Here is a 113,176-nt window from a genome sequence, read left to right as displayed (position 1 = left end):
CATCTTCGCCTACGACCCCACCCGCCCCATCGCGCGCCTGATCGCCGACGTCACCGGCGGCCACGTGGTGAAGGCGTTCAACCTGTGCAACGTGGACGTGTGGCGGATGACCCCGCCGGTGTTCGACGGCCGTCCGCTGGCGGTGCCCCTGTGCGGCGACGACCAGGAGGCGCTGGACGCCGCCCGTACGCTGGTCACCGCCCTCGGCTGCACCCCCGTGGACGGCGGCGGCCTCGACCGCGCGATGCTGCTGGAGGCGACGGCCGCGTTCGTGATCGGCCTGTGGTTCGGCGGCGCGGACGCCCAGGCGATCCTGCCGCCGCTGGCCTCGTCAGGTGAGCACCGCCGCACCTGATGCAGCACCTGATGCAGCACCTGATACATCAGCGGGCGTAGACAGGACCGCGACGTACGGCGGATGCCCGGCCCGATCTCCCGCCGACATGCTGAAGACCTTCGTCCACAGCGGTCAGAGGGAGAAGTCGAGTGGTCACCGAGGTCGCCGGCAAGACCGGATACGCCACCACGTTCAAGGTCGTCACCGTGCTCAACACGCTGGCCGTGCTGCTCCAGGCGGTGACGGCCGGGCAGCTCATGAGCGGGGGAGCGGCGGGCCTGCACGGCATGGGGGCGAGCGCGGTGCACCTGCTGGGGCTGGTGCAGCTCGTCGTCGCCGTGCTGCTGTGGCGGCCGGGGCGGGGCGCCGGGTGGCCGGCGGTGGTGAGCGCGGCGGTGCTGCTGCTCGGGTTCGTCCAGTCGATGCTGGGCGGGTCGGGGGCGGTGGCGGCGCACGTACCGCTCGGGATGGGCCTCTTCGGGCTCAGCGTCTGGCTGCTCGTCTGGGCCTGGCGCCGCTGACCCGCGGGCCGGGGGCTCGGCCGCCCGGCCCGCGCGGGGGCCGGGCCCGGCGACCGTCACGGGTGTCTGGCGAGGTGGTCGGCGTGGCGGATCGGCTCCGGCAGGCGGTAGCGGGCCGCCAGACGCAGAACCTGCTCGGTGGCGACGTCCAGTGCGATGCGGTGGCCCTGGGAGACGTACACCGGCTTGACGCCCCGCTGTGTGCGCAGGGCGCGGCCCACCGTCGCGCCCTCGTGGACGATGGGCGTCCAGGAGCCGCGCTCGTCTCCGGGCGGCTCGTGCGTGCCGACGAACGGCGTCTTGCCCACTCCGAGTGACGGCAGCCCGGTCAGCACGCCCAGGTGACACGCCAGGCCGAACCCGCGCGGGTGCGCGAGTCCGTACCCGTCGCAGACGAGCAGGTCGGGCGTGGTCTTGAGCCGTTCGAGCGCCGTCACGAGCGCGGGCAGCTCGCGGAAGGCGAACAGCCCCGGCACGTACGGGAACGCCGCCTCCCCCTGCGCCACGACCTGCTCCACCGGCTCCAGCGTGCCCGCGTCCAGCACGACCACGGCCGCCGTCAGCGCGTCATCGCCGCGATAGTGCACGTCGAGCCCCGCGATCAGCTCGAACGCGGACGGCCCGTCCAGCTCGACCCTGGACCTGAGCCGATCCTGAAGGGCCTCCGCCTCGGGAACGCTCGACGGCCAGGGATGAAGCTGCTCCACATGCACCCGCCCAAGCTATCCCGTTCTGTAAGGTCGGGGATCATGAGCGAGGTCCTGGTCGTGGTCGGTCACGGGGTGGTGGCGGACACCCGGCTGCTCAGGGAGATCGCCGACCGCGAGTTCGCGGCCCAGGGTGTGACGGGGGCCGTCGCGTTCGCCGAAGACCCCACCCACCTGCAGGTCCTGCTCGGGACGTGCGAGGCCGCCGTGGTCGTCGATCGACCCACCGGCCCGGTGACGGCCCCACCGGTGACCGTCTGGGTGGACCTCGAACGCACGGACTCCGGGGAGGGCGTGCGGCGTATCCAAGGGCGCGGCCTCCAGGGGCTGACGTGGGGCATCCGACACGCCGTGCACCGCATGCGCTACCCCGGCATCAGGTGCGTCACCTACGGAACCGAGCCCGACCAGTGGGCCGACCTGTACGTGCCGGAAACGCGCCGCCATGCGGACGGACGTGACGGGGCACAGGAGCCGTGGACCACCACCGGGACCGGCCTCCCGGTGGTGGCGCTGATCCACGGCGGCTACTGGCGCTCGATCTGGGCCGCCGACCTGATGGAGCCCCTCTGCGCCGACCTCCTCGGACGCGGCTTCGCCGTGTGGAACATCGAGTACCGCCGCCCCGACCTGCACGGCTGGAATGCCACGACCGCCGACATCGCCACCGCCCTGTCCACCCTCCACGACCCGGGCGCCACCGGCGGGATGGGGCTGGACCTGAGCAGGGTGGCCGTCGTCGGCCATTCGGCAGGAGGGCAACTCGCCTTGCGGGCAGCGGCGGACGGGGCCCTCGTGTCGCTGGCCGTGTCGCTGGCGGGCGTACTCGACCTCGAAGCAGGCGACCGCCGCTGGCTCAGCGCCGGCGCAGTCGCCGCCGCACTGGGCCACCCGTCGCTCGGCCGGCCGCCGGGGCCTGCGCGGGCCGACCGGTACGCGGAGTCGTCGCCTCTCCGGCGCGTGCCGCTGGGCGTGCCGCAGCTCATCGTCCAGGGGGCCGAGGACGATCTGGACCTGGTCGACTTCTCCCGTCGTTACGCCGTGGCGGCCAGGGCGGCGGGGGACGACGTGACGTACCTGGAGCTGCCCGGCGGGCACTTCGACGTCATCGCTCCCACGGCCCCGATCTGGCAGGCCGCCGTGAGCGCCATCACGGACGCGCTCCGCTGACCGAGCGGCGCCGCTCGCCCGGCCCGGGTGCGGTGGCCAGGGCGGCGAAACGCCCGGCCACCTGCCGCCAGACCGGCGTGGACACCGGCTCGTCGGCCACGGCCTGCGCATAGACCTCGTCGGGGTCGAACCCGTCGACCTCCCACTGACGTATGCGCGCCGGCACCACCTCCGGATGGAACTGCACCCCCCACGCCCGCTCACCCACCCGGAACGCCTGGTACGGGCAGCGCTCGGTCTCGGCGAGGTGGACGGCGCCGCCGGGGAGCCGGGTGACGGCGTCCTTGTGGTGCTCGATGGCGGGCACGACGGGCGGCAGGCCGTGGAACAGCGGGTCGGCGGCGGCCTCGGCCCTGATCGTGACGGGGAGGCTGCCGTTCTCGGGCAGGCCGGTGTCGCCGGTCACCTCGCCGCCCGCCACCTCGGCCAGCATCTGCCCGCCCAGGCAGATGCCGAACACCGGCACCTCATCGGCCAGCGCCTGCCCCATGAGCCGGCGGGCGTCCCGCAACCAGGGCGCACGGTGGTCCTCACTCGGGAGATAACCGCCGCCGAGCATGATCAGGGCATCATGCCGCAACCGCTCGGGCAACGCGGCCCCCTCGTGGGCGAGGACGACGTCAGGCCGCAACCCGGACTCGGCCAGCCAGTCGCCCAGACGGCCGGGACCGCCGCTCCTGCTGTTCTGAATGATGAGCACGTCAGGCAACGCCGGCCTCCACGAGATGGGAAAGATGAACGATCAAGGCTGGTGGACGATCTGCGCAAGGGAGCAGCTCAACAGAGGGCCCGCACCACACCACCGGGGCACCGGCCGCCGCGGACCTGCGCCACATGACCGGTGCGCTGTGGTTCGGGGGAGGTCACGGGAGGTTGGCGGCCCTGGCGGTGTGGCGGAGGAGGAGGGCGGTGGTGACCGGGCCGACGCCGCCGGGGACCGGGGTGAGGGCGGCGGCCACGTCCGCGACGGCGGTGGCGTCGACGTCGCCCGTGAGGCCGCCGTCGTCGGTGGGGTTGGTGCCGACGTCGATGACCACGGCGCCGGGGGCCACGTGGTCGCGGCCGATCAGGCCGGCGCGTCCGGCGGCGGCGACCAGCACCTCGGCCCGCGCGGTGACCGAGGCGAGGTCGCGGGTGCGCGAGTGGGCGACGGTGACCGTGGCGTGCCGGTCGAGCAGCAGGTGGGCGAGCGGCTTGCCGACCACGGTCGAGCGGCCGACCACCACGGCCCGCCGCCCCTCCAGCGGCACCTCGTAGTGGTCGAGCAGCGCCATCACGGCGGCCGCCGTGGCGGGCGGGAACGCGGGCAGCCCGGCGGCCAGCCGGCCGAGCGAGAGCGGGTTGGCGCCGTCGACGTCTTTACGCGGGTCGATGGCGGCGGCCAGCTGCTGCGCCGACGCGCCCGGGGGCAGCGGGGTCTGGAGCATGACGCCGTGGACGTCGGGCGCGGCGGAGAGCCTGGCCAGCGTCTCGGCGATCTGGTCGGGGGCGGCATCGGGACCGAGGTCGACGACGTCACAGGCGATGCCGAGGCCGGCCGCCGCCTTGGCGATCGAGCGGACGTACCACAGGCTCGCCTCGTCGGCGGTGGCCACCACCACGGCCAGTCGCGGCTGCACCCCCGCTGCGGCCTCCGCCTGCGTCTGCGCCCTGATCGCGGCCGCCAGGTCCTTGCCGGTCAGTGTCTTCAACGGTCGTCCTGCCCCCTGCTGTCGGACGGATGCCCCCACAGGACCCGCCACCTGTCCTCACGCGCCGCCGCGGCCACCGCTCGGCTCGCTCCCTGCTCCCAGGCCGACGCCGCCATCCGATCTCACGGCTTGATCTGTTCGCGTACTTCGGCGGTCACCCAGTCTGCCCTGGCGACGGCGGCGTCGACACCGGACATGCGGATGTTCAGCTCCTCGCGTACCCGCTCGTCCTTGATGCCGCCGAGGTTGATCTCGACGTTGACGCGGCCCGTGCTGAGGGCGGCGCGGGCCGCGTCCGCCGCGGCGGCCACGTCGCTGAGGACGTTGCGGTTGCAGATCGGCAGCAGCAGCTCGCACAGCTCGACCACGCGCGCGGCGGCCTCGATGACGCGGGCGGGCGGCTCGGCCGCCCCGGCCAGGGCCCTGGCGATGGTGGCGGTGCGCTCCTCGCCCTTGGGCAGCCGGTACGCGTCGGTGACGGCGGTGAAGGCGGCCGCGTCCTCCTCGGCCAGCCGCAGCGCCCGCGCCCGCAACGTGTCGGTCTCGGCGATCACGGCGTCGACGGTCTCGGCGTGGGCGGCGTACTTCTCGCCCGTGGTGTAGCGGGCCACCATGCCGAGCAGCGCGGCTCCCTGCGCCGCGTGCAGGGCCGCCGTGGCGCCGCCGCCGGGCGCGGGCACCCGGTCGGCCAGCCGGCTCAGGAAGTCGTCGATCGTCGTGTCGCGCATGGCGGCATTCTGTCAGGCCCGGGCAGGCTCATTCGCGGTACATCGGGCGCGTGGCGTCCTCGGGTCGCCCGGTGGGCGGCGGCAGGTAGGGGGAGGGCCCCGGCTGCCACTGCCCCTCGTACGGGTCCACCGCCTGCTCCCGCCCCCGCCACCGCGACGGGAACGCCGACACGACCAGCAGCGCCACGCCGAGCAGGAACTGCAGCCCCGAGTACGTCAAGGTCATGAACCCGCTCTGCAGGGAGGACGGCAGCAACGCGTCGGGCAGCAGCCGCGTCCCCGTGCTGATCTCGGCGAACGGCAGCACGCCCAGCCCCGTGTACGCCAGCCCGCCGAGCAGCGAGGCGACGGGCGACAGCCGCGAGCCGGCCAGGAAGGCGAGGAGGATCCCCGAGACGGCCAGCACCCCGAGGGCGACCCAGGAGACGCGCAGCTCCCGCTGGGCGGTGACGGACAGCTCGCCCACGCCGTACCAGAGGCCGGCGGCGAGCAGGGCGGGCAGGAGCAGCCCGGCGAGCACTCCCAGAGCGTGACGGGCACTATTTGTCATGATCTACCCCGTTTGCTTGGCTCTGTCCCAACCTACTCGCTGGGCCCGCCCGCCGCAGGACCCACGAAGCAGCACCTATGGGGCGGACAATCTGAGAAGTATCTGAGAAGCCGCGAACGGGTCTTTGCCGCAGAAGATCCCGCGGGCATCGTGGGCGCATGAGATCCGCGATCCAGAAGACCGCACTCAGCGCACTCGCCGCGGTCCTGCTCGGCGCCACGCTCCACGGCCCCGCGCAGGCGGCGACGAGAACCGACACGTTCCCCCTGCCCAACGGCTTCCAGCCGGAGGGCATCGCGATCGCCGGCGGCCACGCCTACTTCGGCTCGCGCGCCACCGGCGACATCTACCGCGCCGACCTGCGTACCGGCAGGGGGAGGGTGATCAGCAAGGGCCCCGGCACGCCGTCGCTCGGCCTGGAGACCGACGGCCGCGGGCGGCTGTTCGTGGCGGGCGGCAACGCGGGCGACGCCCGGGTGATCGACCTGCGCACCGGAAAGGTGCTCAAGTCGTACCGGCTCGCCACCGGCACGTCGTTCGTCAACGACGTGATCATCGTCGGCCGGGCCGCCTACTTCACCGACTCCAGCAACCCCGTCCTGTACAAGCTGGACCTCGGCCGCCGCGGCAGGCTGCCCGCCAAGGCCGTCAAGATCCGGCTCAGAGGAGCCATCAAGTACGGCGAGGGCATCAACGCCAACGGCATCGTCGCGAGCCCCGACGGCCGCTCGCTGCTCGTCGTCCAGTCGAACACCGGCAAGCTCTTCGAGGTCAACCCGCGGTCCGGGTTCACCGAGGAGGTCAGGCTCCGGGGCACGAACCTGACCAACGGCGACGGCCTGCTGCTGGAGGGCCGCACCCTGTACGCCGTCCAGAACAGGGACAACCGGATCGCGGTGATCAGGCTGTCCCGTGACGGCGAATCGGGCAGGCTCGTCAAGCGCATCACCCACCGCGAGTTCGACGTGCCCACGACGGTCGCCGCCCGCGGCCACCGCCTCTACCTCCCCAACGCCCGCTTCAGCACGACCCCGGCCCCCGACACGAAGTACGACGTCGTCTCGGTCAAGCGCTGATCACCCGCCCCGGGGCACCGCCCCGGGGCGTTCACCCGCTAGTCGGGCTCGCCCGGGCGCAGTGCCGCGAGCTGCTGCTCGAACGGCACGACCGCCTCCGGCTCGGCCCGGCGGGGCACGCGGTGCAGCAGCAGCGCGGCCAGCTCCTCGGCGGCGCGCTCGATGCGCTCGCCCAGCCCGTCGGTGAAGGCGTCCCTGCCGCCGCCCCAGTCCTCCGAGGCCGCGTACACGGCGGTCGGCACGACCACGGCCCGCAGGTACGCGAACAGCGGCCGCAGCGCGTGCTCCAGCGCCAGCGAGTGCCGCGCGGTGCCGCCGGTGGCCGCGATGAGCACCGGCTTGCCGGTCAGCGCGGTGTTGTCGATCACGTCGAAGAACGACTTGAACAGCCCGCTGTAGGACCCGCTGAAGATCGGCGTGACCGCGATGAGCGCGTCCGCCGCGGTCACGGTCTCGATGGCCGCGCGCAGCCGGCCGTTGGGGAAGCCGGTGACGAAGGCGTTGGCGATGTCCACGGCGAGGTCGCGCAGCTCCACGGTCTCGACCTCGGCGGCTTCCGCCCGCCCCGTGACCGCCTGGGTGACCGCCTGGGCGACCGCCTCGCCCAGGCGGTCGCCGAGCAGGCGGGTGGAGGAGGGCTGGGTCAGTCCCGCCGTGACGACGACGAGCTTCATGAGGGGAGGTCTCCTTTCGCAGCGAAGGAAGGCAGGTCAGGCGCCGACGGGAGCGGTCGCGTCCCGCGCCGCCAGCAGCGACGCGTGCGTGGGCGCGCCGGGCACCTCGGCGGGGCGGTCCTTGGCGAACTCCTTGCGCAGCACCGGCACGACCTCCTCGCCGAGGATGTCGAGCTGCTCCAGCACGGTCTTCAGCGGCAGGCCCGCGTGGTCCATGAGGAAGAGCTGGCGCTGGTAGTCGCCGAAGAGCTCCCTGAACTCGAGCGTCCTGTCGATGACCTGCTGCGGGCTGCCCACGGTGAGCGGCGTCTCGGCCGTGAACTCCTCCAGCGAGGGGCCGTGGCCGTAGACGGGGGCGTTGTCGAAGTAGGGGCGGAACTCGCGTACCGCGTCCTGGGAGTTCTTGCGCATGAACACCTGCCCGCCGAGCCCCACGACGGCCTGCTCGGGCGTGCCGTGGCCGTAGTGGGCGTAGCGCTGCCGGTAGAGGTTGATCAGGCGCATGAAGTGCTCCTTCGGCCAGAAGATGTTGTTGGCGAAGAAGCCGTCGCCGTAGTAGGCGGCCTGCTCGGCGATCTCGGGGCTGCGGATCGAGCCGTGCCACACGAACGGCGGCACGCCGTCGAGCGGGCGCGGGGTGCTGGTGAAGCCCTGCAGCGGCGTACGGAAGCGGCCCTCCCAGTCGACGACGTCCTCGCGCCACAGCCGGTGCAGCAGCGCGTAGTTCTCGATGGCCAGCGGGATGCCCTGCCTGATGTCCTGCCCGAACCACGGGTAGACGGGCCCCGTGTTGCCGCGCCCCAGCATGAGGTCCACCCGGCCGTCGGCGATGTGCTGCAGCATGGCGAAGTCTTCGGCGATCTTCACGGGGTCGTTGGTCGTGATCAGCGTCGTGGCCGTGGACAGCTGCAGGCGCTCGGTCCTGGCCGCGATGTAGCCCAGCATGGTGGTGGGCGAGGACGGCACGAAGGGCGGGTTGTGGTGCTCGCCGGTCGCGAAGACGTCGAGACCCACCTCCTCCGCCTTGAGCGCGATCGCCACCATCGCCTTGATCCGCTCGTGCTCCGACGGGGTTCTGCCGGTGGTGGGGTCGGTGGTGACGTCACCCACGCTGAAGATGCCGAACTGCACTTTAGTCACCATCCATGACTGTTGAACATTTGACGGCTACGGTAGCGCCAGAGCCCGCCGGGTTATTCCATCATCAGTTCAGAGGGCGTTGATGTCAGCGGGCCCGAGTATCCGCTTCGGCGCCCCGCGCTCGGCCACCGCGATCATCGCCTGCCCGATCCGCTCCGTCGTGGTCACCTGCGCGGCGAACAGCCGCCGCAGGATCGGGTAGAGCGGCCTGGTCGCCATGTACGCCAACCGGTAGAGCGCCGTGCGCGAGGTCACCCCGTGCACCGGCTGGATGTAGCCCGGCCGGAACATGTACGCCTCCAGCGGCAGCGCCAGCAGCGCGTTCTCGGTCTCGCCCTTCACCCGGGCCCACATGGCCCGCCCGCCGGCGTCGGTGCCCATGCCCGACACGTACACGAAGGTCGATCCCGGGCTGAGCCTGGCCAGCGTCCGGCCGGCCGCCAGCGCGAAGTCGTAGGTGACCCGGCGGTAACCGGGCTCCCGCATGCCCGCCGACGACACCCCGAGGCAGAAGAAGCAGGCGTCGTGGCCGCGCAGCTCGTCCTCAACCGGGCTCAGGTCGTCGAGCGCGGCATGCCTCACCTCGCGCAGCTTCGGGTGCGTGACCCCGGTGGGGGCGCGGCCGACCGCCAGCACGGCCGCCACCCGCTCGTCGGCCAGGCACTCCCTGAGCACGCCGCGCCCGATCATGCCGGTCGCCCCGAACAGGATCACCTTCATGCCGTTCCTCTCACTTCAGGTCGCCGACGGCCTCCTCAAGGCGGGCGCGGGCGCGGGCGGGGATGGTCAGGCCATGGGCGGAGATGCCGATGGCCCACGACGTGCCGGGCACCACCGCGCCCGCGCAGGCCACCTCGTCCCTGAACTGCCCGTGCTCCTCCACCACCTGCCCCGGGGATAAGCGCGCCAGCTCCTCCTCGACGTCCTCCACGCTGGCGGGGGTGGAGGAGGTGAAGCGGCGCAGGCCGTACTCGGTCAATATGTCACGCCGCGTCCGCTGCGGGAGCGAGAGCAGCAGCGCCTTGCCGAGCGCGGTGGCGTGCGGCGCGGTGTCCAGGCCCGCCTGCAGGTCCTCGAGCCAGGGGGAGCGCGGCCCCTCGGCGACGTCCAGCACGATCAGCCGGCCGCCGAGCAGCTGCGCGAGGTACGCGGTGTGCCCCGTCACCGCCGACAGGTGGCGCAGCACGACCGAGGCGCGGGGCGGGCGGTCGAAGGCGTCGATCATCTCGTGGAAGCGCTCGGCGACCTGGGTGCCCGGAAGGTAGTCGCCGTCCGGGCAGCGGTACAGGTAGCCCTCGTAGCACAGGGTGCGGACGAGGTGGTAGGAGGTCGACAGGTTCAGCCCGCACCGCCGTGCGATGACCTTGACCGACAGCGGCCGGTCGGCGCGCGAGACCTCCTCCAGGACGCGAAGGGCACGGGAGACGCTGCGTATCAGATCGCTCGGTTCTTCGGTCATCCCTCAAGCATGTGCGCTATCTGAAAATCGGACGCCTACCCCAGGCGGCACACCCGTCCGACGATGAGGCCATGCCGGAGATACCGCAGTGGGCCAGTGAGGCGCTGTCGGGGGTCTACGACCCGTGCTGCCGGGAGAAGGGCATCTCCGTCGTGGAGATGGGCCTCGTCAGGTCCGTCGAGGTGCGCGACGGGCGGGCCAGGGTGGAGCTGCTGCTGACGTCGGGCTGGTGCCCGTTCGCCGCCCGCGTGCTGTCGGAGGTGCGCGAGCGCATCGAGGAGCAGCCGGACGTCCGCGAGGCCGAGGTCGAGATCGTCTGGGACGAGGTGTGGACGACGGAGCGGCTCTCCCCGAGGGCGGACCGGCTGCTGCGCTTCCTGCCCGACCCCGCGCAGGTGCCCGACAAAGCCGCCTACATCGCGAGAAGGGAACGACGGTGATCGACGACTTCTTCGTGTTCGACAGCGTGGCGCACGTCTTCAACTTCGAGCCCAAGAACGCCTTCGGCGACCCGGGCCGGATGTTCTCCAATCACCTGTACGCCTTCCACACCACCCTCACCCCGGAGGGCGAGCCCAAGCTGCCGCCCGAGGAGTTCCTGCGGCAGTGGACGATCGACGACATCCACCGCATGGTCTTCGACGAGTCCGACACCGACATGCTCGTCGCCATGCCGCTGCCGCTCACCGACCTCTACCACGACGGCCTGTCGCCCTGGCAGGAGTGCGCCGAGCTGGCCGCCCGCGACCCCGAGCGGGTCGTCTTCTGGGGCTCGGTCAACCCGCTGGAGGGCCGCAAGGCGCTGGACCTGATGGAACGCCAGGTGGGGGAGTACAACGCGCGCGCGTTCAAGCTCTACAACGTCCGCTACGACTACGGCTCGCCGTACCCGTGGCGGATGGACGACCCCCGGGTGGCCTTCCCCATCTTCGAGAAGGCCCGCGACCTCGGCGTCAACCTGATCGGCGTGCACAAGGGCGTCCCGCTGGGGCCGCAGCCGATCGAGCACACCCAGACGTGGGACATGGACGGCGCCGCCGCCAACTTCCCCGACATCAACTTCGTCATCTTCCACGTCGGCCTGCCGTTCCTGGACGAGACCTGCTGGCAGCTCATCCGCTACCCCAACCTGTACGCCGACCTCGCGGCCACGATCAACTTCATCGTGCGGGCGCCCAGGATGTTCGCCGAGATCCTCGGCAAGCTGCTCTTCTGGTGCGGCGAGGACAAGATCATCTACGGCTCGGAGGCGCCGATCTTCCACCCGCAGTGGGCGCTGCGCGCGTTCAGGGACTTCCGGATCCCGCAGGACCTGTGCGAGGGGTACGGCTACCCGCAGCTCACCGACCAGGCCAAGCGCAAGATCCTGGGCGAGAACCTGCTACGCCTGCACGGCCTTGCTCCGGTGCACGGCCTGTAGCAGCCCGACGGCCACCAGACCGGCCACCGTGGCGGAGCCGCCGTACGAGACGAACGGCAGCGGCACCCCCACGATCGGCGTCAGCCCCAGCGTCATGCCCACGTTCAGGAACGTCTGGAACCCCAGCCACGACACCAGCCCGCCCGCCAGCACCGTCCCGTACGGCGAGGCGGCGTGCCGGGCGATCGACAGTCCCCGCCACAGCAGCGCGGCCAGGGCCGGCACGATGAGCGCCGCTCCCGCGAAGCCCAGCTCCTCGCCCGCGACGGTGAAGATGAAGTCGGTGTGCTGCTCGGGCACGAAGTGACCGGCGGTCTGCTCGCCGTGGAACAGGCCCTTGCCGAGGAGCCCGCCCGAGCCGATCGCGATGCGCGCCTGGGCGGCGTTGTAGCCGGCGCCGCCCGGGTCGGCCGCGGGATTCGCGAGCACGAGCAGCCGTTGGAGGTGGTACGGCCGTACGAGCCCCCAATGCCAGGCCGCCGCGCCCGCCCCCGCCGCGCCCGCGGCCGGCACCAGCAGCCACCGCCTGGCCGCCCCCGACACCAGCAGCGCCCCCGTCACCATGGCCGAGAACACCAGCATCGTGCCCAGGTCGGGCTGCAGCGCGATCAGCCCGATGGGCGCCGCGGCCAGCGCCAGTGCCAGCAGCACCGCGCCGAACCCGGGCCGCCGCCGCCCGTCGCGCAGCTCCCCGAGCGGCACCGCGAACGCCGGCGCCAGCGCCACCTTCGCGAACCACGTACGGCCGCCCGCCCGCCGACCCCAGCGTCACCACCTGATCGCCAACGGCGAGCGGCGCGCCAGGGTCGAACAGGCGGAGCAGCAGCCGCCCCTCGCCCGGCACCCCGGTCACCACGCCCAGCTCGCCCGATCCGGCCATCCGCGCCCCCACCGTCGAGCCCGCGTCGGTGATCAGCGACACCGACGCCGTCCCAGGTCCCGCCCAGGTGACCCGGCCGACGAGCCCGTCGGCGTTCAGCACGGTCACGTCACGCGGCACGCCCGCCGCCGCCCCGGCGTCGATCGTCACCTTCCCCAGGGCTCAGGTGGCGGTGCGCCAGGACTGTTCCTCGACCAGCTCCACGCTGCGCCAGCCGCCGGGGGTGCGGCGGAGACGGTGGTGGTACCAGCCGCCGCCGTGCAGGAACCCCTTGGTCCGCGCGCCCGTCATCTCCCGCGTGGGGGCCAGCGTGTCGAGGAACGGCGCGCTCACCCGCGCCTCACCGTCGCAGAACGCGAACGTGGCCGCGCCCACCAGATGTGACCGGCCGGGCCAGTGCGAGAGCACCTCGGCCAGCCACGCCTTGACCTCGTCGCGGGTGCCGCTGATGCCTCCGGACGAGCGGTAGTCGATGCTCGCGTCCGGGGTGAACACCTCGTCCAGCAGGTCCCAGTGTCCCGAGTCGACGGCCCTGGTGTAGCGGGCCAGCAGCTCCGTGATCTCTGATCGGTCGGCGATCTCCTGCGCGTCCATGGAGTGATCGTCGCGCTAGGCGAGGCTCATGGCCAGCAGCCCTTGGAGGCGATGCGCGGGCACCCGTACGGAGAAGGACGCACAGGGCACGCAGAAGTAGTCCCGGCCGAACGTGAACTCCACGCCACCGGGTGCGAGGTTCGGGCCCGCCCACGGCCCGCACCCCGTACGCCGGCCCCCACACCCACAGCGCCGCCACCCCGGCCACGCCACCCACGAGCCCCAGCACACCAGCAGCCCGGCCCCCGACCCCCGAACCACCGACGCACGAGCTGCCCACCGCAGACCACCACCAAGGAGAACGCGGCCACAGCCACCCCGACCGCGACACCGTCCGACAGCCCATGTGGCGCGCCGATGCCCGTCCCAAGCCCGGGAAACACCAGCACCCCGACGACCGGCCGCCTCTCCCAGCGTGACCCGGAACTGGTCCCCAGGTGACCACCCAACCGAAAACACAGCCTGTAGAGAGCGTCCCGGTCCGGGGCAACCGGAGACCTACGAAGCCCCAGCCGGTCGCCTCTCTGCTCGTAGGGAGCGTCGTGGTCCGAGGCGGGTCTAGGAAACACGAAGCCCCAGCCGGTGAGGGCTGGGGCTTGGAAAGGGGTGGACGATACTGGGATTGAACCAGTGACCTCTTCCGTGTCAGGGAAGCGCTCTCCCGCTGAGCTAATCGTCCTTGGTGTGAGGTGGCGACGGGATTTGAACCCGTGTGGACGGCTTTGCAGGCCGCTGCCTCGCCTCTCGGCCACGCCACCGAGCCGGAAGCTCCGAGCGGAAGACGGGATTCGAACCCGCGACCCTCACCTTGGCAAGGTGATGCTCTACCACTGAGCCACTTCCGCGTGTCGCCCCAGCCGCTGCCGGGTGACGTAGAGAACTCTAGCGAATCTCGGCCCACTCCCCAAACTGGAATCCGAACACCTACGGCGTGAGCCGCACGCCCACCGGATGCGGCCCCTCCGTCTCCAGCCGGTACTCCCGCCCGTTGATCGCCCGGTTGTGCTCGATGACCCGCTCCGACGGCGGCTGCTCCCCGCCCATGATCGCCTCCTGCATGCGGGTGAACCGCTCGTGGGCCTCGCGTACGTAGCCGGTGCCCAGGGTGGTGACGTCCACCTGCGTGGTGAGCAGGTCGCGCAGGTAGCCCTTGTTCGGCTCGAACGTCACGGGCGGCGGCAGCGCGGGCGCCAGCACCTGGTCGGGGTCGCGCCCGTCGAACCGCTTGAACAGCTCGGCGGCCAGCCGCAGATGTTCGAGCTCCATCATGAGGTGCAGCTCCCAGATCGCGCGCACCTTGGGCTCGGACTCGGTCTCCATGAAGGAGTGGTAGAGGTAGCACTCGTTGTACTCGTGGTTGAGCAGCATCTCCCACCAGCTCTCGCCGGGATCGACGAGCGACTCGTAGTGGGTGACGTGCTCCTCCTCGATGAGCCCGATCTCCTGGTAGAGCTGCCGTGCGATGGGCTCCATGTAGGTGGGGCCGACGTTCATGTAGAAGTTCATGGTCTGCTGCTCGGCCGCCATGATCGTCAGCGCGTGCAGCCGCGACAGCGGCTCGGTCTCGCGGCGCTCGTAGGGCCGGCGCACGTTGTCGATCGGGTCGCGATGATGCTGGTACGTCGGCCGCCCCGGCATGACCTCGGTGAGCTGGCCGACGATCTTCTCCGCCTTGCGGCGCTCGATCATCTCGTACAGGTTGGCGTAGCGGTACAGATGGTCGAAGTCCTCCAGCACCCCGAACTGGTAGGCCTGCTTCAGGTACGGATCCGGCTCCATCCGCGCCACCCAGGCCGTCAGGTCCACCGCGACCTGCTCGTACGCGATCGTCGTCTCCAGCACCGACGACGAGCCGGGCAGCAGCCAGTTGACCGCCTTCTGCTGCTGCGCCTCGATGTAGCGCACCCGCGCGAGCTGCCGCTCGACCTCCAGGTCGGCGCAGTGCCTGGCGAGGTGGTGGCTGAACATGACGGCCTCGACCTCGATGCCGTTCATGGTGATGATCCGGCACCGCGTGTAAGGATCGGCGGCGTCGGGGTCGATCGGGGTGACGTTCAGCTCCCGCCAGGTGCGCAGCTGCTCGTCCAGCGGGATACCCCGCTCCTGGAGTGGGTCGAAGGACATGTCGCTGCGCGTACCCGCGCCGGTGCCGGGCAACCTCCGCGTTCGGTGCTCGAAGCGCCCGTGTTCGGTAAGGCGGCGCGTGCCCGGACGGCGCCGGGGTAGGGCGCTCGACGTGGCTGAACACGTGGCTGAACACGATGTCATCGAGCTCCTGATGGCCCAGCACGGGCGGATCAGGGACCTGTTCGACGAGGTGGAGCAGGCGCCTCCGGACAAGGTCGGGGAGGCGTTCGAGCGGTTGACGCGCCTGCTGTCGGTGCACGAGACCGCCGAGGAGGAGATCGTCCACCCGTACGCGCGCAGGAAGCTCGACAACGGCCAGGGCCTGGTGGCCGACCGGCTGGCCGAGGAGAACAAGGCCAAGCGCCTGCTCCTCGACCTGCACAAGGCGGGCGTGGACGACCCGCGGTTCTGGGAGGGGCTGGCGGAGCTGCGTACGGCGGTGACGGCGCACGCCCGCAGCGAGGAGCGCTACGAGTTCGCCAAGCTGCGCGCGCGGACGTCGGTGGCGGAGCGGCGGACGATGGCGGCGGCCGTGCGAGCGGCGGAGTCGATGGCGCCGACCCGCCCGCACCCCGGCACCGAGTCGATGACGAAGAACGTGCTGATGGGCACGCCCATGGCGATCATGGACCGAGCCCGCGACATGCTCCGCAAGGCATTGGGCAAGCGGTGACCCTTCGACGCGCAGCGAAATGTCGCCGTACTAGCGTCGAGGCATGGAACACATCGCCGCAGACGCCGACATCGCGCCCGTGGCGGCGCTGATCGCTGAGCCCGCGCGGGCCGCGATCCTGACCGCGCTGCTCGGCGGGCGCGCGCTGGCCGCCGGTGAGCTGGCCAGGATGGCCGGGGTGAGCGCCGCCACCGCTAGCGCCCACCTCGCCAGGCTGCTGGACGGCGGGCTGGTGGCCGTCGTCCGCCAGGGCCGCCACCGCTACTACCGCCTGGCCGGTCACGAGATCGCCGAGGTGCTGGAGGTGCTGGCGCGGATCAGCGCCCGCCCGCCGGTGCGCTCGCTGCGCCAGTCGCGCCAGGCCAGGCAGCTGGAGGAGGCCCGCACCTGCTACGACCACCTCGCGGGCCGCGCCGGGGTGAGCCTGCTCGACCGGCTCAAGGACGGCGGTCACTACGACGGCCACGACCTGACCGGGCAGGGGGAGCGGCTGCTGTCGCGGCTCGGCGTGGACGTCGCGGGCACGCGCAGGTCGCGACGGCGCTTCGCGCCCGAGTGCCTGGACTGGACCGAGCGCAGGGCGCACCTCGGCGGCGCGCTCGGCGCGGCGATCACGGAGGTGCTGTTCGAGCGCGACTGGCTGCGCCGGGGCGCCGTGCCGAGGGCCGTGACCTTGACCGACGCGGGACGGCAGGGGCTGGCGGAACTCTTCGGAAGTAAGGAGCTAACATCGGGTACGCCGGTTACCTAAGCGAGAGAGACGCACCATGCGCGACAACGAAGTCGTGACCGTCGGCCCAGAACCGCTGACCTTCGACGACGTCATCAGGGTGGCCCGCCACGGCGCCCCCGTACGCCTCAGCGACGACGCCGTCGCCGCCATCGCCGCCGCCCGGCAGCGAGTGGACGAGCTCGCCGAGACCCCCGTCCCCCACTACGGCATCTCCACCGGGTTCGGCGCCCTCGCCACCCGGCACATCGACCCGGCGCTGCGCGCCCAGCTCCAGCGCTCCCTCGTCCGCTCGCACGCGGCCGGCAGCGGCCCCGAGGTGGAGACCGAGGTGGTGCGGGCCCTCATGCTGCTGCGCCTGCACACCCTGGCCACCGGACACACCGGCATCCGGCCGACCACCGCCAGGACGCTGGCCGCGCTCATCAGCTCGGGCATCACGCCGATCGTGCACGAGTACGGCAGCCTCGGCTGCTCGGGCGACCTGGCACCGCTGGCGCACGTGGCGCTGACGCTCATGGGCGAGGGCGTCGTCAGGGACGCGTCCGGCGCGGTGCGGCCCGCCGCGGAGGCGCTCAAGCAGGCCAGGATCGACCCGGTCGAGCTGGCCGCCAAAGAGGGCCTGGCGCTGATCAACGGCACCGACGGCATGCTCGGCATGCTCATCCTCGCCATCCACGACCTCACCAAGCTGGTCAGGACCGCCGACGTGAGCGCCGCGATGAGCGTCGAGGCGCTGCTCGGCACCGACCGGGTGTTCGCGCCCGAGCTGCAGGAGCTGCGCCCGCACCCGGGCCAGGCGCGCTCGGCCGCCAACATGGTGAAGGTGCTGCGCGGCTCCGGCATCATGGCCAGCCACCGTGACCCGGCCGCCTGCACGCGCGTGCAGGACGCGTACTCGCTGCGCTGCGCCCCGCAGGTGGCCGGCGCGGCCCGTGACACGATCGCGCACGCCGCCTCCGTCGCCGGGTGGGAGCTGGCCAGCGCCGTGGACAACCCGGCCGTGCTGGCCGACGGCCGGGTCGAGTCCAACGGCAACTTCCACGGGGCGCCGCTGGCTTACGTGCTGGACTTCCTCGCGATCGTGGCCGCCGACCTCGCCTCGATGGCGGAGCGGCGTACCGACCGGTTCCTCGACGTGGCCCGCAACCACGGCCTGCCGGCCTTCCTCGCCGACGACCCCGGCGTCGACTCAGGCCACATGATCGCCCAGTACACCCAGGCCGCCCTGGTCTCCGAGCTCAAGCGGCTGGCCGTGCCCGCCAGCGTCGACTCCATCCCCAGCTCGGCCATGCAGGAGGACCACGTCTCCATGGGCTGGTCGGCGGCCCGCAAGCTGCGCAAGTCGGTGGACGGGCTCACCCGGGTGCTGGCCGTCGAGGTGCTGACCGCCGCCCGCGCGATCGACCTGCGCGCCCCGCTGGAGCCCGCGCCCGCGACGGCCGCCGTCGTACGGGCGCTGCGCGAGACCGTGCCCGCCCCCGGCCCCGACCGGTTCCTGGCCCCGGAGATCGAGGCCGCGGTCCGGCTGGTCGCCGAGGGCGGCGTGGTCGCCGCCGCCGAGTCCGTGACGGGGCCGCTGGACTGACCGCCTACCGGTGCGGCAGGGCCACGATCAGGTCCACCTCCAGGCGCAACCCCGGCATGAACAGCTTCGACACCTCCACCGTCGTGCTGGCCGGGGGAGTGCCGGTGAGGTAGCGGCGGCGCACGTCGCGGTAGGCGAAGCGGTCCTCCATGTCCGTCAGGTACGTGCGGATGAACGCCACGTCCTCGAACGTCGCGCCCTGGTCCTCGAGGATCCGCGCGATGACCTGGAAGACGTGCTCGGCCTGCTCCTCCATGGTCTCGCCGACCACCTGGCCGCGCTCGTCGAAGGCGGCCTGGCCGGAGACGTAGAGCATGTCGCCGACCCGGGTGGCGTGCGAGTACGCGCCGTTCGTGGCGGGGATCGTCGCCAGGTTGAGCGGCACCGCCCGATGGACGGCCGCCCCGTTCACAGGTCCGGCGAGGTGGGTGGCGATGGCCGTCAGGTCGTGGCCGCCCAGGCCGGCCGCCTCGGCCTCCTGGAGGCGGGCGCGGGCGGCGGTGGCCAGGGTGGCGTCCTGCCAGGCGCCCAGCGCCAGGTCCTTGGCCGCGTGGCCGAGCGAGTAGCGGGTCTGCGCGGCCGGGGTGCGCAGCCGCTCGGCCAGCGCGCCCAGCGGGGTCGCCCCCAGCACGTCCGCCAGGGCGTCGCGATCCACGCCGTGCGCCTCCCCGTACGCGAACGTCTCGGCGAGCAGCACCTGGGCGGGCACGAGCGCGCTCATGACGGCGATCTTCATGGCCGCGCCGGCCCCCAGCGGGCCCAGCTCGCGCACCTGCCCGAACACCGACAGCACCTCCCGGCACCCCGAGACGTCACCGCCGGCCAGCACGGTCAGCGTGCCGTCGGCCGCGGGCCCCACGCTGCCCAGCACCGGCGCGTCCACCAGGTTCACCGACGGCGGGAGCAGCGCGCGCAGCTCGCGCACCGCCTCCGGGCCGATCGTGGACATCTCCACGACGGTCGTCCCCGGCCGCAGCCCCTGTCGTGCGGCCGTCAGCACCTCGCGGACCGCGGCCGGGTCGCTGAGCATGGTGATGACCAGCTCCGCGCCCTCCACGGCGGCGGTCACGGGGCCGTCCGCCCGCCGCCACGTCGTCACCTCGTGCCCGGCGTCCACGAGCCGCCGGGCCATGGGGACGCCCATGCGTCCCTGTCCCAGAAAAGCAATCACGGTCCGAGTGAAGCCGTCCGTTTGGTATTCCACAAACAACTTGATTGCATGGCTGCCATGCCCGACACGAATGCCTTCGACACCGGCACGCTCCGGCTGTTCGACGAGGTGGCGCGGAGCGGGTCCATCACCGCCGCCGCCGAGCTGCTCGGCTACACCCAGTCGGCGCTCTCGCGGCGCATCGCCGCACTCGAACGCGCCGCGGGCGGGCCGCTGTTCGAACGCCTGCCGCGCGGCGTCCGCCTGACCCCCGCGGGCGCGGCCCTGCACCGGCACGCCGTCGCCGTGCTCGACCGGCTCGGCCGGGCCGGCGATGAGCTGGCCGCCATCCACCGGGGCGAGGGCGGGCAGCTGCGGGTCGGCGCGTTCGCCACCGCCAACGTCGCGCTCGTGCCGCACGCGCTCAGGCGGTTCGCCGCGCGGCGGCCCGGCGTCGAGCTGCGCCTGACCGAGGGGCTCAGCGCGCCGCTGGTCGAGCGGCTGCACGCCGGAGCGCTCGACGTGGCGGTGATCAGCGACTATCCGGCCGGGCTGCCCGCCGAGGAGACCCGTACGGTCCCGCTGCTGGCCGACCGGCTGCTCGTCGCGCTGCCCGCCGGGCACCGCCTGGCCGCCGAGCCCGACGTGGACCTGCGCGACCTCGCGGAGGAGACCTGGATCGAGGCCGCCCCGCGCGGCCAGCCGACGCTGCTGCTGCGGGCGTGCGCGGCGGCCGGGTTCACCCCGCGCGGCGGGCTGCGGGTGGCCGAATGGTCGGGCAAGTTCGGGTTCGTCGCGGCGGGGCTCGGGGTGACGCTGGTGCCGGAGCTGGCGGCGGGAGCCGTACCGGCCGGGCTGGTACTCAAACCCCTCAGGGGTACGGAGCCCGCACGCAAGGTCTACGCGGCCCTGCCCGATACGCCACTGCCCGCCGCGCTGGAGCTGGTCGAAATGCTGGGACAATGGGAGATGTGTACCGCGATTACGCCCACTTAGGACACGTTCTCGCCACCGGGCTGCGTGACGTGACCTCCGACCTCGCCGCGCTCGACGGCGAGGGCTGGTGGGCCGTCGTCGTCGACTACGAGGGCAAGGTGACGTGCGCCCGGTTCGACCACGTCCGCCCGGCGCCCCTGCCCACGCCCTCGGGGCCGTGGCGCGGCCCGCGTCCCGACCAGTGGCGCAGCTCGCTCGACCGCGCCGCGTACGAGCGGGGCGTCCAGGCCATCCGCGCTTACATCGAGCAGGGCGAGGTCTACCAGGCCAACCTCTGCCGCGTCCTGACCGCGCCGCTCGCCCCCGACGCCGACCCGCTCGCCCTGGCCGCCCGGCTGGCGGCGGGCAACCCGGCCAAGTACGGCGGCGTGATCAGCCTGCCCGGCCTGAGCGTCGTCACGGCCTCGCCCGAGCTCTACCTGTCGCGCGACGGCGACGTCGTGGAGTCGCGCCCGATCAAGGGCACCGGCGTCACGGAAGCCGACCTCCTCGACAAGGACTACGCCGAGAACGTCATGATCGTCGACCTGGTACGCAACGACCTGGGCAGGGTCGCCGAGGTCGGCTCGGTCGAGGTGCCCGCGCTGTGCGTGGCCGAGGAATACCCCGGCTCCGTCCACCTCGTCTCCACCGTGCGCGCCAGGCTCCAGGCGGGCGCGGGCTGGCCGGAGCTGTTCGAGGCGACGTTCCCGCCCGGGTCCGTCACGGGCGCGCCCAAGTCGTCGGCCCTGCGCATCATCAATGAGCTCGAACCAGCACCGCGCGGCCCGTACTGTGGGGCCGTGGGCTGGGTCGACGCCGACCGAGGCAGGGCGGCGCTGGCCGTAGGCATCAGAACATTCCAGATCTCGGCCGGCGAGATCCGGTTCGGCACGGGAGCGGGCATCACCTGGGGGAGCGACCCCGGGCGCGAATGGCTCGAGACCGAGCTCAAGGCAGCCCGGCTGATCGCGCTGGCATCACAGGAGGAAACTGCATGAACATCCCTGTCTGGGTCAACGGGGAGCTGATCGACCCCGCTGAGGCCACCGTCTCGGTCTTCGACCACGGGCTCATGGTCGGCGACGGCGTCTTCGAGACCATCAAGATCACGAACGGCAAGTCGTTCGCGCTCACCCGCCACCTCGATCGGCTCACCCTCTCCGCCCAGCGCATGGACCTGCCCGAGCCCGACGTCGAGGCCATCGCCGCCGGCATCGACAAGCTGCTCGACGCCGCCCCCGCCTGGGAGCTGGGCCGCATCCGCGTCACCTACACCAGCGGCCCCGGCCCCCTCGGCTCCGACCGTGGCGACCAGGGCACCACCAGCGTCGTCATCGTGGACGAGCAGAAGCCCTTCCCCGCCACCGCGAACGTCGCCGTCGTCCCCTGGCCGCGCAACGAGCGCGGCGCCCTGGCCGGCGTCAAGAGCACCTCCTACGGCGACAACGCCAAGGCCCTGCTGCACGCCAAGCGGCGCGGCGGCGGCGAGGCGATCTTCGGCAACCTGGCCGGCGACCTGTGCGAGGGCACCGGCTCCAACATCTTCGTCGTCCGCGACGGCCGGCTGCTCACCCCCACCCTCGCCTCCGGCTGCCTGGCCGGCGTCACCCGCGCGCTGGTGCTCGAATGGTGCGGCGCCGAAGAGGCGGACGTCCCCCTCCAGGCCCTGTACGAAGCCGACGAGGCGTTCCTCACCTCCACCACCCGCGACGTGCAGCCGATCAAGCTCGTCGACGACACCGAGCTGCCCGCCGCCCCCGGCCCCATCACCACCAAGGCCATGCGGATCTTCGCCGAGCGCTCCGCCGCCGACCTCAACCCGTGACCCAGGCCGCCCCGTCGTGACGCGCGGCGGGGCCGGACCGTTTTCGCATACCGCTCGGGGGCGGCGCGATCGCGGGGTTACCCTTGGGCTGCAGATGACGCCCGAAGCGAATGAGGGTTCGCTATGAGTGGGGAAGGCGGCGCCTGCGTGCCGCCGATCGCGAAACTGGGCGCGATCGTCACCGTGGAGCGGGTGCTCGCCCGCACGCCCGCGCTCGCCGTGCTGCTGCCGATGATCCAGGTCTACGACGTCGGCTGCCTGCTCAACCTCGACGTCGTGGCCCGCGACGCCGCCTCGCCGCCCGGCCTCGCGCTACAGCTCGACACGGCGTTCTCCGGCGAGGAGAGCACGTCGCTGCACCTCGTGCTGCGCTATCCGGGCGGCGCCGAGGTCCACTCCGACCACGACGGCGACTGCGCGCCGCCGAACCTGTCGTGGTTCCCCGGCGGCGTGCGCGGCGACGCCTCCCACACGCTGTACCACATGCCGCTGTGGTTGTTCCCGCTGCCGCCGCCCGACGAGCTGCTGCTCACCCTGGAGTGGCCGTGGGCCCGCATCGAACCCACGGCCGTCACGCTGGACGGCGCCGCCATCGCCCGCGCCGCCAAGCGCTCGTCGTCCTGCTGGCCCGCCTGACCGCCGGGGTCAGTACGACTGCTGCGTCTGGACGTTGAAGTCGTCCATCTTCACCTTCGCCGCCGGGTCGGTCAGCGGGTCGTCGATCTTCAGCACGTCCAGGCCGGCCCTGATGTCGCTGGAGTAGATGTAGCCGTTGTAGTAGTACGCCGACCACGTGCCCGCGATGCCGTCGCCCGGGAACGGGCCGCGGTCGAAGAACCCGATCTCCTTCGGGGCCGCCGAGTCGGTGAAGTCCCAGATGGACACGCCGCCCTGGTACCACGACTGCACCATGACGTCCTTGCCCGGCACCGGGATGAGCGAGCCGTTGTGCGCGACGCAGTTCTCGTTCTGCTGCTGCTCGCGCGGGATCTTGAAGTAGCCGCGCTTCTCCAGCCGGCCGTCCACCAGGTCGTAGATGGCGTTCGCGCCCTTGGTCTGCGGCGTGTTGCGGTCGCAGGTGGCCTGGCTGCCGCCGCCCAGCTCGTCGCCGAAGACGACCTTCGTCCCCTCGTTGTTGAACGTCGCCGAGTGCCAGATCTGGAAGTTCTCGGTGTCGGTGAGCTCCTGCAGCACCCGCGGGTTGACCGGGTCGCTGATGTCGAGCAGCATGCCGTCGCCGAAGCAGGCGGCCGCGGCCACCTTCTTCTCCGGGTAGGCGGTGATGTCGTGGCAGCCGGAGTCGAGGTCGCTGGTCGCGCGGTCGGGGAACAGGTTCGGCTTGGCGACCACCTTCGCGTTCTCCGGGGCCGCCAGGGGGACCTCCACGATCTGCAGCAGCTCGTGCGGGGACGGGCAGGTGGGGGAGCCGGGCTCGGGGCCGGGGGAGGAGACGTACACGTAGAGCGTCTCTCCGGCCGGGACCATCGTGTGGGTGTGCGAGCCGCACTCGGTCTGGACGGCGCCGACGTACCGCGGGCTCCGCTTGTCGCTGACGTCGAAGATCCGCAGGCCCTCCCACGCGCGGGGGCCGTCGGCGGCGTCGCACTCGGGGCCCGCGCGCGGCTCGTCGATCGACAGGATCAGCAGGTCACCGTGGATCGTCACGTCGTTCTGCTGGGCCGGGCAGGAGACCTGGCTGACCACCCTGGGCTTCTCCGGATCGCCGATGTCGTAGATCGCGAAGCCGCCGAAGTTGCCCACGTACGCGTAGTCGCCCTGGAAGGCGAGGTCGGTGTTGAAGTCCTCCTCGCCGTTCAGCGGGGCGGTCCGCGGCACGTTGGCGACATGCCGGACATTGGGGCTGGTCTGCGCGCCGCTCTCCTCCTCCGGGGAGCCGGTCGTGGCCGGCGCGGGCTCGGCGGAGGGCGCCGCTTCCGGTTCGGCGGCGGGCGCCGCGGCGCAGGCGGAGGCCAGGACCAGCACCGCCGACACCAGTGCGGCCCGCAGCGTGGTGCCGCGCACCTTGGTACCGCGCGACATGGCGAAGATCAACGCGCATCCCCTTTGTCTCGTAGCTCACTATGGAAGCTATGTCAGCAGGATCGGGGACGCGTACGGTAATCGTCACACTTATGGCGACATTTGCCCTTGCGGGGTGTGCCCAGGAGCCTCCCGCGCCGGCCGGGCCGTCACCCGTGGGCACCGAGGCGCCGGTGATCGTGCCAGGCAGCCCCGGGGCTCCCGCCCGCACCGCCCGGCCGGGGGAACGGGTCGGACGCACGCCGTCGGCCGCCGTCGCCGCCGACGTGCGCTTCGCCGAGGGCATGATCCCCCATCACCGCCAGGCGCTGGAGATGACCGCGCTGGTCGAGGCCCGTACGACGACCGGGAGCATCCGCTCGCTGGCCCGTCAGATCTCCGCCGCCCAGACGCCGGAGATCAAGGTCATGACGAACTGGCTCGCCGAGCTCGGCCGCCGCGCCCCCGCCGGTCACGACCACGCGCAGGGGGCCGCGTACGGGATGGCCACCCAGGAGCAGCTGAACGCGCTGCGGGGCGCCAGGAACGGCGCCTTCGACCGGCTGTTCCTGCAGCTCATGACCCGCCATCACGAGGGCGCGGTCAAGATGGCCGGCGAGCAACTGGCCGGCGGGCGCGACCAGCGCATGCGGCTGCTCGCCAAGGACGTCTACTCGGGACAGAGCATCGAGATCGCGCGGATGCGCCGGGTGCTGGAGTCGCTGCCGGCGTAACGGGCCCTTGCATGATCACGTCCGGCGTTCCTGGGGGAGATCGCCGGACGACGTGCCGCCTTCTTCAGGTCAGGACGGCCAGAGCATGTTGGTCAGTTCGGCGTCGAGGTCCATGTAGTCGGTCTCGCGACCGGCCGGGACCTTCTCGTACGTGCGGTGCAGGAACTCCGTGAGCGGAGCCAGCGGCACCTCGAACAACGCCTGCCCGAACGGGGAGGTGAGGCTGATGTGCAGGGTGCGCTCGCCGTCGGCGCGTGCGGGCCACACCTGCACGTCGCCGTCACCGACACGCCGAACGATGCCCACGGTGAGCAACTCGCGGGCGAAGATCCACTCGACCGGCTCGTCGTTCCCTACGTGGAAGGCCATGCGGATGGCGTACGGATCGTCGGCTGTGTAGCTCAGCCCGGCGAGCAGGGGGACGGTAGTACGGTCGGGGACCACAAGCCGAAGGCCAAGCTCGGCGGAGACGGTGGTGCTGTTCATCGTCAGCCAAACCTTTTCGTCGTAGGTCCCCTCTTCGGGGCTTTCACTGCTCTGACGGACTTCGTCCGGAGCTATGACGCGGAACGAAGAAACCTGTAGGAAAGATTCCGCCCCAGGGGCCTTCTGTAACGCACATCACAGCTGGACATTTAGGCATCTACCAGGCTAAACGGCATCAATCGGGTCGTATTTACAAGGGTTTTGCGTGCTGTGGAGCCTGCCCCGGACGCACCGTCCATGAACGTTTCCCGCTCAAGATCCTGGCCGAAGATCGTGGCCGATGCTTCCCGGACAGGACGATGGTATGCCACACGCCCGCCGCGCCGGTGGGCAACCGCCGCGTTTCACCCGAATCCCTCTGACGCGGCCCACGACGGGCCTCCCCGGGCTATTGGTTTCGCCGTACGTCCCCGAGTGCGGTATGGTTTTCCCCGTCGGAACCGCAAGGGGCCGGCAGGGCGGGCGATTAGCTCAGCGGGAGAGCGCTTCGTTCACACCGAAGAGGTCACTGGTTCGATCCCAGTATCGCCCACCAGCTCGAAGGCCGCTTCCGAGTCGGGAAGCGGCCTTTCTGATCTTCTGAGCGACATGGTGAGTGACTCACGGTTCCTCGCTGCTGTGATCCGGCGCCGGGAAGATGCGGTCCATGATCACGGTCCCTTCCTGCATCACCGGACGGATCTGCTGCCGGTAGCCCTTCTCCGTCACGGCCGAACCTCCCGCGTGACCGATCAGGCGCGCTGGGCAGGCCGTCGGCGGGGAGCAGAGAGACGAAGCCGTGCCGTAGCTCGCGAGGAGTCCACCCTCAGGTACGAGTCCCGCCCTCGTGATCACACGTCGGACGCTGGCGGCACCGAGTTCGGCACCCGTAGGAGGGGCGAATACGAGATCGTTGCCGTGCCACCGATCGCCGGCCTTTTCGCGGACGTCGGACTGGTGCGGCGCACGAACCCGCAGACCACCGACCTGCTGGCCCCGCTCACGCCGAAGGCGTCCACCTCGAAGAACCACCGGACGCCGACGCCGACCTCGGTGTGGCTGCTGCCCGGCCTGCGCGTGGAAGGGCACGGCCTGGCCCGGCGGCCGGAGTAGAGCTACCACGCCTCGGCCGAACACGCCGAGAGTGACCGTCACCAGTGCGACCGGCACCCCTCGCGCAGACGGCTTGATGACAGGCGATCTCAGGTCAGGACTATTCCCACAGAGGCCATTGCGGGGACACACCTGTCAATCAGGGTCGAGTTGGTGAGCGGAATGTACGCGCCGGACCTCTGGGCCGATGGGAAGACGGGCGCGCCCGAGCGGACATCACACCGGGGGCGACACGCAATTCGTCGGCTTGGCGCGCTGCTGCTCCGTGACGAGGGGCTCCAGATTGAGTGACATCAGAGAGATGCTTCACACACCTCAATCATGCACGTCGACGCACACGGAAACTCCGGGTGACCAGTTCAACCACTCACGTCAAGCGATCAATGAGCATGCTTCGCACCGAAGAGGTCACTGGTTCGATCCCAGAATCGCTCACCACAGGTCAAGGGCCATTTCCCACGCTGGGAGTGGTCCTTTTCGATCTTCCCGCTCGATCGACTGCGCGAGCGTCTCGCTCCGTCCGGTGTCGATGGGGGCCGTCCGGGCGCCGGGCGTGATCTTGAGGGCGTGGTCTCCTCAGGAGCGCGTGATCATCCATTGGGGTCCGGTCGGCCGAGGGAATCGCGGGGGGACCTCCATGGGAGCGTGGCGGCGCCGGACGCACCCGACCATGTCCCACGGGAGCCGCCTCGCGTTCGTCGGGCGATCATGGTCGGTTCGGGGGTCCGGAACGCCGCTCCGGGGCGGTCACGTACGCCGGACAGGATCACGCGGATACGCGTTGCGGCGGCCTGGCCTCGGCCGACCTTTGGGGGTGGGTTCGCTCCAACAACGTTCTGGCGCTGGGGTCAGTGACAGTGGCCGGCCGCTGGATTATGCATGGGGTCGGAGAATTCTTGTAACGGTCCAGACTGCGCCGGAAGGCTCGCGAGGGAGTCACAGCCGTGACACAGCAATCTCTTTTCGCGCCGAGCATCGATGCCGCCACTCACAAACCACAAGGACATCGCCCCGAGCGGTTGAAGCTTCTGATCGTGGTCAAAGCAGCACCGAATCCGTCACAGGCATACGGCGAAACAGTGTGTGTCGCAGCGCTGCGGATGGATCTCGAGAAGAACCATTGGGTGCGGCTGTATCCCATCAACTTCCGGGCTCTTGAGGGTCCGAGCGCGTTTCGCAAGTACGACATCGTGACTGTCGATGCCAAACCGGCGCCTGCAGACCCTCGGCACGAAAGCTGGCGGCCGCTCATTCCGTCCTTTCAAAGAGTGGGCCGCCTCGACACCTGGGCGAAGCGCCTTCCGTGGGTGGCCGACCACGTGGAAGATTCCATGTGTAACCTTCTCGCCGCGATCCGGGCCAGTCCGCCGGCACGTTCACTGGCGGCTATACGCCCCCGCCGGATCGACGGCCTCGACATCGAGCCGCATCCTGGCTGGACACCGGACGAGCAAGCGAAGATCGAGGCCTACATGCAGCAGGACTCCCTGTTCGGAAGTGGTCCCCGCACGGCGCTCGAGGCTCCCCGCTATAAGGCGTGGTACCGCTACCGGTGCCATGCACGATCTTGTCGCGGCCATCGTCAGGGCGTACTCGACTGGGAGTTCGTCGCCCATCAGCGCCGCCTCGGAGCGCACGATGATGCCGGCGTCAGGCAGGAGCTACGGGAGCGCTGGCTGGAGAAGATCTGCGGCGCCGATCGTGACACTGTCTTCTTCGTCGGCAACCAGGCGAAGCGGCCGCACGTGTTCAGCGTTCTGGGAGCCTTTTATCCACCTCGCTGAGGCTCGCTGAGCCGCTTCCATCTCCGTACGGCGGAGCGCTGATCACAGCATGATCGCGAGGTTGACGTTCGCCTGATGACATGGCGAAACCCCGTCCAAGTGATCGCCGCACCGGACGGAACGATCCTGTGGACCTCGGGCGCGCTGCCCGGCAAGACCCATGACCTGCGCGCGGCCCGTATCTGGGGCATCCTGCGGGCCGTGGAGCAGGCCGGCGTCATCACCCTGGCCGACAAGGTTCACCAGGGAGCCGAAGGCCTGGTCCGCACCCCGTACAAGGGCAGGAAAAAGCCCGCATCCCAGAAGCAGGCCAACCGCTCCCAGGCCAGGCTCCGCAGTCCGGGTGAGCGCGCGAACGCCCTGCTGAAGAACTGGAAGCTTCTCCGAAAGCTACGTTGCCGCCCTTCCAAGGCCGGCCACCTGTGCAAGGCCATCGCCGTTCTGCAGAGCCACCGCGAGTTGCGCAGGCGGCGCGAGGATGAAAAGCGTTCACTGACGGCCCAGCCGAGCATTGACCCGATCGAGTACCACCTGCCGATGGCATCTGTCCTCGCTGGCTTCGAAACAGAGCACGCCCGTCAGGCCTTTTCTGGCCAACGTCACAATGTCGTCGATGGCATCGTCTGCCTCAGGAGACTTGATCTCTTGGGCGTACGCGGCCACCGCTTGAGCGAGCTCTGCTCCTCCTATGCCGAATCCGGCTCGATTCCACTTGGGATTCCCGAGCTGCGGCATATGGACATAAGCGATGTCGTGCGCGGACATGGCCTCGGACAAGCGTTTTCTGCTGAACCCCGGTTTGCGGGAGATCGGATTCAGGCGGACGTCGACAAGATTCGCGACGCCCATGTCGATCACGTCGCGGACGAAACCGTCAAGATCACGCCCCTCATACCCGAGGCCGATGACGCCGCTTCGCTCATTTGCAGGCACGGTGCACAGCCTTCCATACGGACGGCTGGTCAGGGGGCGTAGGCGAGGACGTGGTTTCTGATGAGGACCGGGAGGGCGGGGTCGTCGCGTTCGATGGCCTCCACCAGAGGCTCGTGGTCCAGGGCGTTCTCGTGGGGGCGCAGGCCCAGCAGGCGGATCGACAGGTGGGTCCAGACTTCGACGCCCAGCGACTCCCAAACGGACAGCAGCACCTCGTTGCCGGCCGCCGCGACGATCTCGCGGTGGAAGGCGACGCCGTGGCGGACCTGGTCGGTGCGGGAGCCGGTGGCGATGGCCTGCCGCAGGTGGGCTAGGTTATCCCGGAGCGCGTCGGGGGAGGGGCGGCCGAGACGGACGGCCGTCTCCTCCAGGCCGGCTCGCACCTGGTAGACCTCACGCAGGTCGGCCTCGGTGAAGCCGCGCACCTGCGCGCCCTTGTTAGGGGAGGTTTCGATCAGGCGCAGTGTCTCCAGCTCGCGCAGCGCCTCGCGGACCGGGGCCTGGCTGACGCCGAGCTCCGCCGCGAGCCGGCGCTCGACGATGCGGTCGCCGGGCGCCCACCGGCCGTCGATCAGGCCCTCGATGATCGAGGATCTGATCCGGTCGCGCAGCGGGACCCTCACCACCGGTTTCACGCCACGATCCTAGCCGTCTTCGCACATGGGATGATCGATCATAGGATGGATGTATGGAGACAGACTGGGACCCCCAAGAGACGGCGGAATGGCTGGAGTCGCTCGAAGCCGTCCGCCGGGAGGCCGGCCCCGACCGGGCCGAGTTCCTGCTGCGACGGCTGGCCACGAGCAGCCGCTACGTCAACACGGTGGCGACCGATGACGAGCCCGACTACCCGGGTGATCTTGAGCTGGAGGAGCGCGTAGCGGCGTACGACCGCTGGAACGCCGCCGCGATGATCACCAGGGGCAGCAAGCTGGGGCTCGGCGGCCACCTGTCCACCTACGCCTCGGCCGCCTGGCTCTACGAGGTCGGCTTCAACCACTTCTTCCACGGCGAGCACGACCAGGTCTACTTCCAGGGTCACGCCTCGCCGGGGATCTACGCCCGCGCCTTCCTGGAAGGCCGGCTGAGTGAGGAGCAGCTCGACCTGTTCAGGCGGGAGCCGGAGGGCGGCCTGCCGTCCTACCCGCACCCGAGGGCGATGCCGGGGTTCTGGCAGTTCCCGACCGTGTCGATGGGGCTGGGGCCGCTCAACGCCGTCTATCAGGCCCGGTTCAACCGCTACCTCCTCAACCGCGGCATCAAGGACACTTCGGCCTCCCACGTGTGGGCGTTCCTGGGCGACGGCGAGATGGACGAGCCCGAGGCCACGGCGGCGCTGACGCTGGCCGCGCGCGAGGGCCTCGACAACCTCACGTTCGTCATCAACTGCAACCTGCAGCGGCTCGACGGCCCCGTACGCGGCAACACCCGCATCGTGCAGGAGCTGGAGGGCGTCTTCAGGGGCGCGGGCTGGAACGTGGTCAAGGCGCTGTGGGGCCGCGACTGGGACCCGCTGCTCCAGAACGACGAGCTGGTGGCGCGGCTGTCGGAGACGCCCGACGGCCAGTTCCAGACGTTCGCCGCCTCGCAGGGCGACTACATCCGCGAGAAGCTGTTCCACGGCATCGAGGTGCCCCACTCCGACGAGGAACTGCGCCGGATCGTCGGCGGCTCGCGGGCGGGCCACGAGCCGCGCAAGGTGTACGCCGCCTACCGCCGCGCGCTCGACCACCGGGGCGGCCCGACGGTGATCCTCGTCCAGACGGTCAAGGGCTGGACGCTGGGCGCCGGCGTCGAGGCGCGCAACGCCAACCACCAGATGAAGAAGCTCTCCCAGGACGAGTTCCGCGACCTGCGCGACCGCCTGGGCCTGCCGATCAGCGACGCCGCGCTCGACGGCGACCTGCCCCCGTACGCGCACCCCGGCCCCGGCTCGCCCGAAGCCCGCTACGTGGCCGAGCGGCGCGCAGCGCTGGGCGGCCCCGTGCCGTCGCGGAAGGTGTCCCACCACCCGCTGGCGGCCCCCGACGCGCGTCCCTTCGACAAGCTGGCCAAGGGCTCGGCGCAGCCGGTGGCGACCACGATGGCGTTCGTGCGGCTGGTGAAGGACCTCATGCGGGAGCCGGAGACGGGCCGCCGCTGGGTGCCGATCGTGCCCGACGAGGCCAGGACGTTCGGCATGGAGTCGCTCTTCCCGTCGGCGAAGATCTACTCGCCGCTCGGCCAGCGCTACGAATCCGTCGACCGGGACCTGCTGCTCGCCTACACCGAGTCCACCGAGGGACAGATCCTGCTGGAGGGCATCACCGAGGCGGGCTCGATGGCGTCGTTCACCGCCGCCGCCTCCAGCTACGCCACCCACGGCGAGCCGATGATCCCGTTCTACATCTTCTACTCGATGTTCGGCTGGCAGCGGACCGGCGACCAGATGTGGGCGCTGGCCGACCAGCTCGGCCGGGGCTTCCTCGTCGGCGCCACGGCGGGCCGCACCACCATGACGGGTGAGGGGCTGCAGCACGCCGACGGGCACTCCCAGCTCATCGCCTCGACCAACCCGGCGTGCATGGCGTACGACCCGGCGTTCGCGTACGAGGTGGGCGTGATCGTCCGCGACGGCCTGCGGCGCATGTACGGCGAGGCCGGCGAGAACGTGTTCTACTACCTGACCGTCTACAACGAGCCCAAGCCGCAGCCCGCCATGCCGGAGGGTGCCGAGGAGGGCATCGTCAAGGGCATGTACCGCTTCTCCGAGGGCGGCGGGCAGGCGCAGCTGCTGGCCAGCGGCACCGCCATCCACTGGGCGCTGGCGGCGCAGGAGCTGTTGCGCGAGGAGTACGGCATCGGCGTGGACGTCTGGTCGGTGACCTCGTGGAGCGAGCTGCGCAGGGACGCCATGACGGCGACCGGCGTGCCGTACGTCCAGGAGGCCCTGGCCGGGGCGCGCGGGCCGGTGATCGCGGTCAGCGACTGGATGCGGGCGGTGCCCGACCAGATCGCCCCCTGGGTACGTCAGCCGTGGACCTCGCTCGGCACCGACGGCTTCGGCCTGTCGGGCACCCGCGAGTCGGTGCGGGAGCACTTCGGCGTGGACCCGCGCTCGATCGCCGACGCGGTGCTCAAGGCCGTGCAGGAGGAGTCCGGCGCCTGAGCCGGCATCGTCAGGCCCCGCCGGTGTTCAGGGCTTCGAGGCCGGTTCCGGGCGGGGTTCTGCGGTGAGTCCGGGGTGGTGGGCGGGCAGGCGTACGGTGAAGGCGGCGCCTTCGCCCGGCCGCCCGTCCGCGGTGATCGTGCCGTGATGGCCCTCCACGACCTCGCGCACGAGCGCCAGCCCCAGCCCGAACCCGGTCCCCTCGAACCGGCCGAACAACCGCTCGGTGTCCGCCGGGTCGAGGCCGACCCCGTCGTCCTCGACGGTGAGCAGCACGACGCCGGGCTCGCACGACAGCCGCATCCCGATGTGGCCGCCCGGCCCGGTGTGGCCGAGCGCGTTGTCGAGCAGCGCGGAGACGACCCTGCGCAGGGCCGACTCGACGCCGCGTACGACGTGGTCGCCGGGCCCGTCGCAGCGCACCTGCACGTCCACGCCGCGGGCGGCGGCCCGCGCGCCGTCGGCCGCGGCCACCTCGGCGGCCAGCACGGCGAGGTCCACCGGCCCGAACGGCCGCCGCAGGTGCTGGAACTGGGCGGAGCACAGCAGGTCCTCCACCACCTCGCCGAGCTGCCTGGTGCCGATGACGAGGTGATCGGCCTCGTCGATGAGCAGGATCGGGTCGGTGCCGCCGCGCAGCCGCCTGGACAGCAGCTGGGCGCGGGTGTTCAGCCGGGTCAGCGGGGTGCGCAGCTCGTGGCTGACGTCGGCGGCGAAGCGCCGCTGCCGGGCCAGCGCCTCGCCCAGCGGCGCGATGGCGCGGCGGGCGACGACCTGGCCGACGACCAGCGCGGCCAGCAGCCCGGCCACCTCGGCGCCGAACAGCGTCTGCAGCAGCCGCTGCCGCTCCGACACCTGGTAGCGCAGGTCGAGCGCGGCCTGCACGATGGTGTCGCCGCGGCGGCGGGTGTGCACGAGATACTCCTGGCCGGCCGCCGTGACCTGCACGGTCTCCTCGGGCACGCCGCCGGAGACGTGGTTGATGGAGCTGCGCAGGGGCAGCTCGGCGGGCGCGCCGGGCGAGGCGGTGATGGTGCCGTCGGAGCGCAGCTGGTACAGCCAGACGCAGGGCGGCGGGTACGCCACCGGCGATCGCGCGGCCGTGACCGCCAGGTCGCGCATCGCGGCGGTGCCCTGGCTGTGCACCATCGCGCACCACACCAGTACGCCGACCAGCGCCAGCACCACCGAGAACGCCCCCGCCACCTGCACGGTGACCCGGCGGCGGGCCCGTCTCAGCAGGCGGCGGCCAGGATCGGGCTCCGGCTCAGGACGCCGCCCCGGGTCGGCCGGGCGGTGCGGCGCGATGACGCTCACAGCGCGCCCAGGCGGTAGCCCACGCCGCGTACCGTGCTCACCACGCCCGCGCCCAGCTTGCTGCGCAGGTAGTACACGTAGGTATCCACGATCGACTCCTTCTTCGCCCCGTCGAAGACCTGCTGGCGCAACGCCCTGCGGGTGTGCACCTGGCTCGGGCGCGCGGCCAGCGCGCTGAGCAGCCGGCACTCCTGCCCCGACAGCATCACCTGCTCGCCGCTGGGCAGCCGGACGATGTGGGACTCCGCGTCCAGCCAGCCCTCGCCAAGCGGCAGCAGCGTGGCCATGTCGAGGTTGCGGCGGTGCAGCGCCCGTACCCTGGCCAGGAGCTCGTCGATGTCGAAGGGCTTGACGAGATAGTCCTCCGCGCCGGCGTCGAGCCCGGTGACCCGGTCGGACACCGAGCCGAACGCCGTCAGCAGCAGCACCGGAGTGGTGACCGCCTGCCGCCGCAGCCGCCGCAGCAGGTCGATGCCGTCCATCGAGGGCAGGCCGCGGTCGACGACGAGCACGTCGTACGCGCGGCTCAGCCCAAGGTGCAGCCCTCGCTGTCCCTCCAGCGCCAGATCGACCGTGTAACCCTGTTCGGTGAACAGGTCGACCAGCATCGGCCCAAGTTCGCGGTCGTCCTCGACGAGCAGCAGCCGACGGGAGGGCGGGTCGGCCGTGCCTGAAGTCCCAGCCACGGCACCACGGTTACACCACTGTGGCGGAAAAACCAGATCCACCCGTCTCATTGGCCTTCCAGAAGAAGTGTCCACACCCGCCCACCTGGGCGATCACGGAGAGTTGGATGGAACTTCCACGGGCCGCTCGGCCGGCGCCTCGGCCTTCGTGGTCAGCTCCAGCCGCTCGGGCAGCGCGAGCTTGTACAGTGGCAGGGCGGCCGCCGTGGTCAGCACGGCCACGAGCACCAGCATCGAGAACAGCTCCGTGGTGATCATCTGCTGGGCGAGCCCGATGTTGATGAAGATGAGGATCATCAGGCCGCGGGCGTTCATCAGCCCGCCCACCGCGTACGACTCCCGCCACGAGAACCCGAGCCCGCGCATCGCCAGCGAGCACCCGAAGTACTTCCCGGCGAACCCGGCCGCCAGGATCAGCAGGAACGCCAGCACCATGGCGCCGCCGGTGATGCCGCCGAGCTGGGTGTTCAGCCCGGAGAAGGTGAAGAAGACCGGCAGCAGCAGGGTCGAGACGACCTCCATCATGCGGCCGTGCAGGACCTGGCGGAACTCGGGGTTCCGCGGCATGGCGAGGCCGGCGAAGAAGCCGCCGAAGACGGAGTAGACGCCGATCCAGTCCGTCATCCAGCCGGCCGCCAGGGGGACGAGGATCACCACGTACATGCCGGTCGGGCCGAGCCGCCCGGTGCGCGCGACGCTGTCGCCCATCGGCCGCAGCAGCGGGGCCACGACCTTGAGCATGACGATGGCGAACAGAGCGGTCAGCGCGACCGTCGGCAGCGCCCCCGCAGGGCCGTCACCGAGGTGCATGGCCGTCAGCACGGCGAGCAGGCACCAGGCCAGCGCGTCGTCGATGGAGGCGCCCAGCAGGGACAGGCGGCCGAGCGGGGAGTTCTCCAGGCCGCGCTCGTACAGGATCCTGGCCAGCATGGGGAAGGCGGTCAGCGACAGCGCGCCCCCGACGAACAGGGCGAACTGCAGCGGCGGCACCTCCGGGCGGGACAGCAGGTCGTACAGCACGAGGCCGGTGCCCGCGCCGAGCAGCAGCGACGGCAGGATGCCCGACGCGGCCAGCACCGACGCCTTGCGCGCCTCGCCCGGCGTGCCCGCGCTGTGGTCGAGTCCGGCGCCGACCAGGAACATGTAGAGGGTCAGGCCGATGGTGCTCAGCACGTACAGGACCGGCCGGACCTCCGGCGGGAACAGGGTGGCCTGCGCCTCGGGGAACAACCAGCCGAACAACGTGGGCCCGAGCAGCACGCCGGCGACCATCTCGCCGAGCACGCGCGGCTGCATCACGAGCTGGGCCAGCCTGCCGCAGATCGCCGCCGTGATCAGGATGACGACGAGGGCGGGCAGGACCTTGAGCACCAGGGAGAGGTTCGGGTCAGAGGGAGCGACGTGCGCCAGGTTGATGACCAGGGTGGGCATACCGGTCCTCCGCATCGGAAGCGTCAGGGGGGTTGGAGGCGGCCTCGGCGAAGTGGCGCTCGCACAGCCGTTTGCGGTGCGCGTCCCACACCATGTACGTGCCGAGGACGAGCTGGACGAGGCCGCGCCAGACGTCCTCCCAGCGGTCGCGCACCCGCAGGTACGCCAGCGCGAGCCGGGGCCGGTGCGCGGCCCCGCGCGGGGTGAGCAGGCAGGGCCCGCGGCTGGGCAGGGATCTGGTGTGGGTGACGGAGGAGTCGAGGACGTAGCGGCCGAGCACCTCCCGCGCCACCGCGCGCATCGCGATCGGCGCCAGCCGCCAGGCCGGGCACGGCCGGTTGGCCGCGACGCCGAACGGGACGTGGTTCAGCTCCTTCGCCGGCCGATCGCAACGGCCGGGGTCGAAACGGGCGGGGTCGAAGCGGCCGGGGTCGGCGAACCCCGTCCGGTGGAACTCCGGATAGTTGAAGCACAGCACGGAACCGGCCGGGATCGTGGTGTGCTCGTCCAGCGCGATGTCGCCGCTGGTGATCCGGTGGGCGATGCCGAACAGTGGGTAGAGCCGCAGCGTCTCGTTGATCACCCGGTCGAAGTGGCGGTCATCGGACGTGCGCGCGCGTTCCTGCTCCCCGGGGTGCTGGGCGAGGACGAGCAGCAGATGCGCCATGGCCTCACTGAGCTGCACCACGGCGGTGTTGAAGAACGCGCCCTGCAGGTAGTACGCCTGCTCCAGCGAGGTCAGGCCGCCGGGCAGCGGCACCCGTACCCTGTCCAGGCGGGGCAGCAGGTAGCGGGTCAGGCGGTCGCGGCGGCCCATGTGCCGCAGGCCCGTGCACTTGAGCGAGGTGACCACGTCGTCGGCGTTGGCCGCGATCAGGTCGCGGGCCTCGCGCGGGCAGCGCTCGGCGAAGACCAGCTCGTACGCGAACTCCGCCCACACCGGCATCATCAGGTCCCGCAGCCTGACCAGCCCGCGCACGCCCGCCACGCCGCGCACGGCGCACCGGCGGGCCAGCTCCTCCACCTCGCCCTTCGGCACCGCGAGCAGGGCGCGGGTGGTGCGGGCCACGGCGTCGTACCGCTCGCCCGGCTCCAGGTGCTCCTGGTGCATCTCGGGGCCGGGGGCCAGCCAGTACCAGAACAGGTCCGACAGCGCCGCACCCTTGCTGCGGCCGTTCGCGGCCGGGTGTGCGTACAGCTCGCGGAAGCGCTCGACGCCTACCAGCTCGCCTGGCACGGGCACGCCCTCGTCGCCGTTGATCCGGGCGAACACCCGCTCGCGCAGCGCCACCACCCGGCGCGGCAGCCACCACGGCAGGCTCATCAGTACGGCCACCACCAGCAGCACGACGGCGATCAGCATGGCCGCACCGTGTCCCGCACCGTGTCCCGCACCGTGTCCCGCACCGTGTCCCGCACCGTGTCCCGCACCGTGTCCCGAATCATGTCCCGAACCATGTCCCGGCTGAGGCCGGCCAAGCCGGCGCAGCCGCACAGCGTCATGGCCTCCTCGAACTGGGCCCGCAGCAGGCCGAGCACGCCGGCCGCGCCCGCCTCGCCGCCGGCGGCGAGGCCCCACAGCACCGGACGGCCGACCCCGACCGCGGCGGCGCCCAGCGCCAGCGCCTTGACCACGTCGGTGCCGCGCCGCACCCCGCCGTCCATCAGCACCGGCACCGCGCCCGCGACCTCGGCCACGACGTCCGGCAGCAGGTCGATCGCGGCGGGCATGCCGTCGAGCTGCCGGCCGCCGTGGTTCGACACCAGGATCGCCGCGGCCCCGTGGTCGATCGCGAGCCTGGCGTCGGCCGGGTGCGTGACGCCCTTGACCACGAGGGGCAGGTCCGTCATGCGGCGCAGCATGGCGAGGTGCTCCCATGACAGCTCGGGCCACATCACGATCGGCCGCACCGGGCCGTCCGGGCCGTCGCGCAGGTTCTCGCAGTGCAGGTGGGCGGGCAGGTCGTGGAAGCCGTTGCGGACGTCGCGCTCGCGTACGCCCATGACCGGCGAGTCGGCCGTGACCACCAGCGCCGTGCAGCCCGCCGACTCCGCGCGGCGCACGACGCGCTCGGTGAAGGCCAGGTCGGGCTGGACGTAGAGCTGGAACCACAGCTCGGCGCCCGGCGCCGCCGCCGCCACCTCCTCGACGGCGACCGTGGCGGCCATGCTGACGATCATGATGGTCCCGGCCGCCGCCGCGGCCCGCGCGGTCGCCCGCTCACCCTGCGGGTCGGCCAGGCGGTGGAACGCGGTCGGCGCCACCAGCACCGGCATGGACGCGCGGCTGTTCAGCAGGGTCACGCCGGTCTCCGGTATGCCCGCGCCGCGCAGCACCCTCGGCACCAGAGCGAGCCGGTCGAAGGCGGCCTCGTTGGCGCGCAGCGTGATCTCCTCGCCCGCGCCGCCCGCGAAGTAGTCGTAGTGCGCGGGGGCGAGGCGCTCGCGGGCGGCGTCCTCGAAGTCCCGCAGCCGCCAGCCGCTCATCGGGCCGCGCGGGCGGGTGGCGGCCGGGCCGCGCGGCCCGGCCATGGGGTCGCGGACCGGGCCGTGCGTCGGGCCGTAGCGGGGGTCGCTCAGCGGGACGGCCGGGAGGGGCGGCGGGCCGTTCACCGGGCCGTTCACCGGGCCGTTCGCGGGGCCGTTCGCCGGGACGGGCGGCGGGACGGGCGGCGGGACGGGCGGCGGGGTGCGGGCCTGGTCGCGCGGCGAGGTGCGTGCCGGGTCGTGGACGGGGCTGCTCATCGTCGGGCGCATCACGCGGGGACCGCGGCCGTGCGCCGGGCGAAGAACGCCCGCAGCGGCTCCACGTGCACCTCGGGGGAGTCCCACTCGTTCTCCAGGTTCTCCGTCACGTGGTGCACGGCGACCGGCTGCCCGGGGAGATGGTGGCGGACGACCGGATGCAGGTAGTGGCCCTCGTGGGCGCGGGCCGCGTCGCCCTGGCCCGGCCGGGCGACCTCGATGTCGAAGGGGTCCACCTTGTCGTGGCCGGGGCCGTACTCCAGGGTGATCGAGAAGTGGCCGTGCTCACCGATCGGGTGTTCGCGCAGGTCGTACGGCACCTCCTCGTAGTAGCGGGCGGTGCCGCCGTCGAGTGTGATCACGTCGGCCAGCAGCCCGAACTGCTGCCACAGGGCCGAGGTGCGGTTGATCCTGGCGACCACCGCCGCCGCCAGCGCCGCCGGGTCGGCCGGCAACTCCTGGGCCGGCCAGGACACCCCGTGGTGGCGCGACTCCAGCACGCGGTGCAGGGCCCGCACGCCGTAGCGGAAGCCGTGGATGAAGCCGCTCGTGCCCTGCTTGAAGTCGCGCGACTGGGTGATGGTGCCGGCGAAGTACAGGCCGGGGACGTCCACCGACTCGTACGCGGGTGTCAGCGCCGGGAACCTGCCGTCGCACGCGAGCGCCGGCCGGCACCCGGGCGCGAAGATCGAGTCGTCGAAGCGGAACCCGGTGCAGACGATGACCCGGTCGTACGGGATGTCCTTGGTGATCTCGTCCACCCGGACGAAGGCCACGCTCACCAGGTACGTGCCGTCGGGTTGCCGCTCGATGTTCCTGACGTGCCCGTCGAGCACCGCGTTCTGGGACTTGAGCTGGTAGGTGTCCAGCATGCTGTTGTTGATCGCGCGCAGGTGGCCCACGTAGTGGGTGCGCCAGGCCAGCCGCACCGAGCGCGGCCCGGCGACGTGGATGACGGCGGCGGTCTCGACCAGGTTGTCGGCCGTCTCGAACGCTGAGTTGCCCTTGCCGATGATGAGCACCCGCTGGTCGGTGTAGTCGGCGGGGTCGATGGACGCGTCGCCGTACAGGTCGGCCGTCTCGATGCCCGGGATGGGCGGGATGTTCGGCTTGCTCACCCCGGTCGCCACGACGACCCGCCGCGCCTCGAACGTCCGGCCGTCCTCGGCCGTCACCACGAAGGGACCTGGCCGCTCCACCCTGGCCACCTGGGCGCCGTACTCGATCCGCAACCCGCAGGACCGCGCGAAGTCGCCGAGATAGCGGACCATGTCATCGGCATGCGGGAAATACCGGTCGCTGTAGCGGGTGAACAGCAGCTCCGGGTCGTCCGACAGCAGGGAGTTCCAATCCATCCGCAGGTTGAGCTCGGGGTCGTCCCAGCCGGTGTGCTTCTTGTTGATCGAGATGAGCGTGCGGTGGCGCGGGAACGTGCGGAAGAACAGGCCCGGCGCCGCGCCCGCCTCGAGGATCACGTAGCTGCGGCCGGACTTGTGGAGGAAGTGACCGAGCTGGAGGCCCGCGGGCCCGGCGCCGATCACCACATAGTCGAGGGGGTTGTCCGCCATGTACGCCTCCGTCACGACAAAGTGCTTGACAGGACGATCGACATTTTTGGCAAGCAATTCTCAGAGAATGCTCAGAGCGCGCGGCCGCCGTGCCGGGCCGGGCACGCTTGCCCGGTGCCGGTCCGCTCGTCGGGGGGCCGACCGCGCACGCCTCGTCCATGTCAGGATGGCCGGCCTGGACCCGCTCGATCGGGCCGGCTGTACATGACGATCGCATTGACCATGATCACTCAGGTCGGTCTCAACTGCCGCTGGTGAACGTCAGCGCCGCCGACGTGCTAGGCCAGCGTCCACTCGGCCTTCTGCGAGCCGAGGCCGGCGTTGATCGCGTACTGGAGCTTGACGGCCCGTGCCGCCTGCGGCACCTCGAACACCACCACACCCATGCGCGAGTCGCCGCCGCTGATCGACACCGTCGCGCCGAAGTCCTGCCCCTCGCTGATCTGCTTGACGCTGGGGCGGTATTGCCGGTTCTCGTGGTCGATGAGCCAGGCGCTCAGCAGCGGGGAGTCGGTGAACTGGGTCTGGCCGGTGTTGGTGAAGGTCATCTCCACGGCGACGAGCTTGCTGCCCGCCGCCGGCTTCACGAACTCGGTGGCGGGCGTGGCCTGGTCGATGACGCGGCTGACGGTCGCGGTGAGCTGCAGGGCGGGGTCGATGGACTGGAGCGCGATCGACCCGCCGAGCCCCGCCGGCCCGGTCTGTTGCTGAAGAATTTGGTCAGCCTGCGTCTGGGCTGGGTCGGTCTGGGCTGGGTCGGTCTGGGCGGGGTCATTTTGGGCTGGGGCGGTCTCCTGGGCGTCGGCCAGCGGCTCCCTGGACGGCATCACCATGGTCGCGGAGCTCGGTGAAGGCCCGCCGCCGGTGTCGGTCAGCACCAGCGCGAGGGCCGCGCCGCCGCCGAACAGCAGCATCGGCAGGCCGACCACGAACAGCACGATCAGGGGAAGGTTGTCGTTGCGCGTGGCGGGCGGCGGCCCGTAAGCCGGCTCATAGGCCGGCCGGTGGTACGTCGGGGGCGGGTATCCCACGAGTGACTCCTGATGGGGGACGGGAGTGTTGGGACGTTCCACCCGGCCATCCGGTTGTCCTTGATCGGTTTCCGGGGGCGCTGTCCATCCTAGGCCGCCGGAAGGCGCTTGCCGAGCATCCCCTATCGTGCGGGGGATGAGTGGACGTGGAGTACTTGTCACCGGAGCGTCGAGGGGCATCGGCAGGGCCGTCGCGGCGGCCTTCGCCGAGCGGGGAGACCGGGTCGCCATCCATCACCGAGACTCGGCCGGCGACGCCGCTAGCCTGCTCGGCGCGCTGAAGGGCGATGGGCACGCGGTGGTCCAGGCGGACCTGGCCGACCCCGAGGCGGTCAGGTCGATGGTGGCCGCGGCGGCCGAGGCGCTGGGCGGCCGGATCGACGTGCTGGTCAACAACGCGGGCGTGTTCCTGCACCACCCGATCACGGAGCTGACGTACGAGGAGTGGCAGGACGCCTGGCAGCGCACCCTGGGCGTCAACCTGATGGGCGCGGCCAACACCGCCTGGTGCGCGCTGCGGCACATGGGCGAGGGCGGCAGGATCGTCAACGTCTCCTCGCGCGGCGCCTTCAGGGGCGAGCCCGACAGCCCGGCGTACGGCGCGAGCAAGGCCGGGCTGAACGCGCTCGGCCAGTCGCTGGCCATCGCCCTCGCGCCGCGCGGCATCGCGGTGGCCACGGTCGCCCCCGGGTTCGTCGAGACCGACATGACCAACGAGCACCTCAAGGCGCCGCGTGGCGACGCGATCAGGGCGCAGAGCCCGTTCGGGCGGGTGGCGCGGCCCGAGGAGATCGCCGCGGCCATCGTGTACCTGGCCTCGCCCGAGGCCGAATGGGCCAGCGGGGCCGTCCTCGACCTCAACGGGGCCTCTTACCTGCGCTGATGCCGGTCTGCCGGGGATCCCGTGATCTGTCGGCATTCCGCGGCTATTGTGAATTCTCAGGACGCCTCGGAACTCGTTCGTTCGTGAGGGGGTCGGTGTGGCCGGTCGCCGCGGGTACGCGTGGTCATCGCTGGCGATCTGCGTCGCGATCGTGCTCGCCGCCCTCCTCCTGCACGGCGTGTTCGGCGACATCGGGCTGCTCTACACGGTGCTGCTCATCCCGATCGGGCTGGCCGTCTTCATCGTGGCGCACGACGTCCTGCACCGCAGGAACGCGGCCGCCACCGAGCGGCGGCAGCTCGCCAGGGAGCGCGATCACGTCCGGCGCACCGTGGACTTCATCGCCGACCCCGACCTGACCGAGCAGGAGCGGCTGGCCGTCATCGACGCGTTCATCCCGCGCTTACGCCGCGAGCCTGCGGACTCGCTCCACGATCGGCCTGCGGACTCGCTCCACGATCGGCCTGCGGATTCGCTCCACGATCGGTACGTGCTCGTGCCCGAGCTGGCCGCGCCCGCCCGCGCCCTGCTCGAACGCGCCAGGCGGGCCGTCATGTCCGTCTACACCTCGCAGGCCATGCGGTTGCGGCTGCTCGACGGGCTGGCCAACGAGGTGCTGCTGCCCCGGCAGATCTGGGAGATCGCGGTGCTGCTGCGTACCCAGACCCGGCTGTGGCAGGAGCAGGAGCGGGCCATGAGCGGCGTCGTCACGCCCGAGCTGCGGGCCGTGCTGGCGCCGCAGCAGGAGGCGCTGCACCGCTCGGCGGCGGCCGTGGAGGCCCGGGTGACCCGGCTGGAACGCTACGCGCACCGGGTCGCCGAGGCCGACGCCGCCCTGCGCGCCCGCGACGCGCTGGCCCGTAACGACGCGTACCGGGCGCTGCTCGCCCACACCGACGACACCGACGGCCTCGCCGCCCTGGAAGCCCAGGGCGAGGCGTTGGAGGAGACCCTCGCAAGGACCGTCCGCCAGGCCGTCGAAGCCGGCCACACCCTCGCCACCTGATCACCGGCCTGTGTTGCCGTGGCTTTGGGGGAAGGGCGGGGTGTTCTCCGCCGGTGTGGGCGGGCGTCCGTTGACGCTCCCGCCCGTGACCCCCGCCGACCCCGAGCGGCCGCCCGTGGTGACCTTCGGCAGCCCGGCCCCACCTCCAAGGGACGGCAACACAGACCGGTGGGCTAGGTCGTGGCGCGGCGGTCCAGTAGCAGGGCGCCGCGGCCGGAGAGCAGGGTGCGGCACCAGGTGCGCAGGTCCGAGGGTTTGGGGCCGTCGAGGTCGCTCTCGTCGAGCAGGTCGGCCCAGTCGAGGAGCGACTCGGCGAGCATCAGGGGGACGCCGCGGCGTTCGTGGACCTCGGCGGCCGCCTCGAAGTGGCCGGCGGCGCGCTGCTCGTCGCCCATCGCCACGCACAGGTGGGCGAGGTAGTGGTGGCCGCAGTGGTGGGCGACCGTTCCGTGGCCGAACGTCTCGCCGCCGCCGGAGAGCGCGTCGTACAGGCGTCCGGCCAGCTCGGCACGCCCCAGCCGGGCGGCGGCCACGGCCAGGTTGTCCAGCGCGGGCCGGTGCGCCATGTTGCGCGGCGGGGTCTCGCCGCCGTCGGCGAGTATGCGGTCGAGCAGCGGCCCCGCCTGCTCGTCGGCCAGCTCGCAGAGGTAACGCAGCACCGCGTGCACCGGATCGACCCGGGGCGCCTGCCCGGCACGGCGCAGCCGGTCGCGCAGCTCCCACAGCCGGCCCTGCAGCCGCCGGATCTCCGCGATCTGCTCGGAGAAGATGGCCACCGCCTCCAGCCGCCGGCCGATCTCGGAGCCGAGCCGCAGCGCCGCCTCCGCCTCAGCCTCGGCCTGCGCGAGGTCGCCCTGCATGAGGGTGAGCCCGGCCTTGGAGTAGCCGATCAGCCAGTTGAGGTGCGGCTGCCCGAGCCGGTGCGCCAGCTCGTCGGCCCGGTCGAGCAGGTCGGCCGCCTTGGTGGCGTCGCCGCTGTCCAGCACGGGGGGCGTGCGCTGCACGTACGCGTGGAACAGCGCCAGGTCGTCACCGGTGCGGCGGGCCGCCTCCAGCATCTCGTCACCGTCGCGGTGGCGCTGGTGCAGCGGGTCGGCGGGGATGATGGTCAGGCTGCGCATGCCGAGCACGCTGGCCAGCGTGCGCGGGTCGCCCGACTTGCGGGCCAGGGCCACCGCCTCGTCGCTGAGCGCGAAGCGCCGCTCGCCGTCGGGCGCCCAGATCAGCTCGGAGGCGAGCTGCGCGGCCAGCAGCGCGCGGGTGCTGACGTCGGTGGAGTCGACGACCTTGCGCGCCTCGGTGAGCAGCGCGATGCGCTCGCGGTCGGGGGCCGCCGAGATGGAGGAGCCCCGGTCGCCGCCGAGCGCGGCGGTGACGATCAGGTCGTGGCGCTCGCACTCCCTGGCCAGGTCGGCCGCGTCGAGCAGGGTGCGGCGGGCGTCGGGGTGCCCGGCCAGCCACATCGCCCTGCCGCACTCGACCAGCAGCTCGGCGCGGCGTTCGCGGGCCGCGCCTGGGGAGTCGGGGAGCAGGGCGAGCGCCCGCTGGTACCAGGTGACCGCCTCGCGGTGGGCGAGCCCGGCCAGCGCGTGCTGGGCGGCGTGCACGGCCGCGTCGGCCGCCGCGCTCACCCGTGCCGGGTCGCGGCCCTGCTCGGCGGCGGCCAGCAGGTGGGCGGCCACCACGTACGGCCTGGTCCGCATCGCGTGGGGGTCGGTGGCGAGCAGCGCGTCGGCGACCCGCCCGTGCAGCAGCGCGGCGCGCGGCGCCGAGAGCGTGGTGCAGAGGGCGGTCCTGGTCAGCTCGTGGGAGAACCGGCAGGACCCGTTGTCCAGCATCGTCACCAGCCCCGTGCCCATGGCCTCCTCGACGGCGGCCACGAAGCGCGGCTCGTCCAGGTCGAGGCCGCCGCGCAGCTCGGCCGAGTCCATCCGCTCGCCCACGGCCAGCAGGCTCACCAGGTCGCGGGCGTCGGGGTGGAGCTGTGCGACGCGGGCCGTCACCATGCGGGTGACGGAGTCGGGCACGGCCAGCGCGTCGAGGTCCTTGCCCGCGCCCAGCTCCCTGATCACCTCGCTGACGAGGAACGCGTTGCCGCCGGTGATGCGGTGCAGCCGCTCGGCGTCGGCGCGGGCCCGCGACTGCGCGAGCGCGTCGCTCACCTCGCCGGGCCCGAACGCCGGCACCGGGATCACCCGGGCGTCGGCGGTCAGCTTGTGCAGCTCGGGCAGCGTCTGCGAGGGCGCGGACTCGACCGGCACCGGCCGCGACATGGCGAGGACGAGCAGCGGCAGCGCGTCGGAGTCCCACATCAGGGCGCTCAGCATCTGCAGCGACTCCAGCGTCGCCCACTGCAGGTCGTCGATGATCAGCAGCACCGGGCGTACGGTGGCCAGCCGCTCGATCAGCGTGCGGGCCGCGGCCATCAGCTGGTAGCGCTCGGAGACCGGCTCGGTGGCCGGCGGCACCTCCAGCGACAGCGGCGGCGCGGCCAGCGAGGGCGCCAGCCGGACGAGCTGCCCGCACTGCTGGTCGATGCCGGCCCGCAGCAGCAGCGCGGGCGAGGTGCGGGCCAGCCGCTCGACGGCGCCCGCGACCGGCTCGTACGCCTTGCGCGCCGGATCCGTGCACCGCCCCGCCAGCACGGTGAACTGCCGCTTGAGCGCCCGCCTGGCCGCCTCGGAGGCGAGCCGGGTCTTGCCCACGCCCGGCTCGCCCTCCAGGATCACCAGCTTGCCGCCGAACTCCGCCGCCGCCAGCTCGCCGTCCAGCGCCCGCAACTCCTCCTCGCGGCCCACGAACGGCAGCGCGCCCCCGTCGTCCAGCCACGGCGCGAGCCCGCCGCCGAGGTGGTGATCGGCGCTCTGCCAGTGCAGCTCGTACGTGTGCAGCGGCTCGCGCAGCCCCTTGCCGGGCAGCCGCCCGAGGTCCTTGAACTCGTGCCTGCTGCGCCCCTGGGCCAGCCGCCTGATCAGGTCGGTGCAGAGCACCTGACCGCCCTCGGCGATCGCCACCAGGCGGGCCGCCTCCACCGTGGGCAGCCCGCTCACGTCGTCGTGCCCCCAGCACACGTCGCCGGCGGCCAGCGCCGCCCTGATGGAGATCTTGTCCATGGCGCGCTCGTTCTCGTCGGCCACCGCCTGCTGGACCGCGATGATCGAGTCGAGCCCCGCCGTGGCCGAGTCGAACACCGCCATCAGCCCGTCGCCCAGGCTCTTGGTGAACGACGAGCCGCTCGCCGTCACGACCGAGCGCAGCAGCTCGTACAGGCGGCGGAAGACGACGTTGGCCCGCTCCTCGCCGAGCCTGATGCGCAGTGCGGTGGAGCTGACGACGTCGGTGAACAGGATGGTCGCCGTGGTGAGCGTGCCCGGCTCATGTGGGGCTGTCACTGTGCGGCCCTTTCCGCCCGCGGGCGGGCGCTCGTAGCCTCGTGCGTACGTTCCTGCGGATCGCGCGGGTCTGTACGGCCGCGCGCGACTGCCTGATGCGCCAGGCGCGGGCCAGCTCGTCGGGGATCCTGAACGCCGCCTGCCCGTCGGAGTGGCGGTCGATCAGGGCGACCACGATCTGCCGCCCGGCCTTGCGTACCAGCCAGCGAATCACACCGTCCACCGGCCCGGCCAGCCACGAGGAGCCGTGCGCGGCCTTCGCGGCGGCGAACAGGGCGGTGAACCACCAGGCGGGCGCGGGCACGCCGAGCAGCTCGGGCACCCGGTCGGCGCCGTGGGAGGCGTGCCGGAAGATCCAGTGGACCAGGCTGCGCGGCATCTTGCGCCAGCCCAGCGGCATGAACGCCTCCATCTCCTTCAGCATCACCGCCATCAGCAGGCGGCCCTCGTCGCTGGTCTCCAGCAGCCGGCCGAGGCGCGCGCTGACCGGCTCGACGTCGCCGAGGGTGAGCGGCCCCTCGCGGCAGACCTCGATGCCCATGAGGTGGCCGAAGACGCTCCACGTGTAGAGGTTGGCGGCGCGTTCCTCGTCGCTCAGCACCACGCCCATGGTCTCCATGGCCTCCCACGTCACCACGGAGAAGTCGAAGAGCGTGGCGAGCAGCAGCTCCTGGTTGACCGGCGCGCCCAGCCGCTCGGTGTCCCACTGGTCGGCGTAGCGCTCGTCCACCAGGGCGCGGACGAACGAGTGCAGGATGCGCAGCCCGATCGCCGTCGTGTGGCCCGGCCGGCCGGGCTGGAGGCTGTCGGTGCTCTTCAGCCCCATCACGTCCACCAGCATCTGCCCGGTCTCGGCGACCCTGCGGGTCATCCCGTGCGTGGCGAGGTTGGAGACGCCGGCCAGCACCTTGGCGCTGGACACCTCCGCGTACGCCATCGGCAGGCAGGCGAAGAACAGTGCCGCCGACTGGTAGAGCCCGTGGTCGGCGAACACCGCCTGCCCCCTGGCCAGCAGCTCCCTGTCGTCACCCCACTCCGGCAGCTCCTTGGCGAAGTCGAGCGCGTCGAAGATCCGCGACGCCGGCGGCTCCCCCGACGGCTCCCTGGCCTCCCGTTTGGCCGCCCCCAGCTCCGCGACCACCGCCTTGACCAGCTCCAGCGCGCCCCGCCCCGGTGGCTGCTCCTGCAGGTATCCGGCGACCACCTTGTCGACGTCGGGATCGGCCTGCTCCCGTAGCTGCCGGAATCTCTCCTCCGGCCAGCGCCCCTCAGGATCGTTCATGTGCCCCGTACTCCAGATTCGGTCAGAGGCCGCCCCGTTTCCGTAGGGCGGCGACGTCCAGCAGCCTGATCGTCCGGCCTTTGACGGCGATGAGGTTGCGCGCCACCAGCGACTGCAACGCCCGGTTGACGGCCGGGCGGGAGGCGCCGATCAGCGCGGCCAGGTCGGACTGGGTCAGCCCGGGCAGGTCCACCACCCCGCCGGCCTGGCCGTGCTTGTCGGCCAGCTGCAGCAGCAGCTTGGCCAGCCGCCCGCCGAGGTCGAGGAAGGCCAGGTCGGCCGCCTGGTCGGTGAGCCTGCGCACCATGCGGCCGAGCAGCCGCAGGAACTCGTCGGCCAGCCCAGGATGCTCGCGCATGAGCTCCAGCAGCCGCGCCCTGGGCAGCGCGAACACCCAGGCGGGCCGTGCGGTCACGATGGAGGCCGAGCGCGGCGAGTCGTCCAGCAGCGCCATCTCGCCGAAGGTGTCGCCGCGGCCCAGCATGTTGAGGACGATCTCGTCGCCGTGCTCGGTGGTGAACACCACCTTCACCAGACCGTCCAGCAGGACGTAGAGCGACTCTCCCGGATCGCCCTGATGGAAGATGATCTGCCCCGACCGGTAGCGCCGGGTCAGGCCCGCCCGCGCCGTGCTGCGGATGCCGCTCTCTCCGAGCACCTGGAACAACGGGATCTCCGCCAGCACCGCGGCGACCGGCTCGGCGTCGTGGGGAAGGCCGCTGCGCCCGTTCATGCGAGAACTCTAGGCCGCATTCCGCCGGGGGACAGCTTCTGGATAGCGATCTTTGAAATGTGACCAGCGACACACCCAGGCTGTCACGTCCGGAACAGTCTTTCCGGATCATCCGGCGCACGGTGGGTGAGCCGGCCGGAGTCGACCCCCCGAGTGTCCGGACCGGCAGGGAGAACGACATGCACGTGGACACCATGGAACGCCTCGACACCCGTCCCGACCCGCGCCCCGACCCGCGCCCCGACCCGCGCCCCGGCACAGGAGCCTTGGTGGCCGCCGCCCAGGAGGGCGACGCGCTCGCCTGGGAGCGGCTGGTCGAGGAGTTCAGCCCCATGCTCAGGGCCCGCATCCGCAGGTTCAGGCTGAGCCACGAGGACGCCCAGGACGTCCTGCAGACCACCTGGCTGCTGGCCTGGCAGAACCTCAAGAGCGTCGAGGACGGCCAGCGCATGGCGGGCTGGCTCGCCACGATCGCCTTCCGCGAGTGCCTCAAGCTCACCCGCAGGACGAAGGAGATCTGCACCCCCGACCTCGACTCGCTGGGCAGCACCGACGACGTCGACAGGGAACTGGCCAGGATCTGGCTGGCCGGCACCCTCGAAGAGCTCGTCGAGGAGCTGCCCGCGGCCCAGCGGGTGCTGTTCAGAGCGCTCACGGAAACCTCCGAGCCCCACTACGTGGACGTGGCGCGCAGGCTGGGCAGGCCGGTCGGCAGCATCGGGCCCACCCGAGCCCGCTGTTTCGCGAAGCTACGCGGCCTGCTGCAGGCGCGCGAGATCACCCGCGACTTCCTCGACTGACCTAGTCACCGGGCTTGCCTGACTGAGCGGACGTGTCGGGCGGGTCAAGCGGGATCGCCTCCAGGAACGGCTCGAAGTCGAAGTGCGCCATCTCGTACGCGTCGGGGTCGGTCTCCGACGGGTACCGGTAGAGCCTGCGTGGCCGCAGCCCGGGCCGGTCGACGAACATCTGGCTGATCGCCTCGGGGACGAGCCCCTTGCGCATCTCCTCGGCCAGCCCTTCGGCGACCTCCTTGTCGAAGGGCACCCGGTAGAGGGCGTCCACCTTCTGGTAGACGCGGAAATAGCTGACGATGAAGCGCATCCGGTCGGGATAGGACACCCAGTCGCGCACCCCGGCCAGCGACGCCTCGCGGTCCTCGGTGATGAACTCCTCGGCCAGCTTGCGCACCTTCTCGTTCTGGATGGGCGCCCACGCCTCGTCGAGGCTCACGCCGGGCGGCGGGGTCAGCGGCCTGCCGACCTTGACGTCGCTCAGCGGGGTGGCCACGGCGAACAGGTGGCGGGTGTAGAGCGAGGACCACAGGCCCTCCAGCGTGCGCGTCAGCCAGGGCTGGTCGGCGTGCGCGGCGGCGTACAGGCGGAAGCGGGGGAACGGGCGGCGCGTCACCAGGGAGCGCAGCGAGCGCCACGACACCCGGGTCAGCCAGCGCACCGGGCGGTACAGCACGAGTTCGAGCGCCGCCTGCGCGCGCGCCTGCTCGTACGCCGACAGCGCGATGTTCGCCCCCAGCATCAGCTCGGCCCGCTCGGCCGGGTCCTGCGTCGCCGCGGCCGCCACCATGAGCTGCGCGGCGTCCTTCAGGTAGCGCGGGTCGGCCGGTGACAGCAGGTCGGTGAGGAACTCCGGCGGCGTCGGCGTCACCTCGGACTCGGGGCTGACCTTGAGGAAGCGGTCGGGCGTGTCGTTCCACAGGTTGACCGCCAGGCTGGCGGTCTCCAGGAAGATGGCCCGGTTAGCCAGCGCCAGCCCCAGCTGGTAGCTCGGCCCGAGCAGGGTCAGCAGCGCGGCCCTGAACAGCCGGCGGGAGCGCTGCGGCACCCGCAGGCGGCGGCCGAAGTCCTCGATGAACGGCGAGCCGGGGCCGAGGTCGAGGCTCTCCCCGACGGCCTTGGAGGTCCAGGTGGCGTAGCAGTACCAGTTGTTCGCCTCCCGGCCCAGATGGGCCGCGAGGTCGGCGGCCACGCGGTGGTAGCTGTAGGCGATGACCATCGCTTCGAGTGCCGCGCTCCGGTCCTTGTACGCCGCGATGCGCAGCACGTCGTCGGCGGTCATCGGAGTGTCGGACATCAAGTCTCCCGTTGTGCCGGTCCCGTCGCCCCCGGGCATGCTCATGGAGTTAAGAGCGCCCCCAGGAGCGTCAGATACAGTCGGCGGCCTGCTTTGCCCCGTGGCCGCCAGGGCTGGAGCGTAGGAGTGTCCGCTTGCGGGGGGCTTGCAATAACATCGCCACGCTTCTCAGACTTGGTGCTGATTCGTACATCGGCCCGTCCCCAGAACCGCCCCGGGCGGTCGCCGCCCGGGGCGGGTGCCGCTCACTCCTTGACGGTGATCTTGCTGATCACCACGAATCCGCCGAGCGCCCCCGCGGTGCCGGCGGCCGTGGTGGTGGTGAGGTTGACCACGAGGTCATAGGTGCCGGGGGACAGCTGCCCCCGCATCGGTATGGAAGCCGTGTATCGCCCGGAGCCCGGGGTGAACGTCATCTCAACGGGCGGCGCGGGATGCCGCGACTCGCCGCCGCCGATCCGGTCGGCGATGATCTCCAACTGCCAGCGGCCCACCAGCCAGTCGACAAGTTCACCGGTGACCTCCCAGCTCACGTCCACGGTCCAGCCCTCGCCACAGTGGACGACGTTCGTGGGCTGCGCGCCGGGATCGATCACCTGGCCATGGAGAATGCCCGCCAACTGCTCGGCCGGCACTTTCATCACCTGGAATTCTCCGGTCGCCATCGCGATCTCCTCTCCGCGGGACGGGTCCCCGTGCGAAGGAGCAGAGCGACGACGGCGGCGGCGAAATACGAGCTTTTCGCCTCTGACATGGCGCCGTTTCTTCTGGCGGCCCCCGGGACCCGGGGTCAGCGGTCCCTGAGCCTGACCAGGTCGGGGCCCAGCCCCTCGACGCCGCCCGCGCCGAGCAGTTGCAGCGTGCGTACGAGCTCGGCCCGCAGCAGCGCCAGCACCCGGTCCACGCCCGCCTCGCCACCGGCCATCAGGCCATAGAGGTAGGCCCTGCCGACGAAGCAGGCGCGGGCGCCCAGCGCCACCGCGGCCGCCACGTCGGCGCCACTGCGCACGCCGCCGTCGAGGAAGACCTCGGTGCGGTCGCCCGCCGCCGCCACCACGGCGGGCAGCAGCTCCAGCGGGGTGGCCGACCGGTCGAGCTGGCGCCCGCCGTGGTTGGACACCACCACGCCGTCCACGCCCAGCGCCGCCAGCTCCTTGGCGTCGTCGGCCCGCTGCACGCCCTTGACCAGCAGCCGTCCCTGCCACGCCGACCTGATCCACTCCAGGTCGGCGAAGGTCACAGAAGGGTCGAACATCAGGTTCGTCAGCCCCGCGAGGTCCTCGGGAGCGCCGTCCACGGTGGCGAACCCGAGCGGCTCACCGGTCAGGAAGTCGAACCACCACGCCGGATGCCGCACCGCCTCCAGCACGCCGCGCCAGCGCAGCGTGGGCGGGACCGTCAGGCCGTGGCGCACGTCGCGCAGCCGCGCCCCCGCCACCGGCACGTCCACGGTCACCACCAGCACGTCCATGCCGGCCTCCGACGCCATCGCCAGCGTCTCCAGGGTGCGGGCGCGGTCGCGGACCACGTACAGCTGGAACCAGTTCCAGCCGTCGGGCGCCGCCGCCGCCACGCCGGCCGCCGTCGTGGTGCCCATCGTGGACAGCGTGTACGGGACGCCCGCGCGCTGCGCCGCCCGCGCCACCGCCCGCTCACCGGACCGGTGCATCATGCGGGTGAACCCGGTCGGCCCGAGCACGACCGGCATCGAAACGCGCCGGCCCAGGATCCCCACCGAGGTGGGCGCGTCGGAGACGTCACGCAGCACCCGGGGCGCGAACTCCACCCGCTCGAACGCCGCCACCGACCTGGCCAGCGACAGCTCGGACTCGGCGGCGCCGTCGACGTAGTCGAACACCATGCGCGGAGCCCGCCGCGCGGCCAGCCGCCGCAGATCTGCCACGTCGGCCGCGGCCGCCACCCGGGCCGCGCGCGACCACCGGGGGCCTCGCGGCATGACGGCCCGCAGCTCCCGCCACCGGGGCAGGCGCCGAGCGTCTCCGCCTGTCGTACCGATGCCAGGAACGCTACCACTACGGTGGAAACATGATCGAGGGTGCGACGTCCTTCCCGCGGTGGGCGGAGCCGGCGGGGGAGTCGCGCGCCTCCCGCGCCGTGCACGCCGAGCTGCTGGCCCGCTGGTCCGAGCCGCACCGCCGCTACCACACCCGCGACCACCTGGCCGCCGTGCTCGCCGCGATCGACCTGCTGCCCGGCGAGGCCGGCGATGAGGCCGCGGTACGCCTGGCCGCCTGGTTCCACGACGCCGTCTACGACGGCAGGCCGGGCTGGGACGAGGAGCGCAGCGCCCAGCTCGCCCAGTCGCGGCTCCCGCGCTGCGGCGTGCCGGCGCGCCGGGTGTCGGAGGTGGCCAGGCTGGTACGCCTCACCGCGGCCCACGACACCCTCGCCCCCGGCGACCGCGACGGCGCCGTGCTCTGCGACGCCGACCTCGCGGTGCTGGGCGGCCCCGGCTACGACGCCTACGCCCGCGCCGTCCGCCAGGAGTACGCCCACGTGCCCGACGACCTGTTCGCCGCCGGGCGGAGCGAGGTGCTGCGCCGGCTGCTCGCCACGCCCGTCCTGTTCCGCACGCCACGCGCGCGGGAGCTGTGGGAGGAGCCCGCGCGGGCCAGCATGACCGCCGAGCTAGCGGCGCTTGCGGCGGCGCAGACCGGCCGCGATCAGCCGCTGTAGCAGCTCGCGCGAGCTGACCGCCTCGGCGCCCAGCTCCACCGCCGCCGCGTGCACGGTCTCCGGCACGTCGTAGTGGTCGCGGTCGAACGCCCGCGGCGGCACGCCCAGCCGTCCCGCGAAGTCGTGCAGCTCATCGAGCGAGGCGTCGCTGACGAGGTGCGACCACATCAGGCCGCGCGGCCCCGGCCAGTTGGGCGGATCGATCAGTACGGTCACCCGCTCAAGGGTAGAACCCGCCCACGCACCCCAAGCTCACTCAGATCACCCACGACGACGAGCCCGCCCGCCGCGTCACCCGCCGCGTCACCCGACGTGTCACCCGCCTTCGCGCCGACCGCGACCACCGTGCCGAAGCCGCCCTTCCTGCCCGCCTCGACGGCCGGCAGCGCGGAGGCCACCACGGCGATCCCGGCGGCCGGCAGGTCGAGCCGGCGCGCGGCCTCCAGGAAGAGCGCCGGGTCGGGGGTGCCGGGCAGGTTCATCAGCGCGGCGTCGTTGCCGTCCACCATGAGGTCGAACAGGTGCATCACCCCCGCCGATGTGACCAGCCTGCGGCCGTGCAGGCCGGCGGAGACGGCCGCCGTACGGGCGCCGCGCCTGCGCAGCTCGTGCAGCAGCGCCACCGTGGGCGGGAAGGCGGCCACGCCGTACTTGCCGACCTGCTCCAGGAAGGAGCGGTCCTTGGCCAGGCCCAGCCCGTGCACGGTGGGGGCGCCCGGCTCGTCGGCCGGAGAGCCCTCGGGCACGGTGATGCCGCGCGCGGCCAGGAAGGTGCGGATGCCGTCGAGCCGCGGCCGGCCGTCCACGTGCCGCAGGTAGTCGTCGCGGATGTCGAACGGCTCCGAGCGGCCGCGCAGGAAGGCGTCGAAGACGTGCTTCCAGGCGGCCGCGTGTCCCCGAGCGGTGTCGGTGACCACGCCGTCGGTGTCGAAGACGACGGCGCTGATCACGGTCAGGTCGATGACGTGCTCGTCCACATGGCGAACGTAACCGCTCTACCAGGCGACGGGTAGCTCTTTGACGCCGTAGACGATGGCCAGTTCCCTGAACGGCACCTCGCCCGCCACCCGCAGGCCGGGGAAGCGGCGCAGCAGCGCCGGGAAGGCGATGCGCATCTCCATCTGGGCGAGCGGCGCGCCGACGCAGCGGTGGATGCCGTGGCCGAACGCCATGTGCGAGCCCGCCGTCTCGCGGCCCGGGCGCACCTCGTCCATGCCCTCGCCGAGCGCGGGGTCGCGGTTGGCGCCGGTGAGCGAGCACAGCACCATCTCGCCCTTCTTGATCGGCACCCCGTGCAGCTCCAGGTCGTCGCGGGCGAAGCGGGGGAAGGCGACCTGCACGACCGTCATGTAGCGCAGCAGCTCCTCGACCACGTCCACGATGTGGCCGTCGACCTCGCGCACCTTGGCCGCCTGCTCCGGGTTCTGGATCAGCCACAGGGTGCCCAGCGCGAGCATGCTGGTGCTGGTGTCGTGGCCGCCGGTGAGCAGGCCGTCGGCCATGCTGGCGAGCGTGCGGTCGTCCAGCTCGTCGCCGTGCTCGCGCAGCAGCTGGCCGAGCAGGCCGTCGCCGGGGTTCTGCCGCTCGCGGGCGACCAGGTCCACGAGGTACGTCATCGCGTCGTTGATGGCCTGCAGCGACGCCTCGGGCCCCGCGGTGAAGTCGAACCGGTCCTTGCTGATCTTGACGAAGCCGGCCCGCTCCTCGTAGGGGACGCCGAGCAGCTCGCACACCACCAGCGAGGGGATCGGCAGGCAGAACTCCTCCATGAGGTCCACCGGCATGCCGCCGGCGCCCTTGGCCTCGATGCGGTCGAGGTGCTCCTCCACCATGGCCTCGATGCGCGGCTCCAGGCGGCGCAGCCGCCGCATGGTGAACTCGGGTGTGAGGAACTTGCGCAGCCGCGTGTGCTCGGGCGGGTCGCGGAAGCCCAGGCCGCCTGGGTCCTCCTGGTTGGAGCCGAGCCCGATCACGCCGGCGAAGTCGTTGCTGAAGCGCTCGTGGTCGCCGAGCACCGCGCGGACGTCCTCCCAGCGGGTGACGAGGTAGACGGTCTGCCCTCCGGGGATCTCCATCGGGAAGACCGGGTGCTCGTTCCTGATGCGGCCGAGCTCGCCCACCGGGTCGAACCCCTCACGCATGAACTGGACGAGCGGGAACTCTTCTGTCTCTGACATCGATATCCGTCCTGCTGGGATGCATCACACCAAGTTGGGATAAATCCCTGCATCGATGGTCCCATCCGGATGGGCGGGTGTTGCCCTCCGAAAGGAGGAATTTACCCCTCCGACTGGCCGACGACGGCGGCAGGGTCACCGGCTGAGCTGCCTCTTCCGGGTCTCATTGTGCGCGGGCCGCGCGAGCCGGTGCCACCCCCCGGGCGCGCGGGATGGCGCGTTCCAGGCGGTACGTTGCGTCAAGGTCACAGAACTGCCGTGAAACCAGGGCAAACTGGGGCAGCAGACGGCGTTTGGCGTACAAGATGGCGACATTCTGCGATGATCTCGTCGCATAGAGCCGGAGTTTGAGCCCTCACGGATAGTGACAGATGCCGACATTTGAGGAAATAACAGCCTTCATCACCGAGAAGCCGCTCGCCACCGCCGTCATCGCGCTGCTGAGCCTGGCCGGGCTGGTCCTGGCCTTCCTGGTGCTCAGGGTCGTCTGGCGCGTCGTCGCCTGGTTGTGGTCCAGGTACGTCGCCCCGCGCCCCATCGAGGACGTGCTGACCGTCGTGGCCGCGTCCATCGCCACCGGCGTGTCCGCGCAGGGCATGTGGCGCTTCTCCGGCGACGTGCTGGGGCTCGACGGCCCGCTGCGGTTACTGCTGTTCGCGTTCATCGAGGTCGCGATCATCACCAGCGCCGTACGCGCCCGCCGCAACATGCGCGAGAACTTCTCCGCCGGCATCGACGGCATCGCCGTGTGGGCCCTGACCTGCCTGACCGCCGTGCTGTCCAGCATGGACGCGCGCAGCCTGCCCGAGGCCGTCTTCCGCCTCGCCGCCCCGCTCGTGGCCGCCTGGCTGTGGGAGCGCGGCATGGCCATCGAGCGCCACCGCATCCGCGGCACCGGCCGCATCAACTGGCGGCTCACCCCCGAGCGGCTGATGGTCAGGATGGGCCTGGCCGAGGTCAGCGACCGTACCGCCAGCGAGGTCGACGCCCACCGCCGCCTGACCAGGGTCGCGCTGGCCGCCAAGAAGGCCAAGGCGCTGCGCGAGGGCGGCGCGTCCGAGCGGAAGATGCGCGTCGCGCTCGCCAAGCTCGACAAGGCGATGGACCAGGCCGTCGAGCACACCGGCCTGGCCGTCGACCCGCAGCGCCAGGAGGCCCTGCTGGCCCAGATCGCCGCGCTCTACAACACCTCCGCGCTCATCGACGCCGACCCCCGCGTGCCCTGGGAGCAGGACGCCGAGCAGCACCCCGTGCCCGCCCGCCCCGCGCTGTCCCCCGCCCTGGTCGAGCTGGTCCGCGAGGAGGACGAGGACGTCACCGTGCTCGACGCCACCCCGCAGGTGGTCAGCACCGCCGAGCGCGCCGCCCTCATGCGGGCCGCCCGCGAGTTCTGGGACCGGCAGATCGCCAAGGGCATCGTCCCGCGAACGGTGGACATCGCCCAGGAGATCGGAATCTCGCTGGCCACCGCGCGCGAATACCGCTCCCTGTGGAAGCTGGAGCCCCGCGCGCACGCCCTCATCGAGGCGCTCTACCAGCAGCACGGCATCGTTGACACCGGCGCCTTCCCCGCCATCGCCGACGACGGGCGGGTCCTGACGAGCAAGTCCTAGCCCCGGCTAGCATCGTTCCCGCAGACAGGCGGGCACGGGAGGGGGCCTCGGTTGCGGGAGCGCACGCTCGACCGCGTCAGGAAGCTGCTGGCCAAGGCCGAGCGCACCGACAACGAGCACGAGCGGGCCACGTTCATGGCCGCGGCGTCGGCGCTGATGGCCAAGCACGGCATCGACTCGCTGCCGCCCGCCGGCACCCGCCAGACCCCCGCCGACCGCATCGTCACCCTGCCGCCCCCGTGGGCCAGGGAGAAGGCCAGGCTGGTGAGCCTGGTGGCGCAGGCCGTACGGTGCCGGCCGCTGCTCATCGGGCGCGGCGACGGCGGGCAGCGGGTGCACGTGTTCGGCTTCGCCGCCGACCTGGAGCGGGCCGACGTGCTCGCCACCTCGCTGCTGCTGCAGATGGCCTCCGGCCTGGCCAGGACCGAGCCGCCGGCCGGCGCCGTCCGCGCCTACCGGCGCTCCTGGCTGCTCGGCTTCACCGACGAGGTCTACCGGCTGCTGTGCGCGGCCGAGAAGCGGGCGGCGGCCGAGGCGGCGCCCACCGGCACCGCGATCGTCCTGGCCGACCGCAGGGCGGAGGTCGAGCGGGTGGTCGCCGCGCACTATCCGCACGTCCGCATGAGCGTCCCGCGGACCAGCGGCACCGGCTACCGCGCGGGCGTCGCCGCGGGCCGCAGGGCCGACCTCGGACGTACGGGCATGAGCACTGCCACGGCCCCCGAACTCGGGCGGTAAGCCCTTTCCGGACGGCCGTTTGGCCCCCTGGCGATTCGGGCATAAGCGCGCACACGGAACGCAGTCCTGCCGAAGCGAGACCGGTCACCGTGAACGCATCCGTACGTGTCCTCGCCGCCGACCACCTCCGCCCCCTCGCCCGCGACCTCCTGACCGCCGCGTCCGTACCGCACGACACGGCGTCCGCCGTCGCCGAGCCGCTGGTGGAAGCCGACTTGGCCGGTCACGGCCCGCACGGCGCGCGGCGCGTCAAGCCGTACCTCGACCGCGTCGAGACCGCGTCGAGTCCGCGTCGAGACCGGGCGATCGTCCGGGGAGCCGTCCCCGAGGAGGTCGTTCCGGGGGAGCCCGAGGCCAGGACGCGCGCCGAGCGGCTCGTCACGGAATGCGCTGCTCGGCGTGAACCTGTTCGGGCTGACCGTCACACCGCCTTCTACGCCTCACGCGAATCCAAGGACATCGACATCGCGGCCTTCGACCCACTCAAGGAGTGACCGGCATGGACATCAACGGCAGCGTCGCCGTGATCACCGGCGGCGGCACCGGCATCGGCGCGGCGGTGGCGGAGCGGCTGGCCGCCAGGGGCGCGGCGGCGGTGGTCGTCAACTACTCCCGCTCGGCCGACGAGGCCCGCGCCACCGTCTCGCGGCTGGAGAGCATGGGCTGCAAGGCGTCGGCGGTGGCGGCCGACGTGTCCGACGACGCCGCCGTACGCCGGATGGCCGAGCGGGTGCTCGCCGACCACGGGCGGGTGGACGCGCTGGTGTGCAACGCGGGTACCACCACCTGGGTGCCGTTCCCCGACCTGGAGGGGCTGACGGACGAGGTGTGGCGGCGGCTGCTCGGCGTCAACCTCATGGGGCCGTTCTACTGCGCCCGCGCCTTCGCCCCCGCCCTGCGCGCGTCGCGGGGCGCCGTCGTCAACGTCGCCTCCATCGCGGGGCTGCAGGCCACGGGGTCGTCCATCGCGTACGGGGTGAGCAAGGCGGCGCTCATCCACCTCACCCGTGACCTGGCGGTGGCGCTCGGCCCCGAGGTCAGGGTGAACGCCGTCGCGCCCGGCATCGTGGCCACCCGCTGGCACATCGACCGGGTGGGGGAGCAGGTGTTCTCGGAGATGGCGGCCAAGGAGGAGCTGAAGGCCCCGCTCCGCCGTACCGCCCAGCCCGACCACATCGCCCAGATGGTCACCGGACTGCTGGAAGCGGACCTGGTGACGGGTGAGGTGTTGATCGGCGACGGCGGCCGCCACCTCGGCTACTGACTCTCGGCAGGCATTCGGGCGGCGGGCCTCCGACCGGCGGGCCCTCACCCGAGGCCTGCTCCCGCCCGAGGTCCGCTCCCGCCCGAGGTCCGCTCCCGCCCGAGGTCCGCTCCAGCCTGGGGCGGGCCGCTCAGGCGAGGGCGGCGGAGACCAGGGAGCGGGCCTCCTCCTGAACCTCGGCGAGGTGGTCGGGGCCCTTGAAGGACTCGGCGTAGATCTTGTAGACGTCCTCGGTGCCCGAAGGCCGGGCCGCGAACCAGGCGTTCTCCGTCGAGACCTTCACGCCGCCGAGCGCGGCGTCGTTGCCGGGCGCCGACGTCTGCACCGCCGTGATCGGCTCACCGGCCAGCGACGTGGCCGTCACCTGCGCGGCCGTCAGCTTGCCGAGCACGGCCTTCTCCTCGCGGGTGGCGGGCGCGTCGACGCGGGCGTACGCGGGCTCGCCGAACCGCTCGGTCAGCCCGCGGTAGTGGGCACTCGGCGACTCGCCGGTGACGGCGAGGATCTCGGAGGCCAGCAGGGCGAGGATGATGCCGTCCTTGTCGGTCGTCCACACCGACCCGTCGCGCCGCAGGAACGACGCACCCGCGCTCTCCTCGCCGCCGAACCCGAGCGACCCGTCGAGCAGGCCGGGCACGAACCACTTGAAGCCGACCGGCACCTCGTACAGCCGCCGCCCCAGCGACTGCGCCACGCGGTCGATGATGCCGCTGCTCACCATCGTCTTGCCCACGCCTGCGCCGGCGGGCCAGCCGTCGCGGTGGGCGTAGAGGTAGGAGATGGCGACGGCGAGGTAGTGGTTGGGGTTCATCAGGCCGCCGTCGGGGGTGACGATGCCGTGCCGGTCGGCGTCGGCGTCGTTGCCGGTGGCGATGTCGTAGGTGTCGCGGGCGGAGATGAGGGAGGCCATCGCGTACGGCGACGAGCAGTCCATGCGGATCTTGCCGTCCCAGTCGAGCGTCATGAACCGCCACGTCGGATCGACCAGCGGGTTGACCACGGTCAGCGACAGCCCGTGCCGCTCGGCGATCTCCCCCCAGTAGGCCACGCTCGCCCCGCCCAGCGGGTCGGCCCCGATGCGCACCCCGGCCGACCTGATCGCGTCGAGGTCGACGACGCTGGGCAGGTCGTCGGCGTACGTGCCGAGGAAGTCGTAGCGGCCCGCCCGCTGCAGCGCCGTGGCGTAGGGGACCCGGCGCACGCCCTTGAGACCGTCCTGCAGCAGCTGGTTGGCGCGGTCCTGGATCCACGAGGTGGCCTCGGTGCCGGCCGGTCCGCCGTGCGGCGGGTTGTACTTGAACCCGCCGTCGCCCGGCGGGTTGTGCGACGGCGTCACCACCACGCCGTCGGCCAGGCCGCTCGTGCGGCCCTGGTTGTGGCGCAGGATGGCGTGGGAGACGGCGGGCGTCGGCGTGTAGCCGTCGCGCGAGTCGATCAGCACGTCGACGCCGTTGGCCGCGAACACCTCAAGGGCCGACACGCGCGCGGGCTCCGAGAGCGCGTGGGTGTCGATGCCCAGGAACAAGGGGCCGTCGGTGCCCTGGTCGCGCCGGTATTCGCAGATCGCCTGGCTGGTCGCCAGAATGTGGTCCTCGTTGAAGGCCGTCTTCAGCGACGAGCCCCGATGCCCCGAGGTGCCGAACGCGACCCGCTGCCCCACCTCGCCGGCGTCGGGATGCAGCGCGTAATAGGACGTCACCAGCCTGGCGACGTCGACCAGGTCGGAGGGCCGGGCGGGCTGTCCTGCGCGTTCGTGGGTCATGTAGGTCACTTTACAAACGGGGAGCGGCCCGGCGGGTGATCGCGTGGCGGCGTGGGGGGATACATTCGCCTCAGTCACTAGAACGGAGTTCTGTTCCATGCGATACGGCATCCTGCTCTCGGAGTCCGCCAAAGACGGTGACCCCATCACCGGCCTGCGCGACCAGATCGCCGGCGCCGCCGAGCGCGGCTTCACCTCGGCCTGGCTGTCCAACATCTTCGGCCTCGACGCCATCACCGCCCTGACGGCGGCCGGCGTGCAGGCCCCGCCTCTTGAGCTCGGCACCGCGGTCGTGCCCACCTACCCGCGCCACCCGGCCGTGCTCGCCCAGCAGGCCATGACCGCCAACGCCGCACTGGGCGGCCGGTTCACGCTCGGCATCGGCCTGTCGCACCAGGTCGTCATCGAGGGCGTCTACGGCTACAGCTTCGAGCGGCCCGGCAGGCACATGAAGGAGTACTTGGACATCCTGCTGCCGCTCTCGCGCGGCGAGCAGGTGTCGTACCAGGGCGAGACGCTCAAGGCCGAGCTGAAGCTCGGCACGCCGGGCGCGGGCCTGCCCGTGCTCGTGGCCGCGCTCGGCCCCCGCATGCTCAAGCTCGCCGGCACCGTCGCCGACGGCACCGTGCTCTGGATGACGGGGCCGAAGACGATCGCCGAGCACATCGCGCCGACCATCAGGGCCGCCGCGGCCGAGGCCGGCCGTCCTGAGCCGCGCATCGTCTGCTCGCTGCCCATCAGCGTCACCGACGACCCCGAGGGCGCCGTCGCCCGCGCCAACGAGATCTTCTCGGTGTACGGGACGCTGCCCAGCTACCGTGCCATGCTCGACAGGGAGGGCGCGGCGACTCCCGGCGACGTCGCCGTCGTCGGTGACGAGGACACCGTGCTCGCCAGGCTCGACCAGCTCAGGCAGGCCGGGGTGACCGACTTCGTGGCCTCGCCGTTCGCCGGCCGGCAGCGCACACTCGACCTGCTGACCGGCGCGGCGAAGAGCTGAGCGCCCGGCGTCCCCATAAGATCCGACAAGGTGAAGAGCGTGCTACATGGCATTGATGTGTCCAACTGGCAGGGCACCGTCGACTGGGCAGGTCATGCCGAGGCCGGGGTCGCCTTCGCCTTCGCCAAGGCGAGCGAGGGCGGCGACTTCACCGACAAGTGGTTCGCCCGCAACTGGAACGGCATGCGGGAGAGCTGGATCGTCTGCGGCGCCTACCACTTCGCCAGGCCCAAGGGCGACCCCATCGAGCAGGCCCGCCACTTCCTGCGGGTGATCCAGTCGGCCGGCGGGCTCCGCCGCGGCGACCTGGTCGCGCTCGACCTGGAGACCAACGACGGCGCGCGGCCCGAGCGGGTGGCCCGCTTCGCGCGCCGCTGGTGCCACTACGTCGAACGGCACGGCGGCGTGCGGCCGTTCATCTACACCTTCAACGCGTTCGCGCGCGGCGGCCACTGCGCCGGGCTGGCGGAATACCCCCTGTGGATCGCCAGCCCGCACAGCCCCCGCGGCCGTCCTTCCGTGCCCAGGCCCTGGCGCGACTGGACCATTCACCAGTACGCCAGCAGCCCCGTCGACCGCAACGTCTTCCACGGATCACGGCAGGAGCTGACAAAGCTGGGGTTTCACCCGCGATAGCATCGGTGTTCTCATCACCGAACCCTGCCTCGGTGCCGGGCATCGAGCGCGATCCACGAGGAGTCACCGTGTCAGCCGAGCTACGCATCACCCTCGCCGGAGCCGAGCGTGTGGTCGCGGCCGGCACGACGGCCGGTGAGGCGCTCGAGGCCGACGGCCGCACCGTCATCGCCGCCCTGGTCAACGGCGAGCCCCGCGACCTCGCCCATCCGCTGTCCGACGGCGACGCGGTCGAGCCCGTCGAGGTCTCCAGCGAGATCGGCCGGTCCATCGTCCGCCACTCCACCGCCCACGTCATGGCGCAGGCGGTGCAGGAGCTGTTCCCCGAGGCCAAGCTGGGCATCGGGCCGCCCGTCGACAACGGCTTCTACTACGACTTCGACGTTGCCCAGGCGTTCAACCCCGACGACCTCAAGCGCATCGAGAAGCGCATGCGCGAGATCGTCAAGCAGGGGCAGCTGTTCTCCCGCCGGCCCGTCTCCGACGACGAGGCGCGGGCCGAGCTGGCGGCCGAGCCCTACAAGCTGGAGCTGATCGGGCTCAAGGGCGGCGCCGACCAGGAGGAGTCGGTCGAGGTGGGGGCGGGTCAGCTCACCATCTACGACAACCTCGACCCCAAGAGCGGCGAGCTGCGCTGGAAGGACCTGTGCCGCGGGCCCCACGTGCCCTCCACCCGGTCCATCCCGGCCTTCAAGCTCATGCGCTCCGGCGGCGCCTACTGGCGGGGCAGCGAGAAGAACCCGCAGCTGCAGCGCATCTACGGCACCGCGTGGGAGTCCCGCGACAAGCAGGACGAATACCTCAAGCTGCTCGAAGAGGCCGAAAAGCGCGACCACCGCAAGCTGGGCGCCGAGCTCGACCTGTTCAGCTTCCCACCCGAGCTGGGCAGCGGCCTGCCGATCTTCCATCCCAAGGGCGGGATCATCCGCAAGGAGATGGAAGACTACATGCGCAGGCGGCAGGCCGAGGCGGGCTACGAGTTCGTCAACACGCCCCACATCACCAAGTCGTCGCTGTTCGAGACCTCCGGCCACCTGCCGTGGTACGCCGACGACATGTTCCCCGCCTTCGAGCTCGAGGGCACCGAATACCGCGTCAAGCCGATGAACTGCCCGATGCACAACCTGATCTTCAGGGCGCGCGGGCGCTCCTACCGCGAGCTGCCGCTGCGGCTGTGCGAGTTCGGCTCGGTCTACCGCTACGAGAAGTCCGGCGTCGTCCACGGCCTCACCCGCGTGCGCGGCATGACGCAGGACGACGCCCACATCTACACCACCCGCGAGCAGATGGCCGACGAGATCAAGTCGCTGCTGCGGTTCGTGCTGAGCGTGCTGCGCGACTTCGGGCTCAACGACTTCTACCTCGAGCTGTCGACCCGCGACGACTCCGAGAAGTTCATCGGTGACCCGGCCGAGTGGCAGGAGGCCACCGACGCGCTGCGCCAGGTGGCCACCGAGTCCGGCCTCGAGCTCGTCGACGACCCGGGCGGCGCGGCCTTCTACGGCCCCAAGATCTCCGTCCAGGCCAGAGACGCCATCGGCCGCACCTGGCAGCTGTCCACCATCCAGCTCGACCTCAACCAGCCCAAGCGCTTCGGCCTCGAATACCAGGCCGCCGACGGCTCCCGGCAGACCCCGGTGATGATCCACCGGGCGCTGTTCGGCTCCGTCGAGCGCTTCCTGGGCGTGCTCACCGAGCACTACGCCGGCGCCTTCCCGCCCTGGCTCGCCCCGGTCCAGGTGGTCGGCATCCCGATCGCCGAGGCCCACGTCCCCTACCTGCACGACGTCGCCAAGCGGCTGCGCGCGAGCGGCGTCCGGATCGAGGTCGACGCGGCCGACGACCGCATGCAGAAGAAGATCCGCAACGCGCAGAAGGCCAAGGTGCCGTTCATGCTCCTGGCCGGCGACGACGACATCGCCAACGGCGCGGTCTCGTTCCGCTACCGCAGCGGCGAGCAGAAGAACGGCGTCCCGATCGAAGACGCCATCGCCGAGATCGTCAGCGCCGTGGAGCGCCGCATCCAGGTCTGACCCCACCGAAGCCTCAGCCTCCCTCTCAGAGGGAGGCTGACGCTTTTCAAGGGAGGGCGGTGTTCCCGGCGGGTGCCCTCTGGGCGGTGCTTCTGGCGGGTGCCCTCTGGGCGTGCCCCCTTTGCCAGGAGCCTCAGCGGGGGTAGAGGCGGAAGGAGACGGCGGGGGCGCCGCCGAACCGGGAGGCCTCGTCGTGCGCCGAGCCTTCGAGGAAGTCGCGGGCGTATTTCTCGGGGTCGGTGCCGGGCTGGAGGGCTTCGATGTAGGTGCGGTGTTCCGTGAGGGAGCGGACGCCGCGCTCCAGGCCCTGGGTGACGTCCACGGCGTGGGTGGGGGTGTCGGAGCCTGCCACGGCGATCCAGCGGACGCCGTTCCAGGGCTCGGGGCCCGCGTCGGGGAAGATCCAGCGGTTGCCGGCGTCGCCGACGGCGTCCATCGTGGCGCGGCCGACGGCGCGGTGGTCGGGGGTGTTCCAGATCGTGCCGCCCCAGGTGTCGTCGAAGTTCAGTGTGATGACGAGCTCGGGGCGGTGCCGGCGGATGGCGGTGGCGAGGTCGCGCCGGAGCCGGGTGCCGTACTCGATCACCCCGTCGGCGTGGTCGAGGAACTCCACGCTGCTCACTCCGACGACCGCCGCGCTCGCCCGCTCCTCGCGCTCCCGCAGCGGCCCCGCCTCGGCGGGGGCGAGCGTGTCGATGCCCGCCTCGCCCCTGGTCACCATCACGTACGCGACGTCGCGGCCCGCGTCGGTCCAGGTCGCCACCGCCGCCGCGCAGCCGTATTCGAGGTCGTCGGGGTGCGCCACGATGGCCAGGGCGCGCTGCCAGTCCTCGGGCATGGGTTCAAGCTGATCGGTCATACCCGCCATCCTGGCAGCCGCCCGCCGGGAGGGTGTCAGGACTCCGGGGAGGCGTCGTCCTCAGGGGCCTCGCGGGGAGCGGAGCGGCCCTCCCCGGGGAGACGGACGTCGTCCACCGTGACGTTGACCTCGGTGACGCGCATGCCGAGCATCCGGCTGACGGTCCGCGCCACGTTCGTCTTGACCTCGGAGGCGACGTCCATGACCACGTGACCGTACTCGACCACGATCGTCAGGCTGACCGCCACCTGGCGGTCCTGGATCTGCGCGCTGACACCCTGGTTGCTGCGGCGGGAGCCGATGCCGATGCGGTCGCGTACGGACTCGAAGGCCCGCACCAGATCCCCGCCCAGGTCGGCGACGCCCGGCACCTCCAGGGCGGCCAGCGCCGCGACCTTCTCCACGACCTCGTCGGCCACCTTGATCCGCCCCTTGACGGCGGCATCGGCGGTCGGCGCCTCGATGTACGACGGCTCGCCGCCTCGGGAGCCTTCGGAGGGTGGGTCGGCGGGTGGGGCGGTCTGTTCGGCCACCTGTTCGGCCAGGGCTTCACTCATCGCGTCCTCCTGTTGGGGGTGCACGCGATTGTGCCGGAAGAAGACCCGGTTTGTCCGGGGTCCTATGCTGCTAGATATGCACGATCAGGCAGGGGCAGGGTCCCCCGACAACTTCGAACGGCTGTGGACCCCGCATCGGATGGCCTACATCAAGGGCGAGAACAAACCGACCGGCACCGGGCCTGGCGACGGGTGCCCGTTCGACGCCATCCCGAAGATGACCGACGAGGAGGGCCTGATCGTCAAGCGCGGGCAGGTGGTGTACGCCGTGCTCAACCTCTACCCGTACAACTCGGGCCATCTGATGGTGGTGCCCTACCGTCACGTGTCCGACTACGACGAGCTGGACGCGGCGGAGGTGGCGGAGCTGGGCGACTTCACGCAGCGCTCGCTGCGGGCGCTGCGCAAGGCGAGCGGCGCGCAGGGCTTCAACGTCGGCATGAACCTCGGCCACGTCGCGGGCGCCGGCATCGCGGCGCACCTGCACCAGCACGTCGTGCCCCGCTGGGGCGGCGACACCAACTTCATGCCGGTCGTCGCGCAGACGAAGGTGCTGCCGCAGCTACTTCGCGACACCCGCCAGCTGCTCGCCGACGCCTGGGACTGACGGGCGCGACCGCCCGGCCGCGGGCAGCGCGCCGATGCCGGTGGCCAGCAGCAGCGGTACGGCCAGCGCGAGCGCCATCGACAGCACCGCCGCGCCCGAGTCGTTGACCAGCATGCCGACGACGCCGCTGACGAGCGTGCCGATGAGGCCGGCGCGCAGCGCGGGGGAGTGCTCGAACGCGGCCGGCACCACCCCCGCCGACGCCTGCTCGGGCCGCAGGATCGCGTAGCCGAGGAACGCCGCGGCGGCGATCACGATCGGCATCAGGTTCGGGCTGAGCAGGGTGGCCAGCATGGCGTGCAGCTTGCGCCAGATGACGTCGAGCGCCTCCCCGGTCAGCACCTGCCCCACGAACCTGCCGAGGTGCGACTGCTCGCTCGGCGGCCGCAGGTGGTTGAGCCAGGCGAAGCCCATGACGATCACGCCGCCGGCCGCGCAGCAGGCGCCCAGCTTCACCAGGGAGACCCGGCGGCCGGACAGGATGAGCGCGGTCACCGCGATGCCGGGCACGAACGCGATCACGCCGCCGAAGTCGCTGCCCAGCCCCGAGCCGCCCAGCACCATCGCGAACGCGCCCAGCGTGACGATCGCGCCCACGCCCGCCCGGCCCGGCCAGCGGTGCGCGATGACGGTGGCGGCCAGCAGCGTGCCGGTCGCCAGCAGCGCGAACGGGATGTTGCCCAGCCCGTAGTAGCGGGCTCCGACGTCGGCGCCGTACCCCATGACGCTGTTGAGCTGCAGCGTCGTGCCGGTCAGCAGGTCGCCGGCGAGCGTCAGCGCGGTCACCCCGGCCACCACGGCCGGGGGGCCGAGCGGCCTTCGCCGCCACGGGCCGGCGAACGCCACCGCCGTCACCGCCGCCGCCCACGCCAGCACGCCGCCGACGAGCTGCGGCAGGCCCGTCCACGGCAGCAGGTTGACCAGATAGCTGGAGACGGGCAGGGCGGCCAGCGCGACGGCGGCCACGCGTACCGGCGACAGGCCCCTGCGCCGGCGCAGCAGCAGGAACGCCGCCAGGTAGAACGCCACCTGCAGCACGGCCACCACGGTGAAGTAGACGCCCTTGACGGACCTGATGGACTGGGCGGTGGCGTCGTCCCTGCGCAGGTCCGCGATCGTGGCGCCGGCCGGGCCGACACGCAGCGGCGTGCCCACGACCGTGGCGGGCACCGGCACGCCCAGCTCGCTCAGCACGGTGGCGGTCAGGTCGGTGAGGATCGAGATGTCCTCGCGGTGGGTGGAGGCCGCGCCCAGCAGGTGCCCCTCCGTGCCTGGCGCGCGCATCGCGGCCACCCGCAGGTGCGGCACGGACCCGTGGTCCGACAGCCCGGCCAGCAGCACCGTCGTGCCCGCGGGCAGCACCGACAGCAGCGCGCCCGCCTTGGCATCGGCGAGCTGGAGCGCGTCACGCCGATCGGCGGCGGACAGCTTGTCCGGCACCCGGGGAAGCCGGCCACCCTCACCGACCTCAGCGCCGCCCCCTGCGCCGGTGCCCGCCCCCGCCCCTGCGCCTGGGCCGGTGGCCGCCCCCGCCCCTGCTCCGGTCCCCGCCCCCGCCCTCGCCCCCGCTCCAGCGCCTTCGGCGGTCAGGTAGGGGCGGATGAGGTCGTCGACGTCCATGGCGACCAGGGGGCAGCGGGCCAGGTCCGCGGTGCCGACGCGGAGCGGGGAGTCGTGGTAGCGGGCCACCGCGCCGTGCCGGTCGGCCAGGGCCAGCGCGGCGCCGGGGCCGATCGCGATCGAGCACCGGCCGGCCGCCCTGAGCGTCTCGCCGAGCGTGCCGGCGCTCCGCTGGCCCGCCACATCGATGAGGTAGCGGTAGCCGGGGATGACGGCGCCCTCGCCGCCGGCCTGCGGGAGCGGGGGAGCGCCGCACGCGTAGCCGCTGGCGGACCTGGTGCCCGCCGAGACCGTCAGCCAGCCGTCGTAGGGGCAGGTGACGCTGCCGACCGTACGGACCGACAGCGAGCCGACGGCGCTCGTCCTGGCCAGCTCCCACAGGTTGGGCGTGTCGTCCGGGGTGAGATCGTTCCAATGCAGCCCAGGCACCCCGATGAGCGCCACTCGCCCGGCGGGCGGCTCGGTGGCGGACGCCGCCTGGGCGGCCAGCACCTGACCGGCCAGAACGGCCAGTACGACCAAAGCGCGCCACACGCCGATGACCTCCCGCGCTCGCCTACTGAGGCACTGTGGCACGGCCACGGTCCCGGCCGCGTCACAGGACGTGACCACCCTCTCACGGGTCACTCCCGTACGCGGGAGAACGGCGAAAGGGCCGGTCCCCGTCACGGGGACCGGCCCTCAACGGCTCAGCAGGCGAAGCGTCAGGTCGCGTCCACCTTCACCTTGACCGCCTTGCTCTCGTTGTGCAGCCGGTCGAGCGCGGTCACCAGGTAGGTGCCGGCCGACTTCGCGGCATAGGAGGGGTCGCTCACCACGGCCACCAGGTTGCGCGCGTCGGTGGTGCGGCAGTCCTTGCCGGACTTCGGCACCTGGTAGACGGCGTAGCCGCGGGCCCCGTCGGACGGCTTCCACGACAGCTGCGCGCCGGACGCCTTGACGCCCGCGGGCGCGGCGGGAGCCTGGCCGCCGCGCTCCTTCATCAGCGGCTGCAGCGCCGGACGGCTGTAGTGGGTCTTGGCGACCCGGTCCATCGCGCCGAGCGGGTTGGTCAGCAACTGCTTGGCGCTGAAGTAGACGGCGCCGCTGACCTGCTTGCTGTCGCGGTTGAGGCCGATCTGGGCGGGCAGCTCGCCGGCCTTGGTCCAGGCCCTGTCGTCCTTGGTGCCGACGCGGTAGAGGCCCTGACCGATCCAGAGCTGCACGTCGCTGCCCTTGACCGCGTCGGACCACCAGCGCACCAGCGTGCGGTAGTCGGCCGCCTTGTGCCCGCGCGGCCAGTAGAGCTGCGGCAGGACGTAGTCGACGGTGCCGGACTTGATCCAGGAGCGGGCGTCGGCGTAGATCGCGTCGTAGGCGGACATGCCGGACGTCTTGGACCCGCTGGGGTCGTTGGAGGTGTTACGCCAGATGCCGAACGGGCTGATGCCGAACTTGACGTGGTTCTTCGCCTTGTGCACGGCCGAGTCGACCTGCTCGACGAGCTTGTCGACGTTGCCCCGCCGCCAGTCGGCGAGCTTCTGGCCCTTGCCGTACTTCTTGAACGCGGCGGCGTCGTCGAACGTCGCGCCCGCCACCGGGTAGGGGTAGAAGTAGTCGTCGAAGTGCACGCCGTCGATGTCGTAGCGGCCGACCACGTCGGTGATGACCTTGGTCACGTGGTCGCGCACGGCGGGCAGGCCGGGGTTGTAGTAGAGGCGGCCGCCGTATTTGACCGTCCAGGCGGGGTGCTTCTTCGCCGGGTGCCCGGCGGGCAGCTTGGCGATGCTGTCGTCGTAGGAGGCGCGGTAGGGGTTGAACCAGGCGTGGAACTCCATGCCGCGCTTGTGCGCCTCGTCGATGAGGAACGGCAGCGGGTCCCAGCCGGGGTCCTTGCCCGCGGTGCCGGTCAGGTATTGCGACCAGGGCTCCAGCGAGGACTTGTAGAGCGCGTCGGAGGCGGGCCGCACCTGCACGAAGACCGCGTTGAAGTTGCGCTTGGCGGCGCTGTCGAGGATCTTCACGTATTCGGCCTGCTGCCTGGCCTTGCTCAGCCCGGTCTTCGACGGCCAGTCGATGTTGGTCGTCGTGGCGATCCACACCCCGCGCAGCTCGCGCTTGGGGTAGCGGGCGTCGGGCTTGCAGGCGGCCGCGGGCGCGGCGGCGGTGGCCGTCTTCTTCGAGCTCGCCGCGTTGCCCGGCTTGGCGTCGGGGCCGAAGGCGTAGGCGGCGCCGGTGGTGGCGATCGCGAGGGCGGCGGCGGCTAGGAGTGGGCGTCCAGTTCGCATAGTGCCACCCAGTGTGACAGCTTCGGGGGCATGCTCGGGACGGAAACCGCAATCAAAGCGTGATACGTTCGTGACAAAAGTAAAAAGCTGTGCCGGGAGGGACGAACGCCCTCCCGGCACAGCTAACGGCTCAATCCGCGGCGGCCACCTTGCTCGCGAGGTTCGACGGCAGCGGTTCGTAGCGCAGGAACGTCCTCGTGAACGTGCCCGTGCCGTGTGACATGGATCTCAGGTCGATGGCGTACCGCGTGATCTCCAGCTCGGGCACCTCGGCCTTGACGAGCGTACGTCCGGTGCCCACCGGCTCGGTGCCGAGCACGCGCCCGCGCCGCGACGACAGGTCCGACATCACCGAGCCCACGTAGTCGTCGGCCACCAGCACCGAGATCTCGTCCACCGGCTCCAGCAGCAGCGTCGGCACCTTGGACGCGGCCTCCTTCAGCGCGAGCTGGCCCGCGATCTGGAAGGCCATGTCGGAGGAGTCGACCGAATGGGCCTTGCCGTCGTACAGGGTGACGCGCACGTCCACCATCGGATAGCCGGCGACGACGCCGCGCTCCATCTGCGCGCGCACGCCCTTCTCCACCGACGGGATGAACTGCCGCGGCACCACGCCGCCCACGATCTTGTCGACGAACTCGAAGCCCCCGCCCGACGGCAGCGGCTCGACCTCCAGGTGGCAGATGGCGTACTGGCCGTGGCCGCCGGTCTGCTTGACGTTGCGGCCCATCGCCTGGCACCTGCCGCCGAACGTCTCGCGCAGCGGCACCCGAAGGTCGATGCGCTCGACCTCGACGCCGTGCCGCTTGGACAGCCGGTCGAGCAGCACGTCGGTGTGGGCCTCGCCCATGCACCACAGGACGAGCTGGCGGGTCTCGGCGTTGTTCTCCAGGCGCAGCGTCGGGTCCTCGGCCACCAGCCTGCCGAGGGCCTGCGACAGCTTGTCCTCGTCGGCCTTCGACTTGGCCCTGATCGCCACCGGCAGCAGCGGCTCAGGCATGCTCCACGACGTCATCAGCAGCGGGTTGTCGACCTCGGACAGCGTGTCGCCGGTCTCGGCGCGCGACAGCTTCGCCACGGCCACGATGTCGCCCGCCATCGCCTTGGCGGCGGCGCGCTGGTGCTTGCCCAGCGGACAGGTCAGGGTGCCGATGCGCTCGTCCACGTCGTGGTCCTCGTGCCCGCGGTCGGCCAGGCCATGGCCGGAGACGTGCACGGTCATGTCGGGGCGCAGCGTGCCGGAGAAGACGCGGACGAGGCTGATGCGGCCCACGTACGGGTCGCTGGTGGTCTTGACGACCTCCGCCACGAGCGGCCCGTCGGGGTCGCACGTGATGCCCTTGACCGGCTTGCCCGACAGGTCGGTGATCTCCGGCATCGGGTGTTCGAGCGGCGAGGGGAAGCCCTGCGTCATCAGCTCCAGGATCTCCTGGGCGCCCACGCCCAGCCCGCTGCACAGCACCGGGTAGAAGCTGCCGCGCGCGACGGCCTTCTCCAGGTCCTCGATGAGGACCTTGGTGTCGATGGGCTCACCCTCGAGGTAGCGCTCCATGAGCGACTCGTCCTCGCTCTCCTGGATGATGCCCTCGATCAGGCTGCCGCGGTACTCCTCGATCTGCGTCTCGTACTCGGCGCCCGGGTCCTTCTCCGCGCGGGTGCCGGTGGCGTAGTTGTAGTACTTCTGGGTGAGCAGCCCGATGAGTCCGTTGACGTGGCCGTTGGTGATGACCGGGAGGTAGAGCGGTGCCACGCCGTCACCGAAGACGTCCTGGCAGGTGGTCAGCACCTCGTCGAAGTCCGCGCGCTGGTGGTCGATCTTGGTGATGACGACCGCCCGCGGCATGCCCACCTGCGAGCACTCCTCCCAGAGCATCTGGGTGAGCCCGTCCACGCCTTCGGACGCCGAGACCGCGAAGAGCGCCGCGTCGGCCGCGCGCAGCCCGGCGCGCAGGTCGCCCACGAAGTCGGCGTATCCGGGGGTGTCGAGAAGGTTGATCTTGATGCCGTTGTGCACCAGCGGCGCCACGGCGAGGTTGACGGACCGCTGCTGCCGGACCTCGACCTCGTCGAAGTCGGTGACCGTGTTGCCGTCCTCGACCCGTCCAGGGCGCTGGATGGTGCCCGTCGCGGCCAGCAGCTGTTCGACGAGGGTCGTCTTACCCGCTCCTGAATGGCCGACCAGCACGACATTGCGTATCGCGTCGCACCTGTCGGCCGCGGGTGCCCTGCCCGCGGCTCCTACGGCGCCGCCAGAGTTCCTTTCCGCCACATCGCCTCCCGCTACGCTTCCCGTCTCATCGCGTGAGACGGCTCGGTCGATGGGGGGACGCCGTCCAGCCGCGTCCGGTAGCTCGCTCCCGTCGCTCCTCGGCCCAGGCGGCGTCGCTCCCTTCGCGTTGGTCCGTCTGCCAACGCCGCGCCCGCGCGGAGGGTGTCGGAAACCGCATGGACGCGGTGTGTTCACCAAATACCCCTGTGGCGGATATCACAAGGGGTCCGGGGCAAAGAAAGTTGTCAGGCCCTTCATGGCCTACGATCGGACCGCGATGCTCAAACTCCTGCGCCCGGCCATGACCCGGATACTCACCCCGCTGGGCAGGGCACTCGCCGGCCGCGGGATAGGCCCGAACGCCGTCACGGCGGTCGGCACCCTCGGCACGGTCGTGTCGGCCCTGCTCTTCTTCCCCCTGGGCCAGCTCGCCTGGGGGGCACTCGTGATCACCGTCTTCGTGCTGTTCGACCTGCTCGACGGCGTGGTCGCCCGGCTCGGCGGAAAGGGGGGCAGCACCTGGGGGGCCTTCCTCGACTCCACCTTCGACCGGGTCGCCGACGCCGCCATCTTCGCCGGCCTGATCCTCTACTTCGTCGGCCGCGACGACGTCGTGTCGGCCTCGGTGACGCTCGCCTGCCTGATCCTCGGCACCCTGGTGTCCTACGCCAAGGCCAGGGCCGAGGGGCTCGGGCTGACGGCTGACGTCGGGCTCGCCGAGCGGCCCGAGCGGCTGGTGGTGGCGCTGGTCGCGGCCTTCCTCGCCGGGCTCGGCGTCCCCTACGTCCTGCCGGCCGGCATGTGGCTGCTCGCCCTGGCCAGCCTGATCACGGTGGGCCAGCGCGTGATGATCGTGTACCAGCAGACGAGACAACAGACCGGCCATCAGACGGGCCATCAGACCGGCCGTCAGACTGGGGAGAGATGAGCGACAAGGCATCGTTCGCCGACCGGGTCGTGGCCGCCGGGTTCGCGGCCGGGTGGAAGCTCGTGCCGCTGCTGCCCGAGCGCCCGACGGCCGCGGTCTTCCGGTTCCTCGCCGACCGGGTCCACGCCAGGCGCGGCAAGTCCGTACGCCGGCTGGAGTCCAACTTGGCCAGGGTGACCGGCCTCGACCCCGGCGGCCGCGAGCTGCGCGAGCTGACCAGGGCGGGCATGCGCTCCTACTTCCGCTACTTCCACGAGGTCTTCCGCCTGCCCAAGATGGACCGCGCCGAGGTGGTGCGGCGCACCCACGTCATCGGCGCCGAGCACATCCACGGCAACGTGGCGGCCGGGCGCGGCGTCGTGCTGGCGCTGCCGCACATGGGCAACTGGGACCAGGCGGGCGCCTGGCTGGTGGGCGTCGGCCACCCGTTCACCACGGTCGCGGAAAGGCTGCGTCCCGAGTCGCTGTTCCGCCGCTACGTCGCCTTCCGCGAGGGCCTCGGCATGGAGGTACTGCCGCTGACCGGCGGCGACGGCCACAACTTCGGCACCCTCGCCATGCGGGTGCGCAAGGGCGGCGTGGTCTGCCTGCCGGCCGAGCGCGACCTCACCAAGAGCGGCGTCGAGGTGCGCTTCTTCGGCGCCGCCACCAAGATGCCCGCGGGGCCGCCGCTGCTGGCCGTGCAGACGGGCGCGGCGCTGCTGCCCGCCACCGTCTACTTCGTGGGCGACGACTGGGGCATCCACATCCACGAAGAGCTGCCCGTGCCCGCCGAGGGCACCCGGCAGGAGAAGGTCGCGGCGCTGGCCCAGGGCCTGGCCGACGTGTTCGAGAAGGGCATCTCCGAGCATCCCGAGGACTGGCACATGATGCAGCGGCTCTGGCTGGACGACCTGGACCCCCGATGAGGGTCGGCATCGTCTGCCCCTACTCCTGGGACATGCCGGGCGGGGTCAAACAGCACATCGACGACCTGGCGCAGGCGCTCATGGCGCAGGGTCACGACGTCTCCGTGATCGCGCCGGCGGCCGACGACGACGAGCTGCCCCCCTACGTGACGGGCGCGGGCCGGGCCATCCCCGTGCCGTACAACGGGTCGGTGGCGAGGATGTCGTTCGGGTTCCTGTCGGCCGCGCGGGTGCGGCGATGGGTGCGTACGGGCGGCTTCGACGTGCTGCACATCCACGAGCCGCTGATCCCGAGCCTCGGCGTGCTGGCCTGCTGGGCGGCCAAGGGGCCGATCGTGGCCACCTTCCACGCCTCCTTCACCCGCTCGCGGGCGATCGCGGTGGCCGAGCCCTTGCTGCGCAGCGCGCTGGAGAAGCTGAGCGGCCGCATCGCGGTCTCCGACGCGGCCCGCAAGAGCCTGGTCGAGCAGTTCGGCGGCGACACCGTGCTCATCCCCAACGGCGTCACCGTCGCCCGCTACACCGAGGCCGAGCCGCTCGACGGCTGGGGCCCCGATGGCGCCACGATCGGCTTCCTCGGCCGCATGGACGAAGAGCGCAAGGGCCTGCCGATCCTGCTCGACGCGTTCGCCGTGCTGGCGGCGCGGCGGCCCGACGTGAAGCTGCTGATCGCCGGTCCAGGCGACGAGAAGGACGTCTACGAGCGGGTGCCGAAGCAGTTCAGGGACCGCGTGACGGTGCTCGGCATGGTGAGCGAGGCCGACAAGATCCGCGCGTACCACTCGGTCGACGTGTTCTGCGCGCCCAACACCCGCGGCGAGAGCTTCGGCATCGTGCTGGCCGAGGCCATGGCGTCGGGGGCGACGGTGCTGGCCAGCGACATCCCGGCCTTCCGCAGGGTGCTGGGCGACGGGCAGGCGGGCGCGCTGTTCGCCAACGGCGACCCGGCCTCGCTGGCGCGCGAGGCCGCCGCGCTGCTCGACGCGCCGGAGCGGCGGGCCAAGCTGGCGGCCGAGGCGCTGGTGGCGGTCAGGAAGTACGACTGGTCGACGGTGGCGCGCGACGTCGTACGCGTCTACGAGACCGTCACCACGAGCGGCGCGGGCCGCGTGGAGGAGGACCTGTGACGCGCATCGCGGGTGATGCGGCGCGGGTGGAGGAGGACCTGTGACGTCCACCATGATCGTGCTGATCGTGGGCATCGTGGTGGTGCTCACGGCCGTCTACATCTCCTGGCGGGCCGGCCGCCTCGACCGGCTGCACATCCGCCTTGAGCTGGCCCAGGAGTCGCTGGACGCCGCGCTCATGCGGCGCCGCGCGGTGGTGCTGGAGCTGGCGGGCTCCCGCCTGCTCGACCCGGCGACGTCGCTGGTGCTGGCCGCGGCGGCGCACGAGGCGCGCTCCGCGGGCCCCGACGAGCGCGAGCACGCCGAGAGCGACCTGTCGCGCACGCTGCGCGCGGTGGCGGACCAGGAGCGCTTCAGGGAGAAGCTGGCGGAGTCGCCCGGCGGCCGCGAGCTGCTTGAGGAGCTCGACGCGGCGGTGGCGAAGGTCGTCTACTCGCGCCGGTTCTACAACAACGCGGTCGGGGTCACGCGTACGGCGCAGCGCCGCTGGCTGGCCAGGACCCTGCGGCTGGCCGGGCACACCGAATACCCCCAATTCTTCGAGATTGATGACAATCCGCCCGCAGCTATGGCAACCGAATGACCTGATTTGGGGAAGCCAGTAAGCTTCATCCCGTTTTCGGGCTGAAGCGAGGAGAAGTGCACGTGCGGCTACCCCGGTTGATCACCCTCTGGCTGGCGGGAGCGGCCGTCCTGCTGCCCGTCGCGGCCTGTTCTTCCGACGAGCCGGCGGCGGGTTCCGCGCCGCAGGCCACGACGGACGCGCCGGCCGAGGCGCCGCAGGAGGAGGAGGTCAACGCCCACCCCTTCACCGGCAAGCCGTACGAGAAGCTCAGGCCGGTGCTCGCGGTCAAGATCGAGAACACCGCGGCGGGCAAGCCGCAGCTCGGGCTCAAGAGCGCCGACATCGTCTACATCGAGCAGGTCGAGGCCGGGCTGACCCGGCTCATGGCGATCTTCTCCTCGAAGCTGCCGGCCAAGGTCGGCCCGGTGCGCAGCGCGCGCATCTCCGACCTGCACATCGCCCCGCAGTTCGGCAAGCCGGCCTTCTCCTACTCGGGCGCGCAGACCAAGATGCTGCCGCTCATCGCCGAGGCGTCGCTGTTCGACGTGGGAGACTCGCACAATCCGGGCGCGTACTTCCGCCAGCCGGGCCGCTTCGCCCCCTACAACCTGTTCGCCAACACCAAGCAGCTGCTGGCCAAGGCGCCCAAGGCGAGCAAGGCCAAGGACATCGGCTTCACCTTCGGCGACGCCCCCGAGGGCGGGACGCCGCGCAAGTCGTACACGGTCAAGTGGCCCGCCGCGCGCTTCACCTTCGCCTGGTCGGAGGCCAAGCAGCAGTGGCTGATCTGGCAGGACGGCAAGAAGGACATGGCGGCCGAGGGCGGCCAGCTCGGCGCGCCCACGATCGTCGTGCAGTACACCAAGACCGAGCGCTCGCAGTTCCACGACAAGAACCAGAGCTACACGCCGCTCGTGCACACCACGGGCAAGGGCTCGGCGATCGTGCTGCGGGACGGCAAGGCGTTCAAGGCGAAGTGGGAGCGGGAATCAGAGGACAGCGGCACGACGTTCACCACTATGAGCGGTGAGCCGATGAACTTCGCCCCCGGCCAGGTCTGGGTGGCCCTCGCCAGCCGCAAGCCCGTCATTCCGTAGCCGCCGTACCTTGACAAACCTGTATAGGTACGGCGCTAAATCCTGACATCTTGGCATGTCGGGGGAGGGGTCGTTCAGGACCTACGATGGGCTTGATAACTTACAGATTCGCCGTTGAGAGCCCGTGAGGATGACCGTGTCCAGCAGCACGCCAGAAAGCACCCCCGTCACCGGAACCGCCCGCGTCAAGCGCGGCATGGCCGAGATGCTCAAGGGCGGCGTCATCATGGACGTCGTCACCCCCGAGCAGGCCAAGATCGCTGAGGACGCCGGCGCGGTCGCCGTCATGGCCCTCGAGCGCGTGCCCGCCGACATCCGCGCGCAGGGTGGCGTCTCCAGGATGAGCGACCCCGACATGATCGACGGCATCATCGCCGCCGTCTCCATCCCCGTGATGGCCAAGGCCCGCATCGGCCACTTCGTCGAGGCCAAGGTGCTGCAGTCGCTCGGCGTCGACTACGTCGACGAGTCCGAGGTGCTCACCCCGGCCGACTACGCCAACCACATCGACAAGTGGCAGTTCACCGTGCCGTTCGTGTGCGGCGCCACCAACCTCGGCGAGGCCATGCGCCGCATCACCGAGGGCGCGGCCATGATCCGCTCCAAGGGCGAGGCCGGCACCGGCGACGTCTCCAACGCCGTCACCCACATGCGCACGATCCGCGCCGAGATCAAGCGGCTCACCTCCCTGCCGGAGGACGAGCTCTATGTCGCGGCCAAGGAGCTGCAGGCGCCGTACGAGCTGGTCGCCGAGGTCGCGCGCACCGGCAAGCTGCCGGTCGTGCTGTTCACCGCGGGCGGCATCGCCACCCCGGCCGACGCCGCGATGATGATGCAGCTCGGCGCCGAGGGCGTGTTCGTGGGCTCCGGCATCTTCAAGTCGGGCGACCCGGCCAAGCGCGCGGCGGCCATCGTCAAGGCCACCACGTTCTACGACGACCCCGACGTCATCGCCAAGGTCTCCCGTGGCCTGGGCGAGGCCATGGTCGGCCTCAATGTCGACGAGATCCCGCAGCCGCACCGCCTGGCCGAGCGCGGCTGGTAAGCGTCGGCGTGTCGGCGCAGGTCAGCGGCCTGCGGGCGTGAAACGATCACTTCCGGGTGAACGTCACGCGACGACGGAGATTTCCGGAAAAGGCGGCATCCGTGAAGGATGTCGCCTTTTTCATGTCTGACGTTCACCCCAAAGTCATGCCGCTGAGTCAGGCTACGGGGGTCCTCGCCCTTGATCGTCACAGGGAGCTCCCAGGTGTCCAAGCTGAACCGCAGGCACTTCCTCGTCACAGGGTTAGCGGCAGGGGCCGCATCGGCCATCCCCGCCGTCGTCCCCGCAGCCGCGCACGCCGACCCAGAAACGGCTTCCCCCGGGCTGCGTACCGACCCCTTCACGCTCGGCGTCGCGTGCGGCGACCCCGACCACGAGGGGTTCGTGCTGTGGACCAGGCTCGCCCAGCAGCCGCTGGCCGAGGACGGTCTCGGCGGCATGCCGCAGCGGCCCTTCCCCGTGCGGTGGCAGATCTACGCCGACGAGCGGGCCCGCCGCGTCGTGCGCTCCGGCGTCACCGTCGCCGCCCCCGAGTGGGGCCACAGCGTGCACGTCGAGGTGCAGGGGCTGAGCTCCGACCGGGACTACTGGTACCGCTTCCGCGTCGGCCCGTACGTCTCGCCGCTCGGCCGCGCCCGCACCGCCCCGCACCCCCTGTCGTACGGCGGCGCCCTGGCCATGGCGTTCGTCTCCTGCGCCCAGTACGAGCACGGCCACTTCACCGCCTACCGCCGCCTCGCCGAGGAGCACCCCGACCTGGTGCTGCACCTCGGCGACTACCAGTACGAGTACACCAGGGACACCTACACGATCCCCGGCGGCAACGTCCGCCACCACGAGGGCCCGGAGACCGAGACCCTCGCGAACTACCGCCAGCGCCACGCCCAGTACAAGGCCGACCCCGACCTGCAGGCCGCGCACGCCGCCGCACCCTGGCTGGTCGTGTGGGACGACCACGAGCTGGACAACAACTGGGCCGGCGAGGTGCCCGAGAAGCCCGAGGTGCCGCAGCCGAACTTCCGCGAGCGGCGCGCCGCGGCCTTCCGCGCGTACTACGAGAACATGCCGCTGCGCCGCACCTCGATTCCGCGCGGCATCGACATGCAGCTCTACCGGCGCATCCGCTGGGGCAGGATGGCCACCTTCCACATGCTCGACACCCGCCAGTACCGCGACGACCAGAGCTGCGGCGACGGCTACAAGGACTGCCCCGCCGCCGTCGACCCCGCCCGCTCGATCACCGGCGCCGAGCAGGAGGAGTGGCTGCTGCGCGGCTTCCACCAGTCGCGCGCGCAGTGGGACGTCCTGGGCCAGCAGGTCTTCTTCGGCCAGCGCGACAACAACCCAGGCCCCGCCAAGATCACCTCGCAGGACGCATGGGACGGCTACGCCGCCTCCCGCCGCCGCATCACCCAGGGCTGGATCGACGCCGGGGTGCGCAACCCCGTGGTGCTGACCGGCGACGTGCACGCCCACTGGGCCGGCGACCTCAAACTCGACTACGACGACCCGACAGGGCCCAGCGTGGGCTCCGAGCTGGTGACCACGTCGATCTCGACGGGCGGCGACGGGGGCGACTCCGACCCCGCGCAGCACCCGTTCCTGCAGATCAACCCGCACCTGAAGTTCTACAACAACCAGCGCGGATACGTGCTCACCACGATCGAGCGCGACCAGCTGACGGCCGACTTCAAGGTCGTGCCCCGGGTCCAGACGCCCGACGCCGAGGTCCACACCCGGGCCACGTTCGTCGTCGAGGACCGGGTGCCGGGGGTGCAGCAGACGTACCTGCGGCCGCTCGACCCGGCGCGCCGGCTCCAGCAGATCACGGTCGAGGACACCGTCCGCCTGGAGACCGAACGCCCGTAACGGCTCTCGTCGCAGCCCTTCTCCGCGAGCCCGGCCCCTGATCAGGGGCCGGGCTCGTCGCGGTCAGCGCCTGATCGGCGGGCCCCCGTCGGAAGACGACGGGATGTTCTGGTGTTGAATTGTCGGAAACCCGTACTCGGACGGAAGGATCGCCCGTGCCCACGATCGGTGTACTCGCCCTCCAGGGAGACGTGCGCGAACATCAGCGCATGCTTCAGGAGGCGGGCGCGACGGCCGTCGCCGTACGCCGCCCCGCCGAGCTGGACGCGGTCGACGCCCTGGTCATCCCCGGCGGCGAATCGACCACCATGTGGAAGCTCGCCGACACCTTCGACCTGCTGCAACCGCTGCGCGTCCGCATCAAGGAAGGCCTGCCCGCCTACGGCTCGTGCGCCGGCATGATCATGCTGGCCGACCGCATAGAGGACGGCATCGCAGGCCAGCAGACCATCGGCGGCATCGACATGGTGGTCAGGCGCAACGCGTTCGGCCGCCAGGTCGACTCCTTCGAATCCGATCTCGACTTCGCCGGACAGCAGGTGCACGCGGTGTTCATCCGTGCTCCCTGGGTCGAATCCATCGGCGCGGACGTCGAAGTGCTGGGCAGGTGCGAGCCTGGGGATAGGATCGTCGCGGTCCGTCAAGGTCCTTTGCTCGCTACGTCGTTCCACCCCGAGCTCACCGGGGACGTACGCGTGCACCGTTACTTCGTAGACATGGTGAGGGAGCTCTAGGTAATGTCCGGCCACTCCAAATGGGCGACGACGAAGCACAAGAAGGCCGCACTCGACGCCAAGCGCGGCAAGCTGTTCGCCAAGCTCATCAAGAACATCGAGGTGGCGGCACGGACCGGTGGCCCTGACCCGGACGCCAACCCCACGCTCTTCGACGCCATCTTCAAGGCGAAGAAGAACTCCGTGCCCAACGACAACATCGAGCGGGCGCGCAAGCGCGGCGGCGGCCTCGAAGCCGGCGGCGCCGACTACCAGACGATCATGTACGAGGGCTACGCGCCCGGCGGCGTCGCGGTGCTCATCGAGTGCCTCACCGACAACCGCAACCGCGCCGCCTCCGAGGTCAGGGTCGCGCTCACCCGCAACGGCGGCTCCCTGGCCGACCCCGGGTCCGTCTCCTACATGTTCAACCGCAAGGGCGTCGTGATCGTGCCCAAGAACGGGCTCGACGAGGACACCGTGCTCATGGCCGTCCTCGACGCCGGGGCCGAGGAGGTCAACGACCTCGGCGACTCCTTCGAGGTCGTCTCCGAGGCCAGTGACCTGGTGCCGGTCCGCAAGGCCCTCCAGGACGCCGGCATCGACTACGACTCGGCCGAGTCCAGCTTCCTGCCGACGATGAGCGTGCCGCTCGACGAGGAGGGGGCCAAGAAGGTGTTCCGGCTCATCGAGGCGCTGGAGGACAGCGACGACGTCCAGAACGTCTTCGCCAACTTCGACGTCTCCGACGACGTCCTCGCCGCCCTCGACTGACCTTCATCAGGGCCCTGCCCCTATGTCCGGGCCCCGCCCTTTCCCTGGTCCACGCGGCTCATAGGGGTGGGCCGGCGATCCCGCAGCCGTCCTGCCGGCTTCGGGATCGTTCAGGCGGGACGGCTACTGCCGCGCTCCTCCGCCTCGCATCCGGCGACGGCGAATCCTCCAGGTGACGGTCTGTCGGCGTGCGGGGGAGGGGGCCGGACGCGTAGGGTCGGGCGACGTGACTTCCCCCAACCCTCCAGGAACCGGCACCCGGCTGGTCGGCCTGCTGCTCGCCGTACCGGCGCTGGTCGGCACCCTCATCACGCTGGTGCTGCCGACCGCGCAGACCATCTGGCTCAGCTTCCAGAGCGGCGGCGTGCTGCGGAAGAGCACGTACGCGGGGACCGACAACTACGCCAAGCTGCTCGGCGACGACGCCTCCTGGCGGGCGCTGGGGTTCACGGTGTCGCTGGTCGGGTTCCCGCTGCTGGTGGCGTTGGTGGTGGGCCCGCTGCTGGCCCTGGCACTCGACCGGGCGGGCCCGTGGCCGCGCCGTGCCGGGCGCGTCCTGCTCTCGCTGGCCGTCGTCACGTTCTCGCCGGTGGCCGTGGCGGCGTCCTGGCTGCGCGGCCTGATGCCCGAGGAGTCTGGCCTGGTCGCCCTCGCCGAGGGGCTGCGCGACCCGGCCACCGCACCTGGAACGCTCCGGCTCATCGTGGCCGCCGCCACGTTCGGGCTGGTGTGCGCGCTGGCCGTCATCGCGTTCCTGCCCGCCCTGCGCGGTCACACCCCGGGGCCGGCGACCGTGGCGGTGGGCGTCCTCGTCGCGTTCGCCATCGTGGCGGCCGGACTGCAGACGTTCGCCCTCAGCCAGGTGCTCACCGGCGGCGGCCCTCAGCGCGCCACACAGACGCTCGCGGGCCTCCAGTACGACTACGCCTTCAGAACGGCCGAGTTCGGCCTCGGTGCGGCCGTGGCGACGCTCACGGGGGCGGTCCTGGGCGTGCTGGGCATCGCCGCCACGATCATCGCGGCCGCCTCCGGCCTCCGCATCACCCTCACCCCCAAGACCGGCCTCCCCGGCCTCCCCGACCTCCCCGAGCCACCGACCCCACCGGCCTTCGGCCCGGGCGCACCCACCTCCGCCCAACACGGACCGTTCGCCTCCGGCGCACAGGCACCGGCCGCCCTCGGCCAGCAGGGACCCACGGCTTTCTTCCCGCACGGCGGAGCCGCCTCCGGCCAGGGCGGTCAGGCCGCCTTCGGCCAGCAGGGATCCCTGCCTGGGGGTGCCCAGGGCGGGGCCGCCTCCGGTCCGCAAGGCGCGGTCACCTCCGGCTCCCAGGGGCAGACCCCCTTCGGGGCCGCCTTCGGTGCGCACGGCTCTCAGCCGCACTCGGGGCACGCCCAGGGAGGTGCCCCGGAGGCTCACGACGGTGGTGCGGGTGGGGTGACGTCCCCGTACCTGCCCGGGAGCGGGCAGCCCGGGAAGGCGCGGCAGGCCCCCGCGAGGCGCGCGGCCACACCGGCGGGCGTCGCGATCGGGGTCGCCGCGTTAGCGGTGGTCGTGGTGGCCGCGTTCGTGCTCGCCTGGCCGTGGATGGACGGCGTGCTGGCCTCCAGGGCGGGCGCGGCGAGCAGCCTCAGAGCCCAGGTCAACACCTGGGTCCCGGCCGTCATCGGCGCAGTGGTCTCGGTGGGCGTGGCGTACCTGGCCGCCCTCGGCATCGGCGGTCTGCGCCCGCTCGGCCGCGCCAGCGAGTGGCTGCTGCTGATCTTCGCCCCCTGGTTGTTCGTCGGCGCGGGCCCGTTCAGCGTCGCCAACTGGCAGAACGTCCGCAACCTCGGCCTCATCGACACCTTCCCCGCCCTCATCCCGCCGCTGCTGGTGAGCGTCCCCGCGCTGCTGGTGCTGACCCTCCTGTGCAAGGGCCTGGCCGAACGCACCGACAGGGACTTCTTCTCGGGCGTGTTCCTGCCGTCGCTGCCCATGGCGGGCATCCTGGCCGGCGCCGTCACGCTGGTGAACGCCCACGACGTCCAGTGGCCGCTCCTGGTCGTCCAGCACACCGACCTGTTCACCGCCCCGGTCGCCCAGATGGCCCAGGTGGGCGGCTTCTCCCGGGCCGCCGCCGACATCGGGGCCGCGACACCGCTGGTCGTGGTGGCCGTCGGGCTGGCCGTCCTGGTGACGGCCCAGCTCCTCTACCTCGACAGGCTCGCCGTCACGACAAAGGATTCGCGGGTACGTACCCCGGTTTCATAGGTTTGCTGCTTGTGGAAATACGCGACATAACGCCCGACGACCTCGACGACGTCCTCGACCTGCGCCGGCGGGCGTTCGGCCCGATGAGCCCGAGCGGCAAGGAGAAGTGGCGCAAGTCCGTGTTGCCCGCGCTGGCCGAGGGGCGCTACCTCGGGATGTTCGACGGCGGCAGGATCGCGGCGGCCGCCCGGCTGCGCCGCTTCACCCAGTGGTGGCACGGCCGGCCACAGCCGATGGCCGCGATCGCGGGCGTCACGGTCAGCCCCGAGGACCGCGGGCGCGGCGTCGGCACCGGCATCATGCGGGCCGTCCTCGACCGCGCCACCAAGCTGGGCGACGCGGTCTCCGCCCTCTATCCGGCCACCACCGCCATCTACCGCAACCTCGGCTACGAGCACGCGGGCGCGCAGCACATCATCCGCCTGCCCGCCGAGTCGCTGCGCGGCATCCGGCCGTCCGGCCAGGTCAAGCTGCGCAGGATGGGCCCCGGCGACGCCGCCGAGCTGATCACCGTGCTGCACCGCGTGCACGGCGCGGCCCGCGCCAGCGGCCCGATCTCGTACGACGAGGACACCTGGAACCTGTGGCTGGCCAACGAGGACGACTTCCTCTACCTGGCCGACGACGGCTACGCGGTCTACCGCTGGCGGGGCGACGACATGGAGGTCGAGAACGTCGTCGCCGCCTCCTCCGACACCCTGCGGGCGCTGTGGGGGCTGGTCGGCAGCGCCTCCTCGGTGGCCCGCGAGGTCGTCGCCGCCGTGGCGCCCGACGACCCGGTGCTGTGGATGCTGCGCGAGCGTACGAAGGAGCAGCTCACGCGGGTGCCGTGGATGTTCAGGGTGCTGGACGTGGCCGCCGCCGTCGAGCGCAGGGGCTATCCGGCGCACGCGAGCTGCCAGGCCGTCGTGACCGTGGACGACCCGGTCAGGGGCAGGGGCACGTGGCGCCTGGACATCTCCGGCGGAACGGGCGCAGCGACCCCGGCCTCCGGAACCGGCGTCACGCTCTCGGTGAACGGCCTGTCCGCTTTGTACGCCGGTATCCCCACCTCGACGCTGCGGCTCAGCGGTCTCATGTCCGGAGATGACCGATACGACGAGGCACTCGACGCCGCCTTCGCGGCCAAGCCGTACATGCTCGACTACTTCTAGCCCCCGCTTCCCGGTGCGCGCCCTCCCCGGCCACGGTAAAGTCTCGTGCCGAACAGATGTTCGGCGGCGCAGGTCTCTGGAGGGCATGCCGGTGCGGGTGATGGGCGTCGATCCGGGGCTGACCCGGTGCGGGGTGGGCGCGGTCGAAGGGCGCCCAGGAGCGCCGCTGTCACTCGTGGCCGTCGGGGTGGTGCGCACGGCTGCCGACGAAGAGCTCGGCGCCCGGCTCGTCGGCATCGAGGCCGGCATCGAGCGCTGGCTCGACGAGGTGCGCCCCGACGCGGTGGCCGTCGAACGCGTCTTCAGCCAGCACAACGTCCGCACGGTGATGGGCACGGCGCAGGCCGCCGGCATCGCCGTCCTGTGCGCCGCCCGGCGCGGCCTCCCGGTGGCGCTGCACACGCCGTCCGAGGTCAAGGCCGCCATCACGGGCAGCGGCACGGCCGACAAGAAACAGATCGGCGCCATGGTCACCCGCCTCCTGCGCCTCACCGAGATGCCCAAGCCCGCCGACGCCGCCGACGCCCTCGCCCTGGCCATCTGCCACGTCTGGCGCGGCGGCGCCCAACACCGCCTCGCCACCGCCCTGGCCAAAGCCAGAAACCCCCACCGATGACCCCAACCCCCCCAAACCCACCCCACACTTCCGGCCCCCAGCCCGCCGACACCCGACCCGGCCACACCCCGGCCCTGGGGCTGAGCGGCATAGCGGCCCCAAGCACGGGGGCGTCGGGCGTGGTGCTGCCGCGCGCAGTGGCGCCGCGCGCAGGGAGATGCCTGCGCTTGACGTCCTCAGGCTTCGTGAAGGCGACGTCTGGCCGCTGCCCTCAGCCCGTCGGCACCCCCAGCGGCCCCACCCGGAACGTGGGGCTGCCGGGTGTGGGCAGGCGCTTGCGGTTGGCCTCGACGGCAGCCGCTGCGAGGGTCGCATGCCCCCGTTCTCAGCCCATTCTCGGCCGCAGCGGCCGCGCCCGGAGCTCGGGGTTGCCGGGCGTGGCGGTGGTGGGTGTGGGGGTGGATCTGCGCTATGACAGGGGACCAGGTGTGACAGTGGTGACGGAGACGGGAGGCCGAGCGTGATCGCGTCGGTGACGGGCAAGGTGACGGCGATCGCCCCTGATGGGGCCGTGATCGAGGTCGGCGGCGTCGGCATCCTCACCCACTGCACGCCGGGCACGCTCGCCACGCTCCGGCTGGGCGAGGAGGCCAGGCTGGCCACGTCCCTCGTGGTACGCGAGGAGTCGCTCACCCTGTACGGCTTCGCCACCGACGACGAGCGGGCCGTCTTCGAGCTGCTCCAGACGGCCAGCGGCGTCGGCCCCAAGCTGGCGCTGGCGATGCTCGCCGTCCACACGCCCAACGCGCTCCGCGTGGCCGTGGCCTCGGCCGACCTCAAGGCGCTCACCCAGGTGCCGGGCATCGGGCAGAAGGGCGCCCAGCGCATCGTCCTGGAGCTCAAGGACCGGCTCGGCACTCCTGAGGAGACCGTCAACGCCGCGCTCAACGGCGACCGCCGCGCGGCAGTGTGGCGCGAGCAGGTCCACTCGGGCCTGGTGGGGCTCGGCTACTCCAGCAAGGACGCCGACGACGCCATCGCCGCCGTCGAGCCCGAGGCGGAGGCCGACCTCGCCGCCGGCCGCCAGCCCCAGGTCGCCACCCTCCTGAAGGCCGCACTCCGTTCCCTGAGCATCCGATGACCCACCACCACTCCGACACCCCCAAGCCACCGCGTGCCGCAGCACATCTCGGCGCCGTGCGTGACGCGCTGGCGCATGGTGCGCCCGTGCACCTCGCAGAGCAGGGAAGTGGGGTTCGGCTGAACTCCGGGCGAGGGCGACGGGACCGTGGTGACCATGGGCGTCCACGGCGTGGAGCTGCTGTTGTCGCTGAGGGCTCGGAAGCCGGTGAGGGGCTTGAGGATGTGCGGTTGCCGTCGGCCCATCGGCTTGGTGCCATTGCGCCGTCACATCCGGCATGCCTGCCGGTCGTTGCGGGACGCTCAACAGGCAGGCATGCCGGCCGGTCGTGCGAGACGCTCGGATGGGTCGCGGGTTTTCGCACCGCGCGGGGTCGGGGTTCGGCAAATGGCCGAGGATGCCATCGGGGATGGGGCGAGGGTGGCGAAGAGGGTCCTGGGGTGGGGCGAGGGTGTGTGGTGGCGGGGGAGAGGGGTGGCGTGATACGTGAGGGCGTGGCGGGCCATGACGGCCGCCCAGGCGGGCGTTCGGTGACTGAGGAGAGGAGGCGCTGGGATGGGATTTGAGCGGGACGAGATTCTGTCGGCCGCCGCCGGTGGCGACGAGCTGCAGATCGAGGCCGCACTCAGGCCCAAGCGCCTCAGCGAGTTCATCGGCCAGGGACGCGTCCGCGAGCAGCTGTCGCTGGTGCTGGAGAGCGCCTTGCGGCGGCAGCGGCCACCGGATCACGTGCTGATGAGCGGCTCGCCCGGCCTGGGCAAGACGACGCTGGCGATGATCATCGCGGCGGAGCTGAACGCGCCGCTGCGCATCACGTCGGGGCCCGCGCTGGAGCGGGCGGGCGACCTGGCGGCGATCCTGTCGACGCTGACCGAGGGCGAGGTGCTGTTCATCGACGAGATCCACCGGATGGCCAGGCCCGCCGAGGAGATGCTCTACCTCGCGATGGAGGACTTCCGGGTCGACATCGTCGTGGGCAAGGGGCCGGGGGCGACCGCCATCCCGCTGGAGATCGCGCCGTTCACGCTGGTGGGCGCCACCACCAGGGCGGGGCTGCTGCCTGCGCCGCTGCGCGACAGGTTCGGCTTCACCGCCCACATGGACTTCTACGAGGTCCCCGAGCTGGAGCAGGTGCTGCACAGGTCGGCGCAGCTGCTCGGCGTCGGGCTGCCGGACGAGGGCGCCCATGAGATCGCCCGCCGTTCCAGGGGCACCCCGCGCATCGCGAACCGGTTGCTGCGCCGGGTGCGCGACTTCGCCGACGTGCGCGCGGGCGGTGTGATAGACCGCGACGTCGCCTCGGCGGCGCTCAACCTCTACGAGGTCGACGGCGAGGGGCTCGACCGGCTCGACCGGGCGGTGCTCGGCGTGCTGCTGCGCAAGTTCGGCGGCGGCCCGGTGGGGTTGTCCACACTCGCGGTGGCCGTGGGGGAGGAGCCCGAGACGGTCGAGGTGGTGGCCGAGCCGTTCCTCGTACGCCAAGGACTGCTGGCCAGGACCCCGCGCGGCCGGGTGGCGACCGCGGCGGCGTGGACCCATCTCGGGATGACGCCACCGCCGGATGCGTTCGGAGCGTCGCTTTTCGACTGATCACAGATCGGTTGCAACCATTTCAATATGGGAACTTCCCCGCGCGCCGAAACGCTGCTTCGTTGCCGCGTTTCGCAACAAGCGCCTACACTCCGTGGCTTGGCTGGCTGTGTAGGCTGACGGGCTGAGCGGCGCGGCCCGGAGCAACGCACGGAATTTCCGGCGCGAGGCCGGTGTCAACTCCTTGTACGACTATGGAAGGTCGCCCCTTATGGACATGGGACAACTCGGAAGCATCCTGCCGCTGATTCTTCTGGTGGTGGTGTTCTACTTCCTGCTGATCCGCCCCCAGCGCAAGCGCCAGCAAGAGGCGATCCAGATGCAGAACTCCCTGACGCCGGGCACCCGGGTCATGACCACGACCGGGCTGTTCGCCACCGTCGTCGCGGTAGACAATGAGGACGTCGTCCTCGAGATCGCGCCAGGGATCGAGACCCGCTGGGTGAAGGCCGCCATCGGCCGCGTCGTCACCCCCGGCGACGCTCCGGCGAGTGACGAGCCGGCCGCTGACCAGGCCGAGCTCGGCGAGGAGGGCAAGACGGAGTCCGAGGCCACCGTGGAGCGCAACGGCGACCAGGACTCCAGCACGAAGAAGTCCTGACTAAGCTCTGCCACAAACCTCTATCTGAAAGAACTGACGACCAGTGGCCCGACCGACCAGCCGCCACAGCCGACCGGGGCGTACGCTCCTGGTGCTGCTGGCGCTCATCCTCGCCCTGGGCGGGACGATGTTCCTGCAAAAGGCGTACACGCCCAAGCTGGGCCTCGACCTAGCGGGCGGCACGACGGTGACGTTGTCCCCGGTGACCCAGAACAACGCGGCGCCGCCCGAGGAGATCCTCGACCGGGCGGTCAACATCATCCGCGACCGGGTCAACGGCACGGGCATCTCCGACGCCGAGGTCGCCAAGTCCGGCGACAACATCATCATCTCCATCCCGGGCGTGGGCCAGAACGAGGCCATCAAGCTGGTCGCGACCACCGCGGAGCTGCGTTTCCGTCAGGTGCTTGCCATGGAGGCCACGCAGGCCCCCGCCGACCTGGCCACCACCGCGCCGACGCCCGGCCCGTCCGGCAGCCCGTCGGCCCAGCCGTCCACCCGGCCCTCCCAGTCGGCCGCGACGCCGAGCGCGTCCCCGACCGGTAAGGCGCTCTCGTCCGCGCTGACCTCCCCGACCGCCCCGCCCTCCGCGGGCGCGCCGCGGTCGGCCACCGAGACCGGTGACGGGCAGAAGAGCCAGGGCGACGGACAGGCCCGGCAACAGGACCCCGATGGGCAAGGCGACGGTGACGGCAAGGCCCGCACCGGCACCCAGAACAACCAGACCGCCCAGAACAACCAGACCGGCCAGAACAACCAGGACAACACCAAGGGCCAGAACGCCAAGGCGTCGCCGTCGGGCGCGCCCACGGCCAGCACGCCGCCCGTGCAGCCCCCGCAGCAGAACCCCGACATCAACACCGCCGGCATCGACCCCAAGGTGCTCGAGCAGTTCAACAAGCTCGACTGCGCCGACCCGGCCAACCGCGGCCAGGGCGTCCAGGACGACCCGAACAAGCAGTACGCCGCCTGCGAGACCGACGGCAGCTTCAAGTACGTCCTCGACGTCGCCAAGGTCGTCGGCACCGACATCGACACCGCCTCGGCCGGCGTCCGGCAGGGCACCACCGAGTGGATCGTCCAGCTCGACTTCAAGAGCAAGGGCGCCGGCGAGTGGAGCAAGCTCACCACCGCCGCCTACAACTCGCCCGAGCCGCGCAACAAGGTCGCGGTCGTGCTCGACGGCGTCGTCATCACCGCCCCCAACATCATCAGCCCGATCCCCGGCGGGCGGGCCGAGATCACCGGCGGCTTCGACCAGATCAGCGCCACCAACCTGGCCGACCAGCTCAAGTACGGCGCGCTGCCGCTGAAGTTCAACCGCAGCTCGGTCGACACGGTCTCCTCGACGCTCGGCCAGGACCAGCTGCAGGGCGGTCTCATCGCCGGCCTCATCGGCCTGGCGCTGGTGGTCGTCTACTGCATGCTCTACTACCGGGGCCTCGGCATCGTCGCGGTGCTGAGCCTCGTGGTGGCGACGGTCCTGACGTACACCGCGGTGGTCGTGCTCGGCCACAACGCCAACTTCCGGCTCTCGCTGCCGCACATCATCGGCCTGGTGGTCTCGATCGGCATCACCGCCGACTCCTTCATCGTCTACTTCGAACGCATACGTGACGAGATGAAGGAGGGCAGGCGCTCGCTGCGGGCGGCCGTCGAGGTGGCCTGGGTTCGCGCCCGGCGCACGATCCTGATCGCCGACGCCGTCATGTTCATCGCCGCCATCGTGCTGTACTTCCTGGCGGTGGGCGGTGTCGCCGGCTTCGCGTTCGCGATGGGCCTGACCACGCTGATCGACGTCGTGGTGGTGTTCCTGTTCACCAAGCCGTTCATCGCCATGCTGGCGAAGCTCAAGTTCTTCGCCAAGGGGCATCCGCTGTCGGGGCTCGATTCCGAGCGCATGAGCGAGGCGACCGGCCACAAGACCACTCCGCAGGAGGCCTGAGATGGGACTGGGGCGTCGCCTCTATCGCGGCGAGATCGACGTCGACTTCGTCGGCAAATGGCGGCTGTGGTACAGCCTGTCCGGCCTGCTGCTGCTGGTGTCGCTGGCCGGGCTGGTCCTGCATGGGCTCAACCTCGGTGTGGAGTTCAAGGGCGGCACGATCTTCTCGTTCAAGGCCCAGCACGCCACCGTCGAGCAGGTGCGTACGTCCGTCCAGGAAGAGGGCGTGCACCAGGTGATCGTCCAGCAGGCCGGCACCGACGGCTGGCGGGCGACCACCGAGAGCCTGCCGGAGGACACCAGGTCGCAGGTGCAGAGCGCCATCGCGAAGGACTTCAGCGTCCCGGCCGACCAGGTCAGCATCCAGGCCATCGGCCCGTCCTGGGGTGGTGAGGTGTCGCAGAAGGCGTGGATCGGCCTGGGCGTGTTCATGCTCGCGATCATCTTGTACCTGTCGATGGCGTTCGAGCCGAAGATGGCGCTGGCGGCGATCGTCGCGCTCATCCACGACCTCGTCATCACGGCCGGCATCTACGCCTGGTCGGGCTTCGAGGTCACGCCGGCCACGCTGCTGGGCTTCCTGACCATCCTCGGTTATTCGCTCTACGACGCGGTCGTGGTGTTCGACATGATCAAGGAGGTCACGGCCAAGCTGGGCCACACCTCGAAGCAGACGTACTCGATGGCGGCCAACAACGCGCTCAACCACACGCTGATCAGGTCGCTGAACACCTCGCTCGTCGCGATCCTGCCGGTGGCGGCGATCCTGTTCATCGGCACCACGCTGCTCGGCGCGGGCACGCTGAAGGACCTGTCGCTGGCGCTGTTCGTCGGCATGATCGTCGGTACGTACTCCTCGCTGTGCGTCGCCACGCCGCTGCTGGTGACGCTGAAGGAGCGCGAGCCGAAGTACCAGGCCATCGCCAAGAGGCTGGCCTCCACCGGAGGCGGTGGCAGGAAAGGCCCCAAAAGCGCGGCCGTAGCCAAGGGCTGACCCGTTCGTACGACGGGCTCAGCAGGCGCCCTCGCCCCGGCAAGGGGCGGGGGCGCCTGCCTTTGTGGGCCCCGAGGTCGCGAGGGCCTCAAAGAGGCGCTGAGAGCTCCGGGTAGGGGTCAGGGCCCGATATGCACCATCATGGAGCCCGGCACACGGCCGGCGGAGAAGGGATGACCATGAGCGAGCTGAGCACGACGATCCTCGACCGGATCAGGGACGTGCCCGACTACCCCAAGCCGGGGGTCATGTTCAAGGACATCACCCCGCTGCTGGCCGACCCGGTGGCGATGGCCGCCGTGGTGGACGAGCTGGCCGGGCTGCACCAGGTGGACAAGATCGTGGGCATTGAGGCGCGGGGGTTCATCCTGGCGGCGCCGGTGGCCTACCGGGCGGGCGCGGGGTTCGTACCGGTGCGCAAGAAGGGGAAACTGCCCGCCGCCACGCTGGAGGAGTCCTACGATCTGGAGTACGGCTCCGCGACGATCGAGGTGCACCGCGACGCGTTCGCGCCCGGCGACCGGGTGCTCGTGGTCGACGACGTGCTGGCCACGGGCGGCACCGCGAAGGCGGCCGTGGAGCTGGTGAAGAGGGCCGGCGCCGAGGTCGTCGGCATCGCCGTGCTGATGGAGCTGGCCTTCCTGAAGGGACGTGAGCGCATCGAGGGAGAGCGGTTGCACTCCCTTGTGATCGTCTGAGCCCGCCCGCGGCGGCCCAGGTTTCCTGCCTGGATACACTGGGGGGATCTGGACTCGAACGTGAGGAGCCACTGCGTGAGGAGTCTGTGTGCCCCGTGATGTGGTCGCGCCCGACGTAACCGACTCCGGCAATGCGGAGACGCCCGGTGTGCCGTCGGTGCGCCGCAGGCGTTTCGGGGGTGGGGCGATGAATCCGGTGCTGGAGCCGCTGTTCCGTACGGTCCGTGCCACCCACCCCAAGGCCGACCTGCGGGTGATCGAGCGCGCCTACGACGTGGCCGCCTACCACCACCGCGACCAGAAGCGGAAGTCGGGCGACCCCTACATCACCCACCCGCTGGCCGTCGCGACGATCCTGGCCGAGCTCGGCACCGACGACGAGACGCTGTGCGCGGCGCTGCTGCACGACACGGTCGAGGACACCGCCTACTCCCTCGACGAGCTGCGGGGCGACTTCGGCGACACGATCGCGTCGCTGGTCGACGGCGTCACCAAGCTCGACAAGGTCAAGTTCGGCGACGCGGCGCAGGCCGAGACCGTGCGCAAGATGGTCGTGGCGATGTCGCGCGACATCAGGGTGCTGATCATCAAGCTGGCCGACCGGCTGCACAACATGCGCACGATGCGCTACCTCCCCGAGCACAAGCGTCACCAGAAGTCGCGCGAGACGCTGGAGATCTTCGCCCCGCTGGCCCACCGCCTGGGCATGAACACGATCAAGTGGGAACTTGAGGACCTCGCGTTCGCCATGCTCTATCCCAAGCGCTACGACGAGATCGCGCGCATGGTGTCGGAGCGGGCGCCGCGCCGCGACCTGTTCCTGCAGGAGGTCATCGAGAAGGTCTCGGGCGACCTGCGCGAGGCGAAGATCCGCGCGGTGGTGAAGGGCCGGCCGAAGCACTACTACTCGGTCTACCAGAAGATGATCGCCCGCGACGTCGCGTTCGACGACATCTACGACCTGGTGGGCATCCGCGTGCTGGTCGACTCCGTACGCGACTGCTATGCCGCGCTCGGCACCATCCACGCGAGGTGGAACCCGGTGCCAGGGCGGTTCAAGGACTACATAGCGATGCCCAAGTTCAACATGTACCAGTCGCTGCACACCACGGTGATCGGTCCCGAGGGCAAGCCGGTCGAGCTGCAGATCCGCACCCACGCGATGCACCACAGGGCCGAGTACGGCGTCGCCGCGCACTGGAAGTACAAAGAGGAGGTCGGCAGCCCCGGCCCCACGGGCAAGGTCAAGCCGGGCAGCGACATGGCCTGGCTGCGCCAGCTCCTCGACTGGCAGAAGGAGACCTCCGACCCGGGCGAGTTCCTCGAGTCGCTGCGCTTCGACCTGTCGGTCTCCGAGGTCTACGTCTTCACCCCCAAGGGCCAGGTCATCGCGCTGCCCGAGGGCGCCACGCCGGTCGACTTCGCCTACGCGGTGCACACCGAGGTGGGTCACCGCTGCATCGGCGCCCGGGTCAACGGGCGGCTGGTGCCGCTGGAGTCGCGGCTCGGCAACGGCGACACGGTGGAGATCTTCACCTCCAAGTCGCCCGACGCGGGGCCGTCGCGCGACTGGCTGAAGTTCGTCAAGTCGGGCAGGGCCCGCAACAAGATCCGGCAGTGGTTCTCGAAGGAGCGCCGCGAGACCGCGATCGAGGCGGGCAAGGAGGCCATCGGCCGGGCGATGCGCAAGCAGGGCCTGCCGCTGCAGCGCCTGATGTCCGGCGAGGCGCTGCTGGCGCTGGCCCGCGACCTGCGCTATCCCGATGTCTCCGCGCTCTATGCGGCGGTCGGCGAGGGCCACATCGCGGCCCAGTCGGTGGTGCAGAAGCTGGTGGCCTCGATCGGCGGGGTCGACAGCGCCGAGGAGGACATCGCCGAGACCTCGCTGCCGACCCGGCTGCGCGGCCGCCCGCGCGGCGGTGGCGGCGCCGGCGTGGTGGTGGCGGGCGACGCCGACGTCTGGGTACGCCTGTCGAAGTGCTGCACCCCCGTGCCGGGCGACGAGATCGTCGGTTTCGTCACCCGCGGCCACGGCGTCTCGGTGCACCGGGCCGACTGCACGAACGTGCAGCAGCTGCGGGAGCAGCCTGACCGGCTGGTCGAGGTGAGCTGGTCGCCGAGCGACGACAGCGTGTTCCTGGTGGCCATCCAGGTCGAGGCGCTCGACCGGCCGCGGCTGCTGTCCGACGTCACCCGCACGCTGTCCGACCAGCACGTCAACATCCTGAGCGCGTCGGTCACGACCTCGCGCGACCGGGTGGCGATCAGCAAGTTCACCTTCGAGATGGGCGACCCCAAGCACCTCGGCCACGTGCTCAAGGCCGTGCGCAGCATCCAGGGCGTCTTCGACGTCTACCGGGTCAGCGGCGCGGGCAACTGACGGCTCGGGTTGACGGCTCGGCGTTGACGGCTCAGCGGCGCAGGCCTGGCAGGTTGACCACGACGGCCTCCTGCGTGCTGCGCGCGATCACCACGACCGCCTCCTGCGCGGGGTCGGGGTTCTCCTCGCGGTGCGGCACGTACGGGGGCACGAACACGTAGTCGCCGGGCCGCGCGTCGATGCGGGTCTCCGTGTCGTCCTCCAGGAACACGAACGACGGCGTGCCGCTGACGACGTAGATGGCGGTCTCCGAGGCGCCGTGGTGGTGGTCGGAGGAGCGGGTGGCGGGCGCGACGTGCGTCTGGCCCATCCACAGCCGTGACGAGCCGGTGGTGGCGCCGCTGACGGCGGCCAGGCGCCGCATGCCCGAGCTCTGCGCCGTCTCGCCGGAGAGCTCTCCTGCGGCCACGTGACGCAGGGTCTGGTGGAAGGGGTCACCCTGGTCCCGGTAGCCCTCCCAGAGGCGCCCTCCGGCCCGTTCGAGCACGCGCGTGGCGACGGCGGTCAGGCGTACGGGGTCGTCGTGCACCTTCAGCAGCTCGTCGGCCAGCTCGGGGTCGTGGGCGCGCAGCTCGCGCAGCAGCCACTTGCCGGTGCCCTGCCACCTGCCGCCCGCGCCGAGCGCCGCCCTCGCGGTGGCCTGCACGATCTCCCAGCCGATGAACGCCGCCTCGCCCGGGTCGGTGGCGCCGGCGAGGTCGTCGAGCAGGTCGGACAGCACGTAGCGGGCCCGCTCCGACTGCCCGGCGGGCTGACCGCCGGGACCGGCCGAGACCCGCTCGCCCAGGGCCGCCTGCAGGTCGCTGGCCCGGCCGCCGGTCCTGTCGGTCAGCACCGCGCCCTCGGAGCAGATGCGGGCCAGTGTCGGCCTGCGGGCCGCGAAGTCGCGCTCGATGTAGGCCGCCAGGCTGGTCTCGCTGTGCGCGAACAGCTCGATCGGCCAGTCACGCCAGCGCAGGCTCTCGCGGTAGGGGCGGTCGAGACCGTCGAGCACCACGATGATGTCGAGATCGGAGGTGCTGGTGCGGCGCTCGGTGAGCACGCTGCCGCCGACGAAGGCGTACAGGGCTCCCGGGAACGTCTCTTCGACGAAGGCGCGCGCGGCGGTGACGGGATCCATGCCGCACAGCCTAGATCGCGGGCCCCGTCGCACGCCGCCCGATTCGGCGACGGCGGCCCGCATGGCGACCGGCGAGGAGCCCCCGTGAGAAGGGACCCCGCGCCGGATCAGCTGAACTCGGCCAGCGTGCGCTCCGCCTCCGCCAGCCACGAACGGCGGGCGGTGAGCGCCTCCTCGGCCTCCTTGACGTCCTTCGCCCGGCCCGCGGCCTGCGCCTTGTCCAGGCGCTTCTCCAGCTGCTCGATGGAGGTGCGCAGCTGGTCGACGGTGCTCTGGGCGCGCGCCCTCGCCTCGGGGTTGGAGCGCTTCCACTCGGCGTCCTCGGCCTTGCGCACGGTCTCGTCCACCCGGCGCAGCCCGCCCTCCAGGCGGTCGCGCTGGTCGCGCGGCACGGGACCGGCGGCCTCCCAGCGCTCGAGGATGCTGCGCAGCGCGGCCCTGGCGGTGCGGACGTCGGTGACCGGCAGGATCTTCTCGGCCTCGGCCAGCAGCTCCTCCTTGACCACCGCGTTGGCCGCGAGCGAGGCGTCGCGCTCGGCGAACACCGCCGAGCGCGCCTGGAAGAACTGGTCCTGGGCGGCCTTGAAGCGCGCCCACAGCTCGTCCTCGGCCTCGCGCGAGGCCCGCCCGGCGTTCTTCCACTGCTGCATGAGGTCGCGGTAGACGGCCGCCGTGGGGCCCCAGTCGGTGGAGCCGGCCAGTGACTCGGCCTCGGCGACGATGCGCTCCTTCTCCGCGCGCACGCCCTCGCGCTGCTCGTCGAGCCCCGCGAAGTACGCCTTGCGCCGCTTGGCGAACGCCGTGCGGGCCGCCGACAGCCGCTTCCACAGCGTGGCCTCGGTGGCGCGGTCGATGCGGTCGGCCGCCTTCCACTCCTCCACGAGCTGGCGCAGCCGTTCGCCGCCCGACTTCCAGTGGGTGGTCTCCTCGGCGATGCGCTCGGCCTCGCCGACGATCCGCTCCTTGACCGCCCTGGCCTCGGCCCGCGCCTGCTCGCGCGCGGCCTTGACCTCCTCGCGGCGCTGGGCCACCAGCTCGGTCAGCCCGTCGAGCCTGGCCGTCAGCGCGGCCAGGTCGCCGACGGCGTGGGCGTCGGCCACGGCTTCGCGCAGCTTGGTGATGCCGGCCTCGGCCTGGGCCGGAGCGAGGTCGGTGCCCCTGACGCGCTGTTCGAGGAGCTGGACCTGACCGGCCAGCTCGTCGTACTTGCGATGGAAGTAGGCCAGTGCCTCTTCGGGTTCACCGGCCTGCCAGGAGCCGACGGCTCGCTCTCCCTCAGCCGTACGCACGTAGACGGTGCCGTCGTCGTCTACCCGGCCCCACGGGTCGGTGCTCACCGTGTCCTCCCGCACTATCCATCAGACCCTTCGGGACTACTTCGTCCCTAGTTTGTATTACGTCAGCTCTTGCCGGCGATTGTCACGTCTTTGATTTCGACGGTTTGCTTAGGTGCTCCTGTCCCATCTCCCGCGTCGGCGATCACGCCTGCTTTGTTCACCTTGTCCAGGATGTCGAGCCCCTTGGTGATCGTACCCACCGGCGTGTAATCCGGGGTGAGGCCGATGTCGCCGTAAACGAGGAAGAACTGGCTGCCCGTGCTGCCCGGCGCGGAGGTTTTGGCCATCGCCATCACGCCGCGCTTGTACTGGGCGCCCTGGAGGTTCTCCTCGGCCATGACGTAACCGGGGCCGCCCGAGCCGTCCTGGCTCTTGCCGTCGGCCTTGGCGGTCGGGTCGCCGCACTGCAGCATGGGGAACTTGTCGCTGCCGAGCCGGTGGCACTTGCTGCCGTCGTAGTACTTCTTCTCCGCCAGGAACTCCAGCGAGTTGGTGGTGCAGGGAGCCTTGGCGTTGTTCAGCTCGACGACGATCTCACCGAGGTTGGTGTCGATCGTCATCTTCTTCGTGGCGGGCTCGGTCTTGACCTTGGCCGGCGGCATGCCGACGTCCTTGACCTGACCGCCTGAGGTGTCCTTGACGTAGTCGCACGTGCCCGTCGCCGCGTCGTAGGGCTTCGGCCCCGTGTTCTCCGACGCCGGTGCGGTCTCCGCGGCCGTCGCGGAGGGCGAGGCGGCCGCCTCGGTGCCCGGGTCGTTGCCCCCGAGCAGCGCGACCGCGGCCACGATGCCGCCGACCACGACCACCACGCCCGCGGTGGAGCCGATGATCGCCGTGCGCTTGGCCTTCTGCTCACGCTCGATGCGGCGCTGCATCTGCCGCTCGTAGTGCTCGCGTGCCAGCTGCTTCTGCCGGTCCTTCCCCGTGGCCACCGCTTTGCCTCCCATAGTCAATCAACTGAGGTGGGCGAATCGTATCGGCCAACGGGTAATGATTCGCAGCCCGGCGACCCGCACCGGTACCCTTCGGTTACATTCCCATTGGCTTTTCGACGAGATCACCTGAGGCAGATGCTCATCGCCGGCTTCCCCGCAGGGGCCTTCCAGACCAATTGTTACGTAGTCGCGCCCGCGGCCGGCGAGGAGTGCGTCATCGTCGATCCTGGTCAGGACGCCGTCGAGGGGGTCGACGAGCTGCTGCGCGAGCACCGGCTCAAGCCCGTCGCCGTCCTGCTCACCCACGGCCACCTCGATCACGTCTGGTCGGTGGCTCCCGTCTGCGGCGCGCGCGACGTGCCCGCCTGGATCCACCCCGACGACCGCCACCTGCTGAGCGACCCGGCCGCGGGCTGGTCCGACACCAGCGCGTCGCTGTTCGGCGGCCTCACGCTGAGCGAGCCCGACGACGTGCGCGAGCTGTCCGACGGCGCCGTGCTGCCGCTCGCGGGGCTGGAGCTCGTGGTCGATCACACGCCAGGCCATACCAGGGGGTCGGTGAGCTTCCGGCTGCCCGGCGACGAGATCATGTTCTCGGGCGACCTGCTGTTCGCCGGCTCCATCGGCCGCACCGATCTTCCCGGCGGCGACTACACGACCATCCTGAGCAGCCTGGCTACCAAGTGTCTGCCGCTGCCGGACGATACGGTCGTCCTGCCGGGCCACGGACCACAGACCACGATCGGCCGCGAGCGCGCGACCAACCCATATCTCAAGGAAGCAGCGCCGCACGCCGGTCCCACACGAGGGATCTAATGAGCTTCCAAGCACCGAAAGGCACCTTCGACTGGCTGCCACCCCGCTCCGAGCGGGTCCTCGCCGTACGCGAGGCGCTGGCCGCGCCGCTGCGCCTCGCCGGCTACGGCTACATCGAGACGCCGGTCTTCGAAGACACCCAGCTGTTCGCGAGGGGCGTAGGCGAGTCGACCGACATCGTCTCCAAGGAGATGTACACCTTCCCCGACAAGGCGGGCCGCTCGCTGACGCTGCGCCCCGAGGGCACCGCCTCGGTGGTCCGTGCGGTGCTCCAGCACAACCTGCACACCGGGCAGCTGCCGGTGAAGTTGTGGTACTCCGGCAGCCAGTTCCGCTACGAGCGCGCCCAGAAGGGCCGCTACCGCCACTTCTGGCAGGTCGGCGCCGAGGCGCTGGGCGCCGAGGACCCCGCGCTCGACGCCGAGCTGATCGTGCTCGGCGCGCGCGGCTTCGCCTCGCTCGGGCTGCGCGACGTCCGGCTGCTGCTCAACTCGCTCGGCGACAAGAACTGCCGGCCCGCCTACCGGGCCGCGCTGCAGGAGTTCCTGCGCGGGCTCGACCTCGACGCCGACACCAGGGCCCGCATCGAGATCAACCCGCTGCGGGTGCTCGACGACAAGCGGCCCGAGGTGCAGGCCCAGCTCGCCGGCGCGCCGCTGGTGGTCGACCACCTGTGCGACGACTGCCGGGCGTACCACGAGGAGGTGCGCGCCCTGCTGAGCGCCTCCGGCGTCGCCTTCGAGGACGACCCGCGCCTGGTGCGCGGCCTCGACTACTACACCCGCACCACGTTCGAGTTCGTCCACGACGGGCTCGGCTCGCAGTCGGCCGTCGGCGGCGGCGGCCGCTACGACGGGCTGAGCGAGATGCTCGACGGGCCGCCGCTGCCCAGCGTCGGCTGGGCGCTCGGCGTCGACCGCACGTTCCTGGCCATGGAGGCCGAGGGCCTGCTCGGCGACGACGCGGCACACGAGCGCGTGCAGGTGTACGGTGTCCCGCTGGGTGACGACGCCCGGCGCCGCATGTTCCTGCTCATCGACGAGCTGCGCGCGGCCGGGCTCAGCGCCGACATGGCCTTCGGCGGCAAGGGGCTCAAGGGCGCGATGAAGGGCGCCGGCCGCTCGGGCGCCGCGTTCGCGCTGATCCTGGGCGAGCGTGACCTGGCCGCCGAGGCCGTGCAAGTGAAGGACCTGGCCACCGCCGAGCAGACCGAGGTGCCGCTGGCCAAGGTCGTCGACGTCTTGAAGGGGAAGGTGCAGTGACCGGCGAGCCAGGGCCGCTGCCTCCCCTCACTCATCCGCATGAAGGGAAAGTGCAGTGATCCGCACGCATACCGCCGGGTCGCTCCGCGAGGAGCACGCCGGGCAGCAGGTGACGCTCGCAGGATGGGTGGCGCGCCGCCGTGACCACGGCGGTGTCGTCTTCATCGACCTGCGCGACGCCTCCGGCTCGGCGCAGGTGGTCTTCCGCGAGGAGGACCACGCCCACGACCTGCGCGCCGAATACTGCGTGCAGGTCGTCGGCAAGGTCAGGGTGCGGCCCGAGGGCAACGAGAACCCCGAGCTGCCCACCGGCGCCGTCGAGGTGGTGGCCGACACGGTCGAGGTGCTGAGCGAGTCGGCGCCGCTGCCGTTCCCCATCGAGGGCAACGTGGGGGTGTCGGAGGAGGCGCGGCTCAAATACCGCTACCTCGACATCCGCCGGCAGCAGGTGGCCAACGCGATGCGCACCCGCTCCAAGGCGACCTACCTCGCCAACGAGGTGATGCACGAGCTCGGCTTCGTCTACGTCGAGACGCCCACCCTGACCCGCTCCACGCCCGAGGGCGCGCGCGACTTCCTGGTGCCGGTGCGGCTGCAGCCGGGCAACTGGTACGCCCTGCCGCAGTCGCCGCAGCTGTTCAAGCAGCTGCTGCAGGTGGCCGGCCTCGAGCGCTACTACCAGCTGGCCAAGTGCTACCGCGACGAGGACCTGCGGGCCGACCGGCAGCCGGAGTTCACCCAGATCGACGTCGAGATGTCGTTCGTCGACCAGGAGGACGTCATCGAGGTCGGCGAGAAGCTGATCGGCCGGCTGTGGAAGGAGATCGCCGGCTACGAGCTGCCGACCCCGCTGCCGCGCATGACGTACGCCGACGCGATGGCCCGCTACGGCTCCGACAAGCCCGACCTGCGCTTCGGCCAGGAGCTGGTCGAGATGACCGACTACTTCTCCGGCACCTCGTTCCGCGTCTTCCAGGCCGACTACGTCGGCGCCGTCGTCATGCCCGGCGGGGCCTCCCAGACCCGCAAGGAGCTCGACGGCTGGCAGGAGTGGGCCCGCTCCCGCGGCGCCAAGGGCCTGGCCTACGTGCTCGTCCAGGAGGACGGCACGCTCGGCGGCCCGGTCGCGAAGAACCTGTCGGAGCAGGAGCTGTCCGGGCTGGCCGGCAAGGTCGGCGCGCAGCCGGGCGACGCCATCTTCTTCGCCGCCGGCGCCAAGAGCGCCGCCCGCGACCTGCTCGGCGCGGCCCGGCTGGAGATCGGCCGGCGCTGCGACCTGATCGACGAGTCGCAGTGGTCGTTCCTGTGGGTCGTCGACGCGCCCATGTTCGAGGAGGACGGCGAGGGCGGCTGGACGGCCGTGCACCACCCGTTCACCGGGCCGAAGCCGGAGTGGGCCGACAACTTCCAGGACCACCCTGGCGAGGCGCTGGCCTACGCCTACGACATGGTCTGCAACGGCATGGAGATCGGCGGCGGCTCGATCCGTATCCACCGGGCCGAGATGCAGCAGCGCGTCTTCGACGTGCTCGGCATCTCCAAGGAGGACGCGGAGAGCAAGTTCGGCTTCCTGCTCGAGGCGTTCAAGTACGGCCCGCCCCCGCACGGCGGCATCGCCTACGGCTGGGACCGCATCTGCATGCTGCTGTCGGGCGGCGACTCGATCCGCGACGTGATCGCGTTCCCGAAGACGGCCTCCGGCTTCGACCCGCTGACCGGCGCGCCCACGCCGATCACGACGGAGCAGCGCAAGGAGGCGGGCGTGGACGCCGCGCCCAAGCAGGCGTAGTCCCGCGAATGCGAACGGCCCGGGCGCCCCGCGAAGGGGGCGCCCGGGCCGTTCTCACATCCGGGCGGGGGCCGCGCGTCAGGAGAAGGTGATGCGCTTGATGATGACCGGCTTGCGCGGTGCGGTGGTGCCGCCGTCGCCGGTGATGTCGGCCTCGTTGACGATGAGGTCCTTGGGGCTGGTGGCCAGGCCCTCCAGCATCTCCATGCCCTCGCTGACGATGCCGACGACCGAGTAGCCGGCGCCGATCTGCATGTTCTCGTTGGACAGCGAGATCGCGAACTGGCTGTTGTTCTGCCCGGCCGAGTCACCCGGCTGGGTCATGAACACCACGCCCTTGCCGACCGGGATCTCGATGTTCTCGTCGCCGTAGACGTAGCCCGCTGTGCCTTGGCCGTCGGTCGGGTTCTTGCCGTCGGCCTTGGCCAGCGGGTCACCGCACTGCAGCATGTGCACGCCCGACACCTCGGGCGTCACCAGGCGGTGGCACTTCATGTCGTTGTAGAACTTCTTGCGCGACAGGAAGTTCAGCGAGTTGACCGCGCACGGCGCCTCGTTCGTCATCAGGTCGACGACGACGTTGCCGCGGTTCAGCTCGATCGTCATCTTCTTGAGCTTCAGGTTCGGCTTCTTGGGCGGCAGGCCCACGAACTTGTTGGGCACCGACTTGTCCCGCTTGTACGTGCACGTCACGGGGCCGGTCCTGGTCGGAGTGGGCGTCTCGGGCGTCGCCGGGGTGCTGGCGCTGGCCGAGGGGCTCGCCTGCGCCGAAGCCTCGTCGGGCTCGTTGTCGACCAAGGTGGTCGCCGCGAAGATGCCGCCCGCGACCACGACGACAGCCACGGCCGCGCCGATGAAGGTGTTCCGCCTCGCCTTAACGGTCTGCGCGGCGGCGCGCTTCGCCTGCCGTTCCTTGTGCTCCCGCGCCAGCTCTTTCTGGCGGTCCTCTTCGCTCTGGCGGTCGTCGCCGCTCACCGCTATGTCCTCTCGTCTTTGCCAAGGTATGACCAAACAACTCCGCGAATGCTACCGGCCTTCGATATGTGACGGACGTAAGTGGCGAAAGCCGAGCGAAGCGACCGCTGAGGCCGCGAACCTGCAGGCGGCGCGGACCGTAAGTGAAGGAGAACCAAGGAGTCCCCATGTTCGACGAGATCCTCGGCCTGCCGGCCCACCCCCTGATCGTCCACTTCGCCGTCGTGCTCACGCCGCTGCTCGCCGTCGTCGCGCTCGCGTACGCGCTCGTGCCCCGCTGGCGCCCCTCCACCGCGTGGGCCGTCGTGCTGCTCTCCTTGGCGGCGCCCGCGGCCGTGTTCGTCGCCAGGCAGAGCGGCGAGAGCCTCAAGGAGGCCAGGTTCGGCGAGGCCGAGGGCGAGATGGCGGAACTCATCTCCGCGCACGAGGGCTTCGCCCTGCCGCTGCTGCTGTCCGTGCTCGGGCTCGGCGCGTCCGCGCTGCTCCTCGTGTACGCCTCCCGCCCCGCCCGCGACTCCCTGTCGGGCGACCGCTTCGGCCGGCCCGTCACGGTCGTCCTCGCGGCGCTGACGGTCGTGCTGGCCGCCGTGGCCGCCTTCTACGTCTTCCAGGCCGGGGACTCGGGAGCCAGGGCCGTGTGGTCCTAGCGGGCCTGCCGCAGCGTGTAATCTCGCGTTGTGGATAGCCTGTTCGATTCGGCGGCCGAGGAGGCCACACCGCAGCCGCTCGCCGTGCGCATGCGTCCGCGCACGCTCGACGAGGTGATCGGTCAGCGGCATCTGCTCGGGTCCGGCACCCCGCTGCGGCGCCTGGTCGAGAGCGAGGCTCCCATGTCGCTGTTCCTGTGGGGGCCGCCCGGCACCGGCAAGACCACGCTCGCCTACGTGGTCTCCAATGTCACCAAGCGCCGCTTCGTCGAGGTCTCGGCCGTCTCCGCCGGGGTGAAGGACGTCCGCGCCGCCATCGACTCGGCGCGCCGCGAGCTCGGCATGACCGGCCGCCAGACCGTGCTGTTCGTCGACGAGGTGCATCGCTTCAACAAGGCCCAGCAGGACGCCCTGCTGCCGGCTGTGGAGAACCGCTGGGTCACCTTCATCGGCGCCACCACGGAGAACCCGTTCTTCTCGGTCATCTCGCCGCTGCTGTCCCGCTCGCTGCTGCTCACGCTGGAGTCGCTGACCGACGACGACGTGCGGGCGGTGCTGGAGCGGGCCGTGTCCGACCCGCGCGGGCTCGGCGGGCGCAACACGCTCGCGCCCGAGGCGCTCGACCACCTCGTGCGCCTGGCGGGCGGCGACGCTCGGCGCTCACTCACCTACCTGGAGGCGGCGGCGCTGCTGGCCGACGACATCACCGTGGAGGTGGTGGAGAAGGCCGTCGACAAGGCCGCCGTACGCTATGACCGGCAGGGCGACCAGCACTACGACGTCATCAGCGCGTTCATCAAGTCGATGCGCGGCTCCGACGCCGACGCGGCGCTCCACTACCTCGCCCGCATGATCGAGGCCGGCGAGGACCCGCGCTTCATCGCCCGCCGCATCGTCATCTTCGCCTCCGAGGACGTCGGCCTGGCCGACCCCACCTGCCTGCAGACCGCCGTGGCCGCCGCGCAGGCGGTGCAGCTCATCGGGCTGCCCGAGGGGCAGATCAACCTGGCCCACGCCGTCATCCACTGCGCCACCGCGCCCAAGTCCAACGCCGTCGTCAAGGCCATCGGGGCGGCGATCGGCGACGTCCGCAAGGGGCTGATCGGACAGGTGCCCGGCCACCTGCGCGACGCCCACTACTCCGGGGCCGCCAAGCTGGGCCACGGCGACGGCTACCGCTACCCCCACGACTACGACCACGGGCTGGTGCGCCAGGACTACGCGCCCGAGCAGGTGCGCGAACGGCGCTACTACCAGCCGACCCGCCACGGGGCCGAGGCGCCGGTGGCCGAGCGGTGGGCGAAGATCCGCGACTTCCTCAGGGGGTCGTGACACCTTCGCCGGCGAATCGTCCAAAGTGGTACTAAGTCTGCGATCACGGGGAATCATGATCGTTGTGAAGCCGACCGTGACCCCCGGCGGCGGCCTGTTCGGCCCCCGATCGATCACCTGGCGCGTCCACACCGAGACGCCCGCCTGGCCGGCGGCCGTACGCGCCTTCCAGCTCCAGGCCCTGCACCCGCGCACGATCCGCGGCATCGTCCAGAACCACCTGCTCGACGACGCCGAGGCGGTCAGGGCGCACCTGCGGCGGCGGCTCGGCTTCGTCGCCCTGCGCACCTTCGGGACGCGTGAGCAGGCCGAGGCGGCGTACGAGCGGGCCCGCGAGGTGCACGCCCGCCTCGTCGGGCTCGACACCGCGACGGGCACGCTGTTCCGGCTGGACGAGCCGGAGAGCCTGCGCTGGGCGCACTGCGCCGAAGTGGCGTCCCACCTGGAGGTCGCCCGGCTCTCGGGGGTGGCGCTGACGGCGGGGGAGCGGGACGCGTACGTGGCCGAGCAGCGCCGCGCCGCGTACCTCGCCGGCCTCGCCGGCCTCACCGACGTGCCGGACAGCGCAGGTGAGCTGGCCGACCACCTCACCGGGATGCGCGCCCACCTGTCCGCCACCGACGAGGCACGCGAGCTGCTGCGCCTCGTCGTCACCCCGCCGCCCTCGCTGCGGCCCTGCACCCTGCCCGCCGTCGGCGCGCTCGCGTTCGCCACGCTGCCCGGCTGGGCCAGGAGCATGTACGGCTGCCCAGGCGACGCGGCGGCCGGATACGCGGCGGGCGCGGCGCTCAAGGCGCTGCGCGCGACGGCCATGGCGATGCCGGAACGGCTGGTGGCGCCCGAGATCCGGGCCGCGCGTGCCCTCATGCGAGCGGCGGCGCGGACCCGCGGAGCCGACGTGGCTGCCTGAGCGCGGAAGCCGTCCGCACTAACGTTGTCACCCGAACGCGATAGGGTCTTGACGTTCCGGCCCAGCGTACGTAGGGAGATGCGCGGATGCTTACCGCTGGAGAGGTCGCCGGGCTGATCGCCGCCACGGGCTGGGTGGTCCTGGTGTGCGTCATGGCCATGGTGCTCGTCAAGCTCGCCCGGCTGCTCAACGAGACCACCAAGGCGGTCTCCGACCTGAACAAGCGCCTGGCGCCGCTGCTCGACGACGTCAGCGTGACGGTCAACGAGACCAACAGGCAGCTCGTCGCCGTCGAGGCCATCGCCAAGGACGTCAAGCAGGTCAGCGGCCACGCGGCCAAGCTGAGCGCGGTCACGCAGACCATCTTCACCGGGCCGCTGATCAAGGTGTCCTCCCTGAGCTACGGCCTGCGCAGGGCCATCGAGGCCCGCCGGCCGCGCCGCCCCGTGCGGACGAGCAGGAGCCGGGTTCAGGAGCGCGCACGATGATCAGACGCATGTTCTACGTCTCGCTGGGCGCGTTCCTCGCCTTCTGGGTGATGCGCCGCCTGCAGGCACTCCACCCCGACCACGTCGCCCGGCGGACGGCCGACGGCGCCGCGGGCATGCTCCGGCAGGTGAGAGACTTTACTCACGACGCGCTCGGCGAGGCCGCGGAGCGCGAAACCGAGTTGCGCGCCCGGTTCGGCCTCGACAAGGCTGAAAACGCCGGATGACGCTCGCCCGCCGACGGCGGGCGGCTCGACGAACACGACAACACGACTGACTACAGCAAAGGATGGCCACCATGGAGTCGGCAGAGATCGCGCGCCGCTTCCTGCGCTTCTTCGAGGAGCGTGGGCACACCATAGTGCCCTCGGCCAGCCTGATCGCTGAGGACCCGACGCTTCTCCTGGTCAACGCGGGTATGGTGCCGTTCAAGCCGTACTTCCTGGGGCAGCGCAGGCCTCCGGGGTCACGGCTCGCCACCGCCCAGAAGTGCGTCCGCACGCCCGACATCGACGAGGTCGGCAAGACCACCAGGCACGCGACGTTCTTCCAGATGCTGGGCAACTTCTCCTTCGGCGACTACTTCAAGGCCGAGGTGATCCCCTACGCGTGGGAGCTGCTCACCAGGTCCGAGTCCGACGGCGGCTTCGGCTTCCCCGAGGACAAGCTGTGGGCGACGGTCTACCTCGAGGACGACGAGGCGTACGACATCTGGCGCAACAAGGTCGGCCTGCCCGAGCACCGCATCCAGCGCCGCGACCTCGAGGACAACTACTGGCACATGGGCGTGCCCGGCCCGGGCGGCCCCTGCTCCGAGATCTACTACGACCGCGGCCCCGAATACGGCAAGGAGGGCGGCCCCGTCGCCGACGAGGACCGCTACCTCGAGGTCTGGAACCTCGTGTTCATGCAATACCAGCTGAGCGCGGTCCGGGCCAAGACCGACTTCGACATCTCCGGCGAGCTGCCGAGCAAGAACATCGACACCGGCATGGGCCTCGAGCGCATGGCGGCGATCCTGCAGGGCGTCGACAACATCTACGAGATCGACACCACCTACAAGATCCTCGACAAGGCGGCCGAGCTCACCAAGACCCGCTACGGGCGCGACCAGCGCGCCGACGTCAGCCTGCGGGTCATCGCCGACCACGTGCGCACCGGCACCATGCTGGTCGCCGACGGCGTGCTGCCCGGCAACGAGGGCCGCGGCTACGTCCTGCGCCGCATCCTGCGCCGCTCGATCCGCAACCTGCGCCTGCTCGGCTCCGGCGACGAGCGCTACATGCACGAGCTGACCGACGTCGCGATCAACGTGATGGGCGAGCAGTACGACCAGCTCAAGGCCGACGCGCCGCAGATCCACGCGGTCATCGACGCCGAGGAGGCGTCGTTCCTCGGCACGCTGCGCACCGGCACCGCGATCTTCGACGTCGCCGTCGAGGAGACCAAGCGCAAGTCGGGCACCACGATCCCCGGCGACCAGGCGTTCAAGCTCCACGACACCTACGGCTTCCCCATCGACCTGACGCTGGAGATGGCGGCCGAGCACGGCCTCAAGGTCGACGAAGAGGGCTTCCGCCGGCTCATGAAGGAGCAGCGGGCGGCGGCCAAGGCCGACGCGGCGGCGAAGAAGACCGGCAACGCCGACATCTCCGTGTTCGGGCAGATGCTGGAGTCCGCCGGCAAGGTCGACTTCCTCGGCTACGACGAGACCGAGGCCGACACCCGCATCGTCGGCGTCCTCGTCGACGGCCTGCCCGTCCCCGCGGCGGGCGCGGGCAGCACGGTCGAGGTCGTGCTGCAGCGCACGCCGTTCTACGCCGAGGGCGGTGGCCAGCTCGCCGACCAGGGCGTCATCCGTACGAGCGGGGCCGAGGTCGAGGTCGTCGACGTGCAGTCGCCGCTCAAGGGCCTCATCGTGCACCGCGGCAAGATCCGCAGCGGCGAGCTGCGGGTCGGCGACGAGGCGCAGGCGGAGATCGACATCGAGCGGCGCCGCGCGATCTCGCGCAGCCACAGCGCCACCCACCTCGTCCACCGCGGCTTCAAGAACGCGCTCGGCGAGACCGCGGCGCAGGCCGGCTCCGAGAACTCTCCCGGCCGCTTCCGCTTCGACTTCACCGCGGCGGGCGCGGTGCCGCCGAGCGTGCTGCGCGACGTCGAGGACGAAGTCAACGCCGTGCTCATCAACGACCTCAAGGTCAACGCCTTCTACACCTCGCAGGCGGAGGCACGGGCGATGGGCGCGCTGGCCATGTTCGGCGAGAAGTACGGCGACGAGGTCCGCGTGGTCGAGATCGGCGACTACTCCCGCGAGTTGTGCGGCGGCACCCACGTCCACAGCTCCGGCCAGCTCGGCCTGGTCAAGGTGCTGGGCGAGCAGTCGGTCGGCGCGGGCGTGCGCCGCGTCGAGGCGCTCGTCGGCATCGACGCCTTCCGCTTCCTCGCCCGCGAGAGCGTGCTGGTCAACCAGCTCAGCGAGCAGCTCAAGGCGCGCCGCGAAGAGCTGCCCGAGCGCATCGAGGGCATCGTCACGCGGCTGCGGACCGCCGAGAAGGAGCTGGAGCGGCTGCGTTCCGCCCAGGTGCTCCAGGTGGCGGGCGAGCTGGTGTCGCAGGCCCGTGACCTGGGCGGCGTCTCCGTCGTGACACACCGCGCGCCTGATGGCACCGGCGCCGATGACCTGCGTAAGCTCGCGCTTGATGTACGAGGCAGGTTCCCGGCCGACCGGCCGGCGGTCATCGTGATCGTCGGCGTCCCCTCCGACCGGCCCGTGGTGGTTGCCGCGGTCAACGAGGCGGGGCGCGAGCGGGGGCTCAAGGCCGGACGGCTGGTCGGCGTCGCCGCCAAGGCTCTTGGGGGTGGCGGTGGCGGCAAGGACGATGTCGCGCAGGGCGGCGGCACACGACCGGAGGCGATCGGCGACGCGCTGCGCCTGGTTGACGACGCGATCGTGGGGCAGCTCGGCTGACATGAGGTTCGGTTCACGAATCGGCGTCGACGTCGGTTCTGTACGCATCGGCGTGGCGCGCAGCGACCCGTCCGGGTTGCTGGCCACGCCGGTCGAGACCGTGCGGCGAGGCAAGGGCGACCTCGCCCGCATCGCCGCGATCGCCGCCGAGCACGAGGCGATCGAGGTCGTGGTGGGGCTGCCCACCTCGCTGTCCGGGCGTGAGGGGCAGGCCGCGGGGCTGGCGCGCGAGTTCGCCGCCAGGCTCGCCGCGCGGCTGGCTCCCACGCCCGTCCGCCTGTTCGACGAGCGGCTGACCACGGTCACGGCGCAGCAGGGCCTGCGGGCCAGCGGCGTGCGGGCCAAGAAGCAGCGCGGCGTCGTCGACCAGGCGGCGGCCGTCGTGCTGCTGCAGGACGCGCTCGACTCCGAGCGCGCCACCGAGAGACCACCAGGCAGGCCCGTCGAACCGCCCCGCGCGGCCGACGGACCTGCCTCATGAACGCGCCCACGCCCACATCCCGTTGCGGGTGGCCCGCTGCTCGGGCCACCTCCTTCGCGCTGCCCTCTTCCGAGCACGCCCGCCACTCTTCCGGAGACGCACACCGGTCCTCCGGGAACGCGCGCCGCCGCGCGGCGAGTGACTCTGGCGGGACGTGCCGTCCCGAGGCCGCTGTTCGCAGCTCTTTGGAGCGTTCCGATCTGGTGTCCGATGAGGCGGTCGCATGAACAGGACACCGGGCGACGAGGACGACCTCGGCGACATGATCCCCTTCCAGGACAGCGAAGACCTGCCCGGCAGCACAGAGCCAGAGCCCGAGGCCCGAACCGCGCCCGAGGCCCGAACCGCGCCCGAGGAGCGGCCCGCGGCCGAGGCCGGTCGAGACGAGCTGGCCCAGCCCGATCGGCAGGCAGCAGCCGCGGCGCAGTCGGACCCCACGGAGCAGGTTGTCGCTGGGGCGGAGCCGGAGTCTGAGGGGCGGGCTGCCGCTGGGGCGGAGGCGGGTCCTGAGCGGCGGGCGGCTGCCGGGACGGAGCCGCACCCCGAGGAGCAGGTTGCCGCCGGGGCGGAGCCGGAGTCTGAGGGGCGGGCTGTCGCTGGGGCGGAGGCGGGGTCTGAGCGGCGGGCGGCTGGGGGAGCGGAGTCGGGGGTCGAGCGGGGGAGCGTCTCTGATGAGCAGCCCTCTTCCCAGTCCCCTTCTCGACCTCCTTCTCATTCCGAGGAGGCCGCTGGGAACGATGTGGCCGCCGGGCGGCGGAAGGCTTGGCGGAAGGTCGGGGTGCTGTCCGCTGGGTTGCTGGCCGGGGCGCTGGCGCTTGGCGTGGGGGCCATCACGGTCGTGAAGCCGTACCTGAGTCCTGATGACTTCCAGGGGCCGGGCAACGGCGCGGTGACGGTGCGGATCACGCCGGGGTCGAGCGCGTACGCGATCGGGGCGGCGCTGGCCGAGGCCGGGGTGGTGGCGAGCGCGCAGTCGTTTGTGAACGTGACCGAGCAGCGGGCGGTGAGCGACCGGCTGCGGCCGGGACACTACCGGCTGCGCAAGGGCATGGCCGCGGCGGCGGCGCTCGACCTGCTGCTCAAGCCCGCCTCGCGGGTGGTGCGGCGGGTGACCGTGCCCGAGGGGCTGCGGGTGCAGGAGGTGTTCAGCCGGCTGGCCAAGCTGGCCGGGCTGCCGGTCGAGGAGCTGCGCAAGGTGGACAAGGCTCTCGTCGGCCTGCCCAAGTACGCTCCCGGGCTTGAGGGGTTCCTGTTCCCCGCCACGTACGAGATCGAGCCCGGCGACACCGCCGTGGACGTGCTGGCGGCGATGGCCGAGCGGTTCGAGGCCGCGGCCCGTCACGTGGGCCTGGAGGAGCAGGCCGGGCAGGTGAACCTGACGCCGCTCGAAGTGGTCACGGTGGCGAGCATGATCCAGGCCGAGGGCGGCACTGACGAGGACTACCCGAAGATCGCTAGGGTGATCTACAACCGGTTGGCGAAGGGCACCCCGTTGGAGATCGACAGCACGGTGCTGTACGCGCAGAACCGGCGGACGCTGAAAGTCACGGAGAGCGACACCAAGGTGAACTCTCCCTACAACACCTACCGGCACAAAGGGCTGCCCCCAGGCCCCATCGCCAATCCGGGCGAGAAGGCACTGATGGCGGCCCTGAACCCGGCTGAAGGCGATTGGCACTGGTTTGTTACCACGGATCCCGCGCATAGAATCACCAAATTCACCGACAAAGAGAGCGAGTTCGTGAGATACCGGGAAGAGTTGAACAAGAACCTCGGGACACGCTGATGTTCGTTGGGACCCGCACTGTCCCCGCGCAAAAGCCCCAAAACGGGGCATGCGTCCTCTTTCCGTCCCCTAGCATGGCTACCCAGAGTGATCCCCGTCGGCCGGCGCGGTGCGTCCGGCGGATTCCCCCGTTTCGCTCGGTGACTCCAGCCGGTTGGGCAGTTCCGCTTGACGCCTGGCGGGCAGTGCCGGGAGATTGGCCAGCGCATCTATGAACGATCTCGATCTGAACACTCTGCTCGGCCCCGAGGACGACGAAGGCTCGCCTCGGCGCCGCTCCCGGGGCGCCGGCAAACGCGGCGGTGGCCGCCGCCGTCGCCGGCGCCGCAACCGGGGCCGCTTCCTCGCGCCGATGCTCGCCTTCATCGTCCTGGCCGGCATCCTCGGCGGCGGTGGCTACTTCGCCTACACGCGGATCAACGACGCCCTTGTTCCCGATGACTACACCGGCGCCGGCTCCGGCGAGGTCGTCATCGAGATCAAGGACGGCCAGAGCGCCTCCGACGTCGCGCAGGAGCTGGAGCGGCAGGGGGTCGTGGCCAGCGCCAGAGCGTTCACCAACGCCATCGCCAACGCGAAGAAGAGCGGCTCGCTGCAGCCCGGCGAGTACAAGCTGCGCAAGAAGATGTCGGCCGCCAGCGCCGTCGAGATGCTCGACCACGACAAGCGGCTGCGCGACACCTTCACCATCGCCGAGGGCCTGCGGCTGTCCCAGACGCTCCCCCAGCTCGCGGAGAAGACCGGCAAGCCGCTTGAGGAGTTCAACGCGGCGGCCAAGGACGTCGAGAGCCTCGACCTGCCGAAGTACGCCAAGGGCAAGCTGGAGGGGTACGCCTTCCCGGCCACGTACGAGTTCCAGCCCAACTCGACGCCGAAGCAGATCCTGGCGGCCATGGTCAAGCGCTACAACCAGACGGCCGAGAAGTACGACATCGAGTCGGGCGCCAAGGACCTCGGCTTCACGCCGCACGAGCTCATCACCATCGCGAGCATCGTGCAGGCGGAGGCGGGCCGGCAGGAGGACATGGCGAAGATCGCCCGCGTCATCTACAACCGGCTCAAACTGCCGATGAACCTGGCGATGGACAGCACGGTCATGTACGCGCTCAAGAAGAAGGGCACGTACGCGACCTTCGCCGAGACGCGGAACACCAAGTCCCGGTACAACACGTACAAGTACCCGGGGCTGCCGCCGGGGCCCATCGCCAACCCCGGTGACCACGCCATCGAGGCGGCGCTCAACCCCGCCAAGGGGCCGTGGCTGTTCTTCGTCGCCACCGACCCCAAGAGCCAGGTGACCGAGTTCGCCACCACGGAAACCGAGCACAACGCGCTGGTGGCCAAGTGCAAGGCGAACGGCGGCTGCGGCGGCTGACCGTCCAAGGCGCCCGCGCACGCAACGCGCTGCGCGGGCGCCGCAAGCGGATGTGCCGCAAGCGGATGTGCCGCAAGCGGATGTGCCGCGAGCGGATGTGCCGCGAGCGGATGTGCCGCGAGCGGATGTGCCGCG

Annotated in this window: 103 protein-coding genes, 4 tRNA genes and 2 pseudogenes (1 of these 109 cut by a window edge); 62 read left to right on the top strand and 47 right to left on the bottom strand. The window is 71.4% G+C overall.

Annotation, left to right across the window (positions count from 1 at the left end):
• Positions 1–355 carry the 3' portion of an NADPH-dependent F420 reductase gene (locus tag ACFFR3_RS20325; protein ID WP_345386494.1) on the top strand. Its footprint begins 338 nt before the window's first position, so only the last 355 of its 693 coding nucleotides appear in the window; its start codon lies off the left edge, out of view; it ends in the stop codon at positions 353–355.
• Between the two features lie 131 nt (positions 356–486).
• Positions 487–858, top strand: a complete 372-nt coding sequence (locus ACFFR3_RS20320; protein WP_364373504.1) for a hypothetical protein — start codon at positions 487–489, stop codon at positions 856–858.
• 56 nt (positions 859–914) lie between these two features.
• Here ACFFR3_RS20320 and ACFFR3_RS20315 read toward each other — a convergent pair whose 3' ends face one another.
• A complete protein-coding gene (locus ACFFR3_RS20315; RefSeq protein WP_345386491.1) occupies positions 915–1,571 on the bottom strand; it encodes an endonuclease V in 657 nt (218 codons plus the stop codon).
• A 36-nt stretch (positions 1,572–1,607) separates the two neighbouring features.
• On the opposite strand from ACFFR3_RS20315, the gene ACFFR3_RS20310 reads away from it, so the two are divergent.
• The gene (locus ACFFR3_RS20310) at positions 1,608–2,735 is read left to right on the top strand and encodes an alpha/beta hydrolase (protein WP_379483629.1); all 1,128 of its coding nucleotides are present in this window, start codon (positions 1,608–1,610) and stop codon (positions 2,733–2,735) included.
• On the opposite strand, the gene ACFFR3_RS20305 is transcribed toward ACFFR3_RS20310, so the two are convergent.
• The 4 genes from ACFFR3_RS20305 to ACFFR3_RS20290 all read right to left on the bottom strand — a co-directional run bounded on the left by ACFFR3_RS20305 (position 2,716) and on the right by ACFFR3_RS20290 (position 5,704).
• Complete coding sequence (locus ACFFR3_RS20305; RefSeq protein WP_364373860.1) at positions 2,716–3,435, bottom strand: type 1 glutamine amidotransferase; 720 nt, start codon at positions 3,433–3,435, stop codon at positions 2,716–2,718. The genes ACFFR3_RS20310 and ACFFR3_RS20305 overlap by 20 nt on opposite strands.
• A 163-nt stretch (positions 3,436–3,598) precedes the next feature.
• Positions 3,599–4,426 carry a bifunctional 5,10-methylenetetrahydrofolate dehydrogenase/5,10-methenyltetrahydrofolate cyclohydrolase gene (locus tag ACFFR3_RS20300; RefSeq protein ID WP_364373513.1) on the bottom strand — a complete coding sequence of 276 codons (828 nt, stop codon included), beginning with the start codon at positions 4,424–4,426 and terminating at the stop codon, positions 3,599–3,601.
• A gap of 122 nt (positions 4,427–4,548) precedes the next feature.
• A complete protein-coding gene (locus ACFFR3_RS20295; protein ID WP_345386481.1) occupies positions 4,549–5,154 on the bottom strand; it encodes a cyclodeaminase/cyclohydrolase family protein in 606 nt (201 codons plus the stop codon).
• Positions 5,155–5,182: 28 nt separating this feature from the next.
• On the bottom strand, positions 5,183–5,704 hold the full coding sequence (locus tag ACFFR3_RS20290; protein ID WP_364373519.1) for a hypothetical protein: 522 nt from the start codon (positions 5,702–5,704) through the stop codon (positions 5,183–5,185).
• Positions 5,705–5,862: 158 nt separating this feature from the next.
• Between ACFFR3_RS20290 and ACFFR3_RS20285 the strand changes: the two genes are divergently transcribed.
• The gene (locus tag ACFFR3_RS20285) at positions 5,863–6,780 is read left to right on the top strand and encodes a superoxide dismutase (RefSeq protein WP_364373522.1); all 918 of its coding nucleotides are present in this window, start codon (positions 5,863–5,865) and stop codon (positions 6,778–6,780) included.
• Between the two features lie 38 nt (positions 6,781–6,818).
• On the opposite strand, the gene ACFFR3_RS20280 is transcribed toward ACFFR3_RS20285, so the two are convergent.
• The 4 genes from ACFFR3_RS20280 to ACFFR3_RS20265 form a co-directional block, all read right to left on the bottom strand.
• Positions 6,819–7,454 carry an FMN reductase gene (locus ACFFR3_RS20280; protein WP_345386478.1) on the bottom strand — a complete coding sequence of 212 codons (636 nt, stop codon included), beginning with the start codon at positions 7,452–7,454 and terminating at the stop codon, positions 6,819–6,821.
• 36 nt (positions 7,455–7,490) lie between these two features.
• Entirely contained in the window at positions 7,491–8,585 is a 1,095-nt protein-coding gene (locus ACFFR3_RS20275; protein WP_345386476.1) for an LLM class flavin-dependent oxidoreductase, read from the bottom strand.
• 78 nt (positions 8,586–8,663) lie between these two features.
• On the bottom strand, positions 8,664–9,314 hold the full coding sequence (locus ACFFR3_RS20270) for an NAD(P)H-binding protein (protein ID WP_379483628.1): 651 nt from the start codon (positions 9,312–9,314) through the stop codon (positions 8,664–8,666).
• A gap of 10 nt (positions 9,315–9,324) precedes the next feature.
• On the bottom strand, positions 9,325–10,053 hold the full coding sequence (locus ACFFR3_RS20265; protein ID WP_364373534.1) for an IclR family transcriptional regulator: 729 nt from the start codon (positions 10,051–10,053) through the stop codon (positions 9,325–9,327).
• 71 nt (positions 10,054–10,124) lie between these two features.
• On the opposite strand from ACFFR3_RS20265, the gene ACFFR3_RS20260 reads away from it, so the two are divergent.
• Entirely contained in the window at positions 10,125–10,493 is a 369-nt protein-coding gene (locus ACFFR3_RS20260; protein ID WP_345386468.1) for a metal-sulfur cluster assembly factor, read from the top strand.
• The gene (locus ACFFR3_RS20255; protein ID WP_345386466.1) at positions 10,490–11,473 is read left to right on the top strand and encodes an amidohydrolase family protein; all 984 of its coding nucleotides are present in this window, start codon (positions 10,490–10,492) and stop codon (positions 11,471–11,473) included. The genes ACFFR3_RS20260 and ACFFR3_RS20255 overlap by 4 nt, the downstream gene beginning before the upstream one ends.
• On the opposite strand, the gene ACFFR3_RS20250 is transcribed toward ACFFR3_RS20255, so the two are convergent.
• The 7 genes and pseudogenes from ACFFR3_RS20250 to ACFFR3_RS20220 all read right to left on the bottom strand — a co-directional run bounded on the left by ACFFR3_RS20250 (position 11,435) and on the right by ACFFR3_RS20220 (position 15,071).
• Positions 11,435–12,199 carry an FtsW/RodA/SpoVE family cell cycle protein gene (locus ACFFR3_RS20250; protein WP_379483627.1) on the bottom strand — a complete coding sequence of 255 codons (765 nt, stop codon included), beginning with the start codon at positions 12,197–12,199 and terminating at the stop codon, positions 11,435–11,437. The genes ACFFR3_RS20255 and ACFFR3_RS20250 overlap by 39 nt on opposite strands.
• A 37-nt stretch (positions 12,200–12,236) precedes the next feature.
• Positions 12,237–12,503, bottom strand: a pseudogene (gene mreC, locus ACFFR3_RS20245) (rod shape-determining protein MreC); the annotation flags it as partial.
• A 12-nt stretch (positions 12,504–12,515) separates the two neighbouring features.
• Positions 12,516–12,947 carry a nuclear transport factor 2 family protein gene (locus ACFFR3_RS20240; protein WP_364373541.1) on the bottom strand — a complete coding sequence of 144 codons (432 nt, stop codon included), beginning with the start codon at positions 12,945–12,947 and terminating at the stop codon, positions 12,516–12,518.
• Positions 12,948–13,554: 607 nt separating this feature from the next.
• A tRNA-Val gene (locus tag ACFFR3_RS20235) sits at positions 13,555–13,626 on the bottom strand.
• An 8-nt stretch (positions 13,627–13,634) separates the two neighbouring features.
• Positions 13,635–13,705, bottom strand: a tRNA-Cys gene (locus ACFFR3_RS20230).
• 15 nt (positions 13,706–13,720) lie between these two features.
• Positions 13,721–13,792 (bottom strand) — tRNA-Gly (locus tag ACFFR3_RS20225).
• Between the two features lie 79 nt (positions 13,793–13,871).
• Positions 13,872–15,071 carry a hypothetical protein gene (locus tag ACFFR3_RS20220; protein WP_345386456.1) on the bottom strand — a complete coding sequence of 400 codons (1,200 nt, stop codon included), beginning with the start codon at positions 15,069–15,071 and terminating at the stop codon, positions 13,872–13,874.
• Positions 15,072–15,195: 124 nt separating this feature from the next.
• Between ACFFR3_RS20220 and ACFFR3_RS20215 the strand changes: the two genes are divergently transcribed.
• From ACFFR3_RS20215 to hutH, 3 genes are read left to right on the top strand one after another with little or no spacing between them, the layout of a single operon-like run.
• Positions 15,196–15,747 (top strand): hemerythrin domain-containing protein, encoded by a 552-nt coding sequence (locus ACFFR3_RS20215; RefSeq protein WP_345386454.1) that lies wholly within the window; start codon positions 15,196–15,198, stop codon positions 15,745–15,747.
• Positions 15,748–15,790: 43 nt separating this feature from the next.
• A complete protein-coding gene (locus ACFFR3_RS20210; RefSeq protein WP_345386452.1) occupies positions 15,791–16,498 on the top strand; it encodes an ArsR/SmtB family transcription factor in 708 nt (235 codons plus the stop codon).
• Between the two features lie 16 nt (positions 16,499–16,514).
• Positions 16,515–18,065 (top strand): histidine ammonia-lyase, encoded by a 1,551-nt coding sequence (hutH, locus tag ACFFR3_RS20205; RefSeq protein WP_364373547.1) that lies wholly within the window; start codon positions 16,515–16,517, stop codon positions 18,063–18,065.
• 4 nt (positions 18,066–18,069) lie between these two features.
• Here hutH and ACFFR3_RS20200 read toward each other — a convergent pair whose 3' ends face one another.
• The gene (locus tag ACFFR3_RS20200) at positions 18,070–19,236 is read right to left on the bottom strand and encodes a Rid family hydrolase (protein ID WP_379483626.1); all 1,167 of its coding nucleotides are present in this window, start codon (positions 19,234–19,236) and stop codon (positions 18,070–18,072) included.
• 57 nt (positions 19,237–19,293) lie between these two features.
• Between ACFFR3_RS20200 and ACFFR3_RS20195 the strand changes: the two genes are divergently transcribed.
• The 4 genes from ACFFR3_RS20195 to ACFFR3_RS20180 all read left to right on the top strand — a co-directional run bounded on the left by ACFFR3_RS20195 (position 19,294) and on the right by ACFFR3_RS20180 (position 22,654).
• Entirely contained in the window at positions 19,294–20,211 is a 918-nt protein-coding gene (locus tag ACFFR3_RS20195) for a LysR family transcriptional regulator (protein ID WP_364373552.1), read from the top strand.
• Positions 20,178–21,191 carry a chorismate-binding protein gene (locus ACFFR3_RS20190; protein ID WP_345386444.1) on the top strand — a complete coding sequence of 338 codons (1,014 nt, stop codon included), beginning with the start codon at positions 20,178–20,180 and terminating at the stop codon, positions 21,189–21,191. The genes ACFFR3_RS20195 and ACFFR3_RS20190 overlap by 34 nt, the downstream gene beginning before the upstream one ends.
• Positions 21,188–22,018, top strand: coding sequence for an aminotransferase class IV (locus ACFFR3_RS20185; protein WP_364373555.1), 831 nt, complete (start codon positions 21,188–21,190; stop codon positions 22,016–22,018). The genes ACFFR3_RS20190 and ACFFR3_RS20185 overlap by 4 nt, the downstream gene beginning before the upstream one ends.
• A gap of 123 nt (positions 22,019–22,141) precedes the next feature.
• The gene (locus tag ACFFR3_RS20180) at positions 22,142–22,654 is read left to right on the top strand and encodes a hypothetical protein (protein ID WP_379483625.1); all 513 of its coding nucleotides are present in this window, start codon (positions 22,142–22,144) and stop codon (positions 22,652–22,654) included.
• 9 nt (positions 22,655–22,663) lie between these two features.
• Here ACFFR3_RS20180 and ACFFR3_RS20175 read toward each other — a convergent pair whose 3' ends face one another.
• Positions 22,664–24,058 (bottom strand): LVIVD repeat-containing protein, encoded by a 1,395-nt coding sequence (locus tag ACFFR3_RS20175; protein WP_364373561.1) that lies wholly within the window; start codon positions 24,056–24,058, stop codon positions 22,664–22,666.
• A gap of 92 nt (positions 24,059–24,150) precedes the next feature.
• Here ACFFR3_RS20175 and ACFFR3_RS20170 point away from each other — a divergent pair, with 92 nt between their 5' ends.
• Positions 24,151–24,771 (top strand): DUF305 domain-containing protein, encoded by a 621-nt coding sequence (locus ACFFR3_RS20170; protein ID WP_379483624.1) that lies wholly within the window; start codon positions 24,151–24,153, stop codon positions 24,769–24,771.
• A 69-nt stretch (positions 24,772–24,840) separates the two neighbouring features.
• Here ACFFR3_RS20170 and ACFFR3_RS20165 read toward each other — a convergent pair whose 3' ends face one another.
• Positions 24,841–25,257 (bottom strand): SsgA family sporulation/cell division regulator, encoded by a 417-nt coding sequence (locus ACFFR3_RS20165; protein WP_103958541.1) that lies wholly within the window; start codon positions 25,255–25,257, stop codon positions 24,841–24,843.
• Positions 25,258–25,717: 460 nt separating this feature from the next.
• Here ACFFR3_RS20165 and ACFFR3_RS20160 point away from each other — a divergent pair.
• From ACFFR3_RS20160 to ACFFR3_RS20145, 4 genes and pseudogenes are all read left to right on the top strand, one after another.
• Positions 25,718–25,792 (top strand) — tRNA-Val (locus ACFFR3_RS20160).
• 362 nt (positions 25,793–26,154) lie between these two features.
• Complete coding sequence (locus tag ACFFR3_RS20155; RefSeq protein ID WP_379483623.1) at positions 26,155–26,349, top strand: hypothetical protein; 195 nt, start codon at positions 26,155–26,157, stop codon at positions 26,347–26,349.
• A 944-nt stretch (positions 26,350–27,293) separates the two neighbouring features.
• Positions 27,294–28,133, top strand: coding sequence for a DUF8757 domain-containing protein (locus tag ACFFR3_RS20150; RefSeq protein ID WP_345386431.1), 840 nt, complete (start codon positions 27,294–27,296; stop codon positions 28,131–28,133).
• Between the two features lie 93 nt (positions 28,134–28,226).
• Positions 28,227–28,586, top strand: a pseudogene (locus ACFFR3_RS20145) (transposase family protein); the annotation flags it as partial.
• Between the two features lie 36 nt (positions 28,587–28,622).
• Here the strand turns inward: ACFFR3_RS20145 and ACFFR3_RS20140 are convergent.
• Entirely contained in the window at positions 28,623–28,982 is a 360-nt protein-coding gene (locus ACFFR3_RS20140) for a DUF488 domain-containing protein (RefSeq protein ID WP_379483659.1), read from the bottom strand.
• A 113-nt stretch (positions 28,983–29,095) separates the two neighbouring features.
• Positions 29,096–29,692, bottom strand: coding sequence for a GntR family transcriptional regulator (locus ACFFR3_RS20135; RefSeq protein WP_364373866.1), 597 nt, complete (start codon positions 29,690–29,692; stop codon positions 29,096–29,098).
• Between the two features lie 62 nt (positions 29,693–29,754).
• Here ACFFR3_RS20135 and aceE point away from each other — a divergent pair, with 62 nt between their 5' ends.
• A complete protein-coding gene (gene aceE / locus ACFFR3_RS20130; protein WP_364373578.1) occupies positions 29,755–32,214 on the top strand; it encodes a pyruvate dehydrogenase (acetyl-transferring), homodimeric type in 2,460 nt (819 codons plus the stop codon).
• A 27-nt stretch (positions 32,215–32,241) separates the two neighbouring features.
• Here aceE and ACFFR3_RS20125 read toward each other — a convergent pair whose 3' ends face one another.
• From ACFFR3_RS20125 to ACFFR3_RS20095, 7 genes are all read right to left on the bottom strand, one after another.
• A complete protein-coding gene (locus tag ACFFR3_RS20125) occupies positions 32,242–33,531 on the bottom strand; it encodes a sensor histidine kinase (protein ID WP_345386429.1) in 1,290 nt (429 codons plus the stop codon).
• Positions 33,528–34,217, bottom strand: coding sequence for a response regulator transcription factor (locus tag ACFFR3_RS20120; RefSeq protein ID WP_364373584.1), 690 nt, complete (start codon positions 34,215–34,217; stop codon positions 33,528–33,530). The genes ACFFR3_RS20125 and ACFFR3_RS20120 overlap by 4 nt, the downstream gene beginning before the upstream one ends.
• Before the next feature lie 93 nt (positions 34,218–34,310).
• Positions 34,311–35,648, bottom strand: a complete 1,338-nt coding sequence (locus tag ACFFR3_RS20115) for a cation:proton antiporter (protein WP_364373587.1) — start codon at positions 35,646–35,648, stop codon at positions 34,311–34,313.
• Positions 35,605–37,011: a cytochrome P450 gene (locus ACFFR3_RS20110; RefSeq protein ID WP_379483622.1), complete on the bottom strand. Its 1,407-nt coding sequence runs from the start codon at positions 37,009–37,011 to the stop codon at positions 35,605–35,607. Before ACFFR3_RS20110 ends, ACFFR3_RS20115 begins: the two co-directional genes overlap by 44 nt.
• Positions 37,005–38,393 (bottom strand): alpha-hydroxy acid oxidase, encoded by a 1,389-nt coding sequence (locus tag ACFFR3_RS20105; RefSeq protein WP_379483621.1) that lies wholly within the window; start codon positions 38,391–38,393, stop codon positions 37,005–37,007. The genes ACFFR3_RS20110 and ACFFR3_RS20105 overlap by 7 nt, the downstream gene beginning before the upstream one ends.
• Before the next feature lie 11 nt (positions 38,394–38,404).
• The gene (locus ACFFR3_RS20100; protein ID WP_345386419.1) at positions 38,405–39,961 is read right to left on the bottom strand and encodes an NAD(P)-binding domain-containing protein; all 1,557 of its coding nucleotides are present in this window, start codon (positions 39,959–39,961) and stop codon (positions 38,405–38,407) included.
• A gap of 278 nt (positions 39,962–40,239) precedes the next feature.
• The gene (locus ACFFR3_RS20095) at positions 40,240–40,992 is read right to left on the bottom strand and encodes a DUF4352 domain-containing protein (protein WP_379483620.1); all 753 of its coding nucleotides are present in this window, start codon (positions 40,990–40,992) and stop codon (positions 40,240–40,242) included.
• A gap of 136 nt (positions 40,993–41,128) precedes the next feature.
• Between ACFFR3_RS20095 and ACFFR3_RS20090 the strand changes: the two genes are divergently transcribed.
• Together ACFFR3_RS20090 and ACFFR3_RS20085 are read left to right on the top strand one after the other, a co-directional pair.
• Positions 41,129–41,875, top strand: a complete 747-nt coding sequence (locus ACFFR3_RS20090; protein WP_345386415.1) for an SDR family NAD(P)-dependent oxidoreductase — start codon at positions 41,129–41,131, stop codon at positions 41,873–41,875.
• Between the two features lie 97 nt (positions 41,876–41,972).
• Entirely contained in the window at positions 41,973–42,881 is a 909-nt protein-coding gene (locus ACFFR3_RS20085; protein ID WP_345386413.1) for a hypothetical protein, read from the top strand.
• Positions 42,882–43,054: 173 nt separating this feature from the next.
• On the opposite strand, the gene ACFFR3_RS20080 is transcribed toward ACFFR3_RS20085, so the two are convergent.
• Genes ACFFR3_RS20080 through ACFFR3_RS20070 form a run of 3 tightly spaced genes read right to left on the bottom strand, consistent with a single transcriptional unit; the run spans position 43,055 to position 48,288 of the window.
• Positions 43,055–46,273 carry an ATP-binding protein gene (locus tag ACFFR3_RS20080; protein WP_379483619.1) on the bottom strand — a complete coding sequence of 1,073 codons (3,219 nt, stop codon included), beginning with the start codon at positions 46,271–46,273 and terminating at the stop codon, positions 43,055–43,057.
• On the bottom strand, positions 46,257–47,555 hold the full coding sequence (locus ACFFR3_RS20075) for an oxygenase MpaB family protein (RefSeq protein ID WP_379483618.1): 1,299 nt from the start codon (positions 47,553–47,555) through the stop codon (positions 46,257–46,259). Before ACFFR3_RS20075 ends, ACFFR3_RS20080 begins: the two co-directional genes overlap by 17 nt.
• Before the next feature lie 22 nt (positions 47,556–47,577).
• Positions 47,578–48,288: a Crp/Fnr family transcriptional regulator gene (locus ACFFR3_RS20070; protein WP_345386401.1), complete on the bottom strand. Its 711-nt coding sequence runs from the start codon at positions 48,286–48,288 to the stop codon at positions 47,578–47,580.
• 179 nt (positions 48,289–48,467) lie between these two features.
• On the opposite strand from ACFFR3_RS20070, the gene ACFFR3_RS20065 reads away from it, so the two are divergent.
• Positions 48,468–49,088 carry an RNA polymerase sigma factor gene (locus ACFFR3_RS20065; protein WP_345386399.1) on the top strand — a complete coding sequence of 207 codons (621 nt, stop codon included), beginning with the start codon at positions 48,468–48,470 and terminating at the stop codon, positions 49,086–49,088.
• Position 49,089: 1 nt separating this feature from the next.
• Here ACFFR3_RS20065 and ACFFR3_RS20060 read toward each other — a convergent pair whose 3' ends face one another.
• The 3 genes from ACFFR3_RS20060 to ACFFR3_RS20050 form a co-directional block, all read right to left on the bottom strand.
• Positions 49,090–50,379, bottom strand: coding sequence for a hypothetical protein (locus ACFFR3_RS20060; RefSeq protein ID WP_379483617.1), 1,290 nt, complete (start codon positions 50,377–50,379; stop codon positions 49,090–49,092).
• Between the two features lie 245 nt (positions 50,380–50,624).
• Positions 50,625–51,044, bottom strand: coding sequence for a hypothetical protein (locus ACFFR3_RS20055; protein WP_364373617.1), 420 nt, complete (start codon positions 51,042–51,044; stop codon positions 50,625–50,627).
• 125 nt (positions 51,045–51,169) lie between these two features.
• A complete protein-coding gene (locus ACFFR3_RS20050; RefSeq protein WP_379483616.1) occupies positions 51,170–52,336 on the bottom strand; it encodes an alpha-hydroxy acid oxidase in 1,167 nt (388 codons plus the stop codon).
• Positions 52,337–52,425: 89 nt separating this feature from the next.
• On the opposite strand from ACFFR3_RS20050, the gene ACFFR3_RS20045 reads away from it, so the two are divergent.
• Positions 52,426–53,076, top strand: coding sequence for an HD domain-containing protein (locus ACFFR3_RS20045; protein WP_364373623.1), 651 nt, complete (start codon positions 52,426–52,428; stop codon positions 53,074–53,076).
• Here ACFFR3_RS20045 and ACFFR3_RS20040 read toward each other — a convergent pair.
• From ACFFR3_RS20040 to ACFFR3_RS20030, 3 genes are read right to left on the bottom strand one after another with little or no spacing between them, the layout of a single operon-like run.
• A complete protein-coding gene (locus ACFFR3_RS20040; RefSeq protein WP_345386385.1) occupies positions 53,029–53,292 on the bottom strand; it encodes a DUF4031 domain-containing protein in 264 nt (87 codons plus the stop codon). The genes ACFFR3_RS20045 and ACFFR3_RS20040 overlap by 48 nt on opposite strands.
• A complete protein-coding gene (locus ACFFR3_RS20035) occupies positions 53,289–54,053 on the bottom strand; it encodes an HAD family hydrolase (protein ID WP_345386383.1) in 765 nt (254 codons plus the stop codon). Before ACFFR3_RS20035 ends, ACFFR3_RS20040 begins: the two co-directional genes overlap by 4 nt.
• Before the next feature lie 18 nt (positions 54,054–54,071).
• Complete coding sequence (locus tag ACFFR3_RS20030; RefSeq protein ID WP_345386381.1) at positions 54,072–55,253, bottom strand: cytochrome P450; 1,182 nt, start codon at positions 55,251–55,253, stop codon at positions 54,072–54,074.
• A gap of 371 nt (positions 55,254–55,624) precedes the next feature.
• Here ACFFR3_RS20030 and ACFFR3_RS20025 point away from each other — a divergent pair, with 371 nt between their 5' ends.
• From ACFFR3_RS20025 to ACFFR3_RS20010, 4 genes are all read left to right on the top strand, one after another.
• On the top strand, positions 55,625–56,866 hold the full coding sequence (locus tag ACFFR3_RS20025) for a hypothetical protein (RefSeq protein ID WP_364373628.1): 1,242 nt from the start codon (positions 55,625–55,627) through the stop codon (positions 56,864–56,866).
• A gap of 51 nt (positions 56,867–56,917) precedes the next feature.
• The gene (locus tag ACFFR3_RS20020) at positions 56,918–57,604 is read left to right on the top strand and encodes a DUF2786 domain-containing protein (RefSeq protein ID WP_379483615.1); all 687 of its coding nucleotides are present in this window, start codon (positions 56,918–56,920) and stop codon (positions 57,602–57,604) included.
• Between the two features lie 89 nt (positions 57,605–57,693).
• Positions 57,694–58,098, top strand: a complete 405-nt coding sequence (locus tag ACFFR3_RS20015) for an Ldh family oxidoreductase (RefSeq protein WP_379483614.1) — start codon at positions 57,694–57,696, stop codon at positions 58,096–58,098.
• A gap of 5 nt (positions 58,099–58,103) precedes the next feature.
• Positions 58,104–58,868 carry an SDR family NAD(P)-dependent oxidoreductase gene (locus tag ACFFR3_RS20010; RefSeq protein ID WP_364373637.1) on the top strand — a complete coding sequence of 255 codons (765 nt, stop codon included), beginning with the start codon at positions 58,104–58,106 and terminating at the stop codon, positions 58,866–58,868.
• Between the two features lie 130 nt (positions 58,869–58,998).
• Here the strand turns inward: ACFFR3_RS20010 and pgm are convergent, their stop codons facing one another.
• Complete coding sequence (gene pgm, locus ACFFR3_RS20005; RefSeq protein ID WP_364373640.1) at positions 58,999–60,630, bottom strand: phosphoglucomutase (alpha-D-glucose-1,6-bisphosphate-dependent); 1,632 nt, start codon at positions 60,628–60,630, stop codon at positions 58,999–59,001.
• A 97-nt stretch (positions 60,631–60,727) separates the two neighbouring features.
• Between pgm and ACFFR3_RS20000 the strand changes: the two genes are divergently transcribed.
• The 3 genes from ACFFR3_RS20000 to thrS all read left to right on the top strand — a co-directional run bounded on the left by ACFFR3_RS20000 (position 60,728) and on the right by thrS (position 64,299).
• The gene (locus ACFFR3_RS20000) at positions 60,728–61,630 is read left to right on the top strand and encodes an LLM class F420-dependent oxidoreductase (RefSeq protein WP_364373643.1); all 903 of its coding nucleotides are present in this window, start codon (positions 60,728–60,730) and stop codon (positions 61,628–61,630) included.
• Between the two features lie 39 nt (positions 61,631–61,669).
• Positions 61,670–62,266: a glycoside hydrolase family 25 protein gene (locus ACFFR3_RS19995; protein ID WP_364373646.1), complete on the top strand. Its 597-nt coding sequence runs from the start codon at positions 61,670–61,672 to the stop codon at positions 62,264–62,266.
• A 68-nt stretch (positions 62,267–62,334) separates the two neighbouring features.
• Complete coding sequence (thrS, locus tag ACFFR3_RS19990) at positions 62,335–64,299, top strand: threonine--tRNA ligase (RefSeq protein ID WP_379483613.1); 1,965 nt, start codon at positions 62,335–62,337, stop codon at positions 64,297–64,299.
• A 133-nt stretch (positions 64,300–64,432) separates the two neighbouring features.
• On the opposite strand, the gene ACFFR3_RS19985 is transcribed toward thrS, so the two are convergent.
• On the bottom strand, positions 64,433–65,158 hold the full coding sequence (locus ACFFR3_RS19985) for a PIG-L deacetylase family protein (protein WP_379483612.1): 726 nt from the start codon (positions 65,156–65,158) through the stop codon (positions 64,433–64,435).
• Positions 65,159–65,193: 35 nt separating this feature from the next.
• Positions 65,194–65,715 carry an Asp23/Gls24 family envelope stress response protein gene (locus ACFFR3_RS19980; RefSeq protein WP_345386366.1) on the bottom strand — a complete coding sequence of 174 codons (522 nt, stop codon included), beginning with the start codon at positions 65,713–65,715 and terminating at the stop codon, positions 65,194–65,196.
• 76 nt (positions 65,716–65,791) lie between these two features.
• Here ACFFR3_RS19980 and ACFFR3_RS19975 point away from each other — a divergent pair, with 76 nt between their 5' ends.
• Positions 65,792–66,322 carry an HIT family protein gene (locus ACFFR3_RS19975; protein ID WP_364373654.1) on the top strand — a complete coding sequence of 177 codons (531 nt, stop codon included), beginning with the start codon at positions 65,792–65,794 and terminating at the stop codon, positions 66,320–66,322.
• On the opposite strand, the gene ACFFR3_RS19970 is transcribed toward ACFFR3_RS19975, so the two are convergent.
• From ACFFR3_RS19970 to ACFFR3_RS19960, 3 genes are all read right to left on the bottom strand, one after another.
• Positions 66,278–68,476, bottom strand: a complete 2,199-nt coding sequence (locus ACFFR3_RS19970; RefSeq protein WP_379483611.1) for a hypothetical protein — start codon at positions 68,474–68,476, stop codon at positions 66,278–66,280. The two genes, ACFFR3_RS19975 and ACFFR3_RS19970, sit on opposite strands and share 45 nt — an antisense overlap.
• Positions 68,477–68,646: 170 nt before the next feature.
• Positions 68,647–70,209: a glycoside hydrolase family 10-like protein gene (locus tag ACFFR3_RS19965; RefSeq protein ID WP_345386362.1), complete on the bottom strand. Its 1,563-nt coding sequence runs from the start codon at positions 70,207–70,209 to the stop codon at positions 68,647–68,649.
• 130 nt (positions 70,210–70,339) lie between these two features.
• Positions 70,340–72,478: an elongation factor G-like protein EF-G2 gene (locus tag ACFFR3_RS19960; protein WP_379483610.1), complete on the bottom strand. Its 2,139-nt coding sequence runs from the start codon at positions 72,476–72,478 to the stop codon at positions 70,340–70,342.
• 256 nt (positions 72,479–72,734) lie between these two features.
• Between ACFFR3_RS19960 and pgsA the strand changes: the two genes are divergently transcribed.
• The 19 genes from pgsA to ACFFR3_RS19865 all read left to right on the top strand — a co-directional run bounded on the left by pgsA (position 72,735) and on the right by ACFFR3_RS19865 (position 94,817).
• A complete protein-coding gene (gene pgsA, locus ACFFR3_RS19955; RefSeq protein ID WP_345386360.1) occupies positions 72,735–73,406 on the top strand; it encodes a phosphatidylinositol phosphate synthase in 672 nt (223 codons plus the stop codon).
• Complete coding sequence (locus ACFFR3_RS19950; RefSeq protein WP_345386358.1) at positions 73,403–74,314, top strand: phosphatidylinositol mannoside acyltransferase; 912 nt, start codon at positions 73,403–73,405, stop codon at positions 74,312–74,314. Before pgsA ends, ACFFR3_RS19950 begins: the two co-directional genes overlap by 4 nt.
• Positions 74,311–75,441: a glycosyltransferase family 4 protein gene (locus ACFFR3_RS19945; RefSeq protein ID WP_364373666.1), complete on the top strand. Its 1,131-nt coding sequence runs from the start codon at positions 74,311–74,313 to the stop codon at positions 75,439–75,441. The genes ACFFR3_RS19950 and ACFFR3_RS19945 overlap by 4 nt, the downstream gene beginning before the upstream one ends.
• A gap of 40 nt (positions 75,442–75,481) precedes the next feature.
• Positions 75,482–76,024 (top strand): hypothetical protein, encoded by a 543-nt coding sequence (locus ACFFR3_RS19940; protein WP_364373669.1) that lies wholly within the window; start codon positions 75,482–75,484, stop codon positions 76,022–76,024.
• Between the two features lie 62 nt (positions 76,025–76,086).
• Positions 76,087–77,103, top strand: a complete 1,017-nt coding sequence (locus ACFFR3_RS19935; protein WP_364373671.1) for a DUF3048 domain-containing protein — start codon at positions 76,087–76,089, stop codon at positions 77,101–77,103.
• Positions 77,104–77,233: 130 nt separating this feature from the next.
• A complete protein-coding gene (gene pdxS / locus ACFFR3_RS19930; protein WP_345386354.1) occupies positions 77,234–78,148 on the top strand; it encodes a pyridoxal 5'-phosphate synthase lyase subunit PdxS in 915 nt (304 codons plus the stop codon).
• A 204-nt stretch (positions 78,149–78,352) separates the two neighbouring features.
• Complete coding sequence (locus tag ACFFR3_RS19925) at positions 78,353–80,017, top strand: alkaline phosphatase D family protein (RefSeq protein WP_379483609.1); 1,665 nt, start codon at positions 78,353–78,355, stop codon at positions 80,015–80,017.
• A gap of 155 nt (positions 80,018–80,172) precedes the next feature.
• A complete protein-coding gene (gene pdxT / locus ACFFR3_RS19920) occupies positions 80,173–80,751 on the top strand; it encodes a pyridoxal 5'-phosphate synthase glutaminase subunit PdxT (RefSeq protein WP_345386351.1) in 579 nt (192 codons plus the stop codon).
• 3 nt (positions 80,752–80,754) lie between these two features.
• On the top strand, positions 80,755–81,504 hold the full coding sequence (locus tag ACFFR3_RS19915; RefSeq protein ID WP_345386349.1) for a YebC/PmpR family DNA-binding transcriptional regulator: 750 nt from the start codon (positions 80,755–80,757) through the stop codon (positions 81,502–81,504).
• A 226-nt stretch (positions 81,505–81,730) separates the two neighbouring features.
• Positions 81,731–83,758, top strand: a complete 2,028-nt coding sequence (locus tag ACFFR3_RS19910; RefSeq protein ID WP_379483608.1) for a hypothetical protein — start codon at positions 81,731–81,733, stop codon at positions 83,756–83,758.
• 11 nt (positions 83,759–83,769) lie between these two features.
• On the top strand, positions 83,770–84,912 hold the full coding sequence (locus ACFFR3_RS19905; RefSeq protein WP_345386343.1) for a GNAT family N-acetyltransferase: 1,143 nt from the start codon (positions 83,770–83,772) through the stop codon (positions 84,910–84,912).
• A 91-nt stretch (positions 84,913–85,003) separates the two neighbouring features.
• Entirely contained in the window at positions 85,004–85,528 is a 525-nt protein-coding gene (gene ruvC / locus ACFFR3_RS19900) for a crossover junction endodeoxyribonuclease RuvC (protein WP_379483658.1), read from the top strand.
• 460 nt (positions 85,529–85,988) lie between these two features.
• Complete coding sequence (gene ruvA / locus ACFFR3_RS19895) at positions 85,989–86,609, top strand: Holliday junction branch migration protein RuvA (RefSeq protein ID WP_364373684.1); 621 nt, start codon at positions 85,989–85,991, stop codon at positions 86,607–86,609.
• A 555-nt stretch (positions 86,610–87,164) separates the two neighbouring features.
• On the top strand, positions 87,165–88,199 hold the full coding sequence (ruvB, locus tag ACFFR3_RS19890) for a Holliday junction branch migration DNA helicase RuvB (protein WP_355414372.1): 1,035 nt from the start codon (positions 87,165–87,167) through the stop codon (positions 88,197–88,199).
• Between the two features lie 217 nt (positions 88,200–88,416).
• Positions 88,417–88,800 carry a preprotein translocase subunit YajC gene (gene yajC / locus ACFFR3_RS19885; protein ID WP_364373687.1) on the top strand — a complete coding sequence of 128 codons (384 nt, stop codon included), beginning with the start codon at positions 88,417–88,419 and terminating at the stop codon, positions 88,798–88,800.
• Between the two features lie 43 nt (positions 88,801–88,843).
• Entirely contained in the window at positions 88,844–90,745 is a 1,902-nt protein-coding gene (gene secD / locus ACFFR3_RS19880; protein WP_364373690.1) for a protein translocase subunit SecD, read from the top strand.
• Between the two features lies 1 nt (position 90,746).
• Positions 90,747–91,739, top strand: a complete 993-nt coding sequence (secF, locus tag ACFFR3_RS19875; protein ID WP_345386332.1) for a protein translocase subunit SecF — start codon at positions 90,747–90,749, stop codon at positions 91,737–91,739.
• Between the two features lie 179 nt (positions 91,740–91,918).
• On the top strand, positions 91,919–92,437 hold the full coding sequence (locus ACFFR3_RS19870) for an adenine phosphoribosyltransferase (RefSeq protein WP_345386330.1): 519 nt from the start codon (positions 91,919–91,921) through the stop codon (positions 92,435–92,437).
• A 187-nt stretch (positions 92,438–92,624) separates the two neighbouring features.
• A complete protein-coding gene (locus ACFFR3_RS19865) occupies positions 92,625–94,817 on the top strand; it encodes a RelA/SpoT family protein (RefSeq protein WP_364373694.1) in 2,193 nt (730 codons plus the stop codon).
• Between the two features lie 31 nt (positions 94,818–94,848).
• Here the strand turns inward: ACFFR3_RS19865 and ACFFR3_RS19860 are convergent, their stop codons facing one another.
• The 3 genes from ACFFR3_RS19860 to ACFFR3_RS19850 form a co-directional block, all read right to left on the bottom strand.
• Entirely contained in the window at positions 94,849–95,937 is a 1,089-nt protein-coding gene (locus ACFFR3_RS19860; protein ID WP_345386328.1) for a cupin domain-containing protein, read from the bottom strand.
• Positions 95,938–96,044: 107 nt separating this feature from the next.
• On the bottom strand, positions 96,045–97,274 hold the full coding sequence (locus tag ACFFR3_RS19855; protein ID WP_345386326.1) for a DUF349 domain-containing protein: 1,230 nt from the start codon (positions 97,272–97,274) through the stop codon (positions 96,045–96,047).
• 62 nt (positions 97,275–97,336) lie between these two features.
• Entirely contained in the window at positions 97,337–98,206 is an 870-nt protein-coding gene (locus ACFFR3_RS19850) for a peptidylprolyl isomerase (protein WP_345386324.1), read from the bottom strand.
• Between the two features lie 138 nt (positions 98,207–98,344).
• On the opposite strand from ACFFR3_RS19850, the gene ACFFR3_RS19845 reads away from it, so the two are divergent.
• Genes ACFFR3_RS19845 through aspS form a run of 3 tightly spaced genes read left to right on the top strand, consistent with a single transcriptional unit; the run spans position 98,345 to position 102,076 of the window.
• A complete protein-coding gene (locus ACFFR3_RS19845; RefSeq protein WP_345386322.1) occupies positions 98,345–99,025 on the top strand; it encodes an MBL fold metallo-hydrolase in 681 nt (226 codons plus the stop codon).
• A complete protein-coding gene (gene hisS, locus ACFFR3_RS19840; protein WP_345386320.1) occupies positions 99,025–100,287 on the top strand; it encodes a histidine--tRNA ligase in 1,263 nt (420 codons plus the stop codon). The genes ACFFR3_RS19845 and hisS overlap by 1 nt, the downstream gene beginning before the upstream one ends.
• A 55-nt stretch (positions 100,288–100,342) precedes the next feature.
• Complete coding sequence (aspS, locus tag ACFFR3_RS19835; protein WP_379483607.1) at positions 100,343–102,076, top strand: aspartate--tRNA ligase; 1,734 nt, start codon at positions 100,343–100,345, stop codon at positions 102,074–102,076.
• A 78-nt stretch (positions 102,077–102,154) separates the two neighbouring features.
• On the opposite strand, the gene ACFFR3_RS19830 is transcribed toward aspS, so the two are convergent.
• Positions 102,155–103,051: a peptidylprolyl isomerase gene (locus ACFFR3_RS19830; protein ID WP_345386318.1), complete on the bottom strand. Its 897-nt coding sequence runs from the start codon at positions 103,049–103,051 to the stop codon at positions 102,155–102,157.
• A gap of 167 nt (positions 103,052–103,218) precedes the next feature.
• Between ACFFR3_RS19830 and ACFFR3_RS19825 the strand changes: the two genes are divergently transcribed.
• The 9 genes from ACFFR3_RS19825 (at position 103,219) to mltG (ACFFR3_RS19785) (ending at position 113,041) form a co-directional block, all read left to right on the top strand.
• Positions 103,219–103,698: a DUF2231 domain-containing protein gene (locus ACFFR3_RS19825; protein WP_345386316.1), complete on the top strand. Its 480-nt coding sequence runs from the start codon at positions 103,219–103,221 to the stop codon at positions 103,696–103,698.
• A gap of 90 nt (positions 103,699–103,788) precedes the next feature.
• Complete coding sequence (locus ACFFR3_RS19820) at positions 103,789–105,030, top strand: replication-associated recombination protein A (protein ID WP_446686048.1); 1,242 nt, start codon at positions 103,789–103,791, stop codon at positions 105,028–105,030.
• A 55-nt stretch (positions 105,031–105,085) separates the two neighbouring features.
• The gene (locus ACFFR3_RS19815) at positions 105,086–105,940 is read left to right on the top strand and encodes an oxygenase MpaB family protein (RefSeq protein WP_379483606.1); all 855 of its coding nucleotides are present in this window, start codon (positions 105,086–105,088) and stop codon (positions 105,938–105,940) included.
• An 86-nt stretch (positions 105,941–106,026) separates the two neighbouring features.
• Positions 106,027–106,428 (top strand): DUF948 domain-containing protein, encoded by a 402-nt coding sequence (locus ACFFR3_RS19810; RefSeq protein WP_345386310.1) that lies wholly within the window; start codon positions 106,027–106,029, stop codon positions 106,426–106,428.
• On the top strand, positions 106,425–106,655 hold the full coding sequence (locus ACFFR3_RS19805) for a hypothetical protein (protein ID WP_379483605.1): 231 nt from the start codon (positions 106,425–106,427) through the stop codon (positions 106,653–106,655). Before ACFFR3_RS19810 ends, ACFFR3_RS19805 begins: the two co-directional genes overlap by 4 nt.
• A gap of 71 nt (positions 106,656–106,726) precedes the next feature.
• The gene (alaS, locus tag ACFFR3_RS19800) at positions 106,727–109,399 is read left to right on the top strand and encodes an alanine--tRNA ligase (RefSeq protein WP_364373713.1); all 2,673 of its coding nucleotides are present in this window, start codon (positions 106,727–106,729) and stop codon (positions 109,397–109,399) included.
• 1 nt (position 109,400) lies between these two features.
• Entirely contained in the window at positions 109,401–109,880 is a 480-nt protein-coding gene (ruvX, locus tag ACFFR3_RS19795; protein ID WP_345386306.1) for a Holliday junction resolvase RuvX, read from the top strand.
• Between the two features lie 778 nt (positions 109,881–110,658).
• Entirely contained in the window at positions 110,659–111,666 is a 1,008-nt protein-coding gene (mltG, locus tag ACFFR3_RS19790) for an endolytic transglycosylase MltG (RefSeq protein ID WP_379483604.1), read from the top strand.
• Positions 111,667–111,877: 211 nt separating this feature from the next.
• The gene (gene mltG / locus ACFFR3_RS19785; RefSeq protein ID WP_364373720.1) at positions 111,878–113,041 is read left to right on the top strand and encodes an endolytic transglycosylase MltG; all 1,164 of its coding nucleotides are present in this window, start codon (positions 111,878–111,880) and stop codon (positions 113,039–113,041) included.
• Positions 113,042–113,176: the final 135 nt, after the last annotated feature.

The organism is Nonomuraea salmonea (genome assembly GCF_042428605.1).
Classification (GTDB): Bacteria; Actinomycetota; Actinomycetes; order Streptosporangiales; family Streptosporangiaceae; genus Nonomuraea; species Nonomuraea salmonea.
Note: the sequence above shows the minus strand (reverse complement) of the source record. Positions and strands in the feature narration are given on the sequence as shown.

Bases quoted from the DNA above. Each gene is read 5' to 3' on its own strand.
- ACFFR3_RS20195 (WP_364373552.1), top strand. From the start codon at position 19,294: ATGCCCGACACGAATGCCTTCGACACCGGCACGCTCCGGCTGTTCGAC.
- ACFFR3_RS20050 (WP_379483616.1), bottom strand. From the start codon at position 52,336: ATGCCGCGAGGCCCCCGGTGGTCGCGCGCGGCCCGGGTGGCGGCCGCG.
- ACFFR3_RS20175 (WP_364373561.1), bottom strand. From the start codon at position 24,058: ATGTCGCGCGGTACCAAGGTGCGCGGCACCACGCTGCGGGCCGCACTG.
- ACFFR3_RS20265 (WP_364373534.1), bottom strand. From the start codon at position 10,053: ATGACCGAAGAACCGAGCGATCTGATACGCAGCGTCTCCCGTGCCCTT.
- ACFFR3_RS19975 (WP_364373654.1), top strand. From the start codon at position 65,792: ATGCACGATCAGGCAGGGGCAGGGTCCCCCGACAACTTCGAACGGCTG.
- ACFFR3_RS20000 (WP_364373643.1), top strand. From the start codon at position 60,728: ATGCGATACGGCATCCTGCTCTCGGAGTCCGCCAAAGACGGTGACCCC.
- secF (WP_345386332.1), top strand. From the start codon at position 90,747: ATGGGACTGGGGCGTCGCCTCTATCGCGGCGAGATCGACGTCGACTTC.
- ACFFR3_RS20025 (WP_364373628.1), top strand. From the start codon at position 55,625: ATGCCGACATTTGAGGAAATAACAGCCTTCATCACCGAGAAGCCGCTC.
- ACFFR3_RS20010 (WP_364373637.1), top strand. From the start codon at position 58,104: ATGGACATCAACGGCAGCGTCGCCGTGATCACCGGCGGCGGCACCGGC.
- ACFFR3_RS20260 (WP_345386468.1), top strand. From the start codon at position 10,125: ATGCCGGAGATACCGCAGTGGGCCAGTGAGGCGCTGTCGGGGGTCTAC.
- alaS (WP_364373713.1), top strand. From the start codon at position 106,727: ATGGAGTCGGCAGAGATCGCGCGCCGCTTCCTGCGCTTCTTCGAGGAG.
- ACFFR3_RS20090 (WP_345386415.1), top strand. From the start codon at position 41,129: ATGAGTGGACGTGGAGTACTTGTCACCGGAGCGTCGAGGGGCATCGGC.
- ACFFR3_RS19815 (WP_379483606.1), top strand. From the start codon at position 105,086: ATGATCGTTGTGAAGCCGACCGTGACCCCCGGCGGCGGCCTGTTCGGC.
- ACFFR3_RS19950 (WP_345386358.1), top strand. From the start codon at position 73,403: ATGAGCGACAAGGCATCGTTCGCCGACCGGGTCGTGGCCGCCGGGTTC.
- ACFFR3_RS20290 (WP_364373519.1), bottom strand. From the start codon at position 5,704: ATGACAAATAGTGCCCGTCACGCTCTGGGAGTGCTCGCCGGGCTGCTC.
- ACFFR3_RS19945 (WP_364373666.1), top strand. From the start codon at position 74,311: ATGAGGGTCGGCATCGTCTGCCCCTACTCCTGGGACATGCCGGGCGGG.
- ACFFR3_RS19980 (WP_345386366.1), bottom strand. From the start codon at position 65,715: ATGAGTGAAGCCCTGGCCGAACAGGTGGCCGAACAGACCGCCCCACCC.
- ACFFR3_RS20270 (WP_379483628.1), bottom strand. From the start codon at position 9,314: ATGAAGGTGATCCTGTTCGGGGCGACCGGCATGATCGGGCGCGGCGTG.
- ACFFR3_RS20180 (WP_379483625.1), top strand. From the start codon at position 22,142: ATGAGTGGGGAAGGCGGCGCCTGCGTGCCGCCGATCGCGAAACTGGGC.
- ACFFR3_RS19820 (WP_446686048.1), top strand. From the start codon at position 103,789: ATGCGTCCGCGCACGCTCGACGAGGTGATCGGTCAGCGGCATCTGCTC.
- aceE (WP_364373578.1), top strand. From the start codon at position 29,755: ATGGAGACAGACTGGGACCCCCAAGAGACGGCGGAATGGCTGGAGTCG.
- ruvB (WP_355414372.1), top strand. From the start codon at position 87,165: ATGGGATTTGAGCGGGACGAGATTCTGTCGGCCGCCGCCGGTGGCGAC.
- pgm (WP_364373640.1), bottom strand. From the start codon at position 60,630: ATGACCCACGAACGCGCAGGACAGCCCGCCCGGCCCTCCGACCTGGTC.
- ACFFR3_RS20220 (WP_345386456.1), bottom strand. From the start codon at position 15,071: ATGTCCTTCGACCCACTCCAGGAGCGGGGTATCCCGCTGGACGAGCAG.
- ACFFR3_RS19915 (WP_345386349.1), top strand. From the start codon at position 80,755: ATGTCCGGCCACTCCAAATGGGCGACGACGAAGCACAAGAAGGCCGCA.
- ACFFR3_RS19985 (WP_379483612.1), bottom strand. From the start codon at position 65,158: ATGACCGATCAGCTTGAACCCATGCCCGAGGACTGGCAGCGCGCCCTG.
- pdxS (WP_345386354.1), top strand. From the start codon at position 77,234: ATGACCGTGTCCAGCAGCACGCCAGAAAGCACCCCCGTCACCGGAACC.
- ACFFR3_RS20170 (WP_379483624.1), top strand. From the start codon at position 24,151: ATGGCGACATTTGCCCTTGCGGGGTGTGCCCAGGAGCCTCCCGCGCCG.
- ACFFR3_RS20115 (WP_364373587.1), bottom strand. From the start codon at position 35,648: ATGCCCACCCTGGTCATCAACCTGGCGCACGTCGCTCCCTCTGACCCG.
- ACFFR3_RS20185 (WP_364373555.1), top strand. From the start codon at position 21,188: ATGAACATCCCTGTCTGGGTCAACGGGGAGCTGATCGACCCCGCTGAG.
- mltG (WP_364373720.1), top strand. From the start codon at position 111,878: ATGAACGATCTCGATCTGAACACTCTGCTCGGCCCCGAGGACGACGAA.
- ACFFR3_RS20045 (WP_364373623.1), top strand. From the start codon at position 52,426: ATGATCGAGGGTGCGACGTCCTTCCCGCGGTGGGCGGAGCCGGCGGGG.
- ACFFR3_RS20240 (WP_364373541.1), bottom strand. From the start codon at position 12,947: ATGGACGCGCAGGAGATCGCCGACCGATCAGAGATCACGGAGCTGCTG.
- ACFFR3_RS20285 (WP_364373522.1), top strand. From the start codon at position 5,863: ATGAGATCCGCGATCCAGAAGACCGCACTCAGCGCACTCGCCGCGGTC.
- ACFFR3_RS19825 (WP_345386316.1), top strand. From the start codon at position 103,219: ATGTTCGACGAGATCCTCGGCCTGCCGGCCCACCCCCTGATCGTCCAC.
- ACFFR3_RS20100 (WP_345386419.1), bottom strand. From the start codon at position 39,961: ATGGCGGACAACCCCCTCGACTATGTGGTGATCGGCGCCGGGCCCGCG.
- ACFFR3_RS20190 (WP_345386444.1), top strand. From the start codon at position 20,178: ATGGGAGATGTGTACCGCGATTACGCCCACTTAGGACACGTTCTCGCC.
- hutH (WP_364373547.1), top strand. From the start codon at position 16,515: ATGCGCGACAACGAAGTCGTGACCGTCGGCCCAGAACCGCTGACCTTC.
- ACFFR3_RS19865 (WP_364373694.1), top strand. From the start codon at position 92,625: ATGAATCCGGTGCTGGAGCCGCTGTTCCGTACGGTCCGTGCCACCCAC.
- ACFFR3_RS20310 (WP_379483629.1), top strand. From the start codon at position 1,608: ATGAGCGAGGTCCTGGTCGTGGTCGGTCACGGGGTGGTGGCGGACACC.
- ACFFR3_RS19965 (WP_345386362.1), bottom strand. From the start codon at position 70,209: ATGCGAACTGGACGCCCACTCCTAGCCGCCGCCGCCCTCGCGATCGCC.
- ACFFR3_RS20110 (WP_379483622.1), bottom strand. From the start codon at position 37,011: ATGCTGATCGCCGTCGTGCTGCTGGTGGTGGCCGTACTGATGAGCCTG.
- ACFFR3_RS19810 (WP_345386310.1), top strand. From the start codon at position 106,027: ATGCTTACCGCTGGAGAGGTCGCCGGGCTGATCGCCGCCACGGGCTGG.
- ACFFR3_RS20165 (WP_103958541.1), bottom strand. From the start codon at position 25,257: ATGAACAGCACCACCGTCTCCGCCGAGCTTGGCCTTCGGCTTGTGGTC.
- ACFFR3_RS20140 (WP_379483659.1), bottom strand. From the start codon at position 28,982: ATGGGCGTCGCGAATCTTGTCGACGTCCGCCTGAATCCGATCTCCCGC.
- hisS (WP_345386320.1), top strand. From the start codon at position 99,025: ATGAGCTTCCAAGCACCGAAAGGCACCTTCGACTGGCTGCCACCCCGC.
- ACFFR3_RS20065 (WP_345386399.1), top strand. From the start codon at position 48,468: ATGCACGTGGACACCATGGAACGCCTCGACACCCGTCCCGACCCGCGC.
- ACFFR3_RS20105 (WP_379483621.1), bottom strand. From the start codon at position 38,393: ATGAGCAGCCCCGTCCACGACCCGGCACGCACCTCGCCGCGCGACCAG.
- ACFFR3_RS20280 (WP_345386478.1), bottom strand. From the start codon at position 7,454: ATGAAGCTCGTCGTCGTCACGGCGGGACTGACCCAGCCCTCCTCCACC.
- yajC (WP_364373687.1), top strand. From the start codon at position 88,417: ATGGGACAACTCGGAAGCATCCTGCCGCTGATTCTTCTGGTGGTGGTG.
- ACFFR3_RS20030 (WP_345386381.1), bottom strand. From the start codon at position 55,253: ATGTCAGAGACAGAAGAGTTCCCGCTCGTCCAGTTCATGCGTGAGGGG.
- ACFFR3_RS20060 (WP_379483617.1), bottom strand. From the start codon at position 50,379: ATGTCCGACACTCCGATGACCGCCGACGACGTGCTGCGCATCGCGGCG.
- ACFFR3_RS19805 (WP_379483605.1), top strand. From the start codon at position 106,425: ATGATCAGACGCATGTTCTACGTCTCGCTGGGCGCGTTCCTCGCCTTC.
- ACFFR3_RS19860 (WP_345386328.1), bottom strand. From the start codon at position 95,937: ATGGATCCCGTCACCGCCGCGCGCGCCTTCGTCGAAGAGACGTTCCCG.
- ACFFR3_RS19845 (WP_345386322.1), top strand. From the start codon at position 98,345: ATGCTCATCGCCGGCTTCCCCGCAGGGGCCTTCCAGACCAATTGTTAC.
- ACFFR3_RS20075 (WP_379483618.1), bottom strand. From the start codon at position 47,555: ATGAACGATCCTGAGGGGCGCTGGCCGGAGGAGAGATTCCGGCAGCTA.
- ACFFR3_RS20210 (WP_345386452.1), top strand. From the start codon at position 15,791: ATGGAACACATCGCCGCAGACGCCGACATCGCGCCCGTGGCGGCGCTG.
- pgsA (WP_345386360.1), top strand. From the start codon at position 72,735: ATGGCCTACGATCGGACCGCGATGCTCAAACTCCTGCGCCCGGCCATG.
- ACFFR3_RS20295 (WP_345386481.1), bottom strand. From the start codon at position 5,154: ATGCGCGACACGACGATCGACGACTTCCTGAGCCGGCTGGCCGACCGG.
- ruvX (WP_345386306.1), top strand. From the start codon at position 109,401: ATGAGGTTCGGTTCACGAATCGGCGTCGACGTCGGTTCTGTACGCATC.
- ACFFR3_RS19870 (WP_345386330.1), top strand. From the start codon at position 91,919: ATGAGCGAGCTGAGCACGACGATCCTCGACCGGATCAGGGACGTGCCC.
- ACFFR3_RS20055 (WP_364373617.1), bottom strand. From the start codon at position 51,044: ATGGCGACCGGAGAATTCCAGGTGATGAAAGTGCCGGCCGAGCAGTTG.
- ACFFR3_RS20070 (WP_345386401.1), bottom strand. From the start codon at position 48,288: ATGAACGGGCGCAGCGGCCTTCCCCACGACGCCGAGCCGGTCGCCGCG.